Origin of the sequence: Chryseobacterium sp. T20, from assembly GCF_047345655.1 — a bacterium.
Classification (GTDB): Bacteria; Bacteroidota; Bacteroidia; order Flavobacteriales; family Weeksellaceae; genus Chryseobacterium.
In genome coordinates this window covers 519,041-634,383 of the sequence record NZ_JBLFDU010000002.1, presented here as the reverse complement: position 1 = coordinate 634,383, position 115,343 = coordinate 519,041, and the positions used below count along the sequence as shown (strand labels likewise).

The 115,343-nt window shown below is 36.1% G+C and carries 107 protein-coding genes, 2 pseudogenes and 1 riboswitch (2 of these 110 running past the window's edge); of the genes and pseudogenes, 57 read left to right on the top strand and 52 right to left on the bottom strand.

What is annotated here, in order from left to right:
• A protein-coding gene (locus tag ACMA47_RS08190; RefSeq protein WP_413929402.1) for a patatin-like phospholipase family protein crosses the window boundary here: on the top strand, positions 1-609 show its 3' portion. Its footprint begins 978 nt before the window's first position; the window shows 609 of its 1,587 coding nt (coding positions 979-1,587); its start codon lies beyond the left edge, outside the window; the stop codon is at positions 607-609.
• A 44-nt stretch (positions 610-653) separates the two neighbouring features.
• The gene (locus ACMA47_RS08185; RefSeq protein WP_413929401.1) at positions 654-1,157 is read left to right on the top strand and encodes a DUF2199 domain-containing protein; all 504 of its coding nucleotides are present in this window, start codon (positions 654-656) and stop codon (positions 1,155-1,157) included.
• 89 nt (positions 1,158-1,246) lie between these two features.
• On the opposite strand, the gene ACMA47_RS08180 is transcribed toward ACMA47_RS08185, so the two are convergent.
• The gene (locus ACMA47_RS08180) at positions 1,247-1,777 is read right to left on the bottom strand and encodes an NAD(P)H-dependent oxidoreductase (RefSeq protein WP_413929400.1); all 531 of its coding nucleotides are present in this window, start codon (positions 1,775-1,777) and stop codon (positions 1,247-1,249) included.
• A gap of 91 nt (positions 1,778-1,868) precedes the next feature.
• Between ACMA47_RS08180 and ACMA47_RS08175 the strand changes: the two genes are divergently transcribed.
• The gene (locus ACMA47_RS08175; RefSeq protein WP_413929399.1) at positions 1,869-2,234 is read left to right on the top strand and encodes a winged helix-turn-helix transcriptional regulator; all 366 of its coding nucleotides are present in this window, start codon (positions 1,869-1,871) and stop codon (positions 2,232-2,234) included.
• Positions 2,235-2,319: 85 nt separating this feature from the next.
• Positions 2,320-2,829: a hypothetical protein gene (locus ACMA47_RS08170; protein WP_413929398.1), complete on the top strand. Its 510-nt coding sequence runs from the start codon at positions 2,320-2,322 to the stop codon at positions 2,827-2,829.
• Positions 2,830-2,910: 81 nt separating this feature from the next.
• On the opposite strand, the gene ACMA47_RS08165 is transcribed toward ACMA47_RS08170, so the two are convergent.
• Positions 2,911-3,471 (bottom strand): DNA-3-methyladenine glycosylase I, encoded by a 561-nt coding sequence (locus ACMA47_RS08165; RefSeq protein WP_413929397.1) that lies wholly within the window; start codon positions 3,469-3,471, stop codon positions 2,911-2,913.
• Entirely contained in the window at positions 3,471-3,788 is a 318-nt protein-coding gene (locus ACMA47_RS08160) for a MazG-like protein (protein WP_413929396.1), read from the bottom strand. The genes ACMA47_RS08165 and ACMA47_RS08160 overlap by 1 nt, the downstream gene beginning before the upstream one ends.
• 169 nt (positions 3,789-3,957) lie before the next feature.
• Between ACMA47_RS08160 and ACMA47_RS08155 the strand changes: the two genes are divergently transcribed.
• The 3 genes from ACMA47_RS08155 to ACMA47_RS08145 are packed head-to-tail and all read left to right on the top strand — an operon-like array spanning position 3,958 to position 6,332.
• Positions 3,958-4,872, top strand: a complete 915-nt coding sequence (locus ACMA47_RS08155) for an alpha/beta hydrolase (RefSeq protein WP_413929395.1) — start codon at positions 3,958-3,960, stop codon at positions 4,870-4,872.
• 17 nt (positions 4,873-4,889) lie between these two features.
• Positions 4,890-5,267, top strand: a complete 378-nt coding sequence (locus ACMA47_RS08150; RefSeq protein WP_413929394.1) for a hypothetical protein — start codon at positions 4,890-4,892, stop codon at positions 5,265-5,267.
• A gap of 51 nt (positions 5,268-5,318) precedes the next feature.
• Positions 5,319-6,332 carry a TQO small subunit DoxD gene (locus tag ACMA47_RS08145; protein ID WP_413929393.1) on the top strand — a complete coding sequence of 338 codons (1,014 nt, stop codon included), beginning with the start codon at positions 5,319-5,321 and terminating at the stop codon, positions 6,330-6,332.
• 304 nt (positions 6,333-6,636) lie between these two features.
• On the opposite strand, the gene ACMA47_RS08140 is transcribed toward ACMA47_RS08145, so the two are convergent.
• The 6 genes from ACMA47_RS08140 to ACMA47_RS08115 form a co-directional block, all read right to left on the bottom strand.
• Positions 6,637-7,233 (bottom strand): hypothetical protein, encoded by a 597-nt coding sequence (locus ACMA47_RS08140; protein WP_034699942.1) that lies wholly within the window; start codon positions 7,231-7,233, stop codon positions 6,637-6,639.
• A 392-nt stretch (positions 7,234-7,625) separates the two neighbouring features.
• On the bottom strand, positions 7,626-9,203 hold the full coding sequence (locus ACMA47_RS08135) for a DHA2 family efflux MFS transporter permease subunit (protein WP_034699938.1): 1,578 nt from the start codon (positions 9,201-9,203) through the stop codon (positions 7,626-7,628).
• 94 nt (positions 9,204-9,297) lie between these two features.
• Positions 9,298-10,401 carry an HlyD family secretion protein gene (locus ACMA47_RS08130; RefSeq protein WP_114819149.1) on the bottom strand — a complete coding sequence of 368 codons (1,104 nt, stop codon included), beginning with the start codon at positions 10,399-10,401 and terminating at the stop codon, positions 9,298-9,300.
• 16 nt (positions 10,402-10,417) lie between these two features.
• Positions 10,418-11,734: a TolC family protein gene (locus ACMA47_RS08125; RefSeq protein ID WP_413929392.1), complete on the bottom strand. Its 1,317-nt coding sequence runs from the start codon at positions 11,732-11,734 to the stop codon at positions 10,418-10,420.
• On the bottom strand, positions 11,718-12,356 hold the full coding sequence (locus ACMA47_RS08120) for a TetR/AcrR family transcriptional regulator (protein ID WP_413929391.1): 639 nt from the start codon (positions 12,354-12,356) through the stop codon (positions 11,718-11,720). The genes ACMA47_RS08125 and ACMA47_RS08120 overlap by 17 nt, the downstream gene beginning before the upstream one ends.
• A gap of 320 nt (positions 12,357-12,676) precedes the next feature.
• Complete coding sequence (locus ACMA47_RS08115) at positions 12,677-13,795, bottom strand: ATP-binding protein (RefSeq protein ID WP_413929390.1); 1,119 nt, start codon at positions 13,793-13,795, stop codon at positions 12,677-12,679.
• A 416-nt stretch (positions 13,796-14,211) separates the two neighbouring features.
• Between ACMA47_RS08115 and mdlD the strand changes: the two genes are divergently transcribed.
• The 4 genes from mdlD to ACMA47_RS08095 all read left to right on the top strand — a co-directional run bounded on the left by mdlD (position 14,212) and on the right by ACMA47_RS08095 (position 18,692).
• Positions 14,212-15,531: an NAD(P)-dependent benzaldehyde dehydrogenase MdlD gene (mdlD, locus tag ACMA47_RS08110; protein WP_413929389.1), complete on the top strand. Its 1,320-nt coding sequence runs from the start codon at positions 14,212-14,214 to the stop codon at positions 15,529-15,531.
• Between the two features lie 196 nt (positions 15,532-15,727).
• Positions 15,728-17,044, top strand: coding sequence for a hypothetical protein (locus tag ACMA47_RS08105; protein WP_413929388.1), 1,317 nt, complete (start codon positions 15,728-15,730; stop codon positions 17,042-17,044).
• Position 17,045: 1 nt separating this feature from the next.
• On the top strand, positions 17,046-17,636 hold the full coding sequence (gene lptC, locus ACMA47_RS08100) for an LPS export ABC transporter periplasmic protein LptC (RefSeq protein WP_413929387.1): 591 nt from the start codon (positions 17,046-17,048) through the stop codon (positions 17,634-17,636).
• A 12-nt stretch (positions 17,637-17,648) separates the two neighbouring features.
• Positions 17,649-18,692 carry an anhydro-N-acetylmuramic acid kinase gene (locus ACMA47_RS08095; RefSeq protein WP_413929386.1) on the top strand — a complete coding sequence of 348 codons (1,044 nt, stop codon included), beginning with the start codon at positions 17,649-17,651 and terminating at the stop codon, positions 18,690-18,692.
• A gap of 50 nt (positions 18,693-18,742) precedes the next feature.
• Here ACMA47_RS08095 and ACMA47_RS08090 read toward each other — a convergent pair.
• Positions 18,743-18,838: pseudogene (locus ACMA47_RS08090) on the bottom strand (SRPBCC family protein); the annotation flags it as partial.
• A 443-nt stretch (positions 18,839-19,281) separates the two neighbouring features.
• On the opposite strand from ACMA47_RS08090, the gene ACMA47_RS08085 reads away from it, so the two are divergent.
• Together ACMA47_RS08085 and ACMA47_RS08080 are read left to right on the top strand one after the other, a co-directional pair.
• A complete protein-coding gene (locus ACMA47_RS08085) occupies positions 19,282-19,503 on the top strand; it encodes an NTF2 fold immunity protein (protein WP_413929385.1) in 222 nt (73 codons plus the stop codon).
• Between the two features lie 94 nt (positions 19,504-19,597).
• Positions 19,598-20,146, top strand: coding sequence for a hypothetical protein (locus ACMA47_RS08080; RefSeq protein ID WP_413929384.1), 549 nt, complete (start codon positions 19,598-19,600; stop codon positions 20,144-20,146).
• Between the two features lie 337 nt (positions 20,147-20,483).
• On the opposite strand, the gene ACMA47_RS08075 is transcribed toward ACMA47_RS08080, so the two are convergent.
• Positions 20,484-20,873, bottom strand: a complete 390-nt coding sequence (locus ACMA47_RS08075; RefSeq protein WP_034699917.1) for a hypothetical protein — start codon at positions 20,871-20,873, stop codon at positions 20,484-20,486.
• 36 nt (positions 20,874-20,909) lie between these two features.
• Between ACMA47_RS08075 and ACMA47_RS08070 the strand changes: the two genes are divergently transcribed.
• Positions 20,910-21,518: an NUDIX hydrolase gene (locus ACMA47_RS08070; RefSeq protein ID WP_413929383.1), complete on the top strand. Its 609-nt coding sequence runs from the start codon at positions 20,910-20,912 to the stop codon at positions 21,516-21,518.
• A gap of 165 nt (positions 21,519-21,683) precedes the next feature.
• On the opposite strand, the gene ACMA47_RS08065 is transcribed toward ACMA47_RS08070, so the two are convergent.
• Positions 21,684-22,955: a UDP-N-acetylmuramoyl-tripeptide--D-alanyl-D-alanine ligase gene (locus ACMA47_RS08065; RefSeq protein ID WP_413929382.1), complete on the bottom strand. Its 1,272-nt coding sequence runs from the start codon at positions 22,953-22,955 to the stop codon at positions 21,684-21,686.
• Between the two features lie 151 nt (positions 22,956-23,106).
• Positions 23,107-24,708, bottom strand: a complete 1,602-nt coding sequence (gene gldJ, locus ACMA47_RS08060) for a gliding motility lipoprotein GldJ (RefSeq protein ID WP_413929381.1) — start codon at positions 24,706-24,708, stop codon at positions 23,107-23,109.
• Between the two features lie 164 nt (positions 24,709-24,872).
• Here gldJ and porU point away from each other — a divergent pair, with 164 nt between their 5' ends.
• Positions 24,873-28,775 (top strand): type IX secretion system sortase PorU, encoded by a 3,903-nt coding sequence (porU, locus tag ACMA47_RS08055; RefSeq protein WP_413929380.1) that lies wholly within the window; start codon positions 24,873-24,875, stop codon positions 28,773-28,775.
• 60 nt (positions 28,776-28,835) lie between these two features.
• Positions 28,836-29,999 (top strand): type IX secretion system outer membrane channel protein PorV, encoded by a 1,164-nt coding sequence (gene porV / locus ACMA47_RS08050; protein ID WP_034699905.1) that lies wholly within the window; start codon positions 28,836-28,838, stop codon positions 29,997-29,999.
• A 354-nt stretch (positions 30,000-30,353) separates the two neighbouring features.
• On the opposite strand, the gene blaCHM is transcribed toward porV, so the two are convergent.
• The gene (blaCHM, locus tag ACMA47_RS08045; protein ID WP_413929379.1) at positions 30,354-31,112 is read right to left on the bottom strand and encodes a CHM family subclass B1 metallo-beta-lactamase; all 759 of its coding nucleotides are present in this window, start codon (positions 31,110-31,112) and stop codon (positions 30,354-30,356) included.
• Between the two features lie 228 nt (positions 31,113-31,340).
• Between blaCHM and ACMA47_RS08040 the strand changes: the two genes are divergently transcribed.
• On the top strand, positions 31,341-33,605 hold the full coding sequence (locus tag ACMA47_RS08040) for an FUSC family membrane protein (RefSeq protein WP_413929378.1): 2,265 nt from the start codon (positions 31,341-31,343) through the stop codon (positions 33,603-33,605).
• Here the strand turns inward: ACMA47_RS08040 and ACMA47_RS08035 are convergent.
• A complete protein-coding gene (locus ACMA47_RS08035) occupies positions 33,586-34,200 on the bottom strand; it encodes a 4'-phosphopantetheinyl transferase family protein (RefSeq protein WP_034699899.1) in 615 nt (204 codons plus the stop codon). The two genes, ACMA47_RS08040 and ACMA47_RS08035, sit on opposite strands and share 20 nt — an antisense overlap.
• A 370-nt stretch (positions 34,201-34,570) precedes the next feature.
• Positions 34,571-35,089 (bottom strand): pyridoxamine 5'-phosphate oxidase family protein, encoded by a 519-nt coding sequence (locus ACMA47_RS08030; RefSeq protein ID WP_413929377.1) that lies wholly within the window; start codon positions 35,087-35,089, stop codon positions 34,571-34,573.
• 167 nt (positions 35,090-35,256) lie between these two features.
• Here ACMA47_RS08030 and ahcY point away from each other — a divergent pair, with 167 nt between their 5' ends.
• The 7 genes from ahcY to ACMA47_RS07995 all read left to right on the top strand — a co-directional run bounded on the left by ahcY (position 35,257) and on the right by ACMA47_RS07995 (position 44,570).
• Complete coding sequence (ahcY, locus tag ACMA47_RS08025; RefSeq protein WP_034699895.1) at positions 35,257-36,570, top strand: adenosylhomocysteinase; 1,314 nt, start codon at positions 35,257-35,259, stop codon at positions 36,568-36,570.
• Positions 36,571-36,672: 102 nt separating this feature from the next.
• The gene (locus ACMA47_RS08020; protein WP_413929376.1) at positions 36,673-37,470 is read left to right on the top strand and encodes a hypothetical protein; all 798 of its coding nucleotides are present in this window, start codon (positions 36,673-36,675) and stop codon (positions 37,468-37,470) included.
• 371 nt (positions 37,471-37,841) lie between these two features.
• Positions 37,842-38,234 carry an inner membrane protein YiaA gene (gene yiaA / locus ACMA47_RS08015; protein WP_034699887.1) on the top strand — a complete coding sequence of 131 codons (393 nt, stop codon included), beginning with the start codon at positions 37,842-37,844 and terminating at the stop codon, positions 38,232-38,234.
• A gap of 139 nt (positions 38,235-38,373) precedes the next feature.
• The gene (locus ACMA47_RS08010; RefSeq protein ID WP_413929375.1) at positions 38,374-39,696 is read left to right on the top strand and encodes a BspA family leucine-rich repeat surface protein; all 1,323 of its coding nucleotides are present in this window, start codon (positions 38,374-38,376) and stop codon (positions 39,694-39,696) included.
• A 35-nt stretch (positions 39,697-39,731) separates the two neighbouring features.
• A complete protein-coding gene (locus tag ACMA47_RS08005) occupies positions 39,732-41,405 on the top strand; it encodes a BspA family leucine-rich repeat surface protein (protein ID WP_413929374.1) in 1,674 nt (557 codons plus the stop codon).
• 30 nt (positions 41,406-41,435) lie between these two features.
• Positions 41,436-42,995, top strand: coding sequence for a BspA family leucine-rich repeat surface protein (locus ACMA47_RS08000; protein WP_413929373.1), 1,560 nt, complete (start codon positions 41,436-41,438; stop codon positions 42,993-42,995).
• 15 nt (positions 42,996-43,010) lie between these two features.
• Positions 43,011-44,570: a BspA family leucine-rich repeat surface protein gene (locus ACMA47_RS07995; protein WP_413929372.1), complete on the top strand. Its 1,560-nt coding sequence runs from the start codon at positions 43,011-43,013 to the stop codon at positions 44,568-44,570.
• A 53-nt stretch (positions 44,571-44,623) separates the two neighbouring features.
• On the opposite strand, the gene purE is transcribed toward ACMA47_RS07995, so the two are convergent.
• Positions 44,624-45,127 (bottom strand): 5-(carboxyamino)imidazole ribonucleotide mutase, encoded by a 504-nt coding sequence (purE, locus tag ACMA47_RS07990; RefSeq protein ID WP_034699885.1) that lies wholly within the window; start codon positions 45,125-45,127, stop codon positions 44,624-44,626.
• Between the two features lie 225 nt (positions 45,128-45,352).
• Between purE and ACMA47_RS07985 the strand changes: the two genes are divergently transcribed.
• Positions 45,353-46,258: a DMT family transporter gene (locus ACMA47_RS07985; protein WP_413929461.1), complete on the top strand. Its 906-nt coding sequence runs from the start codon at positions 45,353-45,355 to the stop codon at positions 46,256-46,258.
• A gap of 171 nt (positions 46,259-46,429) precedes the next feature.
• Here the strand turns inward: ACMA47_RS07985 and ACMA47_RS07980 are convergent, their stop codons facing one another.
• Complete coding sequence (locus ACMA47_RS07980) at positions 46,430-47,332, bottom strand: alpha/beta hydrolase (RefSeq protein ID WP_413929371.1); 903 nt, start codon at positions 47,330-47,332, stop codon at positions 46,430-46,432.
• Between the two features lie 154 nt (positions 47,333-47,486).
• Between ACMA47_RS07980 and ACMA47_RS07975 the strand changes: the two genes are divergently transcribed.
• From ACMA47_RS07975 to ACMA47_RS07965, 3 genes are all read left to right on the top strand, one after another.
• Entirely contained in the window at positions 47,487-48,053 is a 567-nt protein-coding gene (locus tag ACMA47_RS07975) for a hypothetical protein (protein WP_413929370.1), read from the top strand.
• 6 nt (positions 48,054-48,059) lie between these two features.
• On the top strand, positions 48,060-50,183 hold the full coding sequence (locus ACMA47_RS07970) for a cation:proton antiporter (protein WP_034699875.1): 2,124 nt from the start codon (positions 48,060-48,062) through the stop codon (positions 50,181-50,183).
• 218 nt (positions 50,184-50,401) lie between these two features.
• Positions 50,402-51,214 carry a hypothetical protein gene (locus ACMA47_RS07965; protein WP_413929369.1) on the top strand — a complete coding sequence of 271 codons (813 nt, stop codon included), beginning with the start codon at positions 50,402-50,404 and terminating at the stop codon, positions 51,212-51,214.
• 254 nt (positions 51,215-51,468) lie between these two features.
• Here ACMA47_RS07965 and ACMA47_RS07960 read toward each other — a convergent pair whose 3' ends face one another.
• Both ACMA47_RS07960 and ACMA47_RS07955 read right to left on the bottom strand, forming a co-directional pair.
• Positions 51,469-52,581, bottom strand: a complete 1,113-nt coding sequence (locus ACMA47_RS07960; RefSeq protein WP_413929368.1) for a 5-(carboxyamino)imidazole ribonucleotide synthase — start codon at positions 52,579-52,581, stop codon at positions 51,469-51,471.
• Positions 52,582-52,605: 24 nt separating this feature from the next.
• Positions 52,606-53,169: a DUF1543 domain-containing protein gene (locus ACMA47_RS07955; RefSeq protein ID WP_413929367.1), complete on the bottom strand. Its 564-nt coding sequence runs from the start codon at positions 53,167-53,169 to the stop codon at positions 52,606-52,608.
• A gap of 85 nt (positions 53,170-53,254) precedes the next feature.
• Here ACMA47_RS07955 and ACMA47_RS07950 point away from each other — a divergent pair, with 85 nt between their 5' ends.
• Positions 53,255-54,085, top strand: coding sequence for a sulfite exporter TauE/SafE family protein (locus tag ACMA47_RS07950; protein ID WP_034699871.1), 831 nt, complete (start codon positions 53,255-53,257; stop codon positions 54,083-54,085).
• Positions 54,085-54,468, top strand: a complete 384-nt coding sequence (locus tag ACMA47_RS07945; protein WP_034699869.1) for a DUF1634 domain-containing protein — start codon at positions 54,085-54,087, stop codon at positions 54,466-54,468. The genes ACMA47_RS07950 and ACMA47_RS07945 overlap by 1 nt, the downstream gene beginning before the upstream one ends.
• A 3-nt stretch (positions 54,469-54,471) precedes the next feature.
• Here ACMA47_RS07945 and ACMA47_RS07940 read toward each other — a convergent pair whose 3' ends face one another.
• Positions 54,472-54,849 (bottom strand): VOC family protein, encoded by a 378-nt coding sequence (locus tag ACMA47_RS07940; RefSeq protein ID WP_034699868.1) that lies wholly within the window; start codon positions 54,847-54,849, stop codon positions 54,472-54,474.
• A 31-nt stretch (positions 54,850-54,880) separates the two neighbouring features.
• Positions 54,881-55,321 (bottom strand): nuclear transport factor 2 family protein, encoded by a 441-nt coding sequence (locus ACMA47_RS07935; protein ID WP_413929366.1) that lies wholly within the window; start codon positions 55,319-55,321, stop codon positions 54,881-54,883.
• A 108-nt stretch (positions 55,322-55,429) separates the two neighbouring features.
• On the opposite strand from ACMA47_RS07935, the gene ACMA47_RS07930 reads away from it, so the two are divergent.
• Positions 55,430-56,512, top strand: coding sequence for an endonuclease/exonuclease/phosphatase family protein (locus tag ACMA47_RS07930; RefSeq protein WP_413929365.1), 1,083 nt, complete (start codon positions 55,430-55,432; stop codon positions 56,510-56,512).
• A gap of 43 nt (positions 56,513-56,555) precedes the next feature.
• Here the strand turns inward: ACMA47_RS07930 and ACMA47_RS07925 are convergent, their stop codons facing one another.
• From ACMA47_RS07925 to ACMA47_RS07880, 10 genes are all read right to left on the bottom strand, one after another.
• Positions 56,556-57,614 carry a diphosphomevalonate/mevalonate 3,5-bisphosphate decarboxylase family protein gene (locus ACMA47_RS07925; RefSeq protein ID WP_413929364.1) on the bottom strand — a complete coding sequence of 353 codons (1,059 nt, stop codon included), beginning with the start codon at positions 57,612-57,614 and terminating at the stop codon, positions 56,556-56,558.
• Positions 57,615-57,744: 130 nt separating this feature from the next.
• The gene (locus tag ACMA47_RS07920) at positions 57,745-59,514 is read right to left on the bottom strand and encodes an AMP-dependent synthetase/ligase (RefSeq protein ID WP_413929363.1); all 1,770 of its coding nucleotides are present in this window, start codon (positions 59,512-59,514) and stop codon (positions 57,745-57,747) included.
• On the bottom strand, positions 59,511-60,524 hold the full coding sequence (locus ACMA47_RS07915; RefSeq protein ID WP_413929362.1) for an NAD-dependent epimerase/dehydratase family protein: 1,014 nt from the start codon (positions 60,522-60,524) through the stop codon (positions 59,511-59,513). Before ACMA47_RS07915 ends, ACMA47_RS07920 begins: the two co-directional genes overlap by 4 nt.
• A 259-nt stretch (positions 60,525-60,783) precedes the next feature.
• Complete coding sequence (locus ACMA47_RS07910) at positions 60,784-61,788, bottom strand: MvdD family ATP-grasp ribosomal peptide maturase (protein WP_413929361.1); 1,005 nt, start codon at positions 61,786-61,788, stop codon at positions 60,784-60,786.
• Positions 61,781-62,737, bottom strand: a complete 957-nt coding sequence (locus ACMA47_RS07905; RefSeq protein WP_413929360.1) for an MvdC family ATP-grasp ribosomal peptide maturase — start codon at positions 62,735-62,737, stop codon at positions 61,781-61,783. Before ACMA47_RS07905 ends, ACMA47_RS07910 begins: the two co-directional genes overlap by 8 nt.
• Before the next feature lie 74 nt (positions 62,738-62,811).
• Positions 62,812-63,036, bottom strand: coding sequence for a microviridin/marinostatin family tricyclic proteinase inhibitor (locus ACMA47_RS07900; RefSeq protein ID WP_034699858.1), 225 nt, complete (start codon positions 63,034-63,036; stop codon positions 62,812-62,814).
• A gap of 53 nt (positions 63,037-63,089) precedes the next feature.
• The gene (locus ACMA47_RS07895) at positions 63,090-63,326 is read right to left on the bottom strand and encodes a microviridin/marinostatin family tricyclic proteinase inhibitor (protein WP_034699857.1); all 237 of its coding nucleotides are present in this window, start codon (positions 63,324-63,326) and stop codon (positions 63,090-63,092) included.
• A 116-nt stretch (positions 63,327-63,442) separates the two neighbouring features.
• The gene (locus tag ACMA47_RS07890; RefSeq protein WP_413929359.1) at positions 63,443-64,222 is read right to left on the bottom strand and encodes an alpha/beta fold hydrolase; all 780 of its coding nucleotides are present in this window, start codon (positions 64,220-64,222) and stop codon (positions 63,443-63,445) included.
• Positions 64,223-64,345: 123 nt separating this feature from the next.
• Positions 64,346-65,065 carry a pyridoxine 5'-phosphate synthase gene (locus tag ACMA47_RS07885; RefSeq protein ID WP_062674459.1) on the bottom strand — a complete coding sequence of 240 codons (720 nt, stop codon included), beginning with the start codon at positions 65,063-65,065 and terminating at the stop codon, positions 64,346-64,348.
• A gap of 174 nt (positions 65,066-65,239) precedes the next feature.
• A complete protein-coding gene (locus tag ACMA47_RS07880; protein WP_413929358.1) occupies positions 65,240-66,508 on the bottom strand; it encodes a mechanosensitive ion channel family protein in 1,269 nt (422 codons plus the stop codon).
• Between the two features lie 272 nt (positions 66,509-66,780).
• Here ACMA47_RS07880 and ACMA47_RS07875 point away from each other — a divergent pair, with 272 nt between their 5' ends.
• The 3 genes from ACMA47_RS07875 (at position 66,781) to ACMA47_RS07865 (ending at position 69,062) form a co-directional block, all read left to right on the top strand.
• Positions 66,781-67,965: a carboxypeptidase-like regulatory domain-containing protein gene (locus ACMA47_RS07875; protein ID WP_413929357.1), complete on the top strand. Its 1,185-nt coding sequence runs from the start codon at positions 66,781-66,783 to the stop codon at positions 67,963-67,965.
• Between the two features lie 79 nt (positions 67,966-68,044).
• Positions 68,045-68,536 (top strand): DUF456 domain-containing protein, encoded by a 492-nt coding sequence (locus ACMA47_RS07870; RefSeq protein WP_034699841.1) that lies wholly within the window; start codon positions 68,045-68,047, stop codon positions 68,534-68,536.
• A 16-nt stretch (positions 68,537-68,552) separates the two neighbouring features.
• Positions 68,553-69,062, top strand: a complete 510-nt coding sequence (locus ACMA47_RS07865) for a hypothetical protein (RefSeq protein ID WP_413929356.1) — start codon at positions 68,553-68,555, stop codon at positions 69,060-69,062.
• Here ACMA47_RS07865 and ACMA47_RS07860 read toward each other — a convergent pair.
• The 3 genes from ACMA47_RS07860 to ACMA47_RS07850 are packed head-to-tail and all read right to left on the bottom strand — an operon-like array spanning position 69,049 to position 71,306.
• Positions 69,049-69,690, bottom strand: a complete 642-nt coding sequence (locus tag ACMA47_RS07860) for a uracil-DNA glycosylase (RefSeq protein WP_413929355.1) — start codon at positions 69,688-69,690, stop codon at positions 69,049-69,051. The two genes, ACMA47_RS07865 and ACMA47_RS07860, sit on opposite strands and share 14 nt — an antisense overlap.
• Positions 69,691-69,731: 41 nt before the next feature.
• Positions 69,732-70,736 (bottom strand): acyltransferase family protein, encoded by a 1,005-nt coding sequence (locus ACMA47_RS07855; RefSeq protein ID WP_413929354.1) that lies wholly within the window; start codon positions 70,734-70,736, stop codon positions 69,732-69,734.
• 48 nt (positions 70,737-70,784) lie between these two features.
• Positions 70,785-71,306 (bottom strand): GNAT family N-acetyltransferase, encoded by a 522-nt coding sequence (locus ACMA47_RS07850; RefSeq protein WP_413929353.1) that lies wholly within the window; start codon positions 71,304-71,306, stop codon positions 70,785-70,787.
• 342 nt (positions 71,307-71,648) lie between these two features.
• On the opposite strand from ACMA47_RS07850, the gene ACMA47_RS07845 reads away from it, so the two are divergent.
• Positions 71,649-73,796, top strand: a complete 2,148-nt coding sequence (locus tag ACMA47_RS07845) for an endonuclease MutS2 (protein ID WP_413929352.1) — start codon at positions 71,649-71,651, stop codon at positions 73,794-73,796.
• Between the two features lie 69 nt (positions 73,797-73,865).
• On the opposite strand, the gene ACMA47_RS07840 is transcribed toward ACMA47_RS07845, so the two are convergent.
• Positions 73,866-74,954 (bottom strand): GEVED domain-containing protein, encoded by a 1,089-nt coding sequence (locus ACMA47_RS07840; RefSeq protein ID WP_413929351.1) that lies wholly within the window; start codon positions 74,952-74,954, stop codon positions 73,866-73,868.
• Positions 74,955-75,367: 413 nt separating this feature from the next.
• On the opposite strand from ACMA47_RS07840, the gene ACMA47_RS07835 reads away from it, so the two are divergent.
• The 4 genes from ACMA47_RS07835 (at position 75,368) to ACMA47_RS07820 (ending at position 79,123) form a co-directional block, all read left to right on the top strand.
• Complete coding sequence (locus tag ACMA47_RS07835; protein WP_413929350.1) at positions 75,368-76,030, top strand: ATP-binding cassette domain-containing protein; 663 nt, start codon at positions 75,368-75,370, stop codon at positions 76,028-76,030.
• 30 nt (positions 76,031-76,060) lie between these two features.
• Entirely contained in the window at positions 76,061-76,861 is an 801-nt protein-coding gene (locus tag ACMA47_RS07830) for a hypothetical protein (protein ID WP_413929349.1), read from the top strand.
• A gap of 34 nt (positions 76,862-76,895) precedes the next feature.
• A riboswitch (cobalamin riboswitch) is annotated at positions 76,896-77,076 on the top strand.
• Between the two features lie 115 nt (positions 77,077-77,191).
• Positions 77,192-77,575 carry an acyl-CoA thioesterase gene (locus ACMA47_RS07825; protein WP_034699813.1) on the top strand — a complete coding sequence of 128 codons (384 nt, stop codon included), beginning with the start codon at positions 77,192-77,194 and terminating at the stop codon, positions 77,573-77,575.
• Between the two features lie 174 nt (positions 77,576-77,749).
• Positions 77,750-79,123 carry a DUF4932 domain-containing protein gene (locus ACMA47_RS07820; protein WP_413929348.1) on the top strand — a complete coding sequence of 458 codons (1,374 nt, stop codon included), beginning with the start codon at positions 77,750-77,752 and terminating at the stop codon, positions 79,121-79,123.
• 63 nt (positions 79,124-79,186) lie between these two features.
• Here ACMA47_RS07820 and ACMA47_RS07815 read toward each other — a convergent pair whose 3' ends face one another.
• Together ACMA47_RS07815 and ACMA47_RS07810 are read right to left on the bottom strand one after the other, a co-directional pair.
• Positions 79,187-79,777 (bottom strand): HD domain-containing protein, encoded by a 591-nt coding sequence (locus ACMA47_RS07815; protein WP_413929347.1) that lies wholly within the window; start codon positions 79,775-79,777, stop codon positions 79,187-79,189.
• Position 79,778: 1 nt separating this feature from the next.
• A complete protein-coding gene (locus ACMA47_RS07810) occupies positions 79,779-80,480 on the bottom strand; it encodes an XAC2610-related protein (protein ID WP_413929346.1) in 702 nt (233 codons plus the stop codon).
• A gap of 512 nt (positions 80,481-80,992) precedes the next feature.
• Between ACMA47_RS07810 and ACMA47_RS07805 the strand changes: the two genes are divergently transcribed.
• The 5 genes from ACMA47_RS07805 to ACMA47_RS07785 all read left to right on the top strand — a co-directional run bounded on the left by ACMA47_RS07805 (position 80,993) and on the right by ACMA47_RS07785 (position 85,562).
• Positions 80,993-81,322, top strand: coding sequence for a PadR family transcriptional regulator (locus tag ACMA47_RS07805; RefSeq protein ID WP_002977573.1), 330 nt, complete (start codon positions 80,993-80,995; stop codon positions 81,320-81,322).
• A gap of 11 nt (positions 81,323-81,333) precedes the next feature.
• On the top strand, positions 81,334-83,055 hold the full coding sequence (locus ACMA47_RS07800; protein WP_413929345.1) for a PspC domain-containing protein: 1,722 nt from the start codon (positions 81,334-81,336) through the stop codon (positions 83,053-83,055).
• Positions 83,056-83,370: 315 nt separating this feature from the next.
• Positions 83,371-83,979 carry a 1-acyl-sn-glycerol-3-phosphate acyltransferase gene (locus ACMA47_RS07795; RefSeq protein WP_413929344.1) on the top strand — a complete coding sequence of 203 codons (609 nt, stop codon included), beginning with the start codon at positions 83,371-83,373 and terminating at the stop codon, positions 83,977-83,979.
• 26 nt (positions 83,980-84,005) lie between these two features.
• Positions 84,006-84,434, top strand: a complete 429-nt coding sequence (locus tag ACMA47_RS07790; RefSeq protein WP_413929343.1) for a PaaI family thioesterase — start codon at positions 84,006-84,008, stop codon at positions 84,432-84,434.
• A 159-nt stretch (positions 84,435-84,593) separates the two neighbouring features.
• Positions 84,594-85,562, top strand: a complete 969-nt coding sequence (locus tag ACMA47_RS07785; protein ID WP_413929342.1) for a chorismate-binding protein — start codon at positions 84,594-84,596, stop codon at positions 85,560-85,562.
• A gap of 335 nt (positions 85,563-85,897) precedes the next feature.
• Here ACMA47_RS07785 and ACMA47_RS07780 read toward each other — a convergent pair whose 3' ends face one another.
• The 11 genes from ACMA47_RS07780 to ACMA47_RS07730 all read right to left on the bottom strand — a co-directional run bounded on the left by ACMA47_RS07780 (position 85,898) and on the right by ACMA47_RS07730 (position 96,251).
• Entirely contained in the window at positions 85,898-86,098 is a 201-nt protein-coding gene (locus ACMA47_RS07780; protein ID WP_413929341.1) for a hypothetical protein, read from the bottom strand.
• A gap of 5 nt (positions 86,099-86,103) precedes the next feature.
• On the bottom strand, positions 86,104-86,706 hold the full coding sequence (locus tag ACMA47_RS07775) for a MarC family protein (RefSeq protein ID WP_034695216.1): 603 nt from the start codon (positions 86,704-86,706) through the stop codon (positions 86,104-86,106).
• Positions 86,707-86,750: 44 nt separating this feature from the next.
• A complete protein-coding gene (locus ACMA47_RS07770) occupies positions 86,751-88,490 on the bottom strand; it encodes a BatD family protein (RefSeq protein ID WP_413929340.1) in 1,740 nt (579 codons plus the stop codon).
• Positions 88,490-89,233 (bottom strand): tetratricopeptide repeat protein, encoded by a 744-nt coding sequence (locus tag ACMA47_RS07765; RefSeq protein ID WP_079242713.1) that lies wholly within the window; start codon positions 89,231-89,233, stop codon positions 88,490-88,492. The genes ACMA47_RS07770 and ACMA47_RS07765 overlap by 1 nt, the downstream gene beginning before the upstream one ends.
• Before the next feature lie 99 nt (positions 89,234-89,332).
• Complete coding sequence (locus tag ACMA47_RS07760) at positions 89,333-90,340, bottom strand: vWA domain-containing protein (protein WP_413929339.1); 1,008 nt, start codon at positions 90,338-90,340, stop codon at positions 89,333-89,335.
• Positions 90,340-91,332 carry a VWA domain-containing protein gene (locus ACMA47_RS07755; protein ID WP_413929338.1) on the bottom strand — a complete coding sequence of 331 codons (993 nt, stop codon included), beginning with the start codon at positions 91,330-91,332 and terminating at the stop codon, positions 90,340-90,342. Before ACMA47_RS07755 ends, ACMA47_RS07760 begins: the two co-directional genes overlap by 1 nt.
• Positions 91,325-92,221, bottom strand: coding sequence for a BatD family protein (locus ACMA47_RS07750; protein WP_051934306.1), 897 nt, complete (start codon positions 92,219-92,221; stop codon positions 91,325-91,327). Before ACMA47_RS07750 ends, ACMA47_RS07755 begins: the two co-directional genes overlap by 8 nt.
• A 60-nt stretch (positions 92,222-92,281) precedes the next feature.
• Entirely contained in the window at positions 92,282-93,145 is an 864-nt protein-coding gene (locus ACMA47_RS07745) for a DUF58 domain-containing protein (protein WP_034695209.1), read from the bottom strand.
• A 62-nt stretch (positions 93,146-93,207) separates the two neighbouring features.
• Entirely contained in the window at positions 93,208-93,666 is a 459-nt protein-coding gene (locus ACMA47_RS07740; protein WP_413929337.1) for an N-acetyltransferase family protein, read from the bottom strand.
• Positions 93,666-94,670, bottom strand: coding sequence for an AAA family ATPase (locus tag ACMA47_RS07735; protein ID WP_034695238.1), 1,005 nt, complete (start codon positions 94,668-94,670; stop codon positions 93,666-93,668). The genes ACMA47_RS07740 and ACMA47_RS07735 overlap by 1 nt, the downstream gene beginning before the upstream one ends.
• A gap of 273 nt (positions 94,671-94,943) precedes the next feature.
• Positions 94,944-96,251 (bottom strand): hypothetical protein, encoded by a 1,308-nt coding sequence (locus ACMA47_RS07730; protein ID WP_413929336.1) that lies wholly within the window; start codon positions 96,249-96,251, stop codon positions 94,944-94,946.
• Positions 96,252-96,488: 237 nt separating this feature from the next.
• On the opposite strand from ACMA47_RS07730, the gene ACMA47_RS07725 reads away from it, so the two are divergent.
• The 9 genes and pseudogenes from ACMA47_RS07725 to ACMA47_RS07685 all read left to right on the top strand — a co-directional run bounded on the left by ACMA47_RS07725 (position 96,489) and on the right by ACMA47_RS07685 (position 106,223).
• Entirely contained in the window at positions 96,489-97,823 is a 1,335-nt protein-coding gene (locus ACMA47_RS07725) for a peptide-N-glycosidase F-related protein (RefSeq protein WP_413929335.1), read from the top strand.
• A gap of 250 nt (positions 97,824-98,073) precedes the next feature.
• Complete coding sequence (locus tag ACMA47_RS07720; RefSeq protein WP_002977558.1) at positions 98,074-98,544, top strand: DinB family protein; 471 nt, start codon at positions 98,074-98,076, stop codon at positions 98,542-98,544.
• Between the two features lie 30 nt (positions 98,545-98,574).
• A pseudogene (locus ACMA47_RS07715) lies at positions 98,575-98,967 on the top strand (four helix bundle protein).
• Positions 98,968-99,037: 70 nt separating this feature from the next.
• Positions 99,038-99,787, top strand: a complete 750-nt coding sequence (rlmB, locus tag ACMA47_RS07710) for a 23S rRNA (guanosine(2251)-2'-O)-methyltransferase RlmB (RefSeq protein ID WP_034695204.1) — start codon at positions 99,038-99,040, stop codon at positions 99,785-99,787.
• Positions 99,788-99,790: 3 nt separating this feature from the next.
• Positions 99,791-100,909 (top strand): serine hydrolase domain-containing protein, encoded by a 1,119-nt coding sequence (locus tag ACMA47_RS07705; protein WP_413929334.1) that lies wholly within the window; start codon positions 99,791-99,793, stop codon positions 100,907-100,909.
• Positions 100,910-100,923: 14 nt separating this feature from the next.
• Positions 100,924-101,973, top strand: a complete 1,050-nt coding sequence (locus ACMA47_RS07700; protein ID WP_413929333.1) for a DUF6263 family protein — start codon at positions 100,924-100,926, stop codon at positions 101,971-101,973.
• 62 nt (positions 101,974-102,035) lie between these two features.
• Positions 102,036-102,266: a hypothetical protein gene (locus ACMA47_RS07695; RefSeq protein ID WP_079242725.1), complete on the top strand. Its 231-nt coding sequence runs from the start codon at positions 102,036-102,038 to the stop codon at positions 102,264-102,266.
• A gap of 31 nt (positions 102,267-102,297) precedes the next feature.
• Entirely contained in the window at positions 102,298-104,838 is a 2,541-nt protein-coding gene (locus ACMA47_RS07690) for a YfhO family protein (protein WP_413929332.1), read from the top strand.
• 71 nt (positions 104,839-104,909) lie between these two features.
• Positions 104,910-106,223 (top strand): glycosyl transferase family 1, encoded by a 1,314-nt coding sequence (locus ACMA47_RS07685; RefSeq protein WP_413929331.1) that lies wholly within the window; start codon positions 104,910-104,912, stop codon positions 106,221-106,223.
• Between the two features lie 69 nt (positions 106,224-106,292).
• On the opposite strand, the gene ACMA47_RS07680 is transcribed toward ACMA47_RS07685, so the two are convergent.
• A complete protein-coding gene (locus ACMA47_RS07680) occupies positions 106,293-106,934 on the bottom strand; it encodes a hypothetical protein (RefSeq protein WP_413929330.1) in 642 nt (213 codons plus the stop codon).
• Between the two features lie 131 nt (positions 106,935-107,065).
• Here ACMA47_RS07680 and ACMA47_RS07675 point away from each other — a divergent pair, with 131 nt between their 5' ends.
• Positions 107,066-108,031 carry a YpdA family putative bacillithiol disulfide reductase gene (locus ACMA47_RS07675; RefSeq protein WP_413929329.1) on the top strand — a complete coding sequence of 322 codons (966 nt, stop codon included), beginning with the start codon at positions 107,066-107,068 and terminating at the stop codon, positions 108,029-108,031.
• A gap of 90 nt (positions 108,032-108,121) precedes the next feature.
• Here the strand turns inward: ACMA47_RS07675 and ACMA47_RS07670 are convergent, their stop codons facing one another.
• Positions 108,122-109,303, bottom strand: coding sequence for an MFS transporter (locus ACMA47_RS07670; protein WP_413929460.1), 1,182 nt, complete (start codon positions 109,301-109,303; stop codon positions 108,122-108,124).
• A 301-nt stretch (positions 109,304-109,604) separates the two neighbouring features.
• Between ACMA47_RS07670 and ACMA47_RS07665 the strand changes: the two genes are divergently transcribed.
• The 3 genes from ACMA47_RS07665 to ACMA47_RS07655 all read left to right on the top strand — a co-directional run bounded on the left by ACMA47_RS07665 (position 109,605) and on the right by ACMA47_RS07655 (position 113,672).
• Positions 109,605-110,486, top strand: a complete 882-nt coding sequence (locus ACMA47_RS07665; protein ID WP_413929328.1) for a helix-turn-helix domain-containing protein — start codon at positions 109,605-109,607, stop codon at positions 110,484-110,486.
• 89 nt (positions 110,487-110,575) lie between these two features.
• Positions 110,576-112,504 (top strand): oleate hydratase, encoded by a 1,929-nt coding sequence (locus ACMA47_RS07660; protein WP_413929327.1) that lies wholly within the window; start codon positions 110,576-110,578, stop codon positions 112,502-112,504.
• A 271-nt stretch (positions 112,505-112,775) separates the two neighbouring features.
• The gene (locus ACMA47_RS07655; RefSeq protein ID WP_413929326.1) at positions 112,776-113,672 is read left to right on the top strand and encodes a 3-hydroxyacyl-CoA dehydrogenase; all 897 of its coding nucleotides are present in this window, start codon (positions 112,776-112,778) and stop codon (positions 113,670-113,672) included.
• A gap of 664 nt (positions 113,673-114,336) precedes the next feature.
• On the opposite strand, the gene ACMA47_RS07650 is transcribed toward ACMA47_RS07655, so the two are convergent.
• On the bottom strand, positions 114,337-115,343 hold the 3' portion of the coding sequence (locus ACMA47_RS07650) for a glutamine--tRNA ligase/YqeY domain fusion protein (RefSeq protein ID WP_413929325.1). 667 nt of this gene lie beyond the right edge of the window; 1,007 of the gene's 1,674 nt are visible here — the last part of the coding sequence; its start codon lies beyond the right edge, outside the window; its stop codon occupies positions 114,337-114,339.

Sequence of the window (115,343 nt, the reverse complement as noted above, 5' to 3'; positions counted from 1 at the left end):
ATCAGCCCTGCTGAATTTGTAAGAGCTTCTATGGCGGTTCCATTTTTCTTTGAACCTTTTCAGAAACAAATCAATAAGGACGATGATTCTGTAAAGTATGCCTGGAGATACTGGATGAATACGAAACCTGATGATATTAATCCTGCCGGGGTTTTTATTGATGGTGGAAGTATTTCCAATTTTCCTATTGACCTGTTTCATGCGGATGAAGTATTTTATCCGAGAATGCCTCTTTTCGGGGTACAACTGACGAGCGATTCTGCAATTCTTTCTGAAAGAGGAAAAACCAGTGAAGAAATTCTTAAAACACCGTTCAGCTACGCCGGAAATATCATCAGTACACTGAAAGGTTTTAATGATAAGACATTCCTTACCAAACATACTTTTTACCGTTCGTACAGCATACAGAGTGTCAACTGTGGTACCAGCAGCTGGCTGAATTTCTTCATGAAAAAAGAGGAAAAGGAAGAACTTTTTAACAAAGGGTTTCAGGCTGCCCTTGATTTTCTCAACACTTTCAACTGGGAAAAATATAAATATGAAAGAATGATGCTCACAATGAAAGAGAAAAAAATATTGAAGGAAGAAGATACGCCTACGGTTGGATAAGGAATTTAACTTTTAAAATTAATCAACATTATAAATAAAATACGATGATGAAATACATCTGCCAATGTTGTGGTGAAGAGAAAGAAGACTGGCCTGCAATAGCCTATAATGCTCCTTATTTCTATTATTGCTTATCGGAAGAGGAACTGAAAAATGCTGAACTCACTTCAGATGTATGTGTCGTTGAAGATTCGGATGACACCCATAGATTTATCCGTACCGTTCTTGTACAGAAAGTTACGGATGACTGCAGAGATCTGGATTACGGAATCTGGGTTTCTCTGAGTGAAAAAAGCTTCAACGAATATGTTGAAAACTATAATAATAAGGAATTTGAAGCAGAATATTTCGGATGGCTTTCTACCTATCTTCCGGATTATGAGTTTGAGGAAAGTATTCCCACAACAGTAGTGGTAAATAATTCTATCGGACGGCCTTTTGTGTATCCTCACCAAAGTTATGATCATCCGTTTGTGGACGATTTTTATAATGGCATTACAAAGGAAGAAGCAGAGAAGAGGATTAATAGGGTTTTAAATAAAGAATAGAAGGACTTCCTCTTAAGTTTTAGAAATATTGCAGCAGCATTTAGAATAGGAATCTATCAAAAAATATACTGATAGATTCCTAATGCTCATTATAAATTATCCAAAAACTCCAGATACATCGGAACACTTCTGCCAACCCATTCATCAGAAGGATCTCTTTCAATTCCGTAATAGACGAAAGGTTCTTTATAATCGGCTTTTATATAATCAAAAGTCAGCTCATAAGGTCTGAAAAGTTCGTTCATCGTGTATTTATATACACCGGATGCAGTGTAAGCGTCTTCATCTATGCCTGCTGTAACTGCCAGTGACATTTTCTTTCCAGCAAGTTTAAATCCACTGGTACTTCCATACGCCCAGCCATACAAAATCACCTCATCCAGCCATTGTTTCAAAAGTGGCGGACTGCTGAACCAGTAAAAAGGAAACTGGAATACAATTTTGTCATAAGATTCCATCATCTTCTGCTCTTCAGCCACATTGATTTTTCCATCAGGGTAAGCTTCATACAATTGATGAACAGTATATTTTTCAGGATATTTTTTTAACTCGTCAATCCATTTTTTATTAATCACAGATTTTTCAATATCTGGGTGGGTAACAATTACTAAAGTCTTCATTCTGTTTAAATTTCTGTTACAAAATTACAACATGTTACTTACATTTCGTACATTAGCAACCTATTGTATGGTACTATAAAAAATGTAAGTAATGACTAAAATAAAGGAAACTTCTACCAATTTTGCCAATAAGCAAGCGCTTGCTGATGAATGTCCGGAAATCTATGCATCCAACACTATCGGAGGGCAATGGGCACTGGCCATCTGCTGTTATCTGATCAACGGAAAAATGAGATTTGGAGAGCTTAGAAAAAAGCTTCAGAATATTACCGAACGTATGCTTACGCTGCAACTTCGTAGACTGGAAGAAGATAAAATTATTACCAGAACGGTATATGCAGAAGTTCCACCAAGGGTTGAATATGAGCTTACAGAAATAGGCTACAAACTGAAACCTATTATTCTGGAATTTGAAAAATGGGGAAATGAGCACAAAGAACTGATGAAAAAACAATAATATACGGAAGGATTAGTATTGAAAAAATTCTACGTTGCGTTATTTTATACAAAAATAATTAACTTTAGATACATAAACCAATACTATGAAAAACCTGACTTTTTTACTATTATTCCCAGTGGTTATTTTTTGGGGGATCAATGTACATGCCCAAAAAATTTCTGACGGCCAAACAGTTGACATGAATGGTATGGCTGTTACCTTTACTATTCTCAATAAAGAAAGTGTAGAATCCGGTGGAAAATCCTATGACCGTTATAAAGTTTCGGCATCGGTAAAAAACACTTCAGATAAAGCCTACAACATCAGATTATCAGCCTTTCCTCAAATTGTAAGCAACATAGGCCTTGTAGAACTGGACTGTATTAATGCTACGGGAGCCAGACTAACCTCTAAAAAGATAGAGTTAAAAATGAAGGCCCAAATGATTAATGTTACCTACTCTGCTTATGACAAGTCTGGGAAACTCATCACCAGTACAATTCCGGTAACCGGCAGTTATTATTTTGATCCGGGAGATACAATCAATGATAATGCAATCTTCATTGTTCCACAAGGTGAAAAACCTGATGTTTCTGTAAGAAGTATGAAATAGAATAATTAAGATTCCTACGGAATGACGAATAGAAGTGTTTGACATTAGGCACACATTCTGTCATTCCGTAAGAATCTCAGTTTATTTAGCCATTTTCTCCTTCCACAAAGGCTTTTGTGCTAATACTTTTGAGTGAATCGGACAACTTTCATGATGAGCGCCTTGCAGATATCCTGTACTCATAAGAAATTCGTTTACAATTTCCCCGCCAGTGAATTTGAATGTTTTTTTGAAAAGCTTCATCCATTCCTGCAAAGGCATTGGATGATGATGCTCCAGCCATTTTTCAAAAGAACCAAATTCCTTTTGTAATGCAATGATTGTTTTAGCATTTTCAATGGCAGCATTTACTTTTAGCTTATTCCTGATAATTCCCGGATCGCTCAATAATCTTTCGCGGTCTTCTTCTGTATAATCTGCTATTTTCTGAATATCAAATTGGTCATATGCTTTTCTGAAACTGTCTTCTTTTTTCAGAACCGTTTCCCAGCTTAATCCTGCCTGATTAATCTCAAGAATGAGTCTTCCAAACAATTCATTATCATCATGAATAGGATATCCATAATAATTGTCATGGTAATTTTTGTGCAGTTCTTTTCTGCTTTCGGGCTGCATTCCTTCTATTGCTAAACAATAACTCATTACAATATATTTTCTGTTTTCGTTAAAAATTTGTCCATTGCTTCTTTAATATTAATTCCTGTACGGTCTGCCAGAACAATCAGCCACCAGATATTTTCGGCTAATTTATGCTCCAGTTCTTCTGCTGAATCTTTCTTCAGCCATGTTTTCTGATGGGACATTACATTTCGCCCTACCAATCCGGCATCGGTAAGATAAGCAAGTGTATCTTCTTCCAGTGACCATTCTTTTCCTTTGCTTTTTATTTCCAGCTGATGATACTTCTCTCTGATGTCTAAAGAACGTTTGACGATGGTATCAAAATTATTGGTGTCCATATTTCTCTGTTTTTAAGTAAAGACTTTCAAAGGGTAAAAATAAACCAGAACTGTGACAACTGTCCGTCAGTAGTGATTTCCATTTTTTAAATGTAATCATAATTCTATTCATTTTATCTACTTCCATTCTCAGAATATTCAGTAGTTTAGAGAACTTAAAAACAACATCATGAAATCTGTGTTTTCCCTTCTTTTTATTATATGTTCAATGTTCTTTAAAGCACAGAAATTATATTCAAAAGCGTATGGAAATCCCCAAAAACCACCCTTGATTTTTATCCATGGCGGGCCGAGCGGAAATTCCACTTTGTTTGAAGGAACTACCGCTCAGAAGCTTGCTGATAAAGGATTTTATGTGATCGTTTACGACAGGCGTGGTGAAGGGCGCTCAAAAGATGAGAATGCCACCATGACATTCAAAGAAAGTTTTGAGGATTTAAAAGATATTTACACAACCTATCACCTTCAAAAAGCCAATATACTTGCCCATAGTTTTGGTGGGATTATCGGAACTTTATTTACAGATCAGTTTCCTGAGAAAGTAAAAACGCTTACGTTGGCAGGAGCTTTATTTACCCAACAGGAAACCTATGATCATATTTTAAAACAGGCTAAAGAACATTTTAAAAATGATTCCACTCAAATCAAAGAGATTTCAGAGATAGAAAGTCTGGACAAGAATTCTGCTGCTTATAGAAAAAGATGTTATGACATGGCTGGAAAACTTGACTTCTTTGATATGCCACATCCAACTCCTGAAAGTGAAATGCTGAGGAAAAAATACAAAGAAGGAGAATTTTATAAAAACAATATAAGAAACGCTAATTCTCCTCTTAAGTTCTATCAAAATGAGCCTCAGAATAATTTGGATAATACCTCGGTTTTAAAAGATATCCGAAAAAAAGGAATTCCCGTTTTTGCAGTGTATGGTAAGAATGATGGCATATTTTCTGAGAAACAGCTGAATGACCTGAGAAATATTGTCGGTAAGAAAAATTTCAGACTCATTGATAACTGTTCCCATTACTTATTTGTTGATCAGCAAAACGATTTTTTAGAATTTATTAAGCTTACATTGAAATAAAGTGTAGTTTTGTAATCATGCACAATTCAGGAGTCCATATGAAAACCTATAAAGCGATCATTACGATGCTTATTCTGGTGTTTTCATTATCTCCATGTTCTGTAAAAAGAAATGTTCTTGATATTTTTGACATTCAGTTTATAAGCGGGCTGAATAAAATCAAAACGACTTCTTCACTTTCTTTCAGTTGTGATTCTGCATCAGCTACTTCCGGAATTTCGGTTTCAAAAAACAAAACTCAGAGCCAATACAAAGATTCTTTTTCTGATTTTTCTTCAACAACCGGAAATTCTGTTGAAAAAAAGATTTCTTTCAATAACTACTCAGGGCATTCTACAGGAAACAGCCCACCGAAGTATATTTTATTTAAAAGACTGAAACTTAATCTGGTTTAATTTTTTTAGCCTAATTAAAAATCAGTTTTTTACAATACAATATTAATTTCAATGAAACATATCTTAAACCGTCAGTCTTCAGAGCTGGCCGGATTATATACTTTATCCCTCCGCATGGTTATCGGATGGACTTACTTTTCAGCGTTCTGGCGCAGACTGATCCTCGAAAACAAACTTATTCCTGATGAAAAGGGATATATCGGGGAAAAATTCAATCACTTCTTACCCAATGCACTGGGAATAAAACCTATTATTGAATATCTGGTGACTCATCCCGATGCTCTGCAACGCTCTATGATGATTTTTACCATTATCGAAGCCATTGTAGGTTTATTCATCATCCTCGGATTATTTACACGTTTAATGAGTATTGGCATCTTCAGTCTTGCCCTTGGAATTTTACTAGGTTCCGGCTGGCTGGGAACGACTTGTCTTGATGAATGGCAGATTGGTGTTTTAGGTGCTGCAGGCGGATTTGTTCTTTTTCTTACAGGAAGCGGATCTTATTCTCTGGACTATTATTTCATAAAAAACAACAAAAGTTTCACCCAGAAAAAATGGTTTCAATGGCTTGGATCAGGGAGTTTTCCTATTTCAAACCCTAAGGTTCTTGTACTGGCAGGCTCAGTGATTATATTCGGACTGACCCTTTTTACCAATCAATATTTTCATGGAGGTGTATGGGGAACACTGCATAATAAATCAGTAAAACCTAAACTAGAGATTTCAAATATCTCCCATAATAATTCGAAGCTTACATTTGAAATCTACAGAACAGAAGGTGCTGATGTGTATGGTTCTTTTCTGATAGGTATTCATGTTCTCGACAAAAACGGAAAGATTTTAAAGGAACTTGATCATAAAGAACTCTCCGGAATTCCTCAAGAAAATATACAGAATCATTATGTCGCCAAAGTGAAACCGGGAAAACACAGTCTGGTAATTCCATTGGGAGCAAAAGCTGATGTTACTCTGAATATTGATGATATTTTTGAAAAAAATGAAATTCATACCCTGAAACTGATTGATGTAAGTGGTATTGAATGGATAGAGAAGATTGAATAAGGTTTGGGATTCGGGACTTGAGATACGGGGTTCGGGGATTGGAGCTTATTATTTTAACGTTTTATGTTTTGACTAAAGCCGTTGGAAAATATTTTTCTTTTGTGAACGGGCTTCCTTCTTGAACTAACGTTCGTAACCTTTCTGGTTATGCTCTGGATTATAGCCCATTTCTATTGAATTTTTTCTCTACGATTATAATTCTGTTACAATTAAAATCTGCAGAATCTGCGAGATGCTTTATAAACCATTGATATTCATTTACACAAAAAAGCGGACTAAAGTCCGCTTTAATTCATATTTGATGTTACTTTTCTGAAACCAGAACATGATAACTGCATGAGCTATCCGGATCAAGCTTGAGTACTTTTACTTCAAGTAAAACATCCAGTCCCATAGTGTCGCAAATACCCTGTATAAAAGGTTTTATGACTGGCCATTTCAACAGTCCCGCAATTTGCAGGCTATGAGTGATTTTATGGTAACGGTCTACGCCTTTAATGAGCAATTCGCATTTATAGTCATTTAATTCTTTAAATTCAAAATTATATTCGGGACTGGATGTAAAAACTGCTCCTATTAATATTTTTCCCACAGCTGGAATTCCGGGCTGCAGATTAGGTTTTGTTTCAAGATTTTTTAAGGTCATTCTTGATCCGAGGTCGTACATAAAAGTACTGGAAAGCTGTTCTATAGCTTCTGGCCCGTAAAGTTTTCCGATCTGTTTGAGCATACCTCCATAAAAAGCTCCTGTAATATCAGACAGGCGCTGGGTAAGCTCTGTAAAAGTTCCGGGAAAGAAATCTGCAATAATCTGAGCCTGATTCATTTCAGGGAGATAGATATCGTTTTTTCTGAAATCGGATAATGCCACGTAGGTTTTCGGAAGTTGAATTTGATTCATAGTTAATAAGTTATTACTGTTATTAGTTCATGGTTAAGTACAATCATGAAGAAAAAAGCCCCATTTATCCATCTGGAATTTTGTCATTATAGGATATAAAAACAAAGTAAAAAACTATTCGGCGAATTGATTTTAATAACTGATGTTCAGATAAAAATCCGGCACAGTATTCCGGCAGATCCTTTTTGAAAGGATTGTTGAGAGATTAGGGAATCTATTCATATCTTTTCATTTGGTACTGTAAAGCTAGAAAAAATAAATAAACTCTCCAATAAGTGATATTATTTTTTGTTTAATAAAATGAAAACTAAAAGTTATTGGCTTTTACTATTTTACATCAGAAACAGCATAAAAAAACCTTCGAAAATCTCGAAGGTTTTTTTATTTAAAATTTAGTGCATGGCTTCACTCAAATCTATTTTTTCTTTGCTCTTTCGCTCTTTTACGAGTAAGATAAACGGAATACATATCAGGAATATGATTCCAAGGTAAAGAAAGACATCCATGTAAGACAAAACAGTGGCCTGCTTCGTTACAGATAGGTCGAGCATTTTATAAGCGGCATTCATTGCAGCATCAGGGGTCATTCCTTTTGCTACAAAATTGGCTTTAAGAGCTGCTAGTCTTTGCTGTACATCAAAACTGTTTTCGTCCAGATGGGAAATTAAGTTATTCCTGTATTTCTGGCCTGCATTGGCAATAAAGGTTGTAATCGCTGCAATCCCGAAAGATCCTCCCAGCTGTCTCATCATCCCTGTAAAAGCTGCTCCCTGACCAATCTCCTGCCCTTTCAATGTACTTAATGACAAAGAGGTGATTGGAATAAATAACAATCCTAAACCTGCTCCTCTTACAATCAGCATCCAGAAGAAAGCTTCTTTACTGGTATCCGGTGTCAGAATTTTGTATCCCCAGAAACTATAAACGAAGAAGATAAAGAGTCCTAATGAAACCAGAATCTGTTGTTTTGCTCCTTTTGCCAGCAATCTACCAATGATAGGCATCATGAAAGCCGTCGTTAATGCAGCTGGAATCATCAATGCTCCTGACTGAAGTGCCGTCCATCCCAAAATACTCTGAGTATAAAGAGGAACGATGAATGTAGAACCATAAAGCCCGAATCCAAGCACGAATGACATCATGGTTCCGATTCTTAGATTGCTATTTTTAAGTACCCTGAGCTCAACGATCGGATATTTAAAGGTAAGCTCCCTCCAAAGGAATAAGATAAATCCTAACACAGCAGCTACTGTAAACGCTACAATCATTCCGCTTGCAAACCAGTCTTCTTCATGACCTCTCTCAAGAATGAACTGTAGTGAACCTACTGTTACTGCCAATAAAGCAATCCCAATCCAGTCAACATCTGAGACTTTACGTTTTTCAGCATATTTCGGACTTCTTACAAACTGCAGTGTCATCAATGTTGCTGCAATCCCAATCGGAATATTAATATAGAAAATATATGGCCAGCTGAAATTATCAACGATATACCCTCCAAGAGGCGGACCTAAGGTAGGACCGATAATTACTCCCAGACCATAAATCGCCTGAGCCATACTTCTTTTTTCAATCGGATAAGATTCCGTAATGATCGTTTGTGAAGTTACCAATAAGGCTCCCCCACCGATTCCCTGCATCAATCTGAAGAACACGAGTTCCCAGATATTGGTCGCATTTCCACATAAAAATGAAAATATGGTAAATATAATGATGGATGCTGCAAAGTAATTTCTACGCCCAAACTGCTGGGAAAGCCAGCTCGTCATTGGTACTATAATTACGTTACCAATGGCATAAGCCGTAATTACCCAACCCACTTCAGAAAGTGTAGATCCAAGATTCCCCTTCATTTCATTCAAGGCAACATTGACAATCGTGGAATCTACAATTTCAAGAAGGGCACAAAGGATAGCCGTAATCGTAATGATTACTCTACGCGCTCCATATTCTACTAATGAATCTTGCATAATTTTTATTCGAATATTTGTATTAATGTAAAATGTAGGATGTATTAATGATTTTCAATTCATCATGAATACATTTCACGTAAGTACATCAATACTATTTCAAAGCAACCTCTGCTTTCACGTTCATTCCTGTTCTCAGTCTTTTGGCAATATCTTTATCAAGATTTACAAAATCAATTTTTACAGGAAGTCTCTGAACTACTTTTACGAAGTTACCACTCGCATTATCCGGAGGAAGAATAGAGAAAGTAGCTCCTGTAGCCGGAGAGAATGAGCTTACTACACCTTCAAATTCTTTATCAGGGAAGGCATCAATCTCAATTTTCACTTTCTGCCCTTCTACCATTTTATCTACCTGCGTTTCCTTAAAGTTAGCTACCACCCATTTCTGATCGTTTTTAACCAAAGCAAACAACTGTGCCCCAGCCTGCAGATACTGACCTGCCTGTGTAGGCACTTTTCCTACGTATCCGTCTTCAGGTGCAAGGATTACAGTATATGATAAGTTCAGTTTTGCATTTTCCACATCTACTTCTCTTTGTTTAGCAACAGATCCTGCCACACTGATTTGTTGTGAGCTTGCAGCCGTTTGAGAAGAAGCGATGTGAGTTTGCTGAGCAATTTGATTTCTCTGGTCCACTAAAACCTGTAACTGTCTGTCTGCAGATTGTTTTGCAGCCAAAGCCTGCTCATACTGTTGTTCTGTGATAGAATGGTCTTTTACAAGATTAGCATATCTCTTCAAATCCTGAGAAGTTTTCCAAACATTTACTTTTGCTGCTTCTATCTGAGCATTAGCAGTAACTACCGCTGCTTCAGAAGAGCCGATATTTTTTGAAGTTGCTGTGGTAGTAGCTTCTGCATTGGAGATATTACTTTTAGCGGTAGATAATGCTGCCTGAGCCTGATCAAGAGCCATTTTCTGATCTCTGTTATCCAAAATCACCAAAGTATCTCCTTTCTTTACAAACTGGTTGTCTTTTACTTTTACCTGAGCTACATAGCCAGATATTTTAGAAATTACCGGTGCCATATTGGAAGCAATCTGAGCATCGTCTGTCTCTTCATGATACTGTCCATAAGTAAAGGCTCTGTAACCGTAGATTCCTCCTCCGATTACTACTGCTGCTAAAATGATAGGAAAAACTAAACTTTTTTTCTTTTTAGGTTCAGCTGCCTGTGTATTATTATTTTCCATTTTGGTTTCGATCTGATTATTTAATTGTTAAAGTTCCTGTTGTCTGTAATAGTTTTCTATATGCCAACGCAGCATCTGCCTTAGCATTGATCACTCCAACGTTGGCCGCAATCTGTGCCGCGTCTGCATCCAGTAATTCTGTCATGGTTGCAAGACCGTTATCGTATTTATTTTTTGTTATTCTGTAATTTTCATTAGCCTGCTCAGCAGATTTTTCGAAAACAACGATTCTCTTTTTGGAGTAGTCTGTGTTTTGGTATTCTCTGTTCACATCAAGCTTAATGTTATCATTCAATAATTCATCGGTAGCAGCAAGCTGTTTTTCTCTTGCCTGCGACTGTCTCAATGAAGAATTTTCTTTCCACAGGTTGGATAAGTTATAAGAAACCCCAATCCCTACATTAACCGCATTGTATACGGTAAGAAACTTAGGAATATCTGCCGCTACATAACCTCCTGTAAATGCGATGGAAGGAAGATTTTCTGCTTTTGCTGCTTTTGAACCTAATTCTGCTGCTTTTCTCTGTTGTGCCAACGCCTGTAAATCTTTACGGTTTTCTCTGGCTTCGGTAACATAAAAATCAACAGGTTTTACGTCTGATCCTTCTTCAATATAATTTTCATCTACAGTAAGTTCTGTAGTTTCAGGAAGACCTAATAAAAGATCCATATTGATGTTGGCAATATTGTAGTTATTCTTAGCTTCCAATAGCTGAAGTTCAATATTTGAAGTCTGAAGGTTCGCCTTTAATCTGTCATTTCTCGCGATCAAACCATTGTTTTCCATTTTAAGGAAGGTTTCATCTCTTTTTTGAGAAGCGGCAAGGTTTTCTTCAAAAACTTTGATAGACTGGTTCGCTTTAAACAAGTTATTATAAGCCTGGGCAACGTTATAAGCAATGGCAATTTTATCATTCTCAGTGCTTAGTTTAGAAGCTTCTACCAGATATTTTGCGGATTGAATCCCATATTTGATTCTTCCCCCACTGTAAATCGGAACGCTAAGATTAGCTGAACCATAAAGTACCTGATGTACTTCAGGACCTCCTGCCCCTCCTGAAAGACCGGGAAGTTTGATATCAACATTTGGCTTTATCGGAAGGTACATATAGCTACCTGACACTTTTAATTCCGGTAGTTGTCTGTTTTTAGCTTCCAAAAGGTCAGCTGTAGCCTCTTCGATCTTGGCTGCATCGATCTTGAGATTCTTGCTGTTCTGGATTCCCAGCTGCACGGCCTCGTCAAGAGAAAGTGTTTTTTTCTCCTGAGCATTTACATTTGCTATTCCTACGAATAGTGATAATGCAATCACTGAGTTATTTATTCTCTTCATAACCTAAAAGGTCTTTTAGTAAATATTTAATATGTTTATTAAGTTCTGTGTAATATTTTTCATCAAAAGCTTCTTCATCTTCTGTTTCATTCAGGAACTCTTTATACATTTCTTTTGCATTGAATGCATAAAATAAAGTTCCGCTCACGGTGGAATGAAGGAGATAAATTGGAGGATTTTTGGTGAAAATTCCATTTTTAAGGCCGCTTTCCAGTATTTGGGAATACATAGAAAGGAATCCCATTTTGATCTGCTTCAAAAATTCTACAATCTGAGGATTCTGAGTATGCAACTGCTCTCTCTGCATAATCCTGTAAAAGCATTTTTGAGTTCTGATCTTATTAGAAAACTGATCAATTACTTTTTCAATCTTCTGCCACTCGTTGATATCGGTTCTTCCCAAAAGATCTTTTGAAAAAAACTGACCTTCATTCATTCTGTATTCCACTAATTTCTCATAGAGTTTTTCCTTAGAGCCAAAATAATATGAGATCATAGAGATATTTACACTTGCCTCTTTTGCAATTTCTCTGGTAGAAGTTCCTTCAAACCCCTTTTCAGCAAAAAGCTTCTCGGCCGCGAATAATATATTTTCTTCTTTTGAAATCATGTTAGTGTTCATTTTTCAGGGCGCAAATGTACATAAGTTTCAAATAAAATCAAACGATTGATTGATTTTTTAATATAGATTTAATTTATTGTAAAGAAAAGACAGTTTCTATAATAGATGCTGAAACCGCATTAAAGGCTGTTTTGAGTGAAATATAACTCAAGAAAAGTTCATGTTTATTTAATATTCAGGAAAAAAATTCATGATAATTTTCAATTTTCTGACCATTTAATATTGAAGTATGTATAAAAAAAGAGGGAAAGTGGAGGCAATATGATAACCATTTCCTGACATCAAAAAACAAAAAACTCCGGCTGTAACCGGAGATTTATTTATGTGCTTTTGTGAATATATCTTGATAATTTTATTCCCAGATCCGTCCAGACAATTTTAGGATTTCCGTTTCGGGTCAGATGAAGATCGGCTGTATTAATTTCTTCTAAAATACTCTCAATATTAGCCCCACTGATAAATTTTGAAAAGCCGGCCCAATTGAAACCGTTTGCATTAATCTTTTTATATACCAGATTCTCTGATTGATAGTTCTGAAGCAATGCCAGTCTGAAAATCTCAGAACAATAATTAAGAAAGTTCTTCTGTTTCTCCCTGTTCCATCCTGCAATTTCTCTTGCCCAGACAATAATGCTTCTGAGATATTCCGGTTTCTTTTTAACCATAAATGCATCTCTCACCCATTGTACAAAAAGCTTTTCAAACTCATTGCTTTTATCTCCTGAATTCAGCAGTTTTATAGCATCATTGAGATCTCCCTGAGCTTCATGAACAATCTCTCTTACTTTTTCTTCAGAAACAGAGAAATTCTTTTTAAGATGATTTTCAATATCCTCATCATTAATTCTCGGAATTTCAACAATCTGTGTTCTGGAAAGAATAGTAGGAAGAATGTCGTTTGTACTTTCAGCTGTAAGAAGAATGACTGTTTTTGCTGGTGGTTCCTCCAAGAATTTCAAAAACTTATTGGAAGCGGCAATATTCATTTTATCTGCTCTCCAGACGATAAGAATTTTGGTTCCTCCTTCATAACTTTTTAAAGAGAACTTCTGATTCTGGTCATCCACCTCATCCGCAGAAATAAATAACTGTTTATTCTCTGATTCTAAAAAAGCAGTCCAGTCGTCATAGCTTGCATAAGGGGAAGCTAGGATCATTTCTCTGAACTCATCAAATTTATTCTTGCTTAATGAGTTTTTATTGTCTGTAAAAACCGGAAAACTGAAATGCAGATCCAGATGATTGAGGTGTTCTACCTTCGCAGCAGCATGTTCATTTTCCTGACTGAAAATTTCCCGTGCATAAGCCAAAACCATAGGCAGTGTTCCGTATCCCTCTTTTCCTACAAAAAGTTGGGCATGGCTCACTCTGTTTTCAGCAATGCTTTCTCTAAGAAGTTTTTTCAGATTCGTCTGTCCGGCGATGTTCTCCCAATTCATGTTTCAAAGATAAAAAATCTTATTTCATTTCATAAAATTAAGTCTGCTTAAAATGGATAAAAATATAGATCATCCATTTTGAGTTTCTTAAATCTATAAAAATGTAGGATGTAATAAAACCATTAAGAAGGCTTGAAGAAATAAAGAATAATTAAGATGAATCATTCTGATTTTAAACTTAAAGCGAAGCTTATCTTAATACTCTTAACACCTTCATAGAATCTTAATTGTTCAAAATAAAAGTTTAGAAAGAAATGCGTCATATTATATTATAGGTAATATCAATAATAGGATTAGAGTAAAACATAAAATTAAATTTTACACAATTTAATTTTAAGCAATACATTTGCCAAGTGAAATTATTCGTAAATTTATTACCATTTCACACCAATTTCAAATATTAAAATTGTAAACCAATGGATACCAACCTGGAACAAAAAATTAAGGGCATATTTCAACAGCAGAAAGCCTTTTTCAAAACCAATCAGACTAAAGATATTGAATTCAGAAAAGCACAATTAAAAAAATTCCGAGAAGTTTTTCTACAGCATACCGATGCACTTTGTGACGCTTTGGCTACAGATCTGGGGAAAAGCAGAAAGGAAGCAGAATATGTGGAGATTCAAATAGTGATCAGCGAGCTTGATTATTTGCTGGAAAACATCGATGAATGGGCAAAGCCTACTTCTGTCCCTTCAAAACCACATCCTTCAGGCGCTGAAGTTGAGAGCAAAATAACCTATCAACCTTATGGAGTTACCTATATTATAGGCCCTTTCAACTATCCAGTTCAATTGACGTTCAGCCCGCTTATCGGAGCTTTAATCTCTGGAAATACAGCGATCATAAAACCTTCTGAGAATACACCACATGTTGCGCAGGTTCTTGAAGATATTGTCAAAGAATCATTTGACGAATCCTATGTAGCCGTTATTCAGGGTGCCATTGAAGAAAACACCTTATTATTAAGCCTTCCTTTTGATTATATTTTCTTTACAGGAAGCCCCAATGTTGGAAAAATTGTCATGAAAGCCGCTGCAGAACAATTAATTCCGGTTACGCTGGAACTTGGAGGGAAATCTCCTACGATTGTTCATAAGGATGCAGATCTTGATAAAGCGGTAGCCAGAATATCATACGGAAAATGGATTAATTGCGGACAAACCTGTGTGGCTCCTGACTATATTTATATCCATGAATCTGTAAAAGATGCTTTTATAGAAAAATTCAAAGCTCATTTAAATGCCACTTATGAAGGTAATTCTTTGGGAAAAATCGGGAAGATTGTAAGTCAGAACCAAATTAAACACCTTGCAGGTTACCTTGAAGCAGCGCCGGAAAAGGTGATTTACGGAGGAAATTATGATCTTGAAACCCGTCACTTTGAAGCCTCTTTAATGGATAATGTGACTTGGGATGATCAGGTAATGCAGCAAGAGATTTTTGGTCCTATTCTTCCTGTTATGACCTATAATGATATTGAGGAAGCATTGGAAGAAATCAATAATCGTCCTAAGCCGTTGGCATTATATGTTTTCACAGAAGATCAGGAATTTGCCGATTATGTTTTAAACCATACTACAAGCGGAGATGCGGAAATCAATAGTGCTATTATCCACGTGGGTTCACACTATTTACCATTTGGAGGAGTAGGAACTTCGGGAATGGGAAAATATCACGGAAAATTCAGTTTTGAGTGTTTCAGCCACAGCCGTTCTGTTCTTCAGGTAAAATAAGTGTATAAATGCTTATTCATATAAACCGAGACTGTTCATCATAGAACAGTCTTTTTTGCAAAACAGAATTGATATTTTTATTACAGAAAATTTGCATTTTTCTTGTAAAGAAAAGCCCTTAACAAACTTTAACCACATATAATTTTTACAATTCATTAATATTTAAGATATTTGCGCATTGTTTTAAAAATAAAGAATGAAAAAAATCTTTGTAGTATCATTCATATCAGTTGGATATTTTCTGAATGCACAGAGTCTAAGCAACTCTCCTTATGCAACTTATGGAATTGGAGATGTGAAATATGATAATACGATCGAAACTACTTCTATGGGAGGTATATCTACTGCTTTTATTAGTGATTTTACCAGTAGTTTCAATTTTGCCAACCCGGCAAACAACGCCAATTTTGAACTTACGAGTATCAGACTGGAAGCTACCAACGAAAACAATTATTTCAAATCGAACTATAACGATATGAAATCTACAAAGCATTCTACGTATCTTTCCAATATTTCGATTGCCTTTCCATTATCTTCAAAAGTGAAAATGGGGATCTCTTATCAGCCATACAGTTCTAAAAGCTACGACATCGTAACGGAGCAGTTTGCCAGTGATAACACGACTCCTCTTTATAAAAATAATTTCAAAGGAAGCGGAACTTTGAACACGGCACAACTTGCTGTTTCTTATAAAATCAATCAGGAATTATCCGTAGGGGCAAAAGCTAACCTTTATTTTGGAGATCTTAATGACCTTAATGAATTCCGTGCCTATAACAGCTATCTTGGTACTTATTTAGGTGAATATGTTAATGGATATGAGACTAAAAACAGAATCAGAAACTTTAATTTCACACTGGGTACAAGTTACCAGACTTTAAATACACGTACTGATAAGAAATTTACAGTAGGAGCTACGGCTACTTTTGGTAATACAAGTAATATGACTACTCAGTACACCAACAGTACTTACAGATATTCTGATGCTCAGGAGACTTCTAAAGTTGCCGGATCAGAAACAATCATCGAACAAAAAGAAACGAAGTCCAAGAATCTTCTTCCATTACAGGCATCCTTAGGGGTTGGATACGGAAGTGAGAACCATTGGTTTGTATCAGGACAGGTAGATTATAAAAAAGGAGAAGATATCTCTTATTTCGGTAAAGATTTCAGTTTCCAGGATACCTACAGAATTTCTGCAGGGGGATGGTACCTTCCCAACTATAACAACTTCAGAAGCTACTTCTCAAGAGTAATCTACAGATATGGAGCATTTTATGAAAGAGGAAATTTAAATCTGGAGGGGAACAGTATCAACAAATTCGGTATTTCTGCCGGAGTTATGCTTCCGTTCAAAAACAGTAGTATCACCAGAATGAGTGGTCTTGAAATTGGGTTAGAAGTTGGTAAGAGAGGAACTCTTCAAAACAACCTGATCAACCAGAATTTCGTCAATCTGAGAATCGGCTTTAATTTTGCTGATAAGTGGTTCAGAAAGGCACTTTATAACTAAAATGAACTTTTCAAAAAAAATATCATATAAAAATATAGCATGCCTTTTTAGTTGTGCTATATTTTTTATATTGACATCCTGTGAGGAAGATCTTACCAAAAGAAACGGCAATCAAAGCAAAAACTTTCCTTCACAGATCATCAACAACGCTAATATTATACAGCGTGATTCAGGCTTTATTACTTTAAAAGCCAAAGCACCGATCATTGAAAAATATGAGTTGATTGACAGTCCGTATGTAGTAGCCAGAAAAGGAATTGACATTGAGTTTTTTGATAAAAAGAAACCTAAAGTTCCAGGAAGAATTACGGCTAAATACGCCCGTATTTTTGAATACAAAAAATTCTACGAAGCCAAAGGTGATGTAAGAATAAAAACCAATGAAGGACAGAGATTTGCTATGCAGAGTATTTATTGGGATCAACGAAAAAACAGAATCTATACCAAAGATACGGTATATGTAACGATGGAAGACGGTTCTACACTGGTAGGAGCAAATGGAATGACTGCCAAGGATGATTTTTCCGAATACACATTCTATAACAACTCCGGAGATTTCAGTTCCAAAAGAATTTCTGAAAATAAAAAATAAATCCAAAAAATAATGAAAGTGCTGGCTATTGGGTTGATGTCCGGGACAAGCCTGGATGGTTTGGATATCTGTCTCGCTGAATTTGAAAAGCAAGATACATGGACCTTTCAAATCCTGAAAGCCGAAACACTCTCCTATTCTGAGGATTGGGAAACTCAACTTAGAAATTCTATTCATCTTTCTTCTGAAGATTTATTGGAACTGCATTCAGCGTATGGCTTTTATCTTGGGCAACAGGTTAAAAAATTTATTCATCAACATCAGCTTGAAAATATCAACCTGATTGCATCTCATGGCCATACAGTTTTTCATCAGCCTCAAAAAAAATTCACACTACAAATCGGCGACGGCAGAGCGATAAAACTGGAAACCGGATTACCTGTTATCTATGATTTCAGAAGTCAGGATGTCTTGATGAAAGGAAACGGAGCTCCTCTGGTTCCTATAGGAGATGAATTACTTTTCTCAAAATACAGTGCCTGTCTGAATCTGGGCGGATTTTCCAATATTTCTTTACGTTCAGAAGGAAAAAGAATTGCTTTTGATATCGCTCCGGTAAATATTGTTCTGAACCATTTGGCTCAACAGCTTCATAAAAATTTTGATGAAAACGGAGCATTGGCAGCAAAAGGAAAAACAGATGAAACTTTACTGAACCAACTTAACGCTTTGGAGTTCTATCAAATTTCACATCCAAAATCTTTGGGAATAGAATGGTGCCATCAATATATATTTCCGCTTCTTGAACATATTGAAATAGTAGATGCGCTGGCTACTTTTACAGAACATGCTGCCCAGCAGATCGCCAATGTTATCAATGAATACAATATAAAAGACATCCTTATCACTGGTGGAGGTGCTTACAACACGTTTTTAATTGAAAAAATAAGAACGAAAACACAAGCCGAAGTGATCATTCCCGAAAAAGAGATCATCGATTATAAGGAAGCCTTGATTTTTGCCTTTATGGGTGTTTTAAAAATGAATAAAGAGATCAATGTGTTGTCTTCTGCGACTGGAAGTACTGAGGATCATTCATCAGGAGTTATTGCTTAAGAAACTTCTCACATATAAAAATAAAAAAACCTTCAAAATGAAGGTTTTTATTATTTATAAGCTTCGATTTTATCGGTAAGCGTATTGATAAAGTTCTGTAAAGGCTTTTCAACCATCATTTTGATGAATGGATTGAATTTCCCTTCGCTCCCGCATGAATCCCTTCGTGTGGAACTTATTCTACTAATTCAGTATTTATTATTTGTTATGTTGATATATGAATTCAGAATAATAAAGAACTTCTTTTAAAAATATAAGATCATTAAAAACAAAAGTTTTTAGGAATTCAATCTGATTCTCTGATCTATAGTTTTAAACTAAATTACACGAAAGGATTCGTGCGCTAGCAGGGGATTTGACAAGCTTATATTATCAAATATTCTGCCTCCTAATTTTAGAGGTATTTGGTATCCCTTGGGCTATACTTAATTTGTCAAAAGAACTTATTACATAAACCACTGTTCAACTACAGTAGTTTTTTCCTATCTTTTGTTAAATAAATTATTCAATGAAGTATTGTATTCTTATGGCATTAATTTCAGTGACAAGTTGTAAAGAGAGTAATACATATAAAGGAGAAAAGCCCCTAATGAATAAAGAAATCGCAATTTCCATAGCTGAAAAGAAATGGAAGCAAGTTTATGGTAACTCAGCAATAAATAAGCAAAAACCATTTGTTACAGAAAGGAAAAACGACAGTATTTGGATTGTACAGGGAAATTTTCCATCACCACCGAAAATAGGTGGAGTTGCCTATGCAGAAGTAAATATCAAAACAAAAAAAGTGGTCAAATATACCCATGGAGAATAAAAATGGTCTTCTTTATCACTTTAGGAATATCACAATAAGGTCAAATGATAAGAATTTATGTACTGAAGGACTTTTTTTGATTATCGGGAAAGAATTGAAGTTACACACAGGCAACCAAAAAACTGAAGATTACTTAGAAGTTCTCAAATATCTGATTAACTACTGTGTAGATACTAATCCTGTGATTATGGACAGCCAAAATATTGGCTATTATTCATGGCTTTTACAATTCAGGTTGGATGAAGATAACTGCTATGATCTATATGAAGCAAACGTTGACGGCAGTGGCTTTAATAGAGGTTGTGAGACAGCCATTTCAGCTGTTAGAGAACAAAGTGAAATATGTTGGCAGCAAAATCTTATTCCTCTTTTTCCCAACTTCAATCAGTCAGTTGTTATTTCAGATGGAGTTTATGAAAGAAAGGATATTGAAGGAATCAGATATGATTCGCCTCAGGACGAAAGTGGTTGGTATCTTATTACAGACGACTATAATGACGATATTAAATCATTGAAAATGGTTCACTTTTATCGTGTTGCTTTCGCCCGTCCTGATATTTTAAAATATCTGGCAATACCTTTCGGATACAGATTTATCATGAAAGGTGGAAATGTTGAAATATGTAGAAATGAGGAAGAGTAATCCTCGGGCATGTTTCAAAAATGTTGGTTTCCATTATTAAAGGATATTGACAAAGAAAATTATAATAAAATAATTGAGTTATCCTTTTAATTAATACTCAAGATTAATAATTAACAAAGGTTTTCTTATTGAGCACCCTTCGAAAGGTTCAGGGTGACAAGTCGAATACCAACCGAAATTTTTAAGCGCTGTCAGGCTGAACCTGTCAAAGCTATTATTACTGGAAGAGATAGGTTTGTTAATAAAATAATTTAAAACAGGTAAGCTATAGGTTGCCTGTCTTATTTTCACCAACTTTCCTGTAAAAATAAAAAAACCTTCAAAATGAAGGTTTTTATTATTTATAAGCTTCGATTTTATCGGTAAGCGTATTGATAAAGTTCTGTAAAGGTTTTTCAACCATCATCTTGATGAATGGATTGAATTTTCCTTCAAATAACATCTGAACCTCAGTCTGATTTTCACTGATTGGGTTCAATGTAGCAGTTAATGAGAAATCAAGGCTTGAACTTGCAGATCTTAAAACAGCTTTCTGATCATCTACTTCATCTATTTTTAATGCGATTTCAGGCATTCCCTGTAATCCAAATTTAAATCCGTTATCTCTTGTTTCAAATTTCTGAAGACCATCCGGCATAAAATCTTTATAATTTTCAGGAGATTTCAGCAACTCGGTAAGTTCTTTAGATGATTTATTGACAATAATCTTTCGTCCTTCTAAATTCATTTTTTATTTTTGTATTTAAATTCTTAACTATTACAAATGTATAAAGTTTTTGTCAACGAAAAAAAATTATTACTATCTAAGCATCCTGAAGAACTTGAAAAAAAGCTTGGATATGAAAATTATACAACTTTAGAGATCGCATTGGATCTTTTGGAGAATACTTCTGTGCAGGAACTGAATGTGTATGGAGAGAATTTGGAAGAAATCTGGCAGGAGTTTCAAAAGCTTTTCAGAATTATAGAAGCTGCAGGAGGTCTTGTTAATAATCCTGAAGGTAAAATTCTTTTCATCAAAAGACTGGGTAAATGGGATCTTCCTAAGGGTAAAATGGAAAAAGGAGAATCCAGAGAAGAGTCTGCCGTAAGAGAAATAGAGGAAGAAACAGGTTTAAGCAATGTTGAACTTGTACAATTCATCAATACCACTTACCATATCTATGTAGAAAGAAATGGAGAGAAAATCTTAAAATGTACGCATTGGTTTGAAATGAATTTTGACGGCGAAGATACTTCCAAACCGCAAATAGAAGAAGGTATCACCGAAGTTGCCTGGAAAACGACATCAGAAATTGAAAATGAAGTGTTCCCGAGTACTTTTAAAAATATCAAACTGATCGTAAAAGAATTCTGGGATTCGAAGAAATAAATATGAAGGCTGGAAGTTGGAAGAGTGAAGCTGGAAGTTACGATCCAGCAACCCTCGTTTTCTGGTGATCATTTTAACAATGAAAATTTATAAAATGATATAAAAAGAGAATACTCGTTGCTTGTCTTCAAGAACTTCCCTCTCCCAGCCTCCAGCTTCCTTACTTTAAATAAAGTCGATCAATTTCTCCAGGGCAATTCCTCTGGACCCTTTTAACAATATGTTTTCGGACTGAATTTTATTCTGTTTTAAATAGTCTGTTAATTCTGCTGTATTTTCAAAAGCAAGGTCTGAAGCATTTACAGCTTTAAAATGTTTTCCAACAGTAATAATCTCATTGAAATGAAGGTCCTGAGCCAGTTTTAAGATGTTCTGATGCTCTTTTTCACTTTCATCACCTAATTCCAGCATATCACCAATAATAATGGTTTTACTCCCTTCAAAACTGATGAAATTATTCAAAGAAGCACTCATAGAACTTGGATTGGCATTATACGTATCCAGAACCAAAGTTCTCCCCTCTTTTTTCACCACCTGAGATCTCATATTTGTTGGGGTGTAAAGTTCCAACGCATGTTTTATTTTTTCAAAGCTGATTCCGAAATGAAGTCCTAAACTGGTAGCTGCACAAAGATTGGTAAAATTATACTCTCCTGTCAGTTTTGAAACCGCTTTTACTCCCTGATACGTCAATCCTACAAAATGTTCTGCGGAAAACGATTCAAAATTGTAGTCTGATGTCTCTTTTCCAAAAGTAATTTTAGGAGAATAGTTTTCAGTTTTTTCAGCCTGGATAGGATCGTTTTCATTAACAACAATACTTCTGTTATTGTTTTTAAGATAATCATAGAGTTCAGACTTTCCTTTGATTACTCCCTCAAAACCTCCGAATCCTTCCAAATGAGCTTTTCCAAAATTGGTAATATATCCGAAATCAGGTTGTGAAATGGTACACAGAAATTCAATTTCTTTCTGATGATTAGCTCCCATTTCAATCACAGCCATTTCATGTTCCGGTTTAATGGAAAGGATGGTCAACGGAACTCCGATATGATTATTCAGATTTCCAGCAGTATACTGAACATTAAATTTTTCAGAAAGGACCGCATGAATCAACTCTTTGGTCGTTGTCTTTCCATTACTTCCCGTAAGTCCTATAAAAGGAATAGTAAGTTTGCTTCTATGATAGATTGCCAGCTGTTGTAAAAACTCAAGAGTAGATGGAACATAGAAAATATTTTTATCTTTGTTTTCAAATTCCGGAAGTTCAACAATCACTGCCAAAGCTCCGTCATCAATGGCTTTTTCTGCCAGCGTAGCTGCATTGAAATTCTCACCGGAAAAGGCAAAGAAAATATCATTCTCTGCTATTTTTCTGCTGTCAATGGTTACTTTTGCTGCCTGCAGAAATAAAGGATAAAACTGTTCTATATTCATTTGGATATATATCTTTTTTAAAAAAATCGCATGCAATCGCCAAATCTATATAAGCGTTTTAGACTTTTTAGTCCAAGCGATTTCACGAGTCAAAAATAAAAAAACCTTCCGAAAGTTCGGAAGGTTTTTTATAAGTATTTTTTGATAAATATTATCTTCTAGTTCTACTCTTATCGCTGGCTTTAGCATCCTGTGCAACACGGAATCCTACCCAACCATAAGCTCTGTTTTGATTTTTATATCTTCTTTGTCCCGGATCCAACCAGTAAGCTGTATCCTGCCAAGAACCACCTTTTACCACTCTAACCTCGTTAGAAATTCCGGAAGTTCTGTCTTTAGTATCTTTTTGTAACTTCACTCTACCTGTTCCATCTACAACAAAGCTTTTCTTAGGAGCATTGTACATATCGAATCCTGCAGCAGAATCAGAAGCTCTGTAATATTCTAAAGAAGACTGTCTGTCACCATCTCTGTAGTTTCTGTAGTCAGCGATAGTTTGTCTTTCGAACTGTCCAGGAAGACCTCTGTAAACTAATCTTCCGTCAGCTAAAGTGTCATATTTGATAGTACCTTCGTCGATCATTTTGTAAGTACCGTCACCGTTTCTTACGATCGCCTGAGGCATGTTTCCTCTATAGTAGTTGAAGTCGTTGTAATCTTCATCGATAATAGGTCTGTAAACGTCAGCCGTCCATTCAGAAACGTTTCCGTACATTCCATAGATCCCTAAATCGTTAGATGGATATTGTCTTACGTCAGAAGTCTGAGCAGATCCGTCATTCTTCCATCCAGCGATACCAGAATAGTCACCTTTACCCATTTTGAAGTTTTCAAGGAACATTCCTCTGTCTCTTCCTTTAGTACCTCTTAATCTTTCGATTTCAGGTTTTTTACCCAGATATTGGTTATATTCTCTGTTTTTAGCCATACCAAGAGCTGCATATTCCCATTCTACTTCAGTAGGAAGTCTGAACTTCTGTACCATTGCAGAATTTGGAGCTCTGTTAGCTGCAAGCAATCTCTGGTTGGTTGTTTTCATACCAGTTTTTTGCTGCATTCTTTTCTCATTGATATATCCTTGCATTTCAGGATCATTCGCTTTGAATTTATCCATGTTGAAAGCAGTACCTCCCTGGTTGTTGGATTCGTTGATATACAAATCCTTAGCAATAACACCTGCCTGCATCAAAGCTTTTTCGTTCGCTCTGTCTGACAGCCATTCACAGTATCTGTTTGCCTGAGTCCAGGAAACTCCTACTACCGGATAGTAATCAAATTCCGGAGAACGTAAATACGTTTCGTTATAATCGTTTCTTGCTAATTTGTTGTCCCATAATAAGGTATCCGGTAAAGCACCGTTATAGATCTCCTTAAAACTCGGGTCACTTGGTGGGAATACATACTTCAACCATGTAAGGTATTCGCGGTATTCGTAGTTAGTAATTTCAGTTTCACCGATAAAGAATGAACTTACCTGCATTCTGCGAGGTGTGTTATTCCAATCGTGCATAACATCATCTTTCACTAATCCCATTGTAAAAGTTCCACCTTCTACATATACCATCCCAGGCCAACCCTTCTGCTTCTGTTGCTTTCCTGCAAAAAACCAACCCTGTTTTTCGTTTGGTTTCCAACCTGTTTTGCTGACAAATTTTTTGGTACCGCCACCTTTGCTGGTTCCTGATCCGCCACAGCTGGTTAATGCAAGTGTAGAACTTAATGCTATTAATGAAAACAACTTTAGTTTTTTCATAGTCGATATAAATATTTTCAAAGTACAAAGAAAAAATAAATTATTCAATAAATCAAGTAAACATTTGATTTTTTTGAAAAACGTTAACAAATTAATTTTATTGTATCACAATTTAATTCTAAAATTTTCATTTATTTTGTAATTTAGCAATTTCAATAGTAAACATGAAACGAAAAATTACGATTTTATCTTTAATCGCTTTTGCATCAACACTTTACGCCCAAAGAAACACCATTGAATGGAATGGTTCTAAAATTCAGGATTTTGGTGACACAAAATTAAATCTTCCCAATTTTAAAAATGAAGGTTTTTCTTTCAGCCAAAATAATGTTTTTATAGTAAGCAAGCAAAAAATCGGAGAAAAGCAATTAAAAATCTCAGACCTTGTTTGGGAAAACGTTTCTAACCAGGAATTGTTTGAACTGGATAAAGGCAGACTTCCTGATTATGATGTAGCAGATGTTTCCTATTATACTTTAGAAGGTGAAAGCTATGCCAGCATTAGTATTGCTTTATTTAAAAATATAAAAGGGCGCGTTCAGAGATTATCTTCATTTAATGTTTCAGAAGCGTCTTCTTTTATCAATACAACAGGAACGGTTAATAAAATAGGCACCACCGGCAATCCTTTATCAAGTGGAAATTTTTATAAGATAAAGGTAGACAAGTCCGGAGTATTCAAAATTACTTCCCAGTTTTTAAAAGATAACGGAATTAATCCGAGCTCTGTAAATCCTAAAAACTTCAGAATTTATGGAAATGGAGGAGTAATGCTTCCTGAATACAATCAGGATCCAAGATACGGAGCTTTACAGGAAAACTCCATTCAGGTAGTAGGTGAAGATGACGGAGTATGGAATGATAATGACTATGCTCTTTTCTATGCACAAGGACCTGATGGGTATAACCTCTATGATACAGGCAATGGAAATGGTTTCAAAAGACACGATACCCGATTCAGTGAAAGAAGTAATAATGTCAAAAATATTTATGAAGATTTCTCTTATTATTATATCAATTTTGACAAAGGTGCAGGAAAAAGAGTTCCTACTGTAGACGGAAATCTTCCTGCCCAGCTGATTACAAGATATGACAGTTACCAGGTAATTAACAAGGATCAGAAAAACCTTTTAAAAGTAGGAAGAACATGGGTAGAGGATACTCCTTTCTCCAATGAAAAAACCATAACATTGTCTACCAATTCACCTATACAGGCGAATGATGTAGTACGATACAGAACTCAGGTGGTGGCGTATAATTCTCAGCAGAATACGATGGATTTTAAAATCAATAATTTAAATCCACACCCACAGCAGGTAATTCCTATGGATACTCCTTCCTATCAGTACACCTTCTATCCTGTAACATATACCGGAACATTAACCAATCTTACCGGAAACCAGTTTACATTGGTTTATAATCCTGATATTTCCAAGAATCCGAATGGAACTTTCTATTTTGATTATCTGGAAGTTCAGTATAAAGAAAATCTTGCATTCAATGGTTCACAAATGAACTTCAGGGATTATTCAATTCTAAGTGGAAGTAATACAGACTACGGTTTCAGCATCACCAATGCAGCTAATATAGAACAGGTATGGGATGTAACGGATATTACCAACGCTAACAGAAGAGTGAATAAAGCAGGTGGTGGTTCTTTCAACTTTGCCTACACTGCTGCTGATCAGAATTTCAATAATGAATTTGTAGCTTTCCGTGCGGATGCTGCTTTCAGTCCACAGTTTGTAGGAAGAATTTCCAATCAGAATCTTTCTGCCATACAAAACGTAGATTATCTTATCCTTACCGTACCTGAAATGATGGGGCAGGCACAAAGAATAGCCAACTATCATCAGACCACTCATAACTACAAAGTAGAAATTGTTGACATTAACAAAATCTATGAGGAATATGGCAGCGGAAGTAAAGACCTTACCGCGATAAGAGATTTCGTAAGCAAACTCAATACTCCTCTGGGTAGACTTCAGTATGTATTTATTCTTGGAGATGCTTCATACGATTATAAAAACAGGGTTCCGAATAACTCAAACGTTGTTGCCAGCTACCAGAGTGAACAATCTTCAGATTATGTATCATCATTTGTTACGGATGATTATATTGTCATGACTAAGCCACAGACCACATTATTAATTGAAAACAATTTACCGGATGTGCCCGTGGGTAGAATTCCTGCAGCCAATGTAAGTGAAGCTGGGGATATGATCAATAAAACACTGGCTTATAACAATTCTCTTCAAGGGCAGTCATCTCCTTTCGGAGACTGGCGTATGCGACTTGACTTTGTAGTGGATGATAATGAGGAAGGAGGAGGTCCTTTTCATAATGTAATGAACAATTCACTGGTGAATATTTTTGAACAGCCAGGCCAGCTGGATCTTAAAGAATATAATGTTAAAAAACTATATATGGATGCCTTTACCGCTCAGAGTACATCTGGAGGAAGAAGATATCCGCAGGTAAACCAGGCGATTTCCAACGCTATCGGAAACAGTTTGTACCTGTTCTACTTCGGACACGGAGGAATCAATGGTTGGGCACAGGAAAGAGTCCTTACCAGTACAGAGGTTCAGAATGCCAACAATTTCTCTAATGTATACAGCAGGTTCCCTTTTGTCTCTACCATCACTTGTGAGTTCACATTATGGGACGAACCTTCAACCAATTCTGTTGGAGAACAGTTTATTAAAATGAAGCAGGGAGGTGTTTCTACCATGATTACTTCCAGCCGTGCTATTGGGGTAGATTACGGACGTGATTTTACCAATACATTCACTCAGAATATTTTTAAATTAACCAATGACGATTTTAATTCATTAGGGAACGCCCACTTAATTGCCAAAAAACAAAAAGGACCAAACAGCAACCATTTAAAAGTAAACTTCCTGGGTGATCCTGCTATGAAATTAAGCAGACCTCAAAGACTTTTGGTTATTGATAATATTGAAACTCCGGTTCCAGGACTGATCAGAGGTTTGGATTTTGTAAAAATCAAAGGACACATCAATAATCCAAACGGAACCCTGAACAATACCTTCAACGGAAAAGTCAGCATCAATATTTTTGATAAGAGATTAAACAAGAAAACACTTAACAACAGTGGAATTTTAACTCCGGTTTTAGATTATACTGAAGAAGGAAGTGCAATTGTAAAATCTGCAGGAACTGCCGTAAACGGAGTTTTCACTGCAGAATTCTATGTTCCTAAAGACATTAACTATGCTGTAGGACAAGGAAGAATACTAGCATATTCTGACAACAAATCAACGGATGTTTTCAACAACCAGGCTGTACAGGTGGGTGATATCAATCCTAATGGAATTAATGATAATCAACCTCCAAAAGTAAAGCTGTATATGAACAACACCAACTTTGCAGATGGTGGAATCACCAATCAGAATCCTATGCTTCTTGCCTGTCTTACCGATGACACAGGAATCAACTCAACAGGATCCGGTGTAGGACATGATATTACAGTATATCTTGACGGACAGATTATCAATACCGTGGTTTTAAATGATTTTTATGCTCCGGGAGAAGGAAACGGATGCTTAAACCCAAGTCTTGCCGAATATCAGAAAGGGAATGTAACCTACCCTTTCAGAAATCTTTCCATAGGACAACATCAATTATCATTTAAAGTTTGGGATATAAACAATAATTCGACAACTGCTACGTTAAATTTTGAAGTTAAAGATGAGTCTGACCAACACCTGACGATCAACCGTCCGTTGAACTGGCCAAATCCATTCACCAATAAAACCTATATTCAGTTTGAACACAACTGTGATGACATTCTGGATGTGAACGTACAAATTTATACAATAACCGGAAGATTGGTAAGAACTTTATCGCAGCCAGTGGTTGCAGAACCGTTCCTACAGGGCTTTAGAACCCCTCGCCAAGCCATAGAATGGGACGGAAGAGATGATTTTGGAGCTACAGTAGCAAAAGGTACGTATATTTTTAAGATATTTGCAAAAAGTCAAAATCAAGAAAAATGCAAAGGAAGTGCTACAGCTGTAGAAAAAATGGTACTTTTGAAATAATTAAACAGAACAATAGATAATAATATTAATAAAAAACTGATAATATATAAAAGACAACATATGAATTTAACTACTAAACTGCTATTAGGATTTGGTTTGAGTGCTGGTTTTTTAGGCTATTCGCAAGATTTAGGTAAAGTAAACCCAGTTCTTACCGGAGCTCCTTTCTTAAGAATTGCACCTGATGCAAGATCGGGAGGTATGGGAGATCAAGGGGTGGTAACCTCTCCGGATGCATTTTCACAATTCTGGAATGCGGCTAAATACCCTTTCAGCAGGACAAGTTCTTCCGTAGGTCTTAACTATACGCCTTACATGGGAAAACTTACCAATGATGTATTCTTATTATATGCTTCGTTCCATAAGTTTTTAGGACAGGAAGAAAGATCTACAATCTCTGCGAGTATCTATTATTTCAATATGGGACAGGTAGACCTGACTCAATTGGTGGGTACAGAAATTGCATCAATGGGTACATCAAAACCAAACGAATTCTCCATTGACGTTGCCTACGCTTTGAAACTTTCTGATTCATTCTCCGGAGCTGTTACCGGTAGATTTATCCGTTCAGACTTAGCCGGAGGATTCAACACAGATACAACACTTAAGGCTGCAAACAGTTTTGCAGTAGACGTTTCAGGATACTATACCTCTCCAAGATTCTCCAGTATTGGTGGATATGATGGTAAAGTGAATGCAGGTTTGGCTATTCAGAACTTAGGTCCGAAACTGGATTATACAGGAAATGAAGAATCAAGATCTTATCTTCCTACTATGGCAAGATTAGGGGTTGGATACGATATGTACCTGGATGACATGAACAGAGTTGGAATTTCTGTGGAAGGTTCAAAATTGTTAGTTCCTGGATCTGAGTATGCAGGAATAGACCCGAATACAAGACAGCCTATTTATCAGATCCCGAATGTAGGACCAATGGCTGGTATCGGAAAATCTTTCAAAAATAAAAACAGTATCATGTACAGTGGTGCTCTAGAATATTCTTATGACAATGCATTTTCTGTAAGAGGAGGTTACTTCCATGAAAGTGAAGAGCAGGGAGCAAGACAGTTTGCTACTGCAGGGGTTGGGTTAAGATACCGTTCTTTCGGACTTGATCTTTCCTACCTGATCAACATGTCTAAGATCAACAGCGCTTTGGATAACACGCTACGTTTCGGTCTTACCTGGAACATTGGAGAAGAAACATCCAACAACGATCGTTAATAAAAACAACAGCTCTATAAAAAAAGCCTCATACATTGTATTGAGGCTTTTTTATGTCAATGGTCAATGGTCAATTCGCTTCGCTTGTCAATTTCTTTTACGTATTGCAAACATTCACCATTCACTTTGCAAAGCAAAAATTCACTAGTAAAAAGATCCGTCAATTGTCAATCGTCAATTCGCTTCGTTTGTCAATTTCTTTTATATACTGCAAGCATTCACCATTCACTTTGCGAAGCAAAAAATTCACTGGTAAAAAGATTTGTCAATTGTCAATCGTCAATTCGCTTCGCTTGTCAATTTCTTTTAGATACTGCAATCATTCACTATTCACTTTGCGAAGCAAAAAATTCACTATTGACCTTTGAATAATGTAATAGTATAATCAAGCAGCTTCCCGTCGCCATACTCTCCATGTCCGGGAACTACAATTTTCACATCCGGATATTCTTTTTTTACTTTTTGAACAGTACTGGACCATGCAGAAACATTAGCATCACCTAAATATCCTTTACCCGCCTCCAGCTCTTTTAATAAACAGCCTCCAAATAAAACATTCTCACTAGGGAAATAACCGACAGCATTATCTTTTGTATGTCCTTCTCCAAAAAATTTGGCCAGAACATCTTTGTCTCCTACTTTTAAAATAACAGAATCATTAAAACCGTTCTCAGGGATAACAAAATTGTTTTCTTTGGCTAATTCGATGGTTTTAGTATATGCATAAGAAGGAATATTATGTTTATGAAAAGCCATCAATCCTCCTAAACTGTCATCATGAAAATGGGTTGGAATAACAGCATTGATTTTTGCATTGAGCTTTTCATTAATCCATTGTATCAATTCTTCTGAACTTTTGTCATTGGTAGGGGTATCAAAAACAATAGTTTCGTGATGATCTTTTACAACCAATCCATTACAGGGTACATTCCCGAAATCATTCGTCTGTTTAAAGGAAGTATGAATAAAAGAATTTTCCGAAATCTGAGTAATGATCAGGTTTTTTGATTCATAGATTTTCTTTGCTTTAAAATGATCTTTGCTCTGCGAAGTACAGCTTAGAATAATAAAAGAGCACAAAATGACAAATATATTTTTAATAATGATTTTCATGAAACTATTATTTAAGATTGAGATAAACTAAGATAAGAATTCGTGGAACAAGATTTGTTAGGTGTTGTGTTAAAAGTGACCGATTGTGAATTGTGAATCATTCCTATGTTTCCTCTGTCAGTTTATTTTAAATAGCATACAGCTCAATTAAAAAAAATATAACATTTAAGTTTGTAAAAGTCTCTTTTTTATGGCGATTTTCTTAAATTCAATAGCTATTTTTGTAATATGAACTATTCGGCGGAACTAAAAAAATTTGTAACCAGTCAGTATGTATATTCTGCCATCAGAATTACATTAGCTACTGTTCTGCCTTGTTTAGTCCTCGCCCACTTCGGGATTTTGAAAGAATATTTCCTTTTTCCGCTGGGTACCAGCTTTGTAGCCCTTACAGACCAACCCGGTCCTTTTATCCGAAGAAGAAATGCCCTTACTTTTGCGATCTGCTGTTTTGTGTTTGTAGCACTCATTGCAAGCCTTGTGATGAATATCAAAGCATTAGTTCTTCTTGAGGTTGTAGTATTTGGGATGTTTTTCTCCCTGATCGGAGTGTATGGTCAGAGATTAGCAGCGGTAGGCTCATTATCCCTTGTGGTACTCGCCATCTTTATTGACGGGCATCTTACAGGAAGTAATATCTTTAAAAGTCTATTGATATTTGCTTCCGGCTGTATCTGGTTTTTGCTTATATTCCTTATTGTAACTACCATTCGTCCTTATAAACTGGCAAGCCAGATGATTGGCGAAAATTATCTTCAGCTGGCTGAGTTTTTAAAGATCAAAGCCAATTATTATCAGAAAAATCCGGATTTTAACAAGCTGACGACTCAGGTTATTGCCAAGCAGATTGAAATAAAAAACCTTCAGGAAGATACCAGAGAAACGGTTTTTAAAACCAGAACCATCGTCAATGAATCTACGACAACCAGTCGTTTATTAATGCTGATGTTCCTAAACTCGATGGACCTTCATGAAAAACTGATGACTTCGGAAAGTGACTATCAAAAGTTACAACAGAGCTTTGAAGACAGCATGATCCTGGTGAATATCCATGATTATCTTAACCTTTTGGCGGAGGAGATCACCAATATCGGAATTGCCCTTCAAAGTGGTACCAGAGCAAAGCCAATGTTTAACCTGGAACAGGAGTTAAAAAGCTTAAATTATAATTATTTCGAACTCAGAAATAAACAGTTGTCACCGGACAATCTGGAAAATTTCATGATTCTGCGCCAGATCCTGATGCGTATTTATGAAATTACAAAAGAAATTAACGAGATCTATAAAGTCTTTTCACAGGATATCAAACTGGCGAAAAGTTTATCTACAGGGTTAGACCTTAAAAAGTTTATGCCTAATGAGCCTAAACTGAATGCTAAGGTTTTAAGAAATAATATTTCCTTATCATCTTCCCATTTCCGTCATGCCATAAGAATTACAACAGCTTTGCTATTGGGATATGTTTTTTCTATGTTCGATTTTCTGGGACTGGGACACACGTATTGGATCTTAATTACCATTACAGCCATCTTAAAACCGGCTTATTCCATCACAAAACAGAGAAACCTTCTCCGTCTCTATGGAACGATTGCTGGAGCTAGTATTGCTTATGCGATTCTGTATTTTGTACATATTAACGGGGTTTTATTTGCTATTCTGCTCATTAGTATGATCATGTGTTTCAGTTTTCTGAAAGGAAGGTATTTCTGGGCGGTATTATTCATGACGATCTATGTTTTCCTCAGCTTTAATTTTTTAAATCCCGGGAAAGTCAATATTATATTTAAAGACAGAATCTTTGATACTGCTATTGCCGGAATCATTGCTTTTGCCGTATCTTATATTGTATTACCGGTTTGGGAACATACCCAAAATCTGGATCTGATGAAAAAGTCTGCCGCAGACAACCTTATTTATTTCCAGAGTGTGATTTCTAAATTCTTAGAGGGAAAGTTCGATCTTGAAGATTATAAGGTGAAGCGAAAAAACGCCATTATTTCACTGGCTAATCTTTCCGATAATTTCCAGAGAATGATTTCCGATCCTAAAAACCAGCAGAAAAAACTGGAAGTTGTTCACCAGTTTGTGGCTACATCACATCTGATTACGGCGTATACCGCTTCTCTATCTCAATACTCAAAAAGTAATGAGCAATATCCTGAAATAGATGCTGAAAGCTGGAGCAGAAAGATTGAGGCAGAAATGCAGCAGACCTCTACCCTTCTCAACGGAAATGATGTCAACGAAACCCTGAAAATGGAAAGCCGTCTTGAACCGGAAGATTCCTCCATTGAAGACATGCTTCTGAAAAGGAAAACAGAGATTGAGGAAAACGAAATTGTAGACCGAAGAGATCCTGATAAAATATCACATTTAACAGAGCTTAAAAATATCCACGATATTCTGGAGCTGATCTATGATGTCGCAAAGGAACAGAGAAAAGTGATCGAAAAATACAGAAACGAAACAGATCCTACTCCTCCACAATCGTAAAGCAGTAATCGTCAAAAAACTCTACCCTCGCTTTGAACTCATCTGAAAACTCATCATCATATACCCGGCAGCTTATTTTATGAAGATGCTTCAGTTCAAAAGGCTTTACTTCATAATTCTTTTTTAAAGACCAGTATTTAGAGTGATGGATTTTGTACATACTTTCCTTTACACTCCATATAATAGTATAAAAAGTATCCGCTTTGTCTTCCGGAATAAATCCACGCTCATTTTCATAGGTGAACTTATCAATTACCCTTAAAATTTTAGGATTGAACTTCTCTACGTCAATCCCTATTTTATTTTTAGAGATAGCAATGGCTGCAAAGGGAAAAGAATGCGTAATAGAAATTTCCGCATCGTTGGGAGAAAGAAAAGGTTCTCTTTCTTTGTATAAAATTTTAGAATTAGGTTTCAACCCTTTCAGGAGCTTACGAACCATAAGGACTTCAAGTAATTTTTTAGGATGATAATCCTTTACCTTCTCAGCATTTTCAGGCTCCAGAAGTTGGTTGATATCAAGTTCTTCACTTTCGTCGTACTTCCAAACCAGAATTGTGGCGTTATCATCTGAAAAATCTCTGTAGAGGGGCATTCTTTTTTTATTGGACAAAAATACTAAAAAAAGCTTGAAGATGGGAGTTGGAGGATGGAAGTTACTATTTGTTATAAAAACAACAGATCAATAAAGTTAGAAGAATTCATTGATGAAAAAAGGAATGAAAGATAGATGCGGGAAGATGGAGGTTACTAATCGTTGTAAAAAGAATTTTTAGACCAGGTAATAGAAATTGTTGATGAAAAAAAAGGAATGAGGAAAGGAAGCTGGGAGCTGGAAGGTTGAAGTGACTATTCGTTAGAAGAATAAATTAAAGATTAAATAAAAAAATGTTCATGAAAAACGGATTCTTTGTTTCCTTAATCTTTACAAGCCTCCAGCTTCCTGCTTCCAGCATCCAGCTTAATTATTTAGACTGATGATTCACATCATTTCTATGCTCTACAATTTCCAGATTTGCATCCACGAAATACGCACTTCCGAATCCGTTGACATAAGATCCTTTTACCGGCTGAAGGGCAATTAAAATAAAATCTCCCATTTCGGAAATTACATCCACTACTTTGCCATGATTTTCTTTAAGTTTAGCAACTACTGTATTCCAAACTTCAGAATCTCTTTCAATCTGAGAAGTGTTGGCTTCAATAGTAAGACGTTCGCGGGCATAGATCTGTTTGGTTGCTGATTCATCTTCAATAAACATAATGGATGTTTTTCTTCCGTCAGCAAGATTTTTAGTATGTTTTGCCATGAAAGATACCAGAATATAAAAAGTCTGATCTACCTGTACAAAAGGCGCATAACTTGAGTTAGGGTTTCCTTCTGCATCCACAGTAGCCAGAATGATGCTCTTAGAAGCATTGATTAATTCTTTTACTTTAGGAGTAACTGGTTTGGCTTTCTTTTCTGTATGAGTTTGATTCATAATATATTTATTTATCAGCTAAAATTAACTATTTATATTAAGACTAAATAATATTAACTCATGTTTAATCTCATAAAACCGAACTTGGTTTGCCGTTTTTATATCTTAATTATAAATCGTAATTTTGCCTTTCGTTATCAATTGAATTTAAAAACTATTCATTACATATGAGTACTACAACACAATACGTTCCTTATAAAGTTAAGGACATCTCCCTTGCAGAATGGGGTAGAAAAGAAATTACCCTTGCAGAAGCAGAAATGCCAGGTTTGATGGCTATCCGTGAAGAATACGGACCATCTCAGCCACTGAAAGGAGCAAGAATCGCTGGATGTCTTCACATGACAATCCAAACGGCTGTGCTTATCGAGACTCTGGTAGCTTTAGGAGCTGAAGTTACATGGTCATCTTGTAATATTTTCTCTACACAGGACCACGCTGCTGCTGCTATTGCTGCTGCTGGAATTCCGGTGTATGCATGGAAAGGTTTAAATGAAGAAGAATTTGACTGGTGTATTGAGCAGACTTTATTCTTTGGTGAAGACAGAAAGCCATTAAACATGATTTTGGATGATGGTGGAGATTTAACAAACATGGTTTTTGATAAATATCCTGAGTTCACAAAAGACATCAAAGGTCTTTCTGAAGAAACCACTACAGGAGTTCACAGACTTTATGAAAGAATGAAGAACGGAACTTTAGTAATGCCTGCTATCAACGTAAATGATTCTGTTACTAAATCTAAATTCGACAACAAATACGGATGTAAAGAATCTGCTGTAGATGCAGTAAGAAGAGCTACAGACGTAATGCTAGCTGGAAAAAGAGTGGTAGTTTGCGGATACGGAGACGTAGGTAAAGGTACTGCTGCTTCATTCAGAGGAGCTGGTTCTATCGTTACTGTTACGGAAATTGACCCAATCTGTGCACTTCAGGCTGCTATGGACGGTTATGAAGTAAAAAGATTAGACACTGTGGTAGACAATGCTGATATCATCATTACTACAACTGGTAACTTTAATATCGTAAGAGGAGAACACTTCCTTAAAATGAAAGATAAGGCGATCGTTTGTAACATCGGTCACTTCGATAATGAAATCGATATGGCTTGGTTAAACAAAAACTACGGTCAGACTAAATCTGAAGTGAAGCCTCAGGTAGATATCTACACGATTGAAGGAAAAGAAGTAATCATCCTTGCAGAAGGTAGATTGGTAAACTTAGGATGTGCTACAGGTCACCCAAGTTTCGTAATGTCTAACTCTTTCTCTAACCAGACGCTGGCTCAGATCGAGTTATGGAACAACTCTGCGGCTTATGGAAACGAAGTATACATGCTTCCTAAGCACTTAGATGAAAAAGTAGCTGCTTTACACCTTAAGAAATTAAGCGTAGAGCTTGAAACTCTTTCTCCTGAGCAGGCTGAGTACATTGGAGTAGACGTAAAAGGGCCATTCAAGCCTGAGTACTACAGATACTAAGATCTCAACAAAACATGATATGATCCCACTATTTCTAAGATAGTGGGATTTTTTTATGCTGGTAATAAAGCATTCTTTATTTTTGTCACCTAAAAAAATAACATGAAAAAATTCTTATTTCTGGGACTCATGAGTTCTGTTGTATTCTTTAACAGCTGCAGCAGTAACGATGATAATGAGGGAAACAATACCTCTTCTAAGGTATTATTGAGCAAAGTCACTATCGTTTATTATGACAATCCGGCTCAGCTGCAGACAAGCATACAGACTCTGGAATACAATAATCATGGTGAGCTTATCAAAACATCGTCAGCTTTAGGAACTTCCAAGTTTGAATACAGTAACGGAAAACCAACTAAAACCACTTATTATAAACCAGATGGTACGGTAGACTATTATTCAGCTTATACTTATAATGGAGATCTGCTTACTACAGTTAAGGCCATCTATACTACTAATCCGGATTATAACAGAACAATTACTTATAATTATAATACCAACGGACAGGTGATTTCTTCATCTCTTTGTCAGTCGCCAACCTGTTCCAATCCCATCGTAGATACTTTTACTTATGATGGAAACAATATTTCAACAGAAATTTCAGAAGGTGGAGGATCCAGCTACAACACTAAAATTGTTTACTCTTACGATGATAAACTGAACCCATATGTGAATATCAATAAATACATAAAAATTATGATGGGAGGAGCCTATGCGGTAAGTCAAAACAATTATCTTGTAGAAAAGATAAGCTTTAAAAGCAATGGAACCTGGACACAAAACCAAACCCGAACTTCCACTATTCAATACAACAGCGCCGGTTTTCCTACTCAGGTGATCTCAAAAGAAGCCAACGGAAGTCTTTCCGCTCAATATAACTACGAATACATCACTCAATAATACAAAACTCTCCAAATTGGAGAGTTTTTTTATGAGCTGATTCCCGCTATCCGTTCATACTCCTCACGCCAGGCTAGCCTACCCATCAACCCTCTACTCTTCTGCTTATGTTCGGGGGTAACCGCTGCTATCGGGGCTAGGGAGGAAATTATAAATTATAAGTGATGAGTGATGAATTATGGATGTGTTTTTATTTAATGTAAAACGGGCTTTAGCCCGTTTTACATTAAATAAAAACACATCCATCAGCTTTACCCGAAACATAAACCTACTTTCTCCATCTATTCAGTATTTTTCCCATATTTTCCCTTTGCCAGAGCTCTATTTATAAAAAATGAATATCTTAGCCCTCTTAAATAAAACATTAAACTATGAAAAAACAAAGAGTATCGAATGCATTCGTCGCTGCGTCGTGGGTAGCATTGGGAGCGGGAATGATTGGCTTTATTGTTGGTCTTGCAAGAGCAGAAATGCTGCTGAATGAGAAGGGATATTATTTCACCATCCTTCTTTATGGTTTATTTGCTGTGGTTTCTTTACAGAAAGCAGTACGTGACAGATTAGAAAACATTCAGGTAACAGATATTTATTATGGAATCTGCTGGTTTGCCACATTATCATCCATTGTATTACTGGCCATCGGACTTTGGAACGCCACCATCCTTCCAAGCGAAAAAGGGTTTTATGCCTTTGCCTTTCTACTGGCACTCTTCGGAGCCATCGCAGTTCAGAAAAACACTCGTGATAATATGCTTCAGGAATAAAGTAAACTCTCCAAAACGGAGAGTTTTTTATTTAAATAATTTCATTAAAATTTATAAATTACTATAAATTTCACATTTAAGTTAAAAATATATTAAGTTTTTTGCTATTTTAGTAGTGCTTATTTCACAAACTAATGACATGTACAAAAAACTATTAACTTCTTCTCTGTGTATTCTATTATTTCAGCTTTCAAAAGCACAAAATGAGTTCATCACCATTTGGAAAACCCAAAATGCACAACTCATTAAATTTCCCGGGAGAGGAACCAATTTTAAAGTCTACTGGGAAGAAGTAGGATATCCTCAGCATAACGGGACGATCAATAATGTAACTTCTACTACTGAATTTACGATCAATGTAGGAACACCTTTCAATCCTACTCCATCTCAGGCCAGCTACAGAATTAAAATCAGTGATGGCAACGGAAGTTTTGACCAGGTGAGATTCTTTGACAACACATTAGTTCCTGCTTATAATGCTTCAGACCGTTCAAAAATTACTCAGATTACCCAATGGGGAAATATAAAATGGAAAAGCTTTGACAATGCTTTTGTGTACTGTGATAATATGGACGTAACAGCCACTGATGTTCCAGACCTCAGCATGGTCACCAGCATGCGCCAAATGTTTTATTTATGTATTTCACTCGTCGGAAATCCTTCTTTCAACACATGGAACACCTCCACCATCACCGATATGTATTATATGTTTGGGGATGATAATCTGTTCAATCAGCCATTGGGAGATTGGGATACTTCAAATGTTACAGATATGTCATATATGTTTGACTATACAGGATTCAATCAATCTTTGAGTAAATGGAATACTGCAAAGGTGACTACCATGGAACACATGTTTCATGATTCAGAAAACTTCAACCAGGATCTTCAGAACTGGAATACCAGTAATGTCACTAATATGAACGAAATGTTCCGTGACACCGCTTTTAACCAAAACATCGGAAGATGGAATCTAAGTTCATTAACAACCGCTACCGATATGTTTCTCAATTCTGCCATGAGCTGCCTGAATTACGATAAAACACTTTTTGGATGGAGCCAGAGTTCCTCAACACCTAATAATATTGATTTATCAAGTGCTTCTCCATTAATTTATTCTCATGCTGATGCAGTAGCTGCGAGAAATTACTTAATCAATAATAAAGGCTGGACTATATCGGGCGACGTTTACAACGGACTCTGCAACCAGACCCTTTCAACTTCTGAAAAGAATATAAACTACAACGCCGCCATTTATCCCAATCCAGCAACAGATATCATTCATTTGAAAAACATTCCGAATCCAATAGGTTATACCATAACCGATATGAGTGGAAGAACTGTTATTAAAGAAAACCTGAAAAATGATAAAATTACCATTCACGTTTTAACTCCGGGGAATTATATCTTACAGATTATGACAAAGGGTTCAACAATTTCATTTCCATTCATAAAAAAATAAGCCTCAACAAAACTAATAACCATAAAACGATAAACATGATTTTAAAAAAAATTCCAATACTCATTTTTCTTTTGCTGGTCTTCCTGGCAAAGGCACAAAATGAATTTATCACAGTATGGAAACCCAGTCTTACCCCACCTAACTATCCTTATGCAGGAATTCCTGTTAACTCAAACAATAATCAGATCTGGTTTCCCGGAATAGGAACGAATTATCAGATCTATTGGGAAGAAATTGGCTACCCTTCACACAATGCCACTTTAACGAATGTAACTTCTACCTATCAGCTTCTGATCGATTTCGGAGTGCCACAAAATCCCAATCCGGCAGATGCTACTTACCGGTTGAAAGTAAGCAATGGAAACGGAAATTTTCACCAGATAAGGTTTGCCAACTGGGACATGTTCAATGATAACGGAATTGTAGGTGATGTACATAAAATCCAGTTGATAGAACAATGGGGAAATATTCAGTGGTCTTCTATGGAACAGGCATTTCAGGCATGCAAAATTTTAGATTTTACCACAACAGATATTCCTGATCTGAAGGAGGTAACTGATATGTCTTACATGTTTTTAGGCTGTTATGGTTTAGTGGGAAACTCCAGTATCAATACCTGGAATATTTCCAATGTAAATACCTTGCTGGGAACGTTTTCAGGATGTTTTGTGTTCAATCAGCCGGTTGGAGACTGGAACACGTCCAATGTTACCATGATGGGGATAACATTCTCTGCAGCCAAAATTTTCAACCAGCCACTGGCCAATTGGGATACTTCTAAAGTTACTGCCACTGCCGCTATGTTTAATGGAGCGACTCTGTTTAACCAACCTGTCGGGAATTGGGATATGTCCAGTAATCTTGATGCGGAATTCATGTTTGCCAATGCAATAAATTTCAATCAACCTATTGGGAACTGGAATACAACACAAATCATCGAAATGAATAATATGTTTTTGGGTGCAAAAGTTTTTAATCAGGACATCAGCAGCTGGGATACTCAAAATGTCAAATTCATGCATGGTATGTTTTATAATGCAGAAAACTTTAACAGTAATATTTCCAATTGGGACACCAGAAAAGTAGAATGGATGTCTGAGATGTTCAGAGGAGCAAAAAGCTTCAATCACGATATAGGAAAATGGAATGTAAGTTCAGTAAAAAGCATGAACGATATGTTCAATGATGCTCTTATTTTCAACCAAAATCTGGGAAAATGGAATCTCAGTTCATTATTATATGCATCCAATATGTTCAAAAATTCTGCATTGAACTGCCAGAATTATGACAGCACGTTATATGGCTGGAGCCTGAACCCTTCTACTCCCAATAATATTAATCTATCCACTGTTTCTCCTCTTACGTATTCTCACAATGCAGCAGTAACGGCAAGAAACTACCTCATCAACACCAAAGGCTGGACAATCAGTGGAGATACCTATAACGGAGAATGTCAATCTTTCCTTGGAACTTCAGATGTAAAAGTGAAAGGTGAACTCAGTATTTACCCCAACCCTGCCAGTCATATTATTTATGTAAAGAATTCAAATGCTAAAGACTTCAAAATTATTGATATGAGCGGCAGAATTGTTTTAAGCGGGAATTTGACAGATGCGCAGATCAACATCCAGACTTTAACTTCCGGGAATTATATTTTGCAACTGTATTCAAAAGAAGATATCCAAAACCTGAAATTCATCAAAAAATAATTATACAACTAATACCTATAAATAATAAACATGATTTTAAAAAAGATTCCTACACTTATTTTTCTAATGCTGGCCTTCATTGCGAAAGCTCAGAATGAATTCATTACCATCTGGAAACCCGCATCTACCGTATTACCAGCTGTAAATGTAGATGCTCCCTATCAGGCAACGACTCAGCAGATATGGTTTCCCGGAATTGGGGATAATTATGATATTTACTGGGAGGAAGTAGGCTATCCGCAGCACAATGGTTCCCTCCTCGATGTCACTTCCACAAAACAGGTTCTTATCGACTTCGGGACGTCAATCGCAGAAAAAAATGATGCAAAATACAGGGTAAAAGTTACGAATGGTAACGGAATTTTCAGGCAAATAAAATTTGGAACGCCTCAACTATATCCTGGCCCTGAACAAGTTTTTCCTATCTGGCAGATCAACGGAAGTTCAGATAAAATATTAGAAATAGAACAATGGGGTAATATTTCATGGACTACCATGGAAAGTGCCTTCAGTCTGTGCAGGCTTATGCAGCTTACAGCAACAGATACTCCCAATCTTAATAATGTAGAGGATGCATCTTTCATGTTTTATGGCACAACCAGTTTTATGGGTGCCAGCTCTATGCAGAACTGGGATACTTCGAAAATTAAGAATTTTAGTTTTATGCTCTCTCTTTTATTTGATGTGAATCCTTCTGCTACATTAATAGAACAGTTCAACTCACCTTATCTGGACAGCTGGAATATGTCTTCAGCCACCAACCTCAGCTATATGTTGGGAAACAGAACAGTTTTTAACCAGACTCTCAATAGCTGGGATGTCTCAAAGGTGACGGATATGAGCTGGATGTTTGGACAATGTTTAAGCTTCAATCAGCGTCTGGACAACTGGGATACTTCAAGTTTAGAAGACATGCATTTTATGTTTCATATGATTCCTGTTTTCAATCAGCCATTAAACTGGAATACTTCCAAAGTGACCAATATGGCGCATGTATTTCATGGCTGTACAACCTTTAATCAGCCTTTAGACAATTGGGATATGACAAAAGTGACCAGAATAGACCAGATCCTTAATTTTGCTTCAGGTTTCAATCAGTCATTAGGAAACTGGAACTTAGTTTCTCTTACCAATGGAAATGCCGCTATAACAATGTCTGGTCTTAATTGTGAAAATTACAGCAAAACCCTTCTGGGATGGGCAGACAATCCCAATATAGCCAACAATGTTTCATTAGGTTCCGTACAAGGATTAAAATATGCTTCTAACGTATCAGACAAAAGGGATATTCTCATCAATAAAGGCTGGTCAATAGTAGGTGATGTAGTGGGAAGCTGTTTACTATCTTCATCGGATATAAGGTTGAATAAAAAGCTTTCGCTATATCCTAATCCTGCAGTGGATGACATTCACGTTGAAGGATTAAGTGATATAAAGAGCTATAAAATTTATGATGCCAGTGGAAGATTGGTAAAGGAAGGAAATCCCAATAATGAGATCATCAATGTAAGCACCTTACCTAAAGGAAATTATATAATACAACTGATCATGAAAGAAAAAACAATTTCTTCAAAATTCATTAAGAAATAACTATAAAATTCGTCTATGGTACTCAAAAAATTTTTGGTGGGATTTTTTATTTTGCTGGTATTCATTGTGAAAGCCCAGAATGAATTTATCACCATCTGGAAACCTGCTTCTACAGTGATACAGCCAATAACAGTAAGTGCTCCCTACCAGGCAAGTACTCAACAAATATGGTTTCCCGGAATTGGCGAAAACTATGACATTTATTGGGAAGAAGTAGATTTCCCTCAACATAATGGTTCTCTTATCAATGTAACCTCAACAAAACAGGTTCTTATTGATTTTGGGACGTCAATAGCAGAAAAGAATGATGCAAAATATAGGGTAAGAGTGAGTAACGGAAATGGGGTTTTTCAACGTATAAAATTCGGAGATGTACAGGAGGTTCAGCTTCCGGATCAGATTTTTCCGGTGTGGCAGATCAACGGAAGTGCCGATAAAATACTGGAAATAGAGCAATGGGGAAATATTGTCTGGACAACAATGAACAGTGCTTTCAGCCAATGTAAACTTGTTCAGCTTACTGCTACAGACATTCCTGATCTTAGTAATGTTGATGATGCTTCTTATATGTTTTATGGTACCAAAAGCTTTACTGGTGCTGTCTCCATGCAAAACTGGGACACTTCCAGAATTAAGAATTTCAAATTTATGTTTTCTATTATCTTTGACAGTATCAATAACTCACTTCCTGATCAGTTCAATCCTCCTTATTTTAATAATTGGAATATGTCATCAGCAACTGATCTCAGTTTTATGTTTGCAGGAAGAGGGATCTTTAACCAGACATTGAACAACTGGGATGTTTCGAGTGTCACTGATATGAAATGGATGTTTGCTCTTTGCCCAAGCTATAATCAACCCATGGATAACTGGGAAACCTCAAGCCTTGAAGACATTCGTTTTATGTTTCATTTTGATTCAGGCTTCAATCAATCTTTAAATAATTGGAATACGTCTAAAGTTACCAATATGGCCCATGCTATTCATGGCTGCACAGCTTTTAATCATTCTCTGGAAAATTGGGACATGACCAAGGTGACCAAAATAGACCAGATTCTTAAGGAAACGCCAAGCTTTAATCAATCCCTTGCAAGCTGGAATCTTGCCAACGTTAATAATGGAGCCCAGGCTTTGATGCAGACAGGAATGGATTGTGAAAATTTCAGTAAAACACTCGCAGGATGGGCAGATAATCCTAATACTGCCAATAATGTTGATTTGGATATTGTAACCCCTTTGACTTATGCTTCCAATGCAGCAGATAAAAGGAATATTCTCATCAGTAAAGGATGGACGATGTCGGGTGATACGGTAGGAAATTGTTTACTGTCTTCATCAGATGTAAAGCTGAATAAAAAACTTTCACTCTATCCCAATCCCGCTGTAGATGATATTCATATTGAAGGGTTAAGTGATATTAAAAAGTATAGAATTTTTGATGCAAGTGGAAGACTTGTACTGGAAGGAAATCCCAATAGGGATATGATTAATGTAGGATCTTTATCGAAAGGCAATTATATTTTGCAGCTGATTCTGAAAGAAAAGACAATCTCTTCAAAATTCATTAAGAAATAAAAACAAAAAGCCTCGCTGAAAAGTGAGGCTTTTATTTTGAGTTTAAAACTCAACTATTTATCAAAATGATTAGGATGCTGGGCTTTGATATCATCTACCGTTCCCAGTACTTTATCTTTTAAAGAATCCTGATATTTCTGAAGTTTAGCAGCTACTTCTTCATTACCGCTTCCTAAGATTTTTGCGGCTAAAATTCCTGCATTCAAAGCACCGTTCAAGGCTACAGTTGCTACCGGAATTCCTCCAGGCATCTGAAGAATAGACAACACAGAATCCCATCCATCTATAGAATTACTGGACAGAATCGGAACTCCGATTACCGGAAGTGTCGTACAACTCGCCACCATTCCCGGAAGATGTGCTGCCCCCCCTGCTCCAGCTACAATGACCTTCAGACCTCTTTCCTGAGCAGTTTTTGCATAATCGAACATTCTTTCCGGAGTTCTGTGTGCTGAAACTACAGTTAATTCATAAGGGATATCAAGGCTTTTAAGAAAATTTGCAGCCTGTTCCATGATCGGCAGATCACTCTGACTGCCCATAATAATTCCTACCATCTTCAATTTTATTAGATGTTCAAAGATAAAAAATAAAGATGGAAGTTGGAAGAAGGAGACTGGAAGTTCTTTTTGAACATCATCAAATATTTAAGTCTAAACTCACATCAACCATTCAACTAGCAACTCTTCCTCTCTAATCTGTATCAGTAAAAAACAAAGCAACTGTACCCATTATAATCATTTTAAAACTTATACATTTGTTTGTTACACTACTTATATACGTTGAAAGATTATAAACTTATTTTTGCTGTTCTCACTGTTGCCATTGTCTGGGGAACAACTTTTTTGGCCATTCGTGTTGCTGTGGAAACAATTCCTGCTTGGTTTGTTGCCGGAATCCGACAGTTTCTGGCTTCTGTTATCATGCTTATCGTTCTTCTTTCGAGAAAGGAATTCAAGTGGATTGGCTGGAAGAGTTTGGGATACCAGATTATATTCGCCTCCCTGATGCTGGTCGTTGCCAATGGAATGACTACGGTGGCTGAAGAAACGGTTTCCAGCAGTCTTGCCTCGTTAATCAGTGCGTGTTCACCTATTCTCGTGTTCCTGGGAAGCGTGGCTGTAGGATTGCAGAAATTCAGTTTGCGGGCGCTTAGCGGTGTCCTGCTTTGTTTCAGCGGAATTCTTTTTATCTTCTGGGATGGACTTAAAGATCTCGCCAACCCTGATTACAGAATGGGAATGATTTTTCTGTTCTGCGCCATTGCTGGTTGGGCTTCAGGAACTATTTTTACCAAAAAACTCAATATTCAGAGTGGAAATATAACATTGAATTTATTCTATCAGTTCCTGTTTGCAGGAGTGGTTCAGGTTATTCTTGCATTTCTGTTTTCTGAAAATTACAATTTTGGAAACTGGAGTATTAAAAGTATTTCAGCCATGCTATATCTTGCTGTTTTTGGTTCTGTAGCGGCTTTCTTCGCTTTTCATTATGCGTTAACGAAAATTTCACCCGTACAGGTTTCTATCCTAGCTTATATCAACACCATTATTGCCATATTTCTAGGCTGGCTGATTATGGACGAAAAAGTTACCGTTAAGTTTATCTTGGCTGCAGCAATGATTATCTGTGGTGTTTTTATTATCAATTACAAACCGGGGATGTTCAAAAGACAAAGGGTTGAATGATAAACCTATTTCAAACCACAAAAGACACAAAAGTTTGTAAATCCTTGTGCTTTTAAAGGTAGTATATGAATTTTTGAAAAGCACACAAAATTATTTAAGATTAAAAAAAAATCTGTGCTAATCTGTGTCATCCGTGGGCAAAAAAACGTATTAAGACTTTCAATAAAATCACTAATTGCTATTATAAACCCCATTCGCTTTTAACCATTTCAAAAACAAATCCGTCCATTCTCCGGTATTCGTTCCTTTTTTACCCATTCCCCAGCCATGACCGCCTGATTGAAATAAGTGCAGTTCGGCAGGAATTTTATGATCTTTTAATGCCTGATACATCAAAATACTATTTTCCACAGGAGAAATAGGATCATCTTCAGACTGAGCCAAAAAAGTGATGGGAGTCTGATCATTCACCTGCTTTTCAACAGACAGCTTCATCTGATCACTTCTGTCAGAATCTTTTCCTAATAAAGATTTAAATGAATGGGTCGTATTATTGGGTGGCAGCATAGACACTACAGGATAGATCATTGCTGTAAAGTTGGGTTTTGCAGAAATCAAATCAATATCATCCTGAGGAGGATAATAATTTGTATTGAATGTAGATGAAATATATCCGGCAAGATGCCCACCAGCAGAAAACCCAAGTACCCCGATTTTATCTGGATCTATGTTGTATTTCCCTGCATTTTTTCTAATCATTCGCAAAGCACGCTGAGCATCCTGAAAAGGGACTGATCTTGTTGCCCAACCTTCTTCCGGAAGTCTGTATTGAAGCTCAAAAGCAGTAATTCCCAGAGATTTCAACCATTCTGATGCAGGATAACCTTCCGATCCGGATTCAATGTGGGCGTAGCCACCACCACTGATCACTAAAACAGCAATTCCGTTGGGATTGACGGGCTGATGAATGATAAGCTTCGGTATACTTACATTTGTAAGAGAACCTTTTGGAGAAACCTTATTTTCACCTCCAGGCCCGGGACCATCCGGTATTGATTTCCAAAGATTCATAGAAGGTAACTGAGCAGAAAACATTCCTGCAATAAACAAAAAAGAGAAAAAAATATTTTTCATTTCGTTCAATTTTAATCTTAAAACAACATCAATAATCTTACCTAATCTATCCAACTGTTTTTAAACTTATTAAATATAATTAAAACAGATATGCTTCAGCTGGGTTTTGTATTTCCTTCATTTTCCTTATATTGTATACTCCAACCGATACAATATGCTGAAAAACACATTTTTTTTATTTCTGACCGCCTCTTTCCTTTTGATAAGCTGTGACTACAAAGAGAAAGAGAAGAACCTGACAGACAGGGAGAAACAACTTTTAGACAAAGAGAAACTATTCGCGAAGAAAGAATCCGAATATCAGTCACTTCTGAAAATGAGGGACAGTATTTTTTCCAAAAAAGATTCTGTAGTGATTGCCGCTGCATGGCCTACGGAAATTTCTGGCCCATGGAACGGTAAAGTAATCTGTACAGAATCCAACTGCAGTGAATATGCAGTAGGCGACCAACGTACTGACATCTGGGAATTCGATAATGATTCTACCCAGCCCATTACCAAAATCATCAACAACAATAATCTGGTAAGGCTGTATACGGGCAAGTTTGAAAACAATGAGATCAGACTCTCTTTCAAAACCGATTCTACAGCTAAAAAGAATGTAGAAATGAGCGTTCTTCTTAATGATATTTCGGACAACAAGATCAAAGGAACCAGAACCATCACTTCTGATGGCTGTACCGCCAAGTTCTCTGTTGAATTAGTACGTTCCACAAAATAAACACCTATGATTTTACTGAGTATACACAACCTGAGTCTTCCTATAGAAGATCCGGTACTGAAATTCCTGTTGGTACTGGTCATCATCCTTGCAGCACCATTGCTGCTTAATAAAATTAAAGTTCCCCACCTTTTGGGGCTTATCATCGCTGGGGCCATCATCGGTCCGAACGGATTCAATGTATTGTCCAGAGACAGCAGTATTGTAGTAACCGGAACTACCGGGCTTCTTTACATCATGTTTCTGGCCGGGCTTGAGATTGATATGGGAGATTTTAAAAAGAACAAGTGGAAAAGCCTCACCTTTGGTATCTATACCTTTACCGTTCCTTTTGTATTAGGATATCTGGGTGGATATTACCTTCTTCACTTTTCAATGCTGACGTCTATTCTTTTTGCCAGTCTTTTTTCTTCTCATACCCTTATTGCGTATCCGTTGGTGAGCAAGTTGGGAATTGCGAAAAACAAGGCCGTTAATATCACTGTTGGAGGTACAATGATCACAGATATTCTTGCCTTATTAGTACTTGCCGTGATTGTGGGAATGTCTCAGGGTGATGTGGGAACAGAATTTTGGGTTAAACTATCCGTTTCTTTTGTAGTTTTTGCCCTGATTGTACTTATTGTATTCCCTATTATAGGCCGTTGGTTTTTCAAAAGAGTAGATGACAAAATCTCTCAGTATATTTTTGTACTGGTTATGATTTACCTGGCAGCAATGCTGGCTGAACTGGCTGGTGTAGAAGCCATCATCGGGGCGTTCTTTGCAGGATTAGCTTTAAACAGGCTTATTCCTCACACCTCTTCTCTGATGAACAGGGTTGAATTTGTGGGAAATGCCATATTTATTCCTTTTTTCCTGATCAGTGTGGGAATGTTGATTGATTTCAAGGTATTCTTCAAAAGCTGGGAAACACTGGAAGTAGCCGGAATTATGCTGGTAGCATCTATCGGAGGAAAATATCTTTCTGCAGTGGCCACTCAAAAAACATTCAGGCTGACCAAAGAGGAAGGAAAACTGATCTTCGGATTAAGTTCGGCTTCCGCAGCGGCAACACTGGCTTCTGTAATGGTAGGTTACAACATCATCCTTTCCGAAACTGAAACCGGAGAACCGGTAAGATTACTGAATGAACACGTTCTGAACGGAAGTATTTTACTGATTCTCATCTCTTGTACAATTTCCTCTTTCATTTCTATGGCAAGTGCCCAGAAAATTGCGGAAAGTGACAATGAAGATACCGTTTCAGGAAATACCCATGAGGAAGAAAGCATTCTCTTAGCCATTAATCATGAGGCCACTGTTGAGAGAATGGTAAATCTGGGCATCCTGATCAAAGCCCATTCTAATACAGAAGATCTCTTTGCACTGAATGTTATCAATGAAGATAAAAATGAATCTTCCGTAAAAAATGCGGAGAAACTCCTCCATCAGGCAGCAGATGCAGCAGCGGCAGCGGATGTTAAACTTCAGGCTTTAAAAAGATACGACAATGATGTCATCAATGGGGTAAATAATGTGATTAAAGAGCAGAAAATCACAGACCTTATTATCGGACTGGAAGATGAAAAAGGGTTCTCCCCTTCTTTTGTATACAATCTTTACAATGGTTATCTGCAAAATGATGATGTGAATGTACTGGTTTACCACGCTGCACAACCACTTTCCACTATTAAAAAATATGCTGTGATGATTCCAGAAAACGCTCATCAGGAAGCAGGATTCTTCCATGCCTTGCTGAGAGTCTGGAATATTGCCCGAAATTCCGGTGCTACGGTTGTTTTTTATGCTCCGGAAAATATCCTTGATATTCTTCAGAAAATCATTAAAAAAGCCAATATAGAAGCTGAATTTATTATCATGAATACCTGGCAGGATGGTGAAAGAACTGCGGCCCAGTTAAAGGATGATGAAGCTTTGATTATTCTTATGGCTAAACGAGGCATGAAGTCCTATATTCCAAGAATGAGACTGATCCCTGAACTTCTGAACAGAAATCTGAGTGATAACAATTATCTTTTGATTTTCCCTTTCTCAGAATATGATAAAAACAGTCCGGAAATACGTTCTGTAGGAAATCATGGAGATTTTGTGGAGATTGGAAATGTGATTCAGAAGATTTTTAAGTAAGAGATTGGAAGCTGGAAGAGGGATGATGGAGGTTATCGATGTAGGAATAATCACTTTTTATTACATCATCTAACCATCCAGTCATCAATAGGATCGGGCTTTAGCCCGATATGAATAAGAATAACATAAATACAATTGGCTTTAGCCGAAACCTAAAATTAAGTTTCAGCTAAAGCCAATTCTTATTGAATTTCGTATTTTGGCCAAAAAAATAACCTATGAAACAAACTATCGGATTTCTCTTCTTTTTTATGTCCATCATTCTTTCTGCACAAAGCCTTACTCTTTCTGATAAAGAGCTGAAAAAGAAACTGGATTCTATCAAAACTGAAGGAAATCTACTCTACTCTTACGAAAATGCGTCATGGCATGCAGGAGATCTTGTAGGCAGCAATAAAAGGCTTGCTGAAAATACCGGAAGCTATATCACATACCAGAAAAATGACACCATCAAAACTTCCTTTCTTAATAAAGCCGGTAATATGGTGATCGCAGAACTTTCTTTCAAAAATAACCAAGCAAAACCGGTGAAAGAAAATTTTAAAGAAAGGGTAATTAATGAAACTGAAAACACATTAAAAAATATCCGTTCTACTATTATTCCGCAGTTATCCGATCCAAAATATGCGGTAACAGTACCACAAGGCTATAGTCTTAATATGATTATTATCCCGTTTAATGAGAACTATAAAGTATATTTAATACCAGGTACCTCACAATCCGGAGTCATTCCTTTCGGAAATGATTATCTTTTTGTTTCTGATAAAAAAGGGAATATTCTTTCCCATAAAAAATTCCATTCAAGACTTATTCCAACCTCTACAGTATTGGAAAATGGAGGAACAGTAACCATGTCTACTCACAGCCATTTGGTAACCAATCCTTTTATTTCAGCAACGGACATTTGTACTTTTAAACTCTATGCACCGCTTACCACGCTGGAAGAATTTTCTGTTTTGTCAACAGCTTTAGGAACTTATATTAAATACAATTATAAAAAAGACAATATTGAGGTGGTTAAGAATCCTTAATTATAAAAGCAATTATATTATCAATAGGATCGGGCTTTAGCCCGATATAAAAAATATGAATACATTTGGCTTTAGCCGAAACCTAAAATTAAGTTTTGGCTAAAGCCATTTGAATGGATAATTATTGATAAACGGGCTCCCTTCGACTACGCTCAGGATAATAGCCCGTTTTCCTATTGAATGAGTTCAAAAACAAAATAAAAGGGAGCTGTTTTAACTTTAAAAACAACTCCCTTATTTATTGTAAAATGATATTACTCAGCAATCACTCTTACCATTCCTTTCACCTGTACAAGCTTTTCCATCAGCTCTTCTCTGGAATCTGCAAGAACGTTGATGTGCCCCATCTTTCTTCCCGGTTTGGTTTCTGTTTTTCCATATAGGTGGATGTAAGTTTCAGGAAGCTTAAGAACATCATCCATTCCTTCATACACTACTTTTCCGGAATATCCTTCTGCTCCTACCAGGTTCAGCATTCCGCTGTAAGTGATAGCATCGGTATCTGCTAAAGGTAAGTTTTTCACCACACGATACATCTGCTCAAATTGCGAGTTGGTATTTCCTTCCTGACTCTGGTGACCTGAATTGTGAAGTCTTGGAGCAGTTTCATTCACCCATATTTTTCCTTCTTTATCAAGGAATAATTCGATGGCAAATAATCCCGGAGAGTTTACTGCAGCTAAGAATTTCTCAGTAATAGAATCAATCTGGTTCTGAACATCTTCCGTCAGAAGAACCGGACAAACATTGAAATCTAAAAGATTCAGCTTTGGATCAGCCACCATTTCCGTTACCGGGAAAATATTGGTTTCTCCTTTTTCATTTCTTGCGACGATAACAGAAAGTTCTTTTTCAATGTCTACAAGACTTTCAATCACAGAAGCCTCTGTCCATAATTGCTGATAGTCTTCTTCCGTTTTGATCACCTGTACTCCTTTTCCATCGTAGCCTCCTGTATTCATTTTCTGAACAAACGGCAATGGCATGATGATTTTCTCATCATTGTTCCATACCACCTGAAATTCCGGGCTCGGAATATCATGAGCTTTATAAAATTCTTTCTGAAGGATTTTTTGCTGAATTGTTTTGATGATATTGGCATTGGGAACCACTTTTATTCCCTGTTTTTCAAGTTCTGCCAGTGCATCAGCATTTACGTGTTCTATTTCAATGGTTACAACATCTTTATCTTTTCCGAAGTTTAAAACCGTTTCATAGTCATTGAAATTTCCCTGCGTAAAATACGAGATATTATGACATGGTGCATCAGAAGCCGGATCCAGAGTATAAAACTCATCATCATACTTCAGTGCACTTTGTATCAACATTCTTCCCAGCTGTCCGCCTCCCAGAATTCCTATTTTCATTTTTTATTTTTATTAGATTTACTCTTATTGAATTTTATCAATTTTTAAATAGCCTAGCCCCATTGGGTTCTCCTGATTTTCTTCATCAGACTTTTGAAGAATGATCGCATATTTTTCTTTCATATAAGAAGGAAGGATATCACTTACATTGAAAATATCATCAATATCCACTCCATGCTTATCATCAATATGACTTACTGCCCCTTCAAACCCCATGGTCTGATAGAATTCGGTAGCTTTTGCTCTTTTCACAATCTCTCCCATAGACTGTCCTACCATTAAGTGCTGCTCATGAAACTCTTCAAAGAAACCAGGCTTATAACCTCCTAGATTCAGAAAAAACAACTGGTTTTCTGATGTTTTCTCCCCTTTTTCTACAATTTCCACCTTGTACCCGTCTGCAAATCTCACTTCCTGGTAACAATCCAGGTGAATTTTTCCTTCTGCTTCCTTCCAAAATTCTTTCATATCAGGAATCAGATCTTTCAGATTCTCCGCTATTCCGAAGAAAACATCGTGCTGCTCAATATTTCTGCCTTTGGGTGTTGCCCCGAGGATGACATAAAATAATTTCAATTCATTTTTCATGCATACAAAAATACGTTAAATTTATCTTTTTCAAATGTTTGGCAGACTACTACAATAATTTTATATTTGTAGTATTATTTGTAGTATGTCAGAAATCATCATACTCTTCCTTGGCGCAATTTCCGCGGGTCTTTTAGGTTCACTTACGGGTTTAGGAGGGGGAGTTATCATCATTCCTTTATTAACGCTAGGTTTTGGCGTTCCAATGCATTATGCTATCGGTGCTTCGCTCATCTCTGTGATCGGAACCTCTTCCGGTGCGGCTGTAGCTTTCGTAAAAGAAGGTTTTACGAATATGAGAATCGGGATGTTTCTCGAAATAGCCACCACCGCAGGAGCTATTGTGGGCGCTCTGGTGTCAGGAATGCTTAACCCCAATACAATTGGAATTATTTTCGCAAGTATCCTTCTTTTAACGGTTATTTTAAACCTTAAAGGAAAACCGGATCACCAGGAACCTTTGGTGAAAGGAAGTCTTGAAGAGAAGCTGAAACTGTACGGAACATTCCCTGATAAAGGAGTTTTGAAAAGCTATTCTGCAAGAAATACCATTCCTGGATTTTTGATGATGATGTTTGCAGGAGCAATGTCCGGACTTTTAGGAATAGGTTCGGGAGCATTGAAGGTATTGGCGATGGACAATATGATGAAGCTTCCTTTCAAAGTATCTACCACTACCAGTAATTTCATGATCGGAGTAACAGCAGTAGCCAGTGCCCTGATCTATTTCCAGAGAGGTGAGATTATTCCTGTCATTGTAGCACCGGTATTGATTGGTGTTGTCATCGGAAGTTTTATAGGTTCAAAAACGCTAATGGTATCAAAGACCAAAAAATTAAAAGTATTTTTTGCTATTGTGATTACCATTCTTTCAATTTACATGATGTATAACGGTATCAACAAAAGCTTCAGATAATGAAAAAGAATTTTACAGATGTAGATCTGAACCGTTCGGTAGGAAATCTTCTGAGACTGGGTGTTATTCTGTCTGTGGCTACATCATTGATTGGTTTTATCAAGTTATTTTTTGAAGGTTTTAAAATGCCCGAAAAATATACCAGTCTTGTGGTAGGTACTTCTTCTGAAAAGGTCTGGGGACATTTCTGGGACTCTTTATGTAAAGGAGAAGGTACGGCTATTATTCAGCTGGGTATTCTTTTGCTGATCTTCACACCTCTGATGAGAATTGTTTTCGCATTAATAGGCTATTTAAAAGAAAAAGACTACGTATATGTAGTCATTTCTTCTATTGTTTTAGCAATTATGGCGGTGAGTTTCTTTGCAGGTTACGCCCACTAATTTTTACATTTCATAGAACTCTAAAGGCAGCTGGTCGGGATCCTGGGTAAAGAAAAATTCTTTTCCGGTGAATTCATCTATGCGGATTTCTTCACAGATTAATCCTTTTTCTACCAGTTCATTTCGTTTTTCAGTCACATTCTCCACTGAGAAAGCAAGATGTCTTAAGCCACATGCTTCAGGACGTGACGGACGTTGTGGCGGATCAGGAAAAGAAAATAGTTCTATCACATAATGCTCCCCGATTGCCAGATCAAGTTTATATGACTGTCTTTCTTCACGGTATACTTCGCGGATGATATTCAGTTCTAAAATTTCTGTATAAAATTTCTTTGAAACAGCATAATCTGAACAGATGATGGCGATATGATGGATTTTCATTTTTTTAATTTTAATCTACTTCTTAATTCTACTATTGTATTTCTTTACAGTTATCTTTTCTTCTTGTGTCAATAATATACTGTATTTTCCATTCATTATTCTGCTTCACCAATTGAAAACTATTAGCTCCGCAATGGGATAATTTTCCCTTTACATAAAAAGAATAAGGGGTAAACACGCTTGCCAGATTTCCATCCGTATGAATGGCTTCTACTATAATTCTTTCTTCCAGGTCTCCCTTTGGAAACTTAGAAACTGAAGTAACAAAATCATGTATACTATCACTTTTTACAGTACCGTCTTTTGTGATGGTTTGAAGCACTGCATTCTCCGCAAAAGCTGACTTTACCAATTCCGGATCTGCATTTTTCATACCAAGAAACAGATTACGGATAGGTTTTTCAATATCCTGATTCTGTTGACCGAAAACTGAAATACTGACAAGCAGAAGAATACCGGCAATTTTTTTCATATGATGAATTTTAAGAAATAAAAATAGATAAAATAAAATTTAAATTGATTAACAAATTTTAAAATTCATTTTCCTTAAATTGTAACCCAATTATTTCAGAGCTTTTATATGTGGATTATTTACCTGACTCTGGCCATACTTCTTCTGGTCATGACTATATTACCAAAAATACAGCATTCTCACTGGATATTCAGAGTTCCGGAATTTGCTAAAATACAGGTTACTTATCTTATCTTTTTCACTTTTATATTAGGCTTTTTTACAGATTCTAAGGAATATTTATGGTATTATCAGGGCGTTCTCCTTGTTTTGTTTGTTCATCATAGCCATACGCTTATCAAGTACACCCGTTTCTACCCTGTAAAGAAGCACAGACAGCGCCACAAATCTTCTGATAATCTGCATTTTATTTCTGCCAATGTTTATCAGTTCAATAAAGAGTATGAGAAATTTATTGGTCTTGTTAAAAAGCATAATCCTGATTTTTTCATGACTATGGAAAGTAATGGTGACTGGGAAAAGGCCATGAGATCTTTAGAAAAAGAATATGGTTATCAGCATAAGGTAACTCTTGAAAATACCTACGGCATGCATTTTTATTCCAGAATTGAAATCAAAGAAGCAAAGACTCATTATTTTGTGGCTGATGATATTCCGAGTATTGAGATCCACATGAAAACAGCTGATGGTTTTTCTTTTGTTTTCTTTGGGGTACACCCGCCCCCGCCGAGTCCTACAGAAGAAGAAACCTCAAAGGAAAGAGACGGCGATCTTCTAAGCACAGCCAAATGTGTGAAAGACATCAAAAAACCTGTTATAGTGGTAGGAGACTTCAATAATGTTGCATGGTCGAGATCATCTGTACTTTTCAGAAAAACGAGTCATCTTATAGATCCCAGAATCGGGCATTCTTTTGTTTCTACCTTTCATGCGAAATACCGTCTTTTAAGGTTTCCTATTGATCTGATGTTTCACAGTGAAGATATTTTTATTAAACAGCTGAAGACTTTGAAAAATTTTGGTTCAGACCATCTTCCGGTATACTGCGAATTTTTTATAGATCATCACAATGATGAACAGGAAGAGCTTATAGAAACAGCAACTGCTGAAGAAAAAGCAGAGGCTGAAATCATGATAGAGGAAGGAAAGAAAGAAGATGGAGACCGGGAAGCTGTTGTTACTGAGGATTAAAAAAGTGGGCTAAAGCCCACTCCTATTGAATATTTATTCTTATTTAAAATTTCATTATATCCTTCACTACTCCATTCTTTTGAGTGTGTTGTAATAATTCAGCTTCAATAAAGGCTTTGATCTGTTCGTCAGAACCATTATTTGGAAACAGAAGGTGAACATTAGCTCCTGCATCCAGGGTAAAGAATAAAGGAAGTCCTGTTTCGGTTCTGAAATCCCAGATTTTATTGATGACTTCCAATGTTCCTGTTTTCATCAGGATAAAAGCAGGATCACTCATCATCATCATTGCATGTAATGTAAGTGCTTCGTGTTCTACCAGTTTGATAAAACGTTCCATGTCTCCGTTTTTCAGGATCTCTTTCATTGGGACAAAGTTTTCCCTCGCTTCCTGGAATCTTCTTTCTGCATAAGGATTGGTATTCATCAAACCATGTCCTACCGTTGAAGAAACACTTTTCTGGCCTTCATGAATCAGTAAAACCCAGTCATTAAAATTTTTGAAAACTTCATGAATTTCGGTATCTGGATACTGTACTCCGAACAAGTCTGAGCTTCCTGCTACCTCATCAGTTTTTCCCCATACAACAAGACCATTATATAAGCTTCGGCATGCACTTCCACTTCCTAGTCTTGCTAAAAATGAAGCTTTTCTCAAAGATTCTTCTTCGGAAGTTTTTTCTGTAAAGGAAGCATCCAATGCCATCAGACATTTTGCAATAGCTCCAAATCCTGAAGCTGAGCTGGCAATACCGGAACTGTGTGGAAATGTATTCTCTGTTCTGATAATATATTTCCCTTTTAAAATCCACGGAAGATACTGCTCTATATTTCTGAAATATTTTTCAATTTTCTCGGCAAACTTCACTTCTTCATTTCCAGCCAGGAAAGTCTGCACTGAAAAAGATTCATTTGCAGTAAACTCCATTGAAGTATTGGTTTTACAATGGTTTAAAGTATAGCTGATACTAGGGTTTGCAGGAATCTGATCAGCATATTTCCCCCAGTATTTAATCAGGGCAATATTAGACGGACAGCTTTCTGAAACCGTTTGGGTATGAATGGTGAAATTTTCTTTTCCTATAAAATCTTGTGTCGTCATAGTTTAATTTAAGTCATTATTTTGAATCACCCCTGTCAAAAATTCTTTGAATTTTCGCTGCCTCTCCAAGGAAGGGGAATTTTCACATCTTCAGTTGTAATTGATGCGAAAACAGGAGGTCAAAAAATTTTTAGTACATCTTCTCTATAATATCTGCATATTTTTTGATCACTACATTTCTTTTGACTTTCAGTGTAGGAGTGATTTCTCCTGTATTGATGTCAAATTCTGCCGGCATTAAAGTGAATTTCTTCACTTTTTCATAGTCTGCAAGATGATCCTGTAATTCTTTTATTTTCTCTTTATAAAGATGAACTATCTTTTCATTTTTTACAGCCTCTTCCCAATTGGTAAAAGGAATATTATTTTTTTTGATATAATCCTGTAAAAATTCAAAATTAGGAACAATCAATGCTGAAACAAACTGTCTTCCTTCCGCAATCAGCATGATCTGCTGGATAAAATTATTGTTAGTTAAAAGGTTTTCAATCTGTTGCGGAGCAATGTATTTTCCGTTGGAAGTTTTCATCAGGTCTTTGATTCTGTCCGTAATAATCAGGTTTCCTTTCTCATCAAACTTTCCGGCATCACCCGTTTTGAACCATCCGTCTTCTGTGAATACTTTCTCGGTTTCTTCAGGTTTTTTATAGTACCCTTTCATGATTCCGTTCCCTCTGGCCTGGATTTCGTCATTTTCTCCGATACGCATTTCTACTCCCGGAAGTGGTTTTCCACTCGTACCATGTTCAAAGTGAGTGAGAGGGAAAAGCGTCAATGTTGCAGTAGTTTCCGTTAATCCATATCCAACAGTCACGTGAATTCCCACTGACTCAAAGAAACGGGTAACCTCTGGCGACAATGAAGCTCCACCACAAGGTAAGAACCAAAGTCTGCCACCCATTTTTTCTTTTATTTTACTGAAAACCAATCTATCTGCTATAGCTTCTTTGAATTTTAATCCAAAAGGAATGGGTTGTTCATTTCTTCTTAATTCGGCAGTTTCCCATCCGGTTTTAAGCGCCCAGTCAAAGATCTTTTTCTTCAAGGATGAACCTTCTTCTGCTTTTTCCAAAACGCCTGCATATACTTTCTGGAAAAATCTCGGTACGGCACACATGGCGGTAGGTTTTACTTCTTCCAGTGCTTTGGCAACATTTTTCGGATCTTCAAGGAAATACACACGGGCACCACCGTATAAACAAAGTAAACTCCAGCTTCTTTCAAAAACATGGCTTAAAGGTAAGAATGCTAATGAAAGTTCTTCTTCAAAGTTTTTAAACTTAAAAAATTCAAAGTGTGAATCGAATGCTTTGATAAAATTCCCATGGGTAAGCATTACTCCTTTTGGGATTCCGGTAGTTCCGGAAGTATAGATTAATGTAGCGGTATCATCATTTTCTTTCTTACAGATCTCCAGCTCGGGTGAAGCTTTTGCGATGAAATCTTCAAGATAAAAACTGTTGAATTCTTTTTTGATCCAAACCGCTTTTTTGGAAACAATAATCGTTTCCAGGTTATTTTCTTCTTTATGTAAAAACTCAAGACAGGCATCGTACTGCATCTGATTTCCTACTAAAACGGCTTTAGCACCGGAATCGTTGATGATATGTTCTGCCTGCTCAGCATTGTTGGTAGAATAAATAGGTACTGTGACAGCACCGATAGCCATTGAAGCCAGATCCATGATCATCCATTCTGATGAATTGTCTGAATAAATAGCGACTCTGTCATTCTCCTGAACTCCGGATTCTTTTAAAGCATTAGCTGTTTTAAAAATAATTTCACTGAATTTTTTCCAGCTCAGCTCTTTCCAGGCTGCATCTTTCTTTTTAAATCCGATGGCCGCTTTTATAGGATGTTTTTCTACATTTTTAAGGATAATTGCCTCTGCAAGATTCATTTCTTCAGCTTTTTGTCGTTAATATAATTGTTCAGGTGAAAGTCTATACTTTCTTTTACGGGAATAAACTGATAGTTCAGTTTTTCTTTGACTTTGTGATTGGAAATGGTGTTGAATGAAGAGATGGCCTCAATATTTGATTTGGTGACCATTTTCAGTTTGGGAATCAGCCATCCGAAAAGGGTGTTGGCTACTCTTCCGATATTGAGTACAGATTGTGAAAGAATTCTTGCATCTTTAAGCCCCAATCGGGTTCTTACCTGTTTGGCAAGGTCTGCATATCTGTTATTTTCAGCAACAATAATAAAACGTTCTCCGAAAAGGTTATTTTCCATTAATCCGATAGCCGTATTGGCAACGTCTCTTACGTCAACGTAGGCAGAGCCTCCTGAAAAAGTAAAGCTATTGTCTTCAAAGGTTGAGAAAAGCTCACCGCTGCTTTGATTCCAGTTTCCGCTTCCTACAATCATTCCAGGATTGATAATCACCACATTCAGACCTTCTGCTGACGCTCTCCATGCTTCCATTTCTGATAAATGCTTAGAAATGGCGTATGCAGAATGTTCAAGTTTTGGATTAAAGTCAGAATCTTCGTCCAGTTCTCCTTTTTCATTGAAATTATCAAGAACGGCAACAGAACTTACATGGAGGAATTTTTTAACGTCTGATCCTTCGCAGGCAAACAATAGATTTTCTGTACCCTTGATATTGGTATGGTACATTTCTTTTTCATCTTTGGGATGAAAGCTTACTTTTGCAGCACAGTGATACACCTCATCTACACCTTGCAGTGCAGTTTTTAAAGAATCGAGATCATCAAAATCTACGTTAATCCATTCAATTTTATTGAAAAAATCATCAGGATTCTCCGTATAAAAGCTGTATGAATGCTTTACTTCGTTTAAATTGCTGCCCGGTCGTTTGGAAGCACGTACATTTTTCCCTCTTTTAAGAAGTTCCAGTACAATTATTCTTCCCAGAATTCCGGTAGCACCCGTTACAAAAATCATTAATTATTTTACTTGATTGCTGACTAAAATATAACAATATTTTCTATCCGGCAATTCTTCCGGATCGGTAAAAATTCTTTAGAAAAACCGTTTTTGCAAATTTGCGATTTTTAAAGCATAATTCAACTTAATTTAACCAATATTATCATTCTGAATACAACAAACCGAAAAATTATAACTCCACCAGATTATCTAACATAAAAATCCTGAAAGAATTGACAACTTTCAGGACTTTTTATATTTAAAAATGCTTAATTGTTTAAGCCATTACTTCATTATTTCTTCTTGGAGCTTTGTCGCAAAGAACGTCTGCAATACTCTTCGAAATAAGGTTTCCTTCTGTAAGATTATCCAGCCAGAAGAATTCTCCGGCAGCATTGATCTCGATAAAATAATATTCGTCTTCAGGGGAAACAATCATATCTATAGCTCCATAATCCACATTATAAGTATCAAGCAATTCAAGCAATTTTGCTTCTACATCTGCCGGAAGTTCTGTTCTGTTCCATTTATCAATCAGATTAATTCCGTCTTTTCTCCAGTCTACTTTAGCATCTTCAGACTGTTGGGAATCTATTTCGAATGCGTAAACGTCTCTTCCCACAATGGTAATACGAAGTTCTTTTTTCTTCTGAATCATCTGCTGAAACTGCATAGGACAATACAACAATGAATCCAGCTCTTCCAGTTTATCTTCGCCAACAACGTTTGTAAACACTACATTTTCTACTCCATCTTCATAAATAGCAAAACCGGTCTGCATTTTAGCCACCACATTTTGATGTTTTACAATAAATTTCCTTGCTTCATCCGGATTGTTGGTAAGACAGGTTGCCGGAATGGTCAGCCCTAATTTATCTGCAATTTTCAATTGTTCTTCCTTACTGTCGAGTCTTCTGTAAATACTTGGTTTTCCTAAAGAATAAGCATCCACAGATTCAAAGAAACCAAAAAGGGTATTTCTGATTTCTCCCATAGCCGCACCGTAAAATTTAGAGTCCATTTCTTCTTTTAATCCTTTTCCGATATTGTAGGCTCTTCTGTACCAGATGGCTGAAATATCGTCCAAACGATGTTTTGCTTCAGGCGTTTCCAGATAACTTACCCATTCTCCATCCTGGAAAATAGTAGATAATTTGTTTTGTAATGGATAAACGTCTACATCGAAGCGAATGACTTCACAATTATTTTTTTCAATGTATTCTGTTACTTTTTCAATGGAAAAGTTATCTGCGGTATGGGTAATTATTAAAATTTTATTCATGGAAATTAATTCTTTTGATAAGGTTGTCGGCAATTCTTTCTGCAATAGGAAATCCCAGCTCTTTCTGAAGCATTCCCCACTCTCCCTGAGGATTGACTTCAAGGAAGTAATAAATACTGTCTCTTCCCTTAATCATATCGATCGCTCCTATATAAAGTCCCATTTCTTTCATCATGGAAGTGAGATTGACTTTCACAGCATCAGGTAATTCGTATGCTTCCCAGAAATACCCTTCGCGGGCTACTCTCCAGTCCGCATTTTCACTGTTATTGATTTTTCCTGTGAAAAACTCACCGTCTACATACACGATTCGTAATTCATATTCTTTGTCAATATAGGGTTGAAAAATCATCGGACAGTAAGCGATATCTGAAAGGTGTTCCAAAGATTCTTCCTCAATGACTGTAGTGGAAATCATGTTTTCCCCTGACATTGTTTTGGCGATAACTCCGTGAAGCTTCGCAATGGCTTTTCCCTGGCAGTATTGATAGAAAAATGTCGTTATTTTTTCTTCATCATTGGAAAAAATGGTTTTGGGAATGGTTAAGTTATTTCTTTGTGCTATTTTCAGCTGAAATATCTTATTTCCATCTATTTTTTTTTCATTTTCATAAGGGTTGATCCAGGGAATATGTTCTAAAGCAGTCATCAGATTATACCTCAGGCTTCCATATTCGTTGAGAAAGATTTTTTCATAATCCTGATCCAGTTCTTCGGGAGCACTGATCCTCCAGGCTTTTCTGTGCCATACGCCTTTTATAGTGTCAGAATGGATCGTATTTCCCAATTCATCCGTCAGTTCAAATGAATCCTCATGAATACTGATTTTCTGAAGGTGATTCAGACGATCGGAATTCAATCTGAAATAAGGAATATTTTGGGAGTTCAGGTATTCGAAAAAGAGATCAATATTATAAAAATCCTGTGAATGGGTGATGCAGAGAATCATTTGCCGGTTTTATTAAAAAGGGAAACTTACTATTTAAGTTTCCCCTACTATTTTATTTAAAATTCGTTCTGATCTTACAGTGGAAGAGTGATTGTATCATCATCACCGTCAGAAGGATATTTCAGCGTGTGCATCATATCATCTTTTGGAGAAGTTACCGTATCTATTGTCGGTTTTGTGATCAAATCTCTTTCAGCAAGTGTGATGTCACTTCCTCCTTTTACCGTTTCCGGATCTTTAACCTGTTTTTCTAAGAATGATGCGAAAAACGGCTTCTTCTTTGAGTTGTTGCTTTTCATAATGTTTTAGTTTTGGTTTGATATATAATTTAGCTTAAGCTTTAGTATATTTCTTATGCTTCTAAAACATCCTCATCACCGTCAGAAGGATATTTCATCGTTACATTGTCATTGTCAGGTTTTGTAACATTATCCTTAATAGGAGTTGTGATCTGATCCTGAAGAGATGTAGTAATCTGATCTGCCAATACAGAAGTAATACCTCCTCCTTTTACTGTTTCAGGGTCTTTAACCTGTTTTTCTAAGAATGACGCAAAAAATGGCTTCTTTTTTGAATTTTTGTTTTCCATAAGTTAATATTTTTATTGTTTTTTGAAAATCCAAAGTACAAAAAATTCAAATCATGGAGAAATAATATTACGTTTTAATAAAAATTTAACATAACATCACAATTCAAAGAATAAAATTAATTCAAACCAAGAAACTCCTTAACTACATTTGCAAAATCGACAGGATTTTCCGCTTGTACCCAATGTCCTGCATTTTTTACCGTCACTATTTTAGCTTTAGGGAATTGCTGCTTGATTCCGAATTCGTCCTGCGGAAGGATATAATTGGATTTTGCCCCGGCTATAAACAAGGTTTCACCTTCAAAAACACCGAATTTAATCGCATTGGAAACAAATTCAGTATATTTTTCAGATAATGTCTTAAGATTGAATCTCCAACCTAGTTTTTTATTGTCATCCCAATACAGATTTTTCGTCAAAAACTGTACAGTAGATCTTTCCGGAATATATTGGTTCAAAACAGCTTCCACTTCATTTCTTGAAGATACTGTATCGAAGTCAACGGTTTCCAGAGCTTTGATAATTCCCTGATGATGCGGTGGATATGCTTTTGGTGAAATATCTACAACAATCAGTTTTTCAACACGTTCAGGATATTTTATGGCAAACTGCATCACTGCTTTTCCGCCTAAAGAATGCCCTAAAACATGTGCTTTCTGAATGCCATAATGATCCATATAACGGGCAATATCATCTGCAAGGTCATCATGAGACATGCTGTCTGAATGAAAGCTTCTTCCATGGTTTCTAAGATCGATCAGGTGTACCGGAAGATATTCTCCCAGATCTTTTCCGAAACTTCCCCAGTTGTCAAGCATTCCGAACAATCCGTGAAATACAAGAAGTGGCGTATTGTTTACATTTTCGCCGAATATTTTTGAATTTAAAATTTCCATATTTTTAGAAGTTAGATGTGAGAAATCAGAAGTTAGATAAATCATGCATAATCTGTTTATGCTATTTTTAATATAATTGAAGTTGTACTAACTTCTAATCTCTAACTTCTGGTTTCTTATATTTTACCATTTTGCCAGTCTCTTCAGATAAGCCTGAACTGTATTTTCCAATCCCATATAAAGTGCTTCTGAAACCAAAGCATGACCAATCGATACTTCCAACAGATTCGGAATAGTATCTGCAAAGTATTTCAGATTTTCTAAGCTCAGATCATGACCTGCATTGATTCCCAATCCGAAATTGGTAGCTTCAACTGCTGTATCATAATAAGGTTTTATGGCCTGTTCTTTATTGATAAGATAATTTTTTGCGTAAGCTTCTGTATATAATTCTATTCTGTCTGCTCCTGTTTTTGCTGCATATTCTACAAGCTCAGGTAAAGGATCCAGGAAAACAGAAGTACGGATTCCTGCTTTTTTAAATTCTGCAATAATCTCTGTAAGATAATCAAGATGTTTTTTTGTATCCCAGCCTGCATTGGATGTAATAGCATCATCAGCATCCGGTACCAGCGTTACCTGTTCAGGCTTCACTTCCAATACCATATCAATAAAATCCTGATGAGGATTTCCTTCAATATTAAACTCAGTCGTAACCAACGGCTTCAGATCATAGACATCTTTCCTTGTGATATGCCTTTCATCAGGTCTTGGATGGATGGTAATTCCCTGTCCTCCGAATTCCTGAATTTTTACAGCAGCTTCTGTAACACTTGGGGTTTCACCTCCTCTTGCATTTCTTAACGTCGCAATTTTATTAATGTTTACGCTTAGTTTTGTCATTGTTATTTTAGATGTTAGATATGAGATGTGAGAAGCCAGAGGCTTGGGGCTGGAAGTAAATCCAGGCTTTGTACTTCTATTGGTACTTCTCCATTCATGATCATTTAAAAATTTTATTTAAAATTTATAGAAAAGGGGTAAAACTTCCAGCTTCCCTCCTCTGTCTTCCAGCTTTTACACTTTCACGCTTACCTGCATTACCTGAAGTTCAAATTCTTTTGAAGCCACCAATAAATGGTCAAAAATATCTGCCTGTATCTGCTCAAAGCGTTCCCATTTGGAATCATTGGCAAAACAGTATACTTCAAGGGGTAATCCTTGTGGGGTAATCTCCAGCTGACGAACCATTCGGGTTCCGTTTTTATCTATATCAGGATCATTTTCAATATATTTCTGTGCATAATATCTGAAAACCCCGATATTGGTAAGCTGCCTTCCATTCACAACTTTATCTTTATGCTCCAGACTTTCCTTTTCTTTTTTGATCTCTGATGCTCTTTCTTCCAGATAATCTGAAATAAGGTTAATTTCCTTTAAGCGCTCCACATCTTCATCAGTCAGAAACTTAAAAGAATTGATGTTAAAGTAAATTGATTTTTTTATTCTTCGGGTATTAGATTCAGACATCACCTGCATATTCTTGATCTCTGTAGTCATCAGATCGTAAGTAGGAATCGTGGAAACTGTTTTATCAAAATTGGTGATTTTGGTAGTCAGAAGATTGATTTCTGTAATATTTCCTTCGATGCTGTATTTGGGAATGCTCACCCAATCCCCTACTTTTAAATTTTTAGAAGTAGCTACATGCAGACCTGTTACAAATCCTAAAATGGTATCCCTGAAAACCAATACCAGAACAGCTGTAATCGCCCCCAGACTTCCTACAATAGTTGTTCCCTTGATTCCGAAAATCACACAAAGTCCTACTACAGTAAATATAAAAAGGCCTAAAATTTTTACGGTTTCTGAAATAGCATTGAGTGCCATTATTTTATAGAAATCCTGTTTGATACTGAAATAATTTCTGAAAGCAGTCAACGATCTGTACAGCATTCCTGCCAATATCAATACCAGCCCAAGATTGATACATCTTATGATAAAAATGGTGGTCTTCGGCAGTGCATTTTCCGGAAATATGGAACCCTGAATACCAGCCACAGCAATCAAAGCTGCAAAATGAGCTACAGAATTGGTGATTTTCGACTGATAAACAGATTTTAAAATGGGAAATTTCTGTTCATTATGAAATAACCTGAACACAGAATTGATAATGAACTTAAAAACAAAATCAGTAATAAAAAACAGGACAAGAAGTAAGCTCAGTTTTACAATAATATGAAATACCCAATCCAGCCCGGAGGGTGATATCTGGGTAATATAAATGTAAAGCCGTTCGCTCAGCTCCTGTATAAAGTTTTTGGTTTCTTGTAACTGGTCATTCATTACAGCAAATTTATGAAATTAAGAATCATCATTTTACTATTCATAATCAATTTTCATCCCAAAAAGTATTATCCGGAAAATTTCATATAAAAAAAATCCGTGAACTCAGATTTAAAATATCAAATCTTCTACAACACTTAATTATAAATGAAAAATTAACTACAAATAATCCATTTAAGTAAAAAATATTAAAATAAATTACAATTTAAGTGTTTTAATATTAAAAATTTATTAAATTTGGTTAAAACTAAACCCATCAAAATCAATTAAATATGAGACAAAATTACTTGTTCATCGTACTATGCAGCCTTGTGCTCTTAGTAAACTGTAAAGGAGGTGATGACTCAATGAGCCCAGAAGATTCCAAAAAAGTACCCACCGGAACTATAGAAGGTAAAGTATTTGCTAAAAACGGAACAAAACCCATTGGCGGTGCCACGGTATTTACTATTGATAGCAAAAATCAGGTCTATCACACTTATTCCAATACTGATGGTACATTCAGCCTTACTGCGCCTGAAGGAAATACAACCCTTCACATTCAGACCGGTAATGGTCTTAATTTCAGAACAGAGATTCCTGTTACGGTTAACAAGGATGAAACAACCACTGTTCCCACCAAAGATTCAAAGCTGAATCAGATTGCAAAAATAGCTTATGTAGAAGGCAGTTATGACGAAATAGAATCTATTATTACAAGTCTTGGGTATACGGCGACAGAAATCAGCTATCATGATTTAAAAAATTTCAACACCATTTCCCAGTATGATATTATTTTCCTGAACTGTGGTTCGCGTAATTTGACACAGACTGGAACTAATAATCCGGGTAACGATGTTTCTGTTTTCAATAATCTCTCTACTTTTATCACGAATGGCGGAAGCATTTACAGTTCAGACTGGGCAGCAGCGTATCTGGTAGGAGGAGATAAAAATGCTCCCTATTGCGGCGTTTATGGAGGATTTCTCGATCTTCCAAAAATTTGTTTTAATACCAATGGAAATGTCGCTATGTATAACAACTGTAGTGTTTCCAATACGGCTATGGCTTCAGCAATAGGATTTAATACATTAAATATTCAATATGATCAACCTTTGTGGCAAAAAATCCAGCATTATGATCCTTTGTTCTGGGAAGTATTGGTACAGAAAGATAATGAACCTCTGATGATAAGAACCAATAAGTATGTGGATACAACAGCTCCTAAGATCACAGTAGGAACATCTTTAAACAATAACCATATGACGATCTGCCATCATACAGCCAATGGAAATACTGTTACCATTACCATTAATCAGAATGCGTGGAATGCTCATCAGGCACACGGCGATTATCTGGGATCATGTTCAGGAACTACCAATAGCGGAAATATCTATTATACTACATTCCATAACCATGCAAGTGGAAATATCGGTAAAACAGGACCGATTCTGGAATACGTAATCTTAAATTTGTAATAAAATTTTATAACTCAGTTCTCAAAGTGGCTTTTTATAAGGCCACTTTTTTTATATTGCATGTATATTTTTTAAAAGAATGGATACAACGATTATTAATATTTTCTGCCTTATTCTATTATTTATTGGAATATTGGGAACTTTTCTTCCGGTATTGCCTGGTCTTTTGCTGAGTATCTGCGGACTGTTGATCTATAAATTCGGGACGGATGCTGATCTTTCCATGGTTTATATCTGGGCATTCGGAATTCTTACGCTTGCTTCTGTAGTGTTAAGTTATGTAATTCCGGCAAAGACCAACAGAAAATATGGAGGTACACGTTGGGGAAGTATTGGTTCTGTCATTGGAACTATTGTTGGGATATTTATTCCGATTCCATTAGGTTTTCTGATAGGAATGTTTGCAGGGGTATTTATTGGTGAATTACTTCACGACAGTAAGGATATGAATAAAGCCTTACGATCAACCAAAGGAGCATTGATTGGGTTTATTTATGGAACCGGATTCAGTTTTGTGGTAGGAGTGGCAATGTTTTTGGTAGTATTACTTAATATGTTTAACGTCATTTAATTAAATATAAGAAACTATGTTCCATAAAATTGTCATACTCAGTCTGGGAATATTTGCATTAACAGGATGCGATGCCCAAAAGAAATCCAGAATTAATACAAAAGCTACTGAAATGTCCACAGGTACAAAAACAACAAGCTCTGATCATCAGAAAGACGGTGTTATTTATCTGACTGAAGGAGAAAATAAGTTTTTACGAGAATATCAGATGAATGTGACATTCAAAGGAGTTTCTGAAGACAGCCGTTGTCCTGAAGGAGCTCAATGTATATGGGCGGGTGTTGCTCTTGCTCAGGTGGAGGTAATGGGAACTTCTACCCGACCGATGACTCTGAACCTTGCCAGTGCAGATTACCCGGCAAGAAATTATCATCAGTCGACAGAATTCAATGGATATACTATTACATTACAGGACATTGCTCCTTATCCAAAGTCGCAGGATGGAGCAAAAGCATTAGCCGGAAAATATAAAATCGGAATTACAATAAAAAAGGCAGACCAATCTACTGATTCTACCAGGAAATAGGCTTCTTCCCTTTGGAAACAAGATATTCATTAATTTTTGAGAAAGGCTTGCTTCCAAAAAAACCTCTGTACACAGAAAAAGGTGAAGGGTGTGCCGATTTAATAATAAAATGTTTAGCCGGATCTATGAGTTCGGCTTTTTTTTGTGCAAAAGCGCCCCATAAAACAAAAACCACATTCTCTTTTTTATCTGAAATTTCTTTAATGATAAAATTCGTGAACTTTTCCCAGCCAAGGTCTTTATGAGAGTTCGGCGTATGCGCACGAACCGTTAATGTAGCATTCAATAATAAAACGCCCTGTTTTCCCCAGTCATCAAGTTCTTTGGAAGTTCTTACTACTCCCAGATCATCCTTTAGCTCAATAAAAATATTTTTCAGGGACGGTGGTGCTGTAACCTGCTCAGAAACAGAGAAACACAAACCATTTGCCTGATAATCATTATGATAAGGATCCTGACCAATAATCACCACTTCAACATCATCAAAAGCTGTAAGTTCCAATGCTCTGAAAATCTGATTTTTTGGTGGAAAAACTTTGGTTGTTGCATATTCATTCTTCACTTTCTCCCAAAGGGTGGTAAAGTATTCCGTACTCTTTATCGGGGCTAAAATTTCTGTCCAGGTCATAGTGCAAAAATAATAATATTAAAATAAAATAAGAGCCTCCATTATACTTTAAATATCTTCACTTTTCTTTCAATCAGCATATACGAAAAATAGGACAGCAATAATGAAAAGGAGATTAATAACAGATTATTAAGATGATAAGAATTTACAATAACGAAATTCTGTTTCTTCACCATATAATGGATGATGTATAACGAGTAAGAAATATTTCCTAAAAAATACACCGCTTTAGTTTCTAAAAATGCTTTCAGATAATTTGACTTTCCTTCATACAGATATTTGATCATCAATGCTGATAATAAAGGGATAAACAAGAGCCCTTTTTCAATAAATAACATGAACACAAACAATAGGAGAATGATATAAAGGAACAGGTTTTCTTTCTTCATTTTAAATGGTGGCAGAAGGGCAATTCCAATTCCAAGAAAATAAGAAGAAATTGTTCTTAGCAGAGAAACGAGTCCGTAAGGCAGATCAAGATATCTTGGTGATTCCCCTACTTGCATCGGATGTTCAGAACCTATATATAAATGATCGGGAATATAAGGAAGTGCAAACCTCAAAACCAAACTGGCCATAATTAAAATTTCGCTGCGTATTTTATAATGCAGGACAAGCCAAAGCATAAAAGGGAATATTAAGTAACAAACCCATTCTGTACTGAGTGACCAATAGACCACATTCAGAAGGTAATCAGGACTGAAAAAACATTGTAATAAACTGGCATTAATCAAAAATCCTGCTACAGAAGTTTTCATTAAAAACAAGGCAATAAAAACAACTGATACAATATAGACCGGATAAATTCTGTTAATTCTCTTTTTATAAAAAACCTTTATTGATTTATAATTCAGATTTTTAAACTTATCAGAGTAAGAAACCGTCAGTAAGAAAGCACTCAGCACAAAAAAGATATCAACCGCTACATACCCCTTTCCTACTATATCCTGAATGAATTCATTCCTAAAAAAGCTAAAATGAAAAAACGCTACCCATAATGCAACAATCCCTCTAAGTCCCGTTAAAGATTTTATTTCATTTTTCATATGTAATTTCAATCGGTGATAAAGATAGAGAAAAACCTGTTAGATTTCTTACAGACGATCACCGGATAGCCTTTTCAAACTAAAAATAATATTATCAGGAAAGCCTTCATCTTTTTTTCCTTCCTGCAAAATAAAATGATGTTTTAAAAGAAGTCCTTTTGAGCTTTCATTGAATGTATTGGTAATGGCTACAATTTCCTGTAGATCGAGTTCGTTAAATCCATACTCTACAACCGCATTCAATGCTTCAGACATAATTCCCTTTCTGTGATACTCTGGTAACAGTTCATAGCCAATTTCTGCTGTTTTCCGGTCTTCAGAAAAATTCCAAAGACAGATGGTTCCGATAAGATGAGACTGATCTTTTAAAGAAATTCCCCAATAGACCGTTTGATTATTTTGAGTTCTTTGCTTAATCGTTAAAATAAACTGAAGCGCATCATAGTTGGTCTTTGGTGAAACTCTTTTCACAAATTTATTGACTTCCGGATTGCCTCGGATTTTTAAAATGTCTTCTGTATTATTTTCATTGATTCCTTTTAAAATCAATCTTGAGGTTTCTAGTTTCACATCTCAAATGTAATAAAAAGAATAGCATAAATTTATATAAATACAAAGGTTATTGTATTCTATTACTCATTTTGAGTAAGCAAAGAAATGTGACTAAATCGCTGATGAAGTGGAAGAATGACCGAATCGCTTAGAAAGAATCAATGTATTGAATCCACTCTTTGCTTCCTTCAAGGGATAAGGTTTAGTAATAAAAAACTTTGCGTGTAAAAAATTGATTTTTTTGAAGTTTAAAAATTTTCAATAAAAAAAGGAACTCCATAATCATCAAATTCACAGTTAATTTATTCTGTAAATCTCTCAGATATACGTAATAATCAAAATTCTCACTAAATTTGCACTGTGTATATAGATAAAGAAGATTTAGACGAATTAGAGTTTCCGCAATTGCTCGCGGAAATCTCCCCATTTGCGTATTCTCCGAAAACAAGAGAAAAAATTCTTCAACTTCGTCCCATGGAAATTGACGAGGCGGAACTTTCATTAAAAAAAACCTCAGAGTATCTGTCGAGTTTTGAAAGTTCAAATGCGATTCCGTTTGATGAATATGAAGATATTGAAAGTGAGCTGAAATTGATGCTGATTGAGAACTACCGTCTGGAAAATGCTGCTTTCATCAAAATAAAAACCATCACGGAACAGATCGGAAGACTTCAGAAATTCTTCCCTACCATGCCGGAAACATTTCCTACTTTATTGGAAGAAGTTTCTGTACTGGAATTCAGAAAAGAGATCATTGAGAAGGTAGATAAGGTTTTTAACCGTTTTGGTGAAGTGAAAAATGAAGCTTCTCCAGCTCTGAAAGGGATAAGAACTGAAATTCAGCTTGCTAAAAAAGCGATTCAGGAAAACTTCAACCGTGCGCTTACCACGTATGGACAAAGTGACTTTCTGGATGATATCCGGGAAACGATTATTGACGACCAAAGGGTTCTGGCTGTAAAATCAGGATTCAAAAAAAGGGTTGCCGGAAGAACATTAGGAATTTCCAAAACAGGTTCCATCACGTATATTCAGCCGGACAGTGTGGTAAAGCACTATTTCAAACTGCGTGAAAATGAAGAGGAAGAGAAAAAAGAAATTGATAAAGTTCTCCGTAAGCTTACTGCAGAACTGGCCGAATTTCAACCTCAGCTATGGAGATATCAGGTTTATATTTTTGACCTTGACCTTACGAGAGCTAAAGCAAAATTTGGTGAAGTGATCAACGGAGTTCTTCCTAAAATTAACCATCATAAAACGCTTAGATTAAAAGATGCTTATCATCCTCTTTTATGGTTAAGAAACAAAGTTGAAAACAAAACAATCCACCCTCAAACCCTAACTTTAACAGATCATAACAGGATTATCTGCATTTCCGGTCCGAATGCCGGTGGAAAATCAATTACCTTAAAAACAGTAGGATTACTGCAACTGATGATTCAGAGTGGTATTCTGGTTCCGGTTCATCCTAAGTCTGAAATGTTTTTCTTTGAGAAAATCATGACTGATATTGGGGACAACCAGTCCATTGAAAACCACTTATCCACCTATTCATCGAGGTTGAAGAAAATGTCCGGGATCATTCGTGAGGCTGATGCCAATACGCTTCTGCTTATTGATGAGTTCGGTACAGGTTCTGATCCGGAGCTTGGAGGTGCGCTGGCAGAAAGTTTCATGGAGTTTTTCTATGACAAAAAGAGTTTCGCTATCATTACGACGCACTATACCAATATTAAACTGGTGATAGAACAACTTCCCAACGCTCAGAATGCAGCCATGCTTTTCAATGAAGAAACATTGGAACCGATGTATAAGCTGGAAGTGGGACAGGCAGGAAGTTCATTTACTTTTGAAGTTGCGGAAAAGAATAAGATTCCAAGATTCATTATCCATTCTGCCAAGAAAAAAGTAGAACATGATATTGTTAATCTTGACAAAACGATTGTAAAACTGCAGCAGGAAAAATTTGAGGTTGAAAAACTGAAATCTGATCTTGCAGAAAGGAAAGAATCTGTAGAAGATAAACGTGATAACCTTCAGAAACTGAATGAGCAGCTTCAGCAGAAACTGTTCAATTTCCAGAAGTTGTACGAGGAGGAACACCGTAAACTACAGTTCGGGAATAAGATTGAAACATTCATCGACAGCTATACCAAAGGAAAATCCAGAAAGGATGTTGTAAAAGATTTTGTAAAGCTTCTTGAACAGGAGAAATTCAGAAAACTGGGCAGTGATAAGGATGAAACCAAACGTCTGCAGGTTGTTAAGAGAAAAATCACTCAACAGCTGAAAAAGGAAGATGTTATTGAAAAAATTGCTGAAACCAATGAAAAACTGGAAGAGAAACGTAAAACCGACCGTGCTGTGTGGATGAAAATCGGGCAGCGTGTTCGTATTACCGGAAGTACCAGTGTGGGAACCATTGAAAAAATTTCCAGAAACAAAGTGATTGTCAATTACGGAACTTTCAAGACTACGATTGATGCGGATGAACTTGAGAGAATTTAATAAATAAGAAATTAAATTAACGCAAATACAAAGAGAGAGCACCTAAAGGTACTCTCTCTTTTTTTATTTTTACTTCTTAATGAATTTTAACTGGTTTACTTTTTCTTTATCTTTCAGCTGAATAAAATAAACTCCTTTTGATAGATGATGAAGATCTACTTTATGATCTGAAACTTTCCCTTCATCAATTTTTTGTCCTACAGCATTGTAAATTTCATAATCTGCTGCTTCTGAAATTCCTGAAATATTTAAGACATCAGAGGCAGGGTTAGGATAAATTTCAGGTTTTACAGACTTTCCTGATTCTTCCACTCCAAGGGTGAGATTGATCAAATCTACTCCATAATCTTCAACTTCCCCATAGGTAAATGTACTACAAGCATCCACAGGCATTGTTTGACTGGAAATAACTCTCATGGTAACACCGCATAGTGTCACTGCTGCCAAACTTGGAATCGTAAACACAGACACTGCCGGAGCAGCCTGAGTGACATTATTGGCGATCATTACTCTTTCGCTCGATTCAAAAATTCCGTTGGCATTAAGATCTATCCATGCCGTTACTGTTGTTGTGCCTGGAGTTCCCGTCCACGTATTGGTTACTGAAAGTTTATTTCCTGTACTTCCTATAAAAAATTTAACTCTACGACTCAGATCACTTCTGTAATCTGTATAATTGGAAGGTCCGGAATCGCTTACCATTGGAGAGGTAACTCCTGTAGAATTTACGGTCACATTGGAAATATGCATCATCGTGATATCTGTAGAAGCACTTGCACAATAATTAATGGTAGTGGTAAAAAATATAGGATTAGACCATAATCCCTGTGTCATACATACTTTCACTACCTGTACTTCATACGTTGTACAAGGCTGCAAACCTGTAATTGTGAAAGAATTTTGTCCTGGGGCAACATCAGCAGCCATCCATGTAGTAGTTCCTGGTATTCTATATCTGATCCTGTTATTGGGTGTATTGGGATCTGCAGTCCAGGTAACTGTTCCCGTGGTAAGCGTTATATTCGACATCTGAATTCCTGTTGGAGCATTGGTATCACAATACAATAAAGATTGGGGTTCTTCTTCTATTTTGTGGGTTGCCTGAAGGCTTGAAATTCCCAATATAAAAGAGAATACAAAAAGTAGTTTTTTGGTCATGTTTATTAGTTTTAAAATTTCCTTGAAAAATAGGGTATTTTTTCAAATATAGCTTAGACTTTCTTCATATAGCATTGTATTTTTTAATATATTTGAGAATAAAGTGTAAAACACACAGAAACTTCATGCTTTTAATATATGTTCAAAAGTATTTCTACTCTCTGGATTTTTTATAAAAAAATAATAATTCCAACCTTGATATTTTCTTTATTAGCTTCTTGTTTATCCTCCTTCAGTATTGAGAATTTCGGATTGAGTTTTCTTTTGATTTCTCCTGTCCTTCATTATTTTATCTATGAACTCCGGTTTAAAAACGAATATTACTTTTATGCCAATTTAGGATTTTCCAGAAGTTTCCTTTGGGGATTCACGGTATCAGTCTGTGTGATTGTCAAAATAATAACAGGAATTTTATGAGTAAGCTTCATATTGACAGCATCACCAAGTCTTTTAACGATAATAATATCCTGCAGGATATTTATTTAGGATGTGAAACCGGACAGATTATTGGAATACTAGGCAGAAATGGTGTTGGAAAATCAACATTATTAAAAATTATTTTTGGAACCGTCAGTAGTGATACCCAGTTTATAAGATACAATGACAAAGTTCTGAAAAGCATTTCCGATAGAAAAAACATAATTGCTTACCTTCCACAGGATATTTTCTTGCCGAAATACAATACCGTTAAAAGCTTAATTCCTCTTTTTTGCAATAAGAAAAATACAGATCTTCTATTAACTTCAGACCTGATCCGTCCTTTTTTGTCAGAGAAACCTAAAAATCTTTCCAGAGGTGAGCAGAGAGTCATTGAAGCTTTAATGATTATTTATTCCGAAGCGGATTTTGTTTTACTGGATGAACCCTTCCATAGTCTTTCTCCTAAAATTTCTGCAGCATTGAAAGCAGCAATCATTGAACAGTCTGCGAATAAGGGATTCATTATTTCTGATCATAATTATCAGGAAGTTCTCGATATTTCAGACCGTATATATCTTCTGCGTGAAGGCTATCTGAAACAAATACAAGATTTAAAAGAACTGCAACGGTATAATTATCTTCCGAAAAGCATTTAATTTATATATTTGAGGGATCAAAAAATTTTCATGATGACTTTCATAAATAAAGCATTCTATTTATCCGCTTTCAGTATTTTATCTATTGCTTTTGTAAAAGGGCAGACTAAAGTTCCTTTTGGAGTTGTAAAAGCTGAAGAAGGATATGCCAATGTACGTGTACATAAAGACGATTACCGAAAAATTGTTGACAAGATCCGTATGCGTAAAGGAGATGTATTTGTTTATGTAAAACCGGCTCCCGGAGAAACAGAATGGATCTGGATCAAATATCCTGAGAAACAGGATGACGATAAGCCTTTTGTACGTTATGAAACTCTTGATAAAGAAGGAATGGTGAATAAAGGACGTATTGCTTATGTGGACCAGCTTCCTGCCTACACTCCTTCTAAATCTAAAAACGGAAGATCCCTTATTTTCACCGACAATTCCGATCCTAAGATTCCTACTGCTCAAAGAAGCAAAGTGGTGATTGATATTTATCCTTCCAATGCAGGATACCGTAAAAAGGAAAAAGATGCAGAAGGAAAAATTCTTACCATCGATAAAGTAAAACCATGGGGAATCGGAAATGATCTTCCCGAAGGAATGACTGAAATCAAATCGATCAGAGTACAGCAACCCGGAAGAGGCTCTGTCTTTGTAAGAGAAGCTATTAAAAATATGTTCCAGCCTACCATGGATTTTGAGAACATTGGAGTTACTTCCCTCGACAACGATAATATTTTCCTTTATATGATAAACGGTTCAGGAGAAAACAGATACACTACTCTTTGGACGATCAAGAAAGGAAGAGTAATCAGCCAGATTATTTATCATAATCCGGAATAAATTCATTATTTTTGCACCCGAAAAAGTTTTACACTTATTCATCACAGAAATTGGTTCTGCATCACTGCAGATTAAAAGGGAACCGTGTGAAAATCACGGACTGTCGCGCAACTGTAAGTAGCTGAAATCTTTATCAAAGATCCACTGTGCGAGGCATGGGAAGGAGATAAATGATGCTACAAGTCAGGAGACCTGCCTTTTTCTTAAACATGTAACTTTCGCGATTTGAAGTTGTATTGATCTGATGGATTGTTTCAGGAATTCTATAAGTTCCTGTCATTATTCTGTTGTTTTAATATCATTTCATATCGCTTTAATTAATAATGATATATGACTACAGAAGAAAGAATTGAAGCATCCGAAACCAGAATCTTTAAAGCGGTTTTCCCTAACACAACCAATCACTATGATACCCTTTTTGGAGGTACAGCGATGCAGCTGATGGATGAGGTAGCTTTTATCACAGCAACCCGTTTTGCCAGAAAAAGAGTGGTAACGGTAAGCAGTGACAAGATTGATTTCAAAAAACCTATTCCTGCCGGAACCATCGTTGAGCTGATCGGGAAAGTTTCATACGTGGGAAAAACCAGTATGAAAGTAAATGTTGAAATTTACACCGAGCAGATGTATTCCTATGAAAGAGAAAAAGCAATTATCGGTGATTTTACTTTTGTAGCGATTGACGAATTCAAGAAACCAATTCAGATACTATAAATAATAAAGCTTCGGGCGGCCTTTGGCCGCCCGAAGCTTTTCCATTCAACACAACATAATATATCTCAACCAAAGAATGATTGGAATTCATTTGTTTTTTTATTTACTTTTAGCATGGCAAAAAAATTATTTTTACATTGCTGTCACTAAAAACTATAGAAGAACCGATATTTCATGAAAAAGATTATTTTAATCATTACCCTTATTCTTTCCATTTCATTAAGAGCACAAAAAGACGTTAAAATTGAACTTTCAGAAAGTTACGAATTGGGAAATATTATTCTGGCTCTCACTGAATATGGCAGAACAGATCCTTATGACGTTCAGAAAATCCCACCTTATTATGATGAAATCATCACGTATTTTGAGCCCGTAAAAGATCATCCTTTACTAAAAAAAGTAAATTATTCAAGAAAAGACTGGAAAAAATTCTTAGGCTTCCGAACTGATTTCTATGCATTTTCTTTTGATGAAAAAGGTTTACTTAAAAGAGATTTTCCTTTCAATTCCTTTGGTCCTAAAGAAGTAGATGAAAATCTGGAGCTTATCAATGATTTTGTGAAGAAATCAAATTACAGAGCCTTTTATAAAAATCATCAGCAGTTTTATAATACCTTAATTGCCAATTACAAAGAGTATTATTACATCAATGATACCTACGCATTCCTGGATAAAATTGCCGGACAACCTAAAAATAAAAATACTAAATCCTATGTTATCGCCATTTCTCCTTTAGTTGGCGGACAAAATTGCCACAGAGAAATCAACAGCTCATTAACCGTTGACTTTCCTGATATCGGAAAAGATCTGATTCTTGGAAATTTAAAAAATAATATTGCCAGAAGGATTCTTGATAATCACACTGTATTTTCCGAAATCGATCATGGATATGTAAATCCTATTTCAGATCAATATTCAAAGGAAATAGCAGAAAACTTCAATCTGATAAACTGGGATAAAAAATCCGGATACCAGGGAATCAATTCATTCAATGAATATATGACATGGGCTGTTTACGATTTATTCGTCAAAGAAAAATTTCCAGAAGAAAAAACAGACAGCCTTTCAGCAATCTATCATAAAGTGAATATCCGACGTGGTTTTATTGCTCAGAATTTATTTTCCGAGAAGCTTATAGAACTTTATAAAAAAGAAAAGAACCTGGAAAAATTATATGTTCCATTATTAAAGTGGGCGAAGAAAATAGAAAACAAAATTTCCCAACCTTCCGTTGTAAACTCCAATAACAAAGACTTTGAGAAAACTGATCTCAATAATATCGTGGTACAATTCACAGAGCCTATGAAAAAAACAAAGACTCTTCAGCTCAAATTATATGAATACATTGATGGAAAAGAAACCCGCAATACAATCATTATCGTTAAAAATCCGGTTTGGTCTAAAGACGGGAAAGAAGTGAAATTCAGTCTGGATACTTCTTATAAGAATTTTGTACTGGGATTTTATATACCGAACAGTATGGCTGGGTTTTATTCTAAAAAGGGAATTTTATTAAATCCTGATAATTACTTATTACTAGCCTCTTAAAATATTTCAGATGATCTATAAAAAGACACTGCTCAATAACCGGGCAGTGTCTTTCTTTTTTAATTATTTCAGCACTTTTTCTGTTTCCAGACTTTTACTCAATAAAAGCTCAAACGCCTCTCCCATTTCATCCGATGCTCTGCTGATCGCGTTTTCAAGCATATTTCGGATTTGTCTTTCTGTCACTCCAGCTTCAGTCCAGCTCTTTCCGGAAGTATGAGAATTTAAGATAAACGGCATTATTCTGTCGATTCCACACGCAAAAATAGCATCTGGAGTTTTCTCATCTTCAAACTCCAGCCATAAATTAAAAAATTCTGAACGCAAAGGTTCATCCAGAATTCCAAAGATTTTCTGAGCAGAAGCTTTCTCTCTTTCAAACTTTCCTACCATTGCCTTTTCATCAAAAATGAAAGTATCTCCGGCTTCAATCTCCACAAGATCATGAATAGAAAGCATTCTTATCACTCTCAATAGATCAATATCCGCACGGTTTTTAGCATAAGGATAAAGGATCTGAGCCAGAATAATAATCTGCCATGAATGTTCCGCCGTATTCTCTCTTCGGGAATCATCTGCATTATAGTTTCTTCGCTGTACATTTTTAAGTGCATCTACTGCCAGAATAAAATCAATCTCTTTCTGAATTTTCATCTTACTTCTTATTTCTGTTATATTGATCTGACGGATATACCTTGGTTTTGGTAATCCATTTATTATTTATCTTTTCTTTAGTGATCACTTTTACAGAGCCTTCAACACTCATATCCTCTTCTTTTTCAAAAACTTTGTCAAGTCCTTTATTCGGAATGACGGCATATTCTGTTGTAAAAATATCACAGCAACCGGATTTACCATAGGAAATAAGACGTTTACGTTGGGCATCGACATCAAAAATATCCAGACCGTTTGAACCCAGCTCTGTAAGTTCCTCGCTTTTTACAAACCCCATTCTTGTTTTATTGAAGACATATACGTCATAAGATGCCCCGCTATAATTTCCCATATTTCCGTTCCTTATGGCAACATCTTCCGTTCCATCGAAATTAAAGTCATCTATGATCACAGCACGTTGATCCTTTGAAAGCGGAATCAATTTCCCCTGGATCGGCTTTTGACCCTGTTCTGTATATAAAACCAGATCCTCTGAGACAAAAGTCTGTACCTTGCTGTTTTTATGATCAAACAACTCCACCGTTCCCTTTCCTCCACATCTGTCGTCGTAACAATCTTCTATCTGGATGACAGCATCATAACTTTTTGATACATTTTTAACCTCAAACTGATACTGTCCGAAACATAAGGGACCCAATAAAAGAAATGCCGATAAGTGCTTGTACTTATTCAAAATATTCATGGTAATAGTAAATGATTTAGGTGTTTTTTTATTTCTAACAAAAATACGAATCATAATAGCGATCTCAAAATCCCGGTCTCATTATCTATCAGAATTCCCTTTCAATAAAAGTGTATTCATAGATATGAAGCTGTCTCCCGCTATCCGCTCATACTCCTCGCTCCTGCCCCAAAGCCATGGCTGCTGTGGGGTAACCACTGCTATCGGGGCTATGATATGAGAAATCAGTAATGGGTAATAATTAATAAAAGATCATTTTTTTTCTATCAATTCTATTTAAAAATTAAAGATTTTTGAGCCATTTTCTTCAAAAATTCATTTTACTTAAAATTCAATATAAAATTTATTTAACTGATTTTCAATATTTTAAACAATTTATTTTAAAAATTTCACTACTTTGTATTGCATAATACCATTTTATTTACATATCTTTGTAATGTAAAATTAGAATAGGCTCAACTAGCTAGGGGCATTTTTCTAAAAATATAACTAATTAACAAAACTTATCAAAGATGAATACCGAAAATACCAAAGCGCAAATGCGAAAAGGAATTCTGGAATTCTGTATTCTAAGTCTCATCAATAACCGTGAAATGTATGTTTCTGATCTTATTGACGAACTGAAAAAAGGAAAACTGGATGTAGTGGAAGGAACCCTCTACCCTCTTCTTACAAGACTTAAAAACGGAGAGTTTCTCTCTTACAGATGGGAAGAATCTACAGGAGGACCGCCCAGAAAATATTATCAGATCACAGAAAAAGGAAAACTTTTCCTGGATGAACTACTCAATACATGGAATGAACTGACAGCCTCAGTAAACCAAATCACCCAACAAAATTAAAAAACAAAGCTATGAACAAGACACTCTCAATAGGACTCGCAGGTTTTTCTTTTACCATAGAAGAACACGCATATATAAAGCTCAGCGATTACCTGAATGCACTGAGAAGCTCTCTGGATGCTTCTGAGGCTGATGAAGTAATGCATGACATAGAAATAAGAATGGTGGAGATTTTCAAAGATTCTTTAGGAAAACGTGAAGTGATCAACGATACCGATGTAGAAAAGGTAATCGCACAAATCGGAAGCCCTGAAAAAATCGAAGAACAGGAAGAAGCTTATTTTTCTGAAAAAACATCTACCAGAAAAGAATATTCAGGATCCAATTATACCGATAAAAAACAACTGTTCCGTGATCCGGAAAAACAAAAAGTAGCAGGGGTTTGCGCAGGTTTAGCTCAATATGTAGGAATGGATATTACTACCATGAGAGCAATCTGGCTGGGAATCTTTGTATTAGGGATTTTTACAGCAGCCATTTCCTCTTCATTAATAGGTCTTTTATATGTAATCCTTTGGATCGTACTTCCAAAAGCTGAAACAGCAGCAGATTTCCTGAAAATGCAGGGAAAGCCTATGAACTTCGACAATCTTAAGAATGAGTCTAATAAATTGGTACAATTTGCCAATGAATCTACTCAGAGGGTCGGAGAAATCTACAACGAAAACAAACCTTATATCAACAACGCAAGCAGCGGAGTTTGGAATGTATTCAAGTATATTGTAGGAGGTTTCTTTGTTCTAATGGCTGTAAGCAGCATTATCGGAGTATTTGTATTATTTGCCCTTTTCGCAATGGATACAGACTTCCCTGGAGCTAATGAAATCAGATTCTACATGGACGATCAGGGACTTGATAAAGTACTGGCTGCGATGATGGTGATCGGAAGTTTAATCCCGGCAATCCTTTTCAGCCTATTAAGCATCAAGATCTTCTCTCCGAAAACAAAACTGAGAAATATCGGATGGGTTGTAGGTGGTTTATTCCTTCTTTTGATCGGACTTGGAACTTACTTCGGAATCAGCATGGCTAAGAAAGATATGATCTACAGAGGAAGCAAGGAAGATGTAGAAAATGTTGCCATCAACACCACTTCAGATACAGTGTATGTAGATGTAAAACAGATCAACATTCCTCAGAATTTCAAAGGGTACAACAATGATATTTATTCTGATAAAAGAACAGTGTATGAAGAAGATTATATTTCCGTAGATGTAACCAGAAAACCAGATATTAAAACACCTTATCTGATTATTAAAAAAGAAGGAAAAGGATATAACTTCCCTATCCAGATGACGGTTCCTGTAGAAATTGTGAACAACAAAGTATTACTTCCTAACTACATCAAATATCCGTACGAGCACAGATTCAGAGATTACAGCCTTGATTATGAACTTGTGGTTCCGCAAAAAGCAGTTGTTTTATCCATGAATAAAGATCGTATCCACATGGACGGAGATTTAGACGGAGACGGCATCAATGACGAAGATCAGGATAGAGATGAAGACCATAACAATGTCCGAATTGAAAAAAATAAAATAACGGTAAACGGTTCCAGTATCGAATACAACTCTGATGACAAAGACAGCATCATTGTAAACGGTAAAAAAGTTCCGAACAACCAGGCAAAGAAAGTTATTGATTCTGCAGTGTCTACTATCAAAAAATCAAATAAAGATATGGACATCAAAATCAAAGACGGAAAAAACGAAATTTCCATACAAACTAAATAATTAACTTCAGAGAGTGGTAGAAGGTGTGGGTGGATGGCAACCGTTTGAAATTCACACCCTTCTTCTCTCAGAAAAGTGAAAATAAAACCACATTTAGTTTCTTATGTGAAAAAAAAGTTTTAATTTCGTAAAGCTAAAATTTAATAACCAACCAATCAAAAACACAGCCTTATCATGATACAATTTGCAATGGAATTCGTAATGAAAATCGTAGATTTAATTAGCGGTTTGTTTTAAGAGCAATAATATTTCAATATATTTGTAAAGTATAACCAAAGTTTGGTTATACTTTTTTGTTTTTAATTCAAGAAATCTATGAAAAAGCTGTTAGGCAAAGCAATGTTAAAAGTATTAGGTTGGAAAGTCGTCCTGCAAGGCGATGTCAACAATCTAAACAGGTGTATCCTGGTGGTAGCACCACATACCCATAATATGGAATACATTTTAGGAAATTTCGCCTACTGGTCTTTGGAAAAACCTTTAAAAATTATCATTAAAGATGCTCACACCAAAGCCTGGTATGGAAGTATCGTAAAAGGACTTGGAGGGATTGGGATTGACAGAAGTCAGAAAAACGATCTTGTAAATTTCGTAGCCAATCAGTTTTCCAAAGAAGATTTCAGTCTTGTGATTACTCCGGAAGGAACCAGAAGCTGGGTACCGAAATGGAGAAAAGGATTCTATCACATGGCTTTGGCAGCAAAAGTTCCTATCGTTCTGGCAGCAGGTGATTTTAAAAGAAATATTGTTTATCTGGGCTATACCATTCCTTATGAAAGAATAGCCTCCGTACCTTTTTCAGAAATCATGCAGGAAATCCAGGACTATTATATCAAAAATGACATTACTCCTAAAGTCCCTGAAAACTGGAATCCTAATATTATGGGAACCGGAAATGAATCGGACAGCGTAAAACAAGATTAATCAATCATCATTTATCAATTATTAAAATGAAAGGTCAGACAAAAGAAGAAATATTAGCATTCATCAATAACTGGGGAGATGTAACTCTTGCCAAAACACTTGAAATTAAATTCATTGATGTTGATCTCGAAAATGAAACCCTTACCGCAACAATGCCCGTTCTTCCAAGAACTCATCAGCCTTTTGGAATCATGCATGGAGGAGCAAGCTGTGTTCTAGCTGAAACCTTAGGGTCAAGCCTGTCTAATATTTTTATCGATGGTGAAAAATATTATGGTGTAGGAACCAATATCAATTCCAATCATTTAAGAAGCAAAAAAGATGGTATTGTAACTGCTACAGCACGTTTTATCAGAAAAGGTAAGACCATGCACGTTTCTGAAATTGAAATTCGTGATGAAAAAGGAGTTTTGATTAATCATACTACCATGACAAATAATATTATTCACAGGTAAAACTTACTGTAACATAAAAAATAAAGAGCTTAAAATAAATTTAAGCTCTTTTTATTTTGACATCTTTAAGACTAGTAATACCTTTGCAAAAAGGAAAGTTACACTGGGAATTTCCTATAGTATTTCCGGCTGTTAATTTTCAAAATTCCTTCATAGCTCATGATTTATTTCAAACTTCCTTTCGACGAAAGATTATTGTCTGCAGATGAAAAAAACACTAAACATGCAGTTAACTTTTTTTCTTATAATGGCTTAAATGAAATCAGCTTCAGCGGAGATATTTCTGAAATAAATCCCACTGAATTTGACCAAACTTTGATCACCAATGAAGCTTTGAATGATGATACCACAAATTCGTCTGCTGAAACCAAAGAAGAATACTGCCACACTTTACAGCAAGTCATTGAAGTCATCAAAGAAAACAATTTGCCTAAACTTGTTTATTCAAGAAGGAAGATTTTTACAGATTTTCATACAATCAATTATACAGAGAGTTTTAAAAACTTGTGTAAATCGTATCCCAATGCTTTCAGATATCTTTTTAATGATGGAAAAAATGCTTGGATGGGAGCTTTCTCGGAAGTATTAGGGAAGTTTAATAAAACTACTCACGAGTTTGAAACCATGGCCCTTGCCGGAACTCTTCCGGTATTTGAAGAATGGTCTGAAAAAGAAATTGAAGAACAAAAACCGGTTACCAATTATATTCAGAATATTCTGACAAATTATTCTGACAACATAGATCAGTCAGAAACCTATGACCATATTTCCGGTAATATCAAACATTTACGAACAGATTTTAAGACCAGTATAAAGCCTGAAGATCTTGATAAAATTATTCAGGATCTGCACCCTACTCCTGCAGTCTGTGGTATTCCAAAAGATTTTTGCAATGAGAATATCCGTAAATATGAAAAATTTCCCCGTGAATTTTATGCAGGTTATATCAAGGTTGAAACGGATGAGAGTATTCTGTACTTTGTCAATCTACGTTGTGCAAGACTTTATAAAGACTCAGTACATGTTTTTGTAGGAGGCGGAATAACAGCTCAAAGTGACCCGGAAAAAGAATGGAGAGAAACGGAGTTGAAATCTGAAGCGATATTGAAAAACCTGGTTATTTCCTAATATTTTTAGATTTGCCCACAGATTTGCACAGATGTTTGGTATATATTTTCTTTGCTGAGTGAAACGCCTTTGCGAACGATTTTAAAGCCATTTATCTTCCTTCTGCGAGCTTTGCGTGACAATGTGTAGGTTTTTGGCTTACATCCTTTATTCAAACGGACTAAAGCCCGCTCCTATTGAATAGGAAAAGCAGATATGGATATTTATAGCAAACCTAATCCCTAACTCATAATTCCTGAATTCCTGCTCCCTTTTATCTAAAACCTGCAACTTATTACCAAATAAAAAACCTCCTTCAAAAAGAAAGAGGCTATATCTATATTGAAATATTCAATTTATTTCTTTACTCCGATTCTGCTCCAGGTATCCATTACAAAAAGCAGGATAAGGCCTAATGCGGCAGCACCCGCTGAGAATGCAAACCTAATGTTATCTTCATCTCCAAGGATATCTGTCGCTTGCCAGTTGATAGCATAAAGATTGATGGTGATGAATACAATAAACAGTACTAAAAATACTTTATAAAACTTCTTCATGACTCTTAAAAATTAATATAATTCTGCACTAGTTGAGCAAAATTTGCGGTGAATAATTTAATTGAAATTGCCAAAAGGATAATTCCGAAAACTTTCTGAAGGATCATCAAAGTAGCATCCCCAATTTTCTTCTCCAGCCATTTCGCTGATTTCAGCACCAAATATACGAAAATTGTATTAAGAATAATTCCGAAGATAATATTAATATCATGAAATTCAGCTCTAAGAGAGAGTGCAGTGGTTAACGTTCCAGCTCCTGCAACCAGCGGAAATGCGATGGGTACAATGGATGCAGCCTTTGCCTCAGTGGTTTTATTAATTTCAATTCCTAAAATCATTTCCAGTGCTATGACAAAAATCACAAAAGCTCCGGCAATAGCAAAGGAATTTACATCAACTCCAATAAGCTTAAGAATCTTATTTCCTACGAACAGGAAAACAATCATAATAGCTCCGGCAGTAATGGCAGCCTTTCCGGCTTCAATCTGTCCAAACTTCTGCTGAAGGCTTACGATAATAGGAACTGAGCCAATGATATCGATCACGGCAAAAAGAACCATAAAGCTGGTAACAATCTCTTTAAAAGAAAAACCATCAAAAATTTCCATCTCTTTGTAATTAAAAATTTCGCAAAAATATGAAAATAAACTGATTATTTGCTAATTTGTGAATATAAATTAACAATAGTTTTCAAAAGTTCTTCCAAAGCTTCAGCAGATTTCACAGGATTGTATTTTTCCATCTGAACTTTCTGCTGTAGTTTGCTGTATTCTTCTGCAACCGAAGAACCTTTGTGCTTTTCAAGAAAAGTCTTAAACTCCGGAGTAGAGCCTTGAAAATACTGCCCTCTTACTTCTTCATCCAATTCTTCCAGAGTAACAAAGAACTTTTCATACTCTCCGTTATCTTTAAGATTTTCCAGATATCCGAAATAATCATTGATATCCGTTTTCATCAATTCTCTGATCTCTTTTTCTGTTTCGGCCACTGAACCTAAAGGTTTAGACGGTACAGTTTCCCTAACTAATGTACGTTTTTTTTGCCAATTTTTAAATAGCAGATACCCAACAAATAAGCTGATCAGAATAGCTATATTGGTCAAAAGAATATTCCAGTGGAATTTGCTTTTTTCTTTTACTTTGAATGAAGTGGTTTTTAATACGGGAGTATTTACCGTCTCCAGAAGATTATTGGTGTATTCGTTTACCTTTTCTACAGTAGAACGTGCCTCCAGAATCTGATCGTGAGAAAATGCATTCAGGTCCAGAGTTTTCTGTCCGAGATCTACATATTCTTTACTCGCAGGGTCAAAGAAAGCGAATTGTTCTGTTTTAATTGAAATGACACCCGATTTTTTAGGAATAATCACATAATTAGCCAGGATTTCTCCTTTCATTCCTGAAGTTCCCGGAGCTACTTTAGAGGTAATTTTCGGGGCAAAAACTTCATAATCCGGAGAGGCAGCAATTTTAGGAAGTTCCATATCCGGTAAGTTACCTTCACCTGAAACTTTTACTACCACATTCAGAGGTTTTTTCGCTTCCGGTTTTTCCTTGGAAGCATTATATACGTTGACATTAAAATTTCCAACAGCATTTTTAAAACATTCGGGAGCTCCTTCAGGAAGCTTTCTTACGTTGATTTTAACTTTATTGGAAACAATTTTTGTTTTATTTGAATAGGTATTTACTGAAGCTGATACGCCAGGAACTTCCACATATCCTGCTTCATTCGGAAATACCATAAACATAGCCAGAACCTGTGAAGGCATATTTCCATATCCGGAAGGATCTATCTCAGACTTATCAAAATTGATAGGATGTACGTTGATATTATCCTGTTGCGGAAGATGGATATTTTTCACCTTTCTCAGATTATCCATATTTCTTGAATACACTCTCAGAACGGCTACCGTAGGCTGATCCTGATATACATCCCGATCATCAATTTCCATATTCAGATAAACATCATTGGAAGTATTCGCAGCCAAAGCTCTTCTGTCTACAATATCACGGATATTGACATCAAAAGGTTCTGTTTTGTAGATTCTGTTGTTTACGGTAACGAGAACGGAACCGATTTTTATTTTCCCTTTTTTCTTAGGCTCAAGGGCAATTCTGGAAACTTTCTGGGTAATTAAAGTATTGGTAGCCGGATCAATCACGGTATTGGTAACAGATCCGCTTCCTATGATATTAAATTTTGAAAGATCCGGAAGCTGGAAACCTGTCTGCTGTACAAGGTCGCTTCCGTTAAGTTCAAGAACAATGGTCAGATTGATGATATCCTTACCTGCATACTCTGTTTTATCTGCATCCATGGATAGATTTACCTGTCCGTAAGTAATTACGGATGCAAGAGTAAGCAATATGTAAATCAATTTGTGCTGCATCACCAATCTTTCTCGTTGCTTTCAGGCATCGAATAAGAATTTTTGTTTAAAATTCTTCTGGCGGTTTCTTTTTCTTTTTCGTTTATTTTATCTAAGATCGCATTTTCAAGATTCTTGGGCATTCTGCCTTCATTATTTTGATCCTGCTTAGGATTGTCGCCCTGGTCACCTTTACCTTGGTTTTGAGGACCGCTACCCTGATCCTGTTTTTTATCTTTGTCGCCTTTCTGATCATCCCCTTTGTTCTGATCATTTCCGCCGCCACCTTTTCCTGAGTTATTCTGTTCGTTTTTTTGCTGTTGCTTTTCTTTTTCTTTCAGTTTGGCAATCTCATAATTTTTTCTGGTTACCTCACTGTGGGGATCCTGCTTCAAAGCTTTCTTATAATAATCAGCGGCTTTTTCCGGCTGATTCATCTGCATATAAGCATTCCCTAAATTATGAAGAGCCGCCGTTTTATCGGGAAGTGTCTGTGAAAGTTTTTCTGCTTTCTCAAACTCTGCTTTTGCCTCTTCGTATTTTTTACTTTTATACAACGCATTCCCCATATTGTAGTGAGCGGTAAAATCTTTATCATTGGATTTTATCGCTTCCATGTATTTTGAGGAGGCTCCGTCATAATCTTTACCGTCAAATTTCTGATTGCCTTCATACACTAAATTCCTATAGCTTTCCTGCCCAAACATGAAGCCTGAGAACGAAATGGCAACAATAAACGATAAAAATATGATTTTAGTATTCATCACTTGCAAAATTATTCCTTTATATGTTAAGAAACAGAGTTTTATTTGTTAAAATTCGGTTAAAGTACTTGTAGAATTTCTTCTATAAATAAAGGAATTCTACACATTAAAGTCTTTTTTGGGATTAAAAATATAAATTAAAAAGAAAAACAGAAGAGATACTGCAAGAAAATATTGATAATAATGATTGGCATTCTGCGATTTCACCATCGTTTCTGCACCTGCCGATTTTTTATTAACTGCATCTACAATTCTGTCCGGAGCTTCATTGATATTATTTCCGTCAATATAAGTTCCGTCTGTAGATTCCGCCATTTTCTTTAATGCTTCTGTCTGTCTTTTTGAAATCACTGTGCCTCCGTTAGCATCGGTTTTATATCCCATCAACTGTCCGAACACATATTCCGGAACCGGAGCACCTTCATCTGTACCTACTCCTACAGAAGTAATGCTTATTCCTTCTTTATTAGCTAATCTGATAGCAGCGTTATCATTTCCTTCATTATCCTCACCGTCACTCAGTAGAATCACTTTTCTGGATCCTTTGCTTACATTTTTAAATTTTTCAGCAGCAGCCTGCATTCCTTTCAGAAAATCTGTTCCCTGAATCTGCATAGAACTGGTTTCAATACCGCTGATGTAAGTTTCTGCAGAATTATAATCTGTTGTCAGAGGCATAATAGACATTGCATTCCCTGCAAAAATCACAATACCTACCTTATCATTATTCATTTTCTTCATGGTAGCCAGCATCAGATTTTTGGCTTCCGTCAAACGGCTTGGTTCTATATCCTCAGCATTCATAGAATTGGATACATCCAGCATAAAGATTACATTGTTCAGTTTCTGGGTACTTTTCACTTCTTCTGAACCGTTCAGAAGGTCAATGATAGAGAATATCAGAAACAATGTTCCCAATAAATATAATGCAGGAAAAAACTTTGTAAATCCTGATCTTTTTTCAAATAAATTCTCATGAAACTGACTGGCAGCAAAAATTTCTCTTTTTTTGTTTCTCCATTGTAAAAAACGGATCAAAAAGGTAGCTAACAGCGGCAGAAGCAACAGTAAAAATAAATACCAATAATTTCCTAAAGACCAACTCATCAGCTTAAAATTTTATAAAACACCCATCTCAACAATGCATCCAACACCAACATAGCAAGCGCAATCCAAAGGAATATTTTGAAATACTCTTCATAATTGTACAGCTTGGAAACCTTCACATCAGATTTTTCCAGTTGGTTGATCTCATTGTACACTTCTTCCAGACTACTGTTTGAGGTAGCTCTGAAATATTTACCTCCCGTAGTCTGTGCTATTTCTCTCAAGGTATTTTCATCAATGGTAACCTCTGTTTCGGTAAAGATAAGCTCTCCAAAAATGTCCTGCGATGTGGGCATCAGCGCATAACCATTGGTTCCGATTCCGATTGAATATACCTTTATATTATTATTTTTTGCCAGTTCAGCGGCAAGCTGTGGAGGAATAGCGTTCTGAATATTGCTTACTCCATCTGTCATCAAAATGACCACTTTACTTTTGGCTTTGCTTTTAATCAAATGATTCACAGCTACAGAAAGGCCTTCCCCGATAGCTGTTCCAGGTTCAAGACCTGCAGAATTCAGATTTTTAATTTCATCAATAACAACCTGATGATCTGAGGTTACCGGAACTTTAGTAAAAGCTTCTGCAGCATATGCTACCACTCCTATCCTGTCATTAGGGCGCTTCTGAACAAATTTTACAGCAATATCTTTCAGGGCAGTAATTCGATCAGGGCTCAAATCCTTCGCCAACATACTTAAAGAAACATCAATAGATAGCATAATATCCACTCCCTTTGTATCGTCTCTGTCCTGAGAAATGGTAAACGTTCTCGGCCTTGCCATGGCAATAATCAACGCAGAAAGAATGATATATTTTGATATTTTCAGCAAAAAAAGCACACCCTGGATACTCCCGCTGTGATCCATATTTTTGATGGTAGGAACTTTTATACCTTTTCTTTTACTTCTTCCAATATCTTTAATTAAAAGTGGAATAAACAGCAGAAAAAGCAGCAAAAACCATGGGCTGTAAAACTCAAAATTAAACATCCTTTCTTAAGTTTTCGAATTCTAAATCTTTGGATGATCTTTTCACAAAATCCCTGATATTGGCAAAATCTCTTTCCATTGTTTCCTGATCCGGGAATGTTTTGGCAAATTTCACCAGGTCTCCCCTAAGGAAAACATCTTCTATTATTTTTTCGTTGTCCTGCGAGATTGTATTATTTTTTTTCATGACATCGATAAGATCATCAGTAAGAAGTACATCTGCCGGAAGACGATATTGTTTTGTAATGAAGGTTCTGGAAATATCAATCAGTTCCACATAAAACGAACGGAAGTTTCCTCCTTCAATATATTTTTTCTTTTTAAGAGAATCAAGTTCTTTTAATGTCTGATTGGTAGCCACTACTGGAGAACTCTTCGATTTTCTTCCCCATTTTACAAACATAATAATAGCAATGACCAGCGCAATACCTGCTAATGCTGCAAGAATATAAAACTTGTAAAGCTCCCAGTAATCTTTGGGTTCAAGTTTCACCTGCTTATTATTCATGATGTCATTGATCTGATCTGCTTTTTGAGCTGTATTAATGACATCTATTTCGTAAGGAATGGTTTTAAGTATTCTATCTCCTACTTTGAATTCCAGTTCAGGAATGGTAAATTTCCCTTCTTCAAAAACAGCAAATTCTATCTTTCTTTCATAGGTGTTAGCCGTTTGTCCGATACTGTCTTTGGTTTCTTCAAAATGAAAAGGTAACAGCTCATTCTTAGCTGCTGAAGTAACCTGTTGCTCATTAAGATTATCAATCTTTATGGTAAGATGATTGATTTCTCCCAGAGCTAGGGTTTTCTTTTCTACGTTAGAGGATAATATCTGTGAAAAAGCATTTGCACAGATCAGAAAAGATAATATTAAAAGTATTTTTCTCAATGTTAAAATAATAAAGGCAAAACGCCTTATGTTTTTTTTAGTTACGAGCTCAGCCCGATGTTATTTTTTCTGAAAGTAATTATACAATAATTTTGAATAATCTGAACCGGTACTGATATTCATAAAACTGGCAGAGCTGTTGGCAAAATCTTCTTCCAGAGCTCTCAGTTTTTGTTTTTGAGCTTCAGCAAAGGTATAGCGCCATCTCGCACTGGAAGTATTGGCCCAAATTTCTTTTCCGGTTTCCACATCAAGCAAACGGGCATATCCAACGTCAGGAATCTCATTATCTTTTTCATCATAAATCCTCATTCCCAGCAACTGATGTTTCTTTGAAGCCACTCTCAGCATTTTGGAATCATAGGCATCTTCAAAATCTGAAAACAAAAATACCAGAGATTTTCTTTTAAAAATCCCCATCATATATTCCATTGCCTTGTCTATTTTAGATTCTGCCGGAACATAATCTGCAGTGAGAATATTGCTGATAATAGAAAGAATATGTTTTCTTCCTTTTTGGGGAGGAATAACTTTATATACTTTATCAGCAAATAGAATCAATCCTACTTTATCATTATTGCCAGCGGCAGAAAATCCTAAACTGGCTGCAATTTCAGCTACATATTCTCTTTTCAGTTGAACCTTTGTTCCATAATCCATGGAAGCAGAAATATCAACAAGAATCATCATAGTAAGCTCCCTTTCTTCTTCCATTACTTTTACAAATGGTTCACGGAAACGTGCGGTTTTATTCCAGTCGATTCTTCTGATCTCATCCCCAAACTGATAGGGACGCACTTCCGAGAAAGTCATACCCTGCCCTTTAAAAGCACTGTGATATTGCCCCATTAAAGCAGCCTCCGTCTTTTTTCGGGTACGGATTTCAATCTGCTTTACTTTTTTTACAATATCTTTTATCTGCATAGACGAGTTCAAGGTTTAAAATTCAAAGTTTAATATTTGAGTTTCGGGATCCGGGTTTCGGGTTAATCTTTAAACTCAATGGATACGTTCGACCACTCATTATCAAACTTCGTATCATATTTTTTATAAAAATTGATGGCGGGTTCATTCCAGTTTAATACCTGAAACACCATTCCGCTGTAATTATTGGTTTTACCATATTCCAGCGTAGCATCAAATAGTTTCTTTCCAATCTGCTTTCCTCTCAATCTTTCTGTTACCACCAGATCTTCAAGATATAACCTTCTTCCTTTCCACGTAGAATATCTGTCGTAATACAGGGATATTCCAACTATTCCACCTTCATATTCTGCTACAAAAGCACCCCACACAGGAGAAGTTCCGAAACCATCCTGAATAAAATCATCCAAAGTCACGGTTACTTCATGCAGTGCTTTTTCATATTCCGCCAGTTCTTTAATTAAAGCAAGCATGGAAGAACAATCTTCCAGAACGGCTTTTCTTATAACTACATCACTCATTATGGTGCCTGGATTTTTGCTAAAATTCTATTGATAATTTCTTCAGTTGTGATCTCTTCTGCTTCTGCTTCAAAGGTCAATCCCATTCTGTGTCTCAATACATCTTTTGCCAATGCTTTTACATCTTCCGGAATGACAAATGCTCTTCCTTTTAAGAATGCATAGGCTCTTGAAGCGATAGCAAGGTTAATAGATGCTCTTGGAGAAGCACCGAAACTGATATAATTTTTAAGTTCAGAAAGCCCATAATTTTCCGGATAACGTGTTGCGAACACCATATCCAGGATATATTTTTCAATTTTTTCGTCGAGATAAATCTGATTGATCAGTTCTTTCGCATCTACAATATCCTGAAGAGAGATTACAGGTTTCACCGTTGGCTGGTGTGAGGTTGAAACCATTCTCATCACCTGTCTTTCATCCTCAAAAGCAGGATAATCTATGGTACACTTCAGCATAAAACGATCGCTTTGTGCCTCAGGCAGCAGGTAAGTTCCTTCCTGATCAATAGGGTTTTGTGTTGCCAATACCAGGAACGGCTTTGGAAGCTTCATGGTTTCATCACCAATCGTCACCTGTTTTTCCTGCATGACTTCCAGAAGTGCTGATTGTACTTTTGCCGGCGCACGGTTGATCTCATCTGCCAAAACAAAGTTCGCAAATACAGGTCCTTTTTTTATAGAGAAATCGTTGTCTTTGATATTATAAATCATGGTTCCCACTACATCTGCAGGAAGCAAATCAGGGGTAAACTGAATCCTTGAAAAATCTCCATGAACAGCATCTGCCAGTGTTTTTATCGCTAAGGTTTTAGCCAGCCCGGGTACTCCTTCAAGAAGAACGTGTCCATTTCCCAAAAGCCCTACCAAAAGACGGTCTACCATGTATTCCTGTCCAATAATAACTTTGTTGATTTCCTGTCTCAGAAGAGAAAATAAGTAGTTTTTTTCTTTTACTTTTTCCGTCAATTGGCGGATATCTTCAGCTTGATATATCTCTGACATAGCTTGATTTAAAATAAGTGGTAAATTTCTGATAAATACTTGCATTAATCAACATAATAAATGCCATTTTTGAGTTAAAGTTTGTTAAAAATTCCGGCATTGACGAGATATTTAATGCTATAATGTTGAATTTCTTATCTATAAATAAATCCAGAAATTCAAATTCCCTTCATAAAATCATTCCGTTGTTTCTTCCCATTATCCATAAAAAAATGTCACAAAATCACTTTTGCAACATTTTTATTTTTTAATCAGAAACTTGATTATTTAATTTTAAAGCTTGGTTATTGTAATGGTGAATATATTTTCAGGAGCATCAGTAGTATCTTCATAAGCTCCGACATTTACAAAATATTCTGTTCCAGATACTGTGGTAATGGTAAGGGTTTCCGCAGCACCTCCGCCACCATTGTCTACAGTTCCTGTACATGACAAATTACTACAGCTGCCACTATATACACCTATCTGCGGATCATAACTACTGCCAGAAGGCATTGTCGCTTTAATAGTATACTGACTTCCATCACCAGTAAACTTAAACCAGGTACCATCATTCATTCCTGTATCTCCGTTGCTTGTGCATACGCTTATATTTCCTGCATTATTAGTCGTGGATACAGCATCATTCTGAGTATAAGAATAAGGAAACACTGATGCCTGCAGTGCTCCGGTACATGCATCATTCACAGGTATTGGGGGAACGGTTTTAAAAACAAGTTCTGAACACCCGGAAGATCCGGTACTACCAGAAACCGATGTCACTTTTAAATAATAAGTTGTTCCGGGAGTAAGAGCTGTAGAGGGTGAAAAACTATTTCCGGATACAGTTTGCTGATTAATAATATCAGAACTTCCTGAGCTTGTTCCCAATGAAACTTTATAGGAACCAGCACCAGAAACCGGAAGCCAGTTGAAATTGGGAGTTAAAGAGACATTCTGAGTATTATTTGTAGGATAAACAACAAAAGGACAGGCAGGAGTAGTACTTGATGTAAGACCTGAAATTGTAACTGACGATTTATAATCCGCTCTAATGCCTCCAGGAGGAGATGCAATATCCACTACTGCACGATCTCCTTTATAATACAGAGTGGAATAAGGAATATGAGGATACACATGAAAAGCTTCATCAAAATTATTAATATCGATATTCGGAGAATTTTCTTTTGCTGCAACAACCAGATTATCAGTATTATTATAAGCAAAAGGGGTATTGAAAACAATTTCAACTTTATTATTGCTTTTGGCTACAGTTCCTGAAAAAACCTGGGTCAACTGCGCAGCAGGAATCCAGTCTGTACCGGAAGCAAAGGATGTTTTTGAAGTATGCCCAAGATATACCGTCCAATTTGAAGACTCAGTAATTGTTGATGAGGAATCTACATAAAATGCGAGGCCCGTAATATTACCTGCCGCATTGGCATTAACTTCCTGCTTGGGATATATCTGCTGTACATAGGAATAGGAAAAAAAACTGCTTACAGGAGCTACTCCTACATTGAGACTTCCAATATTGATATTGATTTGAGCACTCACTCCTGTCACTACAAAAAACAAAGCTAAAAGTAAAATTCTTTTCATTATTAATAACATTATTCTTGAATACCATGCTAATTTAACAATAAATGCTTTAATTACAGTAATAAAAAAAATATTTCATAACAGTATTCAACACTAAGAAAAGAATTAGACAAAAACACATCTTACAATCAAAAACAATACACATTTAACAACGAAACATTCTAATATAACAAAAACAAAAGAAATTAAAAGGGAATTTAATACACATTTCATATATTTACACTAAACATCAATTCCATGTATAAAAAGCTATTCTTTTTCAGTTTTTTCATTACCCATCTCGTTTTCGCCCAAACGACAATGACAAATATAATTTCAGACGCCGTATACTATGACGGCTATGCAGCTACAGTATCCAACCCTGTACCTGCCGGTTTGACAAGACTGACGAATGCCAGGTATACCAGAAAACTTACTGATGCAGAACTAGATGCTTTTAAAGCTAAAATTGCTATGCGTGTAACCATTGCTCCTTTGTGTGATAATTATGACCGTCTGGGGGAAGTCTTTTTGGCTATGGTTCCTAAAAACCAAGCTACTTATACAATCAATGACGCTAATGTCAAAAGAATTGAAATAGGCAGATATATTACTCCTTTCATGAATAAAAACAAAACTCCTTCAGAAGTTCCTTATACTTATGATGTCAGCAATTTATACAGTATATTCCATGACACAACATTGCGCGGCATGTATGATCTCTATATGGAACTGGATGTTTTCGGGGTTCCTTATGCAGCACAAACCCAGGTTTCAGGCTGTGCAAACAGAATTGATGTTTTTTCGGGAACTCTTACCTTTTTCTCAACAGATACAGGAGCAACCCCTACAGACACCAACAGCATTGCACCTATATTAAGTTATAGCACCCTTAATAACTATAACAACACTGATGTTGCCGGAGAAACCGTTAGAATTGTCACTTTTAATCTTCCAAACCCTGTTACCAATGCCCGCTTCTTTGTAATATCGACTCCTCATGGTGCTAACAGTGGTGGTGAAGAGTATATAAGAAGACAAAACTACACCTATATAGATGACGTACAAGTTCTCACCTATACTCCCGGAGGTATTTCATGTGAACCGTACCGTATATACAATACTCAGGGAAACGGAATCTATGGTTCTACTCCTAAAACTTTTGCTGACTGGACTTCATGGAATAACTGGTGTCCCGGAAATTCTGTTCCCATCAGAGAATTCACATTACCCAACTTAACTGCAGGAAATCATACTTTGAAACACACAATTCCAACCGCAGTTTTCAACCAACAGCAGGGATATGTTATGTTATCCGTTTATATGCAGGGGAAAAGCAATACAGCTTTGAATGTAAAAGAGATCAAAACAGTAGATGTGAATATTTACCCCAATCCTACTACTGACTTTGTGAATGTAAAATCAAAAGTAGAGGTCAGTTCAATAAGCCTTTTCAATATAGAAGGAAGAAAACTTTCCGAAACTTATAAAGAGAACAGAATAGATTTTTCCTCATACAGCACAGGAATTTATTTTTTACATATTGTTTTAAAAGACGGAACTGCCTTTAAACACAAAATCATAAAAAAGTAACTTCGACACATCTTTTAAAATAAAATAACAAAAACCCTCTCTGAAACTTCACTCAGGAGGGTTTTTCTATTGATCTTCATATAAAATTAAATGTAAAAAACGTTCTGATATCAATAAAAACCGATCAAAAAAAGAACCTTAATTCACTCTTTTTCCAAATAGTTAAAAAATTTTAACTTTAATCCTCTAGTCAAAAAAATTGTCATTTCCAGTTTATTAAACTATTTTTGGTGATTAAAAATTTTGCAAAATGAATTATCATTTTCAAGCACACAGACAGGTAAGAAAGAACCTTTTAGATATCCTTCAGAACACATCTCATGAAGATCTGATCCTGATTCCGGATGGTTTCAACAATAATATTTACTGGAATATTGCACATACTGTTGCTACTCAACAGCTATTGCACTATTACCTGAGCGGAAATCCTTTCCGTATTGACAAGTATTGGATTGAAACCTATAAGAAAGGAACTTTGCCCAACTTAAATGTTCAGAAATCAGAAGTGGAAGATTTAGAATTTTTACTTACAGAAACTTCAAAGATTTTAATGAAGGATTATGACAGTGATTTCTTCTCAGATTACACGCCCTACACCACAAGTTTCGGGATGGATCTGAAAAGCATTCAGGATGCCATTATCTTCAACAATATGCATGAAAGCCTTCACTATGGATATGTGATGGCACAGAAAAGAGCAATTTTAGGAGAGAAGTATTAGTTCAAAGTTTAAGATTTAAAGTTTAAGGTTATGGGGACTATTAATAGATTTGAGGATTTAGAAATCTGGAAATTATCCCGACAACTATGTAACGAGATTTATAATATTATTGAATCTACCAACCTTAAGAATAATTTTAAACTTAGCAATCAAATCGATTGATCTTCGGGGTCTGTAATGGATAATATTGCCGAAGGATTTGAAAGAAACGGGAATAGAGAATTTATACAATTTCTTTCTATTGCGAAAGCTTCCTGTGGAGAAACCAGATCACAATTGTATCGGGTTTTTGACAGAAGTTTTATTTCGCAGGAAAAATTTAAAACATTAATTGAGCAGACTGAAACGTTAAGTAAAAAGATCAGCTCTTTTATAAAATATTTAAATACAACAGATTTAAAAGGAACAAAGTACAAACCTTAAATTCAAAACTTTAAACTTTGAACTTTAAACAATGAACATTGAACCTTAAACATAAAATTTTAACAACTCAATGAAAGACGATTTTATTTTCGGGCTGCGTCCCGTGATTGAAGCAATTGAAGCGGGAAAAACGATTGACAAGATCTTTGTGCAAAATGCACTTCAGGGTCCTATTTATGCTGAATTAAAAGCCATTTTAGCGAAAAATAAAATCCGTCCCAACTATGTTCCGGTTGAAAAACTGAACCGTTTTACAAGAAAAAACCACCAGGGTGTGGTTGCTTTTATTTCGGATGTACCGTTTCATAAAGTGGAGGATATTGTTCCACAATTATTCGAACAGGGAAAAACACCTTTTCTTTTGATTCTGGACAGACTTACTGATGTAAGAAACTTTGGAGCTATCTGCAGAACGGCAGAATGCGTAGGTGTTGATGCCATAATCATTCCGGAAAAGGGAGCAGCTCCTATTAACTCTGATGCTATAAAAACTTCTGCAGGTGCTATTTACAATATTAAAATATGTAAAGAAAATAATCTTGCTCATGCAGTAGATTTCCTTCAGCAAAGCGGAATTTCCGTATATGCAGCCAGTGAAAAAGCTCAGAAATTAATCTATGATGTTAATATGACTGAGCCATGTGCTATTGTGATGGGAAATGAAGAAACCGGAATTTCTAAAGAAGTATTGCATCATGCTGATGAAAAAATAAAACTTCCTATTGAAGGAAAAACTCAATCCCTGAATGTTTCTGTAGCATGTGGAGCGATTTTGTATGAAGCGGTAAGACAGAAAATGTCCGTGATACCTAATCCATAAACCATGAAAATACAATCACTTTTACCATTATTTTTTGTTCCGTTAGCTTTTAATGCGCAGACAAAAAAAATAGCAACAGACAACCGCCTTACGACTGATCTTGATAAGATGGTTCAGAAAGAAGCTCTTGCGTATATGCAGAATCCTGCCCGTGTAGGAATTTCAATAGGCATTTTTAAAGATGGTAAAAGTTATTTCTATAATTATGGTACAACGGAGATAGGAAAATCAGAACTTCCAACCTCCCAAAGTCCATATGAGATTGCATCCATCACCAAGACCTTTACCGGAACACTTCTGGCTCATGCTTTAGTAGACGGCAAAATTAAAATGGATGATGATATCCGGAAATATATAGGAAATTATCCTAATCTTGAATTTGAAAAGCATCCGATAACGATCGGTAATCTAACCAATCATTCATCAGGATTGCCACAGTTTCTGCCGGATCAGTCTGAAACATTCAAAAAACCGATGGACTCTGTTGCCCTGGCACTGTCAGATTTTTATAAAAACTATTCAAAAAAGAATTTTTATGAGGATCTTCATCAGGCTAAAGTGGATTTTATTCCTGGAACAGAATATAAATATTCCAATGTAGGAACACAGATTGCCGGGGATATCCTTGAAAAAGTATATCATACAAGCTATGAAAACCTGCTTTCAGAGTATATTACAAAGCCTCTGAAAATGAATCATACTATTCTTGGTACGAATTCTGCACAGCTATTGACTCGTTATAACGAAAAAGGCAGGATAATGCCCAGAAATTTCACAACCATTTTTGCTCCCGCAGGAGGAATCATTTCTACTACAGGAGATCTTGTGAAATACATGCAGTATCATCTGGATGAGAACAATAAATATGTGAAAACATCTCATACACCTTTTGTAAAAAGTGAAGGAGATGCCATTGGACTGTACTGGAGATTACATACATATGAAGATGGAACTCAAACCGTTTATCATACAGGAGGTACATTTGGCTTTTCAAGCGTACTTCAGATTTATCCTTCAAAAAACATGGGAGTGGTAGTACTTTCCAATGAATCTGATGGAGAATCTCAGGGGAAACTGCATGATATTGCAGATAATATATTAAGAAATAGTAGTAAAAAATAAAGTTAAAAAATCAAATGAAGAACATTGCAGCGCTTGCGCTTATATCATCAATAGCTCTTGTATCTTGTAAAAAAGAAACGGCAAAAATAACAAAAGTAGATCCTAAAACCGGAAAGACAGTAACTGTAGAAGTTCCTGCTGATTCTGTAGCGAAAGTTGCAGAAAACCCGGCTATCAAAGATTCTGCGGGTGTGATTACACAGACTTTTAAACTTGAAAAAGGAAAAACATATCCTCTTACCACTTATCAGAGAGATGTAAAAACTATGACTGATCCTCAAGGAAAGTCCATCACTGCAACAAGCGAATCTACAGACGAAATGAATTTCGTAGTGGATGAAATTAAAGGAAATGTATATGAAATGACCCTTAACCTTGTAGCCAAGAGAAATTCTCAGTCTGCACAGGGAAAAACGGTAGTGGTAGATACCAAGCTTCCTCTGCCTAAAGAAGATGATCTTAAAATGATCTGGAACGTTAACAAAGCACTTACCGGAAACAAACTTCAGATGAAGATGGATACAAAAGGGAATGTGATTTCTATTACAGGATTTGATGCTGTTTATACCAAAGTTGGTAATGCAGTAGGTACCCTTATCAAAGATGCCAATGAAAAAGCAAGCGTAGTAGCAAGCCTTAAACAATCATTCAACGAAAAAGTACTGAAAGATCAGTTCCACAAAAACCTGATGATTATTCCTAAAAAAGGAGTGAAAATGGGAGAAAAGTGGTCAACTTCTGAGAATGCTGACCCAAGCGGAAGCGTAAAAGTAACATCGAATTATGTACTGAAAAGCTTAGGAAACGGAGCGGCAGAAATTGCAGTAACCGGAGGTATTCCTAAGAAAACAGAGAAGAAAGCTCAGGGACCTATCACACACAGCCTGAGCAGTGAACTGGTTCAGAACGGAACCATTAAGTTTGACGAAAGCACAGGATGGATTACCAACCAGAATATCAACGTAAAAACAACTCAGATAGAAACCATTTCCGATGGAAAACAATCTCAGTCTATGAAAAGCGTTTCCAATTCTTCGGTAATGGTAAACCCATCTGCTAAATAACTGAAGTAAACATTCAGGGTTTACAATATACTTTAAACCCTGAACTTTAAATTTTTTAAATTATGAAGTACATTCTTGAGTTAGTACTCACTGCCATTATTATTTTCTTTGTCTGGAATATTCTGAAAAGAATTTTCTTTAAGACATTTTACAGCTATCGTTTCAATAATGATAACCAGAATAACAGACAGCAGGACCTACACAACTCGAATAAGAATAACCAACAAAACCTTAAATGGGATGCAGAAACTGTAGACTACGAAGAGGTGAAAGAGAGTAAGGACAAAAGGTAAAAATTCCAAGAAATAAAAGATAATAACCAGCATGGCAAAAAATAAAAACTTAATTTATATTGCAGCTTCATTAGTAGTATTTATAGTTTTAGCATTTTTATATTCCACTCCTGTATTTTCAGGAAAACAGCTTTTTCAGCACGATATTGTGCAGTACAGAGGAGGAGCAAAAGAACTGCTCGACTATAGAGCCAATACCGGAAATGAAACCTATTGGAGTGACTCCATGTTTGGAGGAATGCCGACTTATCAGATGGGAAGCCAGTTCAAAGGTGACATCATCAAAAAAATCGACAGCAATCTGAATTTCCTGCCAAGGCCGGTTAATTATCTCTTCCTGCTATTTGCTGGTTTTTTCCTTTTGGGAATGGTAGTGGTCAGAAACTGGAAATATGCTCTTCTGGGGGCTACTTTTTTCGGGCTTTCAACCTATTTTTATATTATTATTGCAGCCGGGCATAACGGTAAAGTAAACACTATTGAATATTTTGCTCCGTTGCTGGCCGGTATTTTACTGGTGTATATCAGAAAACAATACATCTGGGGATTCATTGTCACTACCCTTTTTATGGGGCTTCAAATTGCTGCCAACCACCCACAGATGACCTATTATCTGTTCATTGCGTTAGGATTCTTATTCCTTTCTGAACTGATCAGAGCTATCCAGAAAAAGACACCGATGAAGCATTTTCTTATTTCATCAGGAATTATCGCTGCATCATGTATTATTGGAGTTGGAATGAATTCACAGAGAATCATGGCCAATTCTGAATATGTAAAAGAAACTGTTCGTGGAAAGCAGATTTTAAATAACGACAGCCATACTTCAGGAAAATCCGGAATGGACAAAGAAAGTATGCTGATGTGGAGCTATGGGCAACTGGAAACTTTAAACCTTTTCATTCCAAGATTAATGGGTGGAGGAAGCCAGGAACCTGAAGGAAAAGAAATCATGAACAGAGTTCAGGAACTGGTTCAGGAAAATGTAGGCTCACAGGCTGAAATGGATAGAATTTCCAAAGGTTTCAGCGGAGTTACTTACTGGGGTGATCAACCGGGAACTTCAGGACCTGCTTATCAGGGAGCTATCGTATGTTTCCTTGCCCTATTAGGATTCTTTTTTGCTTCAAAAAAATACCGTTACTGGATTTTGGGAGCTTCCATCCTGACCATTTTACTGGCTTGGGGAAGTAACTTTATGCCATTATCCGATTTCTTTATCGATTATGTACCATTCTATAATAAATTCAGAGCTCCTTCTTCAATCTTAGTTGTAGTAGAATTATTATTCCCGTTAATTGCTATTCTGGGATTATACAGATTCTTTACAGATGAGAAACTGACCGAAGAATACAAACAAAAGATCCTTATGTATGTAGGAGGTGGAACGTTAGGATTTTTATTGATTCTTTTAATCTTTGGAAAATCATTGTTAGGTTTTGCTACAGAAAGCGAAAAGACCTACTTCCCTCCTTTCCTACTTGATTATCTTGTAGATGAAAGATATAAATTATTCAGAATAGATGCCATAAAAGCATTCATTTATGTGGCGATTACTGCTGCTGCGTTATTCTTAACTTTAAAGAAAAAGCTGAACCAGAATATTGCTTTGGTAGTGATTGGACTTGTAAGTTTATTCGATCTTTGGACGGTAAACAAGCGTTATCTCAATGACGAAAACTATGTAGATAAAATCTTTGCAGAAAATCCTTTCCAGACTGAAAGTTCAGACCTGTTGGCTGAAAAAGTGCAGGGAAATCCAAATCTGGAATCTATTTTATCCAATGTCAACATCAACAAAACATTGGAAACTATTGCTGAAAAAGATAAAACACACTATAGAATTTACAACCAGACATTAGGAGTTACCAGTGAAACCAATACCTCTTATTTTAAGGCTTCCATCGGTGGTTATCACGCCGTAAAATTAAGAAGATATGACGATGTACTGAATGAATACATCAATAGTATTGACAGTGTAAAAACACCTAATGTATTAAACTTACTGAATGCAAAATACATGGTTTTCGGAGGTCCTGAGCAACCACAGGTTGTTCCTAATCCTAAAGCCAATGGTAATGCATGGTTTGTAAGTGATTTAAAATTTGTAGATACTCCTAATCAGGAAATTAAAGCTATCGGAACTATTGACAACAAAAAAACGGCTGTCATTGCTTCATCTGACAAATCCTATTTTGATAACAAACCTGTTCAGGCAGATTCTACAGCATTTATCACTCTTACGAAATATCAGCCTAACGAACTTGAGTTTAAATCTCAGTCGAAAACGCCTCAATTGGCCGTATTCTCTGAAGTGTATTATCCTCACGGATGGAAAGTACTGGTAGACGAAAAAGAAGTTCCTTACATCAAAGCAGATTATTTACTTCGTGCAGTACATGTTCCGGCAGGAAACCACCACATCAGAATGGTTTTCGAACCTGAAGTGATTGAAAAAGGAAAATGGGTTTCCCTTCTTTCATTCGGATTATTTATCCTGTTGGCTGCATTTGGACTATTCTGGATGAATAAGAACAAGAAAAAAGAAATTGTAGCTGAACAAAAGATTTAATGAAGAAATAGAATGAGATTCTTCTCTGCACTCCGCTTCGTTCAGAATGACAAAGACCATTAATTTAAAAAATGGAACAAAAAAAAATACTGATTATCACCTATTACTGGCCTCCTGCGGGAGGTCCTGGTGTTCAAAGATGGCTGAAGTTTGCAAAATATCTGCCTGATTTTGGCTGGAAACCGATCATCTATACTCCGGAAAATCCAAGTTATCCATTGCTGGACGAAACATTGATGAAAGATGTTCCGGAAAACATCGAGATGGTAAGAACCAAAATCTGGGAACCTTATCAGCTGGCTGAAAAACTGAATAAGAGCAATAAAAAATTCAAAGCCGGACAATTTGATGTAGGCAAAAACCAAAGCTGGAAATCTAAACTTTCGATTTGGGTAAGAGGTAATTTTTTTATTCCTGATGCCAGAGTTTTTTGGGTAAAACCTTCTGTTAAATTTCTGGAAAAATACCTGAAAGAAAATAAAATAGATACTATTGTTACTTCCGGTCCACCTCACTCACTTCATCTGATTGGTTTGGGGCTTAAAAGCAAAATGCCAGATCTGAAATGGATTGCCGATTTCCGTGATCCATGGACAGAAATTTCTTATTATAAGCATCTGAAATTAACCAAAAGTTCAGATAAAAAACACCGTCAGCTTGAAAGTGCTGTATTTAAGAATGCAGACATTACACTTGCTACAAGCTATACTGATGCAGAAAACTTCAGAAAGGCGGGAGCTAATGCAGTTTGTATTACGAATGGATTTGATGAAAGTGATTCAAGCGAAAAAGTGGAAGGACCAAAAGGTGAAAATACAAATTCACAAATTGATCAGTCATTTACACTAAGTTATATCGGTGTTTTAGAGCAGCTCAGAAACCCTGAAAATCTATGGAAAGCGCTTGACGAACTGGTGAAAGAAAATCCTGAATTTGCAGCTGATTTTAAGTTGAAATTTGTAGGAAGAATAGATGATAAAATTCTTCAGGCTATCGAAAATTCAAGTCTGAAAAATCATATTTTGAATCTCGGATATCTTGCTCATGGTAAAGCCGTGGAAGAAATGCAAAACTCGGATATGCTTCTTATTACCAATTTCCCGAATGAATCTTCAAAAGGAATTATCCCCGGAAAAATATTTGAATATCTTGCTTCAGGAAAACAGATCCTGTCATTCGGTCCGGATAAAGCAGATGTTGCAAAAATTCTGGAAGAAACGCAGGCAGGAAAACATTTCAGTTATCAGGATACTGAAACCATTAAAAAGTTTATTCTTGAAAAATTTGAACTTTGGAAAAATGGTAGCCTTCTCGAAAACACTCAACATATAGAACAGTTTTCAAGAAAAAATCTTACTCAGCAACTGACTGAGATTTTGAAATAAAAAAAGAAGGGAAGTTAGAGGCTGAAAACTGGAAGTTTATTCCATTTCCCTGCTTCTAACTTCTAACTTCTATATCGTCCACTGATCATTCACAACAGCAATCAGGTAGTATTTACCCTGAAATTCTTCAAATATAAAACGAACTGTTTTCCAATCCATTTCACCATATTTTTCTGTTCCTTTGATATAATTTTCGGTGAAATCAGATTTAGGATAAATCTCCTTTAAATTATTCAGGGAATTCCCTCCTCCGATAAATTTATTCAGTGAATATTGTGAAGCTGTAAAATCTTTAGAAAAAACCCATTTTCCTAGATAATCGTTAATGGTTGCTTTATAAGGATCACCTGAACCATCCTGTGCTCCCCACGTAAACAAGGTTTTAGTAGGCTGATATTTTTCAAAATCTGCTTTAGAAAAATGTTTATCTTCCTTCAGATTAACAAAAGCATACATTGAAAACCGGATTCCTTTTTCCGGATGAATCAACGAAGCAAAAGTGGTATAATCCTTAGCTTTCAGTGCTTTTAAAACCTCATCGTTAGTCTGCTTTAAAACCGCTTCTTTCTCAGCATTATTCTGAACAATGCCTGCACTGTCTGTTTTATTTTGTGCGATGGAGTCTATTTCACTGGGAACAGGCTTTCCGGCTTCTTTTTTACAAGCTACAATCATAGTCAGCGCGAAAACTGCAATCAATATTTTTTTCATATTTTACATTTTGAAACTGGTAAAAAACACCAAAACTGATGCCAAGTGGTAAATGATGTAAAGAGATAAAGACTATGAGAGTTGATGGATTTTGGCTTCTCATTTTAAAAATTACATCGTACATTTGTTAGATGGAAATGTTGGATATTCTGATTATCGGGGCCGGACCCATCGGTTTAAACTGCGCCCTTGAAGCTCAAAAAAACAATCTTAGTCATGTAATCATAGAAAAAGGAACGATTGTCAATTCACTATACAATTACCCTTTATATATGCGTTTCTTCTCTACTGCAGAAAAACTGGAAATTGACGAAGTGCCATTTATTTCTACTGCTCCAAAGCCGGGAAGACAGGAAGCTCTGGAATACTATCAGGGCATTGCAAGACAAAAAAATCTGAATATCAATCTTTATGAAAGGGTTTTGAATATCTTGAAAAAGGATGAAATATTTGAGATCAAAACTACCAAAGCAATCTATCAGGCTAAAAATGTAGTTATTGCTACCGGATTCTATGATATTCCTAATCTTATGAATATCCCAGGAGAAAATCTTCCGAAGGTCAAACATTATTATACCGAACCTTATCCTTATGCAAAACAGAAAATTGTAGTAGTAGGATCAAGTAACTCCGCTGTAGATGCTGCACTGGAAACCTACAGAAAAGGAGCTGAAGTAACGATGATTGTTCGTCATTCTGAGGTTTCAAAAAGTGTAAAATATTGGGTAAAACCTGATATTGAAAACAGAATTGCAGAAGGGAGCATTACAGCCCATTTTAATGCAGAAATGATTGAAATTAAAGAAAATTCTGTTGTGTTTAAAGATGAGAAAGGAGAAACTCATGAAATTGACAATGATTTCGTACTGGCCATGACCGGCTATCTTCCGGATTTTGATTTCCTGAGAAATTCAGGGATTGAACTTCATGGAGATTGTCTGAATCCTTTTTACCATCCTGAAACCATGGAAACCAATATTTCTAATCTCTATCTTGCAGGAGTAGTTTGTGGAGGGAAAGACACTCATCTCTGGTTCATTGAAAATTCCAGGATTCATGCGAATATGATCATCAATTCGATTATTTCAAAATCTTAATTGTAAACGACTAATATATTAAAAAGGGTTCGGGCAATTTCTACGAAATTGCCCGAACCCTTTTATTTTAAAATTCATGAATCAAAAACATTATATCATCTCTTCCTCAGCTTTATTTTTATCCTTAAGCATCCACGGAATGATAAAGTAAAAACCAATCGCAATAAATACTGCAAGCAATCCGGTTCCGATCCATAATACATTGAATCCTAACTTTTCTGCAATCAGTGTTCCTATATAAGGTGTAATGATAAATGCTATGGAAAATGATATCCCGTTCAATCCCATATAAGCACCTTTATTGTTCTCTCCCGAACGTAATGCTGTAATGGTAGACATAAATGGAAGTGTCCATATTTCTCCCACACAAAGTAATGTCATAGACAGCACAAGGGTAATCATACTGTAATCAAATGCCAGCATTGCATAGGAAATACCACACAGGAAAGTCCCGAACAGCATTGTAAAGGCTAAAGTAAAATATTTCTCAGCAATTTGTACCAGTCCCATTTCAAGCAGTACGATCAGAAAACCGCTGTATCCTAAGATATATCCAATGTTTTGCTGACTTAGATGTGCCGTATCCTTATAAAATATCGTCAGAGTACTAAACAACTGGAAGAAACATATGGAAAACAGCATACAGAATACACAGTAAATCAAAAATTTACTATCGCGGTAAGGCGAGCTTTCTTTTTTAATAATGATAACTTCTTTTACTTTTTTCGCCTTTTCTTTCGCCAGTCTTGCACGGCCTTTAAAGAACCAGATATACATCAATCCCGCCAGCAAAGCAGCCAATGCATTACTGAAAAACAGAAATTCATAAGAAATAGCCGACAAAATACCACCCAGCGCAGGACCAATGGAAAACCCAAGATTTACGGCCATTCGGTTCAGTGAGAAAGCTCGGGTAATATTTTCAGGTTTTGCATATTTGGTAATCGCCACCGAGTTCGCAGGACGAAAAGTTTCGCTTACAATACTTTGCACTAAAATAATTCCCGCCAGACCAGCTTCGGTAGTAAAGAGCGGGATCATACAGAATAAAGGTACACTGAGAAGTAAACTCAGACTCTGTACCCTGTACTCACCTATTTTATCAGTAATCATTCCTCCTAACCATGATCCGATAACCGAACCTATTCCAAAAAAGCTCAGTACAATTCCGGAATTTTCAATACTGAAATGCAAATGATTCGTCATATAAACTCCCAGAAACGGAAGTACCATAGAACCGGCCCTGTTGATGAGCATTACCAACGCCAGCATCCAACTCTCCTGCGAGAGTCCTTTAAAAGAACTCGTATATACGTTAATTAGTCTCACAATAATATTTTGGGGAATTTGAAAGTGCAAAATTAGATAAAAATAACCCAAAAAGCCTTTGTTTACACCTCTTTTTTATCAATAACATCTCTTACAACACAATTTTAAACGCATCCTGAATAAAATTTTTTTTTTAACACATAAAACCGAAAAACTTTTATAAAAATCGTAAATTGCAGTAACAAAAAGGGTTTTTAAACTAAAAACACTTAAAAACACAATAAAAATTTAACCGATACTGAGAATGGTAACCTACGAAAATTTACATGATACGCTATCCTTTTACAGTATTGACTGCCGGCAATCCTACTATATTTCTTCCGGAAAACCCATTTTTGAATTTCCCAAGGCTCCTTTCAGAATGGATTACTATGCACTGTGCGTCTGTACTGCCGGAGAAATCAATATTGAGATCGATCGTCAGAAATATAAAGTAGATGTTCATAGTTTTCTTATCGCAGCCCCTTCCACGATTGTAAAATTTGGAAAAACCAGTGATGATTTTACAATGAAACTGCTGTTCTTTGACAAGAATTTTCTGATTAAAAATATCTCCAATCCTTTCATCATTGAGAAAATGAATCTTTTCTCTAAAGGTTCGTACAGCATTATAAAAACTTCTGCAAAAAATTCTTTACAGCTACAAAACCTTCTGGATTACCTTGATAAAAAATCGAAGAAGCAGGGAAAATTTACGGAAGAAATTATCCGCACTATTATTTTCAATCTGTTGTTGGAGACTGCTGAAATTATAGAACAGGAAAACTCTTCAAATCCGGATAAAAAAGAAGAAGGAAAAAAAGATCTTTATCTGAAATTTGGTAAACTGATCAGAGAAAACATCACCAGGGAACGAATGGTTCAGTTTTATGCAGATCAGCTTCATGTTTCCAATAAATACCTTATCGAAATCATTAAAAAGGCAAGCGGAAAAACACCTCATGAGGTTATTGATGAAGCCTTACTGAAAGAAGCTTATGTCATGCTCGGAAATCCTGATATGACAATTTCTGAAATTGCATTTGAGCTACAGTTTAATTCCGCTTCCGCATTCGGCCGTTTCTTTAAAAAACATACTACACTTTCTCCGTCAGAATACAGAATGAAAGAAAATATTCAGTCATGAGAATTTGGGGATAATAATTCTGAACTTGGGGATATATATCACTTTGTGAATAGAGGTACCTTTATACTGTTAATTAAAAACAATACAAAATGAGTACGATCAATTCAAAATTCGACAAAGTTTTAAATGCCTCTGACCAGTTTGGAAACGTAAACCATGAACCGGATTCAAGTAAAGAAGTTCAGATTAACACTCCTGAAAAAACTATGCCTTTCTCCGATCAGATCGGAAACTATCAACGTAACAAAGGTATTCCTTTACAGTCTTACGAAAACAGTAAAATCTATATTGTAGGAAGCGGAATTGCGGGTATGTCTGCCGCTTATTATTTTATCCGTGATGGCCGTGTACCAGGCAAAAACATTATTTTCCTTGACCAGCTGAATGTGGAAGGCGGATCTCTGGATGGAGCCGGTAACGCAAAAGACGGTTACATCATCCGTGGAGGTAGAGAAATGGATATGACCTATGAAAATTTATGGGATATGTTCCAGGATATTCCGGCTTTGGAACTTCCTGCTCCTTATAGCGTATTGGATGAATACCGTCTTGTTAATGACAACGACCCGAATTACTCTAAAGCAAGACTGATCCACAATCAGGGACAGATTAAAGATTTCAGTAAATTCGGACTGGAGAAAAAAGATCAGCTGGCAATTGTAAAATTGCTGTTAAAGAAAAAAGAAGACCTGGATGATCTTACGATTGAAGATTATTTTTCTCCATCTTTCCTCAACAGTAATTTCTGGTTCTTCTGGCGTTCTATGTTTGCCTTTGAAAACTGGCACAGTCTGTTGGAACTGAAGCTCTACATGCACAGATTCCTTCATGCCATTGACGGAATGAAAGACTTCTCATGTCTGGTTTTCCCAAAATATAACCAGTACGATACGTATGTAACTCCATTAAAAAACTTCCTGGTTGAAAAAGGAGTACAGATCCAGTTCAATACATTGGTAAAAGATCTTGATATTCATATTAATACGGAAGGAAAAACTGTTGAAGGAATCATCGCTGAACAGAATGGAGAGGAAGTAAGAATCCCCATCGGTAAAGATGATTACGTTATTGTAACTACCGGGTCTATGACTGAAAGTACATTCTACGGAGACAATAATACCGTTCCTGAAGTTACCATAGACAACAGTAGCGCCGGACAAAGTGCCGGATGGAAACTTTGGAAAAATCTTGCTGCAAAATCTGAAGTGTTCGGGAAACCTGAAAAATTCTGTAGCCATATTGAAAAATCTTCATGGGAATCTGCAACGTTAACCTGTCGTCCTTCTGCCTTCACAGAGAAACTGAAAGAACTTTGTGTAAATGATCCCTATTCAGGAAGAACAGCTACCGGAGGAATTATTACCATTACAGACTCCAATTGGGTAATGAGTTTTACCTGTAACAGACAGCCCCATTTCCCTACTCAGCCGGATGACATCCTTGTAGTATGGGTCTACGCTTTATTGATGGATAAAGAAGGTAATTATATCAAAAAACCAATGCCTCAGTGTACCGGAAACGAGATTCTTGCCGAGCTGTGTTATCACCTTGGAATGACGGATCAACTGGATAATGTCATAGAAAACACTATTGTACGTACAGCATTCATGCCTTACATCACTTCTATGTTTATGCCTAGAGCAATAGGAGACCGTCCGAGAGTAGTTCCTGAAGGATGTACCAACTTAGGTCTTGTAGGACAGTTTGTAGAAACCAATAATGATGTTGTCTTCACTATGGAAAGCTCTGTGAGAACTGCAAGAATAGCTGTTTACAACCTACTTAATCTCAACAAACAGGTTCCGGACATCAATCCATTACAGTATGACATCCGACATTTATTAAAAGCTACCCAGGCTTTGAATGACTATAAACCTTTCTTAGGAGAAGGAATTTTAAGAAAAATATTAAAAGGAACTTATTTTGAGCACATCCTTGTCAACCGTCCGGAAGAAAAAGAAGAACACGAATCCTTCCTGACCAGATTTCAGGAATGGGTAAAAGGAGTAAAAGATTGAAAATATTAGCTTACAAAACAATAGTTTTAAAGTAGTATATACTTTATTCTTAACGCAAAGGTTTATAAAAAACTTATTCTTATTTTAAGAGAGCAAAGGCAGATAAATCTGCTCCGCAAAGCAATACGCTTCATCAAATCAACTTGTTGATTCTCTTCTTTGCTTCCTATAATAAATCATTATTATTCTAAGCCTTTGCGTCAAAGACAAAGTATCTTTTTTTTAAAAGTATCATCTACTTTAAAAACATTTTTAATTAAAAATAAATCTCATGGATTTTAAAAATATAACGATAGCAGGAAGTGGTGTATTGGGATATCAGATCGCCTTCCAGACTGCCTATCACGGTTTCAACGTTACCGTATATGATATCAATGATGAAGTATTGGAAAAAGCCAAAGGTAAATTCACCGCTTTAAGTGAAGCTTACCAGCAGGATTTAGGAGCAACAAAGGAACAACTTGATGCCACATTTAAAAATATCAATTATTCATCAGACCTTGCTCAAGCAGTGAAAGATGCCGATCTTCTGATAGAAGCAGTTCCTGAAGATCCAGCCATCAAAACGGAATTCTACCATAAGCTGGCTCAGGTAGCACCTGAAAAAACAGTTTTTGCAACGAACTCCTCTACCCTTCTTCCAAGCCAGTTTGCTGAAGATACAGGAAGACCTGAGAAATTTGTAGCCCTTCATTTTGCCAATGAAATCTGGAAGCACAATACCGGAGAAGTGATGCGTCACCCGGGAACTTCACAGGAAGTATTTGATTCAGTTATCCAATTTGCAAAAGATATTGGAATGGTCGCCTTACCTATCCAGAAGGAACAACCTGGATATATTGTCAATTCATTATTGGTTCCTTTGCTTGGAGCAGCCGTCAATCTCTGGGTTGATGAAGTATCAGATATAGAAACGATTGACAAAACCTGGATGGTAGCTACCGGAGCTCCAGCAGGACCATTCGGTATTCTGGATGTTGTAGGAATTACAACAGCCTACAATATCAATAAAATGGAAGCTGAAGAAACTCAGGATCCTTTAAAAATCAAAGCAGTGGAAAAATTAAAAGAAGATTATATTGATAAAGGAAAACTGGGAGTACTGACTGGTGAAGGATTTTATAAATATCCTAATCCCGCATATCGAGACAAAGATTTTCTAAAATAGAATCGTATCCTTCAAATCTTAAACTATTAAAGTAAAATCAGGACTTCATTTGGAGTCCTGATTTCATTTATCAACTATTCTTAATATTAATTCTGGCTTATAAAACTGCATATTGGAAAACGCAAAGACGCAAAATTATTTTTTCTAACCGCTTTTAAGACGCTAGGATTTTATCTTCGATAAAATTGTATAATGTTTATTCCTGGAGATAAGAATTGTGATTGAATAAGCATTACACTTGCTGGAAATCTTCGATTTCCTCGCACCTTAAAAATAATCACATGCATAAAATTCTTAGTGCCTTTGCGTTTTCCAAAAAAATACAGCAGGATTTCATTGTTGAAGTCCTGTTTTTGTTAATCAAATGCTATTAAAATAATTCTGACTTATAAAATTATAGGTTGGAAAACGCAAAGACGCAATTTTTTTCTAACCGTTTTTAAGGCGCTAGGATTTTATCTTCGATAAAATTGTATAATGTTTATTCCTGGAGATAAGAATTGTGATTGAGTAACATTACACTTGCTGGAAATCTTCGATTTCCTCGTGTCTTAAAAATATTCACCATGTATAAACTTCCTAGCGTCTTTGCTTTTTCCAACAAAAACAAAAAAGCAGAACTCCCAATGAAGTCCTGCTTTTGTTTATGATCTATTCCTGAAAATTATTCAGGTTTATAAGAATCTTTCAATGTTACTGTACGGTTAAATACCAACGTATCTTCTGTAGAATCCTGATCTTTTGTAAAGTATCCGATTCTCTGGAACTGTAATGGCTCTCCCACAGCAACTTCTTTCAGGTTCGGTTCAGCAAATCCTTTTACTGTCGTAACAGATTCAGGGTTGATGAAGTTTAAGAAGTCTACATCTTTCTCTGCATCAGGCTGCTCCACTGTAAACAGTTGGTTGTAGATTCTTACTTCTACAGGAATAGCATGTTTTGCAGATACCCAATGTAAAGTTCCTTTTACTTTTCTTAAACTTTCTTCTGTTCCACTTCCTGACTTACTCTTCTCATCATAAGTAGCATAGATGGTAGTAATTTCACCATTTTCATCCTTCTCAACTCTTTCAGCTTTGATGATGTAAGCAGATTTCAAACGAACTTCTCCACCTAATTTAAGTCTGAAGAATTTATTGTTAGCTTCTTCTTTGAAGTCTTCACGTTCTATATAGATTTCTCTTGAGAATGGTATTTCTCTTGTTCCTGCATTTTCCTGTTCAGGATTATTTTCAGTTTCTAACCATTCTTCTTTGTCTTCCGGGTAGTTTTCAATCACCAATTTTACAGGATCTACTACTGCCATTACACGCTTAGCAACTTTATTCAAGTCTTCACGTACGCAGAAATCCAGCAACTGAATTTCGATAAGGTTTTCTCTTTTCGCTACCCCTACTTTTTCAATAAAGTTTCTGATAGAAGTAGGAGTAAATCCTTTTCTTCTCATCCCTGAAATAGTAGGCATTCTAGGATCATCCCATCCGGTTACTACTCCTTCAGCTACTAATCTTTGCAGCTTTCTTTTGGAAGTAATCATATAGGAAACATTCATCCTTGCAAATTCTCTCTGCTTGTTTTTAACATTTCCTTCTTCGTAAACCTGATCTAAATACCAGTTATACAAAGGTCTGTGATTTTCAAACTCCAAAGAACAAAGTGAATGCGAAATTT

Excerpts from the sequence above, each read along its gene's own strand:
- ACMA47_RS08185 (WP_413929401.1), top strand. The coding sequence starts at position 654 with ATGATGAAATACATCTGCCAATGTTGTGGTGAAGAGAAAGAAGACTGG.
- ACMA47_RS08180 (WP_413929400.1), bottom strand. The coding sequence starts at position 1,777 with ATGAAGACTTTAGTAATTGTTACCCACCCAGATATTGAAAAATCTGTG.
- ACMA47_RS08175 (WP_413929399.1), top strand. The coding sequence starts at position 1,869 with ATGACTAAAATAAAGGAAACTTCTACCAATTTTGCCAATAAGCAAGCG.
- ACMA47_RS08170 (WP_413929398.1), top strand. The coding sequence starts at position 2,320 with ATGAAAAACCTGACTTTTTTACTATTATTCCCAGTGGTTATTTTTTGG.
- ACMA47_RS08165 (WP_413929397.1), bottom strand. The coding sequence starts at position 3,471 with ATGAGTTATTGTTTAGCAATAGAAGGAATGCAGCCCGAAAGCAGAAAA.
- ACMA47_RS08160 (WP_413929396.1), bottom strand. The coding sequence starts at position 3,788 with ATGGACACCAATAATTTTGATACCATCGTCAAACGTTCTTTAGACATC.
- ACMA47_RS08155 (WP_413929395.1), top strand. The coding sequence starts at position 3,958 with ATGAAATCTGTGTTTTCCCTTCTTTTTATTATATGTTCAATGTTCTTT.
- ACMA47_RS08150 (WP_413929394.1), top strand. The coding sequence starts at position 4,890 with ATGCACAATTCAGGAGTCCATATGAAAACCTATAAAGCGATCATTACG.
- ACMA47_RS08145 (WP_413929393.1), top strand. The coding sequence starts at position 5,319 with ATGAAACATATCTTAAACCGTCAGTCTTCAGAGCTGGCCGGATTATAT.
- ACMA47_RS08140 (WP_034699942.1), bottom strand. The coding sequence starts at position 7,233 with ATGAATCAAATTCAACTTCCGAAAACCTACGTGGCATTATCCGATTTC.
- ACMA47_RS08135 (WP_034699938.1), bottom strand. The coding sequence starts at position 9,203 with ATGCAAGATTCATTAGTAGAATATGGAGCGCGTAGAGTAATCATTACG.
- ACMA47_RS08130 (WP_114819149.1), bottom strand. The coding sequence starts at position 10,401 with ATGGAAAATAATAATACACAGGCAGCTGAACCTAAAAAGAAAAAAAGT.
- ACMA47_RS08125 (WP_413929392.1), bottom strand. The coding sequence starts at position 11,734 with ATGAAGAGAATAAATAACTCAGTGATTGCATTATCACTATTCGTAGGA.
- ACMA47_RS08120 (WP_413929391.1), bottom strand. The coding sequence starts at position 12,356 with ATGAACACTAACATGATTTCAAAAGAAGAAAATATATTATTCGCGGCC.
- ACMA47_RS08115 (WP_413929390.1), bottom strand. The coding sequence starts at position 13,795 with ATGAATTGGGAGAACATCGCCGGACAGACGAATCTGAAAAAACTTCTT.
- mdlD (WP_413929389.1), top strand. The coding sequence starts at position 14,212 with ATGGATACCAACCTGGAACAAAAAATTAAGGGCATATTTCAACAGCAG.
- ACMA47_RS08105 (WP_413929388.1), top strand. The coding sequence starts at position 15,728 with ATGAAAAAAATCTTTGTAGTATCATTCATATCAGTTGGATATTTTCTG.
- lptC (WP_413929387.1), top strand. The coding sequence starts at position 17,046 with ATGAACTTTTCAAAAAAAATATCATATAAAAATATAGCATGCCTTTTT.
- ACMA47_RS08095 (WP_413929386.1), top strand. The coding sequence starts at position 17,649 with ATGAAAGTGCTGGCTATTGGGTTGATGTCCGGGACAAGCCTGGATGGT.
- ACMA47_RS08085 (WP_413929385.1), top strand. The coding sequence starts at position 19,282 with ATGAATAAAGAAATCGCAATTTCCATAGCTGAAAAGAAATGGAAGCAA.
- ACMA47_RS08075 (WP_034699917.1), bottom strand. The coding sequence starts at position 20,873 with ATGAATTTAGAAGGACGAAAGATTATTGTCAATAAATCATCTAAAGAA.
- ACMA47_RS08070 (WP_413929383.1), top strand. The coding sequence starts at position 20,910 with ATGTATAAAGTTTTTGTCAACGAAAAAAAATTATTACTATCTAAGCAT.
- ACMA47_RS08065 (WP_413929382.1), bottom strand. The coding sequence starts at position 22,955 with ATGAATATAGAACAGTTTTATCCTTTATTTCTGCAGGCAGCAAAAGTA.
- gldJ (WP_413929381.1), bottom strand. The coding sequence starts at position 24,708 with ATGAAAAAACTAAAGTTGTTTTCATTAATAGCATTAAGTTCTACACTT.
- porU (WP_413929380.1), top strand. The coding sequence starts at position 24,873 with ATGAAACGAAAAATTACGATTTTATCTTTAATCGCTTTTGCATCAACA.
- porV (WP_034699905.1), top strand. The coding sequence starts at position 28,836 with ATGAATTTAACTACTAAACTGCTATTAGGATTTGGTTTGAGTGCTGGT.
- blaCHM (WP_413929379.1), bottom strand. The coding sequence starts at position 31,112 with ATGAAAATCATTATTAAAAATATATTTGTCATTTTGTGCTCTTTTATT.
- ACMA47_RS08040 (WP_413929378.1), top strand. The coding sequence starts at position 31,341 with ATGAACTATTCGGCGGAACTAAAAAAATTTGTAACCAGTCAGTATGTA.
- ACMA47_RS08035 (WP_034699899.1), bottom strand. The coding sequence starts at position 34,200 with ATGCCCCTCTACAGAGATTTTTCAGATGATAACGCCACAATTCTGGTT.
- ACMA47_RS08030 (WP_413929377.1), bottom strand. The coding sequence starts at position 35,089 with ATGAATCAAACTCATACAGAAAAGAAAGCCAAACCAGTTACTCCTAAA.
- ahcY (WP_034699895.1), top strand. The coding sequence starts at position 35,257 with ATGAGTACTACAACACAATACGTTCCTTATAAAGTTAAGGACATCTCC.
- ACMA47_RS08020 (WP_413929376.1), top strand. The coding sequence starts at position 36,673 with ATGAAAAAATTCTTATTTCTGGGACTCATGAGTTCTGTTGTATTCTTT.
- yiaA (WP_034699887.1), top strand. The coding sequence starts at position 37,842 with ATGAAAAAACAAAGAGTATCGAATGCATTCGTCGCTGCGTCGTGGGTA.
- ACMA47_RS08010 (WP_413929375.1), top strand. The coding sequence starts at position 38,374 with ATGTACAAAAAACTATTAACTTCTTCTCTGTGTATTCTATTATTTCAG.
- ACMA47_RS08005 (WP_413929374.1), top strand. The coding sequence starts at position 39,732 with ATGATTTTAAAAAAAATTCCAATACTCATTTTTCTTTTGCTGGTCTTC.
- ACMA47_RS08000 (WP_413929373.1), top strand. The coding sequence starts at position 41,436 with ATGATTTTAAAAAAGATTCCTACACTTATTTTTCTAATGCTGGCCTTC.
- ACMA47_RS07995 (WP_413929372.1), top strand. The coding sequence starts at position 43,011 with ATGGTACTCAAAAAATTTTTGGTGGGATTTTTTATTTTGCTGGTATTC.
- purE (WP_034699885.1), bottom strand. The coding sequence starts at position 45,127 with ATGGTAGGAATTATTATGGGCAGTCAGAGTGATCTGCCGATCATGGAA.
- ACMA47_RS07980 (WP_413929371.1), bottom strand. The coding sequence starts at position 47,332 with ATGAAAAATATTTTTTTCTCTTTTTTGTTTATTGCAGGAATGTTTTCT.
- ACMA47_RS07975 (WP_413929370.1), top strand. The coding sequence starts at position 47,487 with ATGCTGAAAAACACATTTTTTTTATTTCTGACCGCCTCTTTCCTTTTG.
- ACMA47_RS07970 (WP_034699875.1), top strand. The coding sequence starts at position 48,060 with ATGATTTTACTGAGTATACACAACCTGAGTCTTCCTATAGAAGATCCG.
- ACMA47_RS07965 (WP_413929369.1), top strand. The coding sequence starts at position 50,402 with ATGAAACAAACTATCGGATTTCTCTTCTTTTTTATGTCCATCATTCTT.
- ACMA47_RS07960 (WP_413929368.1), bottom strand. The coding sequence starts at position 52,581 with ATGAAAATAGGAATTCTGGGAGGCGGACAGCTGGGAAGAATGTTGATA.
- ACMA47_RS07955 (WP_413929367.1), bottom strand. The coding sequence starts at position 53,169 with ATGAAAAATGAATTGAAATTATTTTATGTCATCCTCGGGGCAACACCC.
- ACMA47_RS07950 (WP_034699871.1), top strand. The coding sequence starts at position 53,255 with ATGTCAGAAATCATCATACTCTTCCTTGGCGCAATTTCCGCGGGTCTT.
- ACMA47_RS07945 (WP_034699869.1), top strand. The coding sequence starts at position 54,085 with ATGAAAAAGAATTTTACAGATGTAGATCTGAACCGTTCGGTAGGAAAT.
- ACMA47_RS07940 (WP_034699868.1), bottom strand. The coding sequence starts at position 54,849 with ATGAAAATCCATCATATCGCCATCATCTGTTCAGATTATGCTGTTTCA.
- ACMA47_RS07935 (WP_413929366.1), bottom strand. The coding sequence starts at position 55,321 with ATGAAAAAAATTGCCGGTATTCTTCTGCTTGTCAGTATTTCAGTTTTC.
- ACMA47_RS07930 (WP_413929365.1), top strand. The coding sequence starts at position 55,430 with ATGTGGATTATTTACCTGACTCTGGCCATACTTCTTCTGGTCATGACT.
- ACMA47_RS07925 (WP_413929364.1), bottom strand. The coding sequence starts at position 57,614 with ATGACGACACAAGATTTTATAGGAAAAGAAAATTTCACCATTCATACC.
- ACMA47_RS07920 (WP_413929363.1), bottom strand. The coding sequence starts at position 59,514 with ATGAATCTTGCAGAGGCAATTATCCTTAAAAATGTAGAAAAACATCCT.
- ACMA47_RS07915 (WP_413929362.1), bottom strand. The coding sequence starts at position 60,524 with ATGATTTTTGTAACGGGTGCTACCGGAATTCTGGGAAGAATAATTGTA.
- ACMA47_RS07910 (WP_413929361.1), bottom strand. The coding sequence starts at position 61,788 with ATGAATAAAATTTTAATAATTACCCATACCGCAGATAACTTTTCCATT.
- ACMA47_RS07905 (WP_413929360.1), bottom strand. The coding sequence starts at position 62,737 with ATGATTCTCTGCATCACCCATTCACAGGATTTTTATAATATTGATCTC.
- ACMA47_RS07900 (WP_034699858.1), bottom strand. The coding sequence starts at position 63,036 with ATGAAAAGCAACAACTCAAAGAAGAAGCCGTTTTTCGCATCATTCTTA.
- ACMA47_RS07895 (WP_034699857.1), bottom strand. The coding sequence starts at position 63,326 with ATGGAAAACAAAAATTCAAAAAAGAAGCCATTTTTTGCGTCATTCTTA.
- ACMA47_RS07890 (WP_413929359.1), bottom strand. The coding sequence starts at position 64,222 with ATGGAAATTTTAAATTCAAAAATATTCGGCGAAAATGTAAACAATACG.
- ACMA47_RS07885 (WP_062674459.1), bottom strand. The coding sequence starts at position 65,065 with ATGACAAAACTAAGCGTAAACATTAATAAAATTGCGACGTTAAGAAAT.
- ACMA47_RS07880 (WP_413929358.1), bottom strand. The coding sequence starts at position 66,508 with ATGAATGACCAGTTACAAGAAACCAAAAACTTTATACAGGAGCTGAGC.
- ACMA47_RS07875 (WP_413929357.1), top strand. The coding sequence starts at position 66,781 with ATGAGACAAAATTACTTGTTCATCGTACTATGCAGCCTTGTGCTCTTA.
- ACMA47_RS07870 (WP_034699841.1), top strand. The coding sequence starts at position 68,045 with ATGGATACAACGATTATTAATATTTTCTGCCTTATTCTATTATTTATT.
- ACMA47_RS07865 (WP_413929356.1), top strand. The coding sequence starts at position 68,553 with ATGTTCCATAAAATTGTCATACTCAGTCTGGGAATATTTGCATTAACA.
- ACMA47_RS07860 (WP_413929355.1), bottom strand. The coding sequence starts at position 69,690 with ATGACCTGGACAGAAATTTTAGCCCCGATAAAGAGTACGGAATACTTT.
- ACMA47_RS07855 (WP_413929354.1), bottom strand. The coding sequence starts at position 70,736 with ATGAAAAATGAAATAAAATCTTTAACGGGACTTAGAGGGATTGTTGCA.
- ACMA47_RS07840 (WP_413929351.1), bottom strand. The coding sequence starts at position 74,954 with ATGACCAAAAAACTACTTTTTGTATTCTCTTTTATATTGGGAATTTCA.
- ACMA47_RS07835 (WP_413929350.1), top strand. The coding sequence starts at position 75,368 with ATGAGTAAGCTTCATATTGACAGCATCACCAAGTCTTTTAACGATAAT.
- ACMA47_RS07830 (WP_413929349.1), top strand. The coding sequence starts at position 76,061 with ATGATGACTTTCATAAATAAAGCATTCTATTTATCCGCTTTCAGTATT.
- ACMA47_RS07825 (WP_034699813.1), top strand. The coding sequence starts at position 77,192 with ATGACTACAGAAGAAAGAATTGAAGCATCCGAAACCAGAATCTTTAAA.
- ACMA47_RS07820 (WP_413929348.1), top strand. The coding sequence starts at position 77,750 with ATGAAAAAGATTATTTTAATCATTACCCTTATTCTTTCCATTTCATTA.
- ACMA47_RS07815 (WP_413929347.1), bottom strand. The coding sequence starts at position 79,777 with ATGAAAATTCAGAAAGAGATTGATTTTATTCTGGCAGTAGATGCACTT.
- ACMA47_RS07810 (WP_413929346.1), bottom strand. The coding sequence starts at position 80,480 with ATGAATATTTTGAATAAGTACAAGCACTTATCGGCATTTCTTTTATTG.
- ACMA47_RS07805 (WP_002977573.1), top strand. The coding sequence starts at position 80,993 with ATGAATACCGAAAATACCAAAGCGCAAATGCGAAAAGGAATTCTGGAA.
- ACMA47_RS07800 (WP_413929345.1), top strand. The coding sequence starts at position 81,334 with ATGAACAAGACACTCTCAATAGGACTCGCAGGTTTTTCTTTTACCATA.
- ACMA47_RS07795 (WP_413929344.1), top strand. The coding sequence starts at position 83,371 with ATGAAAAAGCTGTTAGGCAAAGCAATGTTAAAAGTATTAGGTTGGAAA.
- ACMA47_RS07790 (WP_413929343.1), top strand. The coding sequence starts at position 84,006 with ATGAAAGGTCAGACAAAAGAAGAAATATTAGCATTCATCAATAACTGG.
- ACMA47_RS07785 (WP_413929342.1), top strand. The coding sequence starts at position 84,594 with ATGATTTATTTCAAACTTCCTTTCGACGAAAGATTATTGTCTGCAGAT.
- ACMA47_RS07780 (WP_413929341.1), bottom strand. The coding sequence starts at position 86,098 with ATGAAGAAGTTTTATAAAGTATTTTTAGTACTGTTTATTGTATTCATC.
- ACMA47_RS07775 (WP_034695216.1), bottom strand. The coding sequence starts at position 86,706 with ATGGAAATTTTTGATGGTTTTTCTTTTAAAGAGATTGTTACCAGCTTT.
- ACMA47_RS07770 (WP_413929340.1), bottom strand. The coding sequence starts at position 88,490 with ATGCAGCACAAATTGATTTACATATTGCTTACTCTTGCATCCGTAATT.
- ACMA47_RS07765 (WP_079242713.1), bottom strand. The coding sequence starts at position 89,233 with ATGAATACTAAAATCATATTTTTATCGTTTATTGTTGCCATTTCGTTC.
- ACMA47_RS07760 (WP_413929339.1), bottom strand. The coding sequence starts at position 90,340 with ATGAGTTGGTCTTTAGGAAATTATTGGTATTTATTTTTACTGTTGCTT.
- ACMA47_RS07755 (WP_413929338.1), bottom strand. The coding sequence starts at position 91,332 with ATGTTTAATTTTGAGTTTTACAGCCCATGGTTTTTGCTGCTTTTTCTG.
- ACMA47_RS07745 (WP_034695209.1), bottom strand. The coding sequence starts at position 93,145 with ATGCAGATAAAAGATATTGTAAAAAAAGTAAAGCAGATTGAAATCCGT.
- ACMA47_RS07740 (WP_413929337.1), bottom strand. The coding sequence starts at position 93,666 with ATGAGTGATGTAGTTATAAGAAAAGCCGTTCTGGAAGATTGTTCTTCC.
- ACMA47_RS07735 (WP_034695238.1), bottom strand. The coding sequence starts at position 94,670 with ATGTCAGAGATATATCAAGCTGAAGATATCCGCCAATTGACGGAAAAA.
- ACMA47_RS07730 (WP_413929336.1), bottom strand. The coding sequence starts at position 96,251 with ATGAAAAGAATTTTACTTTTAGCTTTGTTTTTTGTAGTGACAGGAGTG.
- ACMA47_RS07725 (WP_413929335.1), top strand. The coding sequence starts at position 96,489 with ATGTATAAAAAGCTATTCTTTTTCAGTTTTTTCATTACCCATCTCGTT.
- ACMA47_RS07720 (WP_002977558.1), top strand. The coding sequence starts at position 98,074 with ATGAATTATCATTTTCAAGCACACAGACAGGTAAGAAAGAACCTTTTA.
- rlmB (WP_034695204.1), top strand. The coding sequence starts at position 99,038 with ATGAAAGACGATTTTATTTTCGGGCTGCGTCCCGTGATTGAAGCAATT.
- ACMA47_RS07705 (WP_413929334.1), top strand. The coding sequence starts at position 99,791 with ATGAAAATACAATCACTTTTACCATTATTTTTTGTTCCGTTAGCTTTT.
- ACMA47_RS07700 (WP_413929333.1), top strand. The coding sequence starts at position 100,924 with ATGAAGAACATTGCAGCGCTTGCGCTTATATCATCAATAGCTCTTGTA.
- ACMA47_RS07695 (WP_079242725.1), top strand. The coding sequence starts at position 102,036 with ATGAAGTACATTCTTGAGTTAGTACTCACTGCCATTATTATTTTCTTT.
- ACMA47_RS07690 (WP_413929332.1), top strand. The coding sequence starts at position 102,298 with ATGGCAAAAAATAAAAACTTAATTTATATTGCAGCTTCATTAGTAGTA.
- ACMA47_RS07685 (WP_413929331.1), top strand. The coding sequence starts at position 104,910 with ATGGAACAAAAAAAAATACTGATTATCACCTATTACTGGCCTCCTGCG.
- ACMA47_RS07680 (WP_413929330.1), bottom strand. The coding sequence starts at position 106,934 with ATGAAAAAAATATTGATTGCAGTTTTCGCGCTGACTATGATTGTAGCT.
- ACMA47_RS07675 (WP_413929329.1), top strand. The coding sequence starts at position 107,066 with ATGGAAATGTTGGATATTCTGATTATCGGGGCCGGACCCATCGGTTTA.
- ACMA47_RS07670 (WP_413929460.1), bottom strand. The coding sequence starts at position 109,303 with ATGCTGGCGTTGGTAATGCTCATCAACAGGGCCGGTTCTATGGTACTT.
- ACMA47_RS07665 (WP_413929328.1), top strand. The coding sequence starts at position 109,605 with ATGGTAACCTACGAAAATTTACATGATACGCTATCCTTTTACAGTATT.
- ACMA47_RS07660 (WP_413929327.1), top strand. The coding sequence starts at position 110,576 with ATGAGTACGATCAATTCAAAATTCGACAAAGTTTTAAATGCCTCTGAC.
- ACMA47_RS07655 (WP_413929326.1), top strand. The coding sequence starts at position 112,776 with ATGGATTTTAAAAATATAACGATAGCAGGAAGTGGTGTATTGGGATAT.